94 protein-coding genes (2 of these 94 cut by a window edge) are annotated in these 115,343 nt (G+C 36.9%); 42 read left to right on the top strand and 52 right to left on the bottom strand.

Going from position 1 to position 115,343, the window contains the following annotated elements; all coding sequences use genetic code 11:
• A protein-coding gene (locus JR347_RS12185) for a peptidoglycan DD-metalloendopeptidase family protein (RefSeq protein WP_205720881.1) crosses the window boundary here: on the top strand, positions 1-620 show its 3' portion. It extends 64 nt beyond the left edge of the window; 620 of the gene's 684 nt are visible here — the last part of the coding sequence; its start codon lies off the left edge, out of view; it ends in the stop codon at positions 618-620.
• Here JR347_RS12185 and JR347_RS12180 read toward each other — a convergent pair.
• The 6 genes from JR347_RS12180 to JR347_RS12155 form a co-directional block, all read right to left on the bottom strand.
• Entirely contained in the window at positions 617-1,690 is a 1,074-nt protein-coding gene (locus JR347_RS12180; protein WP_205720880.1) for an alanine racemase, read from the bottom strand. The two genes, JR347_RS12185 and JR347_RS12180, sit on opposite strands and share 4 nt — an antisense overlap.
• 1 nt (position 1,691) lies before the next feature.
• A complete protein-coding gene (alr, locus tag JR347_RS12175; protein ID WP_317192601.1) occupies positions 1,692-2,852 on the bottom strand; it encodes an alanine racemase in 1,161 nt (386 codons plus the stop codon).
• Positions 2,849-3,979, bottom strand: coding sequence for an amidohydrolase (locus JR347_RS12170; RefSeq protein ID WP_235689647.1), 1,131 nt, complete (start codon positions 3,977-3,979; stop codon positions 2,849-2,851). The genes alr and JR347_RS12170 overlap by 4 nt, the downstream gene beginning before the upstream one ends.
• 11 nt (positions 3,980-3,990) lie before the next feature.
• The gene (locus JR347_RS12165) at positions 3,991-4,389 is read right to left on the bottom strand and encodes a GNAT family N-acetyltransferase (protein ID WP_235689803.1); all 399 of its coding nucleotides are present in this window, start codon (positions 4,387-4,389) and stop codon (positions 3,991-3,993) included.
• 61 nt (positions 4,390-4,450) lie between these two features.
• Positions 4,451-5,887, bottom strand: coding sequence for a sodium:solute symporter family protein (locus tag JR347_RS12160; RefSeq protein WP_205720878.1), 1,437 nt, complete (start codon positions 5,885-5,887; stop codon positions 4,451-4,453).
• Positions 5,888-5,996: 109 nt separating this feature from the next.
• Positions 5,997-6,470, bottom strand: coding sequence for a MarR family winged helix-turn-helix transcriptional regulator (locus JR347_RS12155; protein WP_205720877.1), 474 nt, complete (start codon positions 6,468-6,470; stop codon positions 5,997-5,999).
• A 73-nt stretch (positions 6,471-6,543) separates the two neighbouring features.
• Between JR347_RS12155 and JR347_RS12150 the strand changes: the two genes are divergently transcribed.
• The 3 genes from JR347_RS12150 (at position 6,544) to JR347_RS12140 (ending at position 9,175) form a co-directional block, all read left to right on the top strand.
• Positions 6,544-7,203, top strand: a complete 660-nt coding sequence (locus JR347_RS12150; protein ID WP_205720876.1) for a DUF4159 domain-containing protein — start codon at positions 6,544-6,546, stop codon at positions 7,201-7,203.
• 75 nt (positions 7,204-7,278) lie between these two features.
• Complete coding sequence (locus tag JR347_RS12145; RefSeq protein ID WP_205720875.1) at positions 7,279-7,656, top strand: BlaI/MecI/CopY family transcriptional regulator; 378 nt, start codon at positions 7,279-7,281, stop codon at positions 7,654-7,656.
• Positions 7,646-9,175 carry a M56 family metallopeptidase gene (locus JR347_RS12140; RefSeq protein WP_205720874.1) on the top strand — a complete coding sequence of 510 codons (1,530 nt, stop codon included), beginning with the start codon at positions 7,646-7,648 and terminating at the stop codon, positions 9,173-9,175. The genes JR347_RS12145 and JR347_RS12140 overlap by 11 nt, the downstream gene beginning before the upstream one ends.
• Positions 9,176-9,258: 83 nt before the next feature.
• Here JR347_RS12140 and JR347_RS12135 read toward each other — a convergent pair whose 3' ends face one another.
• Complete coding sequence (locus tag JR347_RS12135; protein ID WP_205720873.1) at positions 9,259-11,274, bottom strand: choice-of-anchor J domain-containing protein; 2,016 nt, start codon at positions 11,272-11,274, stop codon at positions 9,259-9,261.
• A 4-nt stretch (positions 11,275-11,278) separates the two neighbouring features.
• Positions 11,279-14,071 (bottom strand): TonB-dependent receptor, encoded by a 2,793-nt coding sequence (locus JR347_RS12130; RefSeq protein WP_205720872.1) that lies wholly within the window; start codon positions 14,069-14,071, stop codon positions 11,279-11,281.
• 163 nt (positions 14,072-14,234) lie between these two features.
• Between JR347_RS12130 and JR347_RS12125 the strand changes: the two genes are divergently transcribed.
• Together JR347_RS12125 and JR347_RS12120 are read left to right on the top strand one after the other, a co-directional pair.
• Positions 14,235-15,239, top strand: a complete 1,005-nt coding sequence (locus JR347_RS12125) for an endonuclease/exonuclease/phosphatase family protein (RefSeq protein ID WP_205720871.1) — start codon at positions 14,235-14,237, stop codon at positions 15,237-15,239.
• On the top strand, positions 15,236-16,438 hold the full coding sequence (locus tag JR347_RS12120; RefSeq protein ID WP_205720870.1) for an endonuclease/exonuclease/phosphatase family protein: 1,203 nt from the start codon (positions 15,236-15,238) through the stop codon (positions 16,436-16,438). Before JR347_RS12125 ends, JR347_RS12120 begins: the two co-directional genes overlap by 4 nt.
• Here JR347_RS12120 and JR347_RS12115 read toward each other — a convergent pair.
• The 4 genes from JR347_RS12115 to JR347_RS12100 all read right to left on the bottom strand — a co-directional run bounded on the left by JR347_RS12115 (position 16,435) and on the right by JR347_RS12100 (position 27,056).
• Positions 16,435-16,995 (bottom strand): preprotein translocase subunit SecA, encoded by a 561-nt coding sequence (locus tag JR347_RS12115; protein WP_205720869.1) that lies wholly within the window; start codon positions 16,993-16,995, stop codon positions 16,435-16,437. The genes JR347_RS12120 and JR347_RS12115 overlap by 4 nt on opposite strands.
• A gap of 79 nt (positions 16,996-17,074) precedes the next feature.
• Positions 17,075-23,983 (bottom strand): lamin tail domain-containing protein, encoded by a 6,909-nt coding sequence (locus JR347_RS12110; protein ID WP_205720868.1) that lies wholly within the window; start codon positions 23,981-23,983, stop codon positions 17,075-17,077.
• A gap of 125 nt (positions 23,984-24,108) precedes the next feature.
• Positions 24,109-26,202 (bottom strand): endonuclease, encoded by a 2,094-nt coding sequence (locus JR347_RS12105; protein WP_205720867.1) that lies wholly within the window; start codon positions 26,200-26,202, stop codon positions 24,109-24,111.
• Between the two features lie 134 nt (positions 26,203-26,336).
• The gene (locus JR347_RS12100) at positions 26,337-27,056 is read right to left on the bottom strand and encodes an SDR family oxidoreductase (RefSeq protein WP_205720866.1); all 720 of its coding nucleotides are present in this window, start codon (positions 27,054-27,056) and stop codon (positions 26,337-26,339) included.
• A 69-nt stretch (positions 27,057-27,125) separates the two neighbouring features.
• Here JR347_RS12100 and JR347_RS12095 point away from each other — a divergent pair, with 69 nt between their 5' ends.
• On the top strand, positions 27,126-28,076 hold the full coding sequence (locus JR347_RS12095) for a hypothetical protein (protein WP_205720865.1): 951 nt from the start codon (positions 27,126-27,128) through the stop codon (positions 28,074-28,076).
• 5 nt (positions 28,077-28,081) lie between these two features.
• Here JR347_RS12095 and JR347_RS12090 read toward each other — a convergent pair whose 3' ends face one another.
• The 3 genes from JR347_RS12090 to JR347_RS12080 all read right to left on the bottom strand — a co-directional run bounded on the left by JR347_RS12090 (position 28,082) and on the right by JR347_RS12080 (position 31,044).
• Positions 28,082-28,750 carry a hypothetical protein gene (locus JR347_RS12090; protein WP_205720864.1) on the bottom strand — a complete coding sequence of 223 codons (669 nt, stop codon included), beginning with the start codon at positions 28,748-28,750 and terminating at the stop codon, positions 28,082-28,084.
• A 9-nt stretch (positions 28,751-28,759) separates the two neighbouring features.
• Positions 28,760-30,037 (bottom strand): sodium:proton antiporter NhaD, encoded by a 1,278-nt coding sequence (nhaD, locus tag JR347_RS12085; RefSeq protein WP_205720863.1) that lies wholly within the window; start codon positions 30,035-30,037, stop codon positions 28,760-28,762.
• A 155-nt stretch (positions 30,038-30,192) separates the two neighbouring features.
• The gene (locus JR347_RS12080; RefSeq protein ID WP_205720862.1) at positions 30,193-31,044 is read right to left on the bottom strand and encodes an SDR family oxidoreductase; all 852 of its coding nucleotides are present in this window, start codon (positions 31,042-31,044) and stop codon (positions 30,193-30,195) included.
• Positions 31,045-31,153: 109 nt separating this feature from the next.
• Here JR347_RS12080 and JR347_RS12075 point away from each other — a divergent pair, with 109 nt between their 5' ends.
• The 6 genes from JR347_RS12075 to JR347_RS12050 all read left to right on the top strand — a co-directional run bounded on the left by JR347_RS12075 (position 31,154) and on the right by JR347_RS12050 (position 34,713).
• Positions 31,154-31,489: a winged helix-turn-helix transcriptional regulator gene (locus JR347_RS12075; protein ID WP_205720861.1), complete on the top strand. Its 336-nt coding sequence runs from the start codon at positions 31,154-31,156 to the stop codon at positions 31,487-31,489.
• Between the two features lie 56 nt (positions 31,490-31,545).
• Positions 31,546-32,415, top strand: coding sequence for a type 2 periplasmic-binding domain-containing protein (locus tag JR347_RS12070; RefSeq protein ID WP_205720860.1), 870 nt, complete (start codon positions 31,546-31,548; stop codon positions 32,413-32,415).
• Between the two features lie 107 nt (positions 32,416-32,522).
• The gene (locus tag JR347_RS12065; RefSeq protein WP_205720859.1) at positions 32,523-33,224 is read left to right on the top strand and encodes a hypothetical protein; all 702 of its coding nucleotides are present in this window, start codon (positions 32,523-32,525) and stop codon (positions 33,222-33,224) included.
• Positions 33,225-33,231: 7 nt separating this feature from the next.
• A complete protein-coding gene (locus JR347_RS12060) occupies positions 33,232-33,489 on the top strand; it encodes a DUF2024 family protein (RefSeq protein WP_205720858.1) in 258 nt (85 codons plus the stop codon).
• Between the two features lie 4 nt (positions 33,490-33,493).
• Positions 33,494-34,114 (top strand): hypothetical protein, encoded by a 621-nt coding sequence (locus JR347_RS12055; RefSeq protein ID WP_205720857.1) that lies wholly within the window; start codon positions 33,494-33,496, stop codon positions 34,112-34,114.
• Positions 34,111-34,713: a MarR family winged helix-turn-helix transcriptional regulator gene (locus JR347_RS12050; RefSeq protein ID WP_205720856.1), complete on the top strand. Its 603-nt coding sequence runs from the start codon at positions 34,111-34,113 to the stop codon at positions 34,711-34,713. Before JR347_RS12055 ends, JR347_RS12050 begins: the two co-directional genes overlap by 4 nt.
• Here JR347_RS12050 and JR347_RS12045 read toward each other — a convergent pair.
• Positions 34,710-35,159 carry a globin gene (locus JR347_RS12045; protein WP_205720855.1) on the bottom strand — a complete coding sequence of 150 codons (450 nt, stop codon included), beginning with the start codon at positions 35,157-35,159 and terminating at the stop codon, positions 34,710-34,712. The two genes, JR347_RS12050 and JR347_RS12045, sit on opposite strands and share 4 nt — an antisense overlap.
• A 52-nt stretch (positions 35,160-35,211) precedes the next feature.
• Positions 35,212-35,793 (bottom strand): 1-acyl-sn-glycerol-3-phosphate acyltransferase, encoded by a 582-nt coding sequence (locus tag JR347_RS12040; RefSeq protein WP_205720854.1) that lies wholly within the window; start codon positions 35,791-35,793, stop codon positions 35,212-35,214.
• Between the two features lie 106 nt (positions 35,794-35,899).
• On the opposite strand from JR347_RS12040, the gene JR347_RS12035 reads away from it, so the two are divergent.
• From JR347_RS12035 to cysM, 3 genes are read left to right on the top strand one after another with little or no spacing between them, the layout of a single operon-like run.
• Positions 35,900-36,334, top strand: a complete 435-nt coding sequence (locus tag JR347_RS12035) for a TerB family tellurite resistance protein (protein WP_205720853.1) — start codon at positions 35,900-35,902, stop codon at positions 36,332-36,334.
• Between the two features lie 46 nt (positions 36,335-36,380).
• A complete protein-coding gene (locus JR347_RS12030; protein ID WP_235689644.1) occupies positions 36,381-37,211 on the top strand; it encodes a serine O-acetyltransferase in 831 nt (276 codons plus the stop codon).
• A gap of 2 nt (positions 37,212-37,213) precedes the next feature.
• On the top strand, positions 37,214-38,098 hold the full coding sequence (cysM, locus tag JR347_RS12025) for a cysteine synthase CysM (RefSeq protein WP_205720852.1): 885 nt from the start codon (positions 37,214-37,216) through the stop codon (positions 38,096-38,098).
• Position 38,099: 1 nt separating this feature from the next.
• Here cysM and JR347_RS12020 read toward each other — a convergent pair whose 3' ends face one another.
• On the bottom strand, positions 38,100-40,538 hold the full coding sequence (locus JR347_RS12020; RefSeq protein WP_205720851.1) for an ABC transporter permease: 2,439 nt from the start codon (positions 40,536-40,538) through the stop codon (positions 38,100-38,102).
• A 146-nt stretch (positions 40,539-40,684) separates the two neighbouring features.
• On the opposite strand from JR347_RS12020, the gene JR347_RS12015 reads away from it, so the two are divergent.
• Positions 40,685-41,083 carry a hypothetical protein gene (locus tag JR347_RS12015; RefSeq protein ID WP_205720850.1) on the top strand — a complete coding sequence of 133 codons (399 nt, stop codon included), beginning with the start codon at positions 40,685-40,687 and terminating at the stop codon, positions 41,081-41,083.
• A 4-nt stretch (positions 41,084-41,087) separates the two neighbouring features.
• On the opposite strand, the gene JR347_RS12010 is transcribed toward JR347_RS12015, so the two are convergent.
• Complete coding sequence (locus tag JR347_RS12010; RefSeq protein WP_205720849.1) at positions 41,088-41,459, bottom strand: tellurite resistance TerB family protein; 372 nt, start codon at positions 41,457-41,459, stop codon at positions 41,088-41,090.
• A 125-nt stretch (positions 41,460-41,584) separates the two neighbouring features.
• On the opposite strand from JR347_RS12010, the gene JR347_RS12005 reads away from it, so the two are divergent.
• The gene (locus JR347_RS12005; RefSeq protein WP_205720848.1) at positions 41,585-43,339 is read left to right on the top strand and encodes a DUF885 domain-containing protein; all 1,755 of its coding nucleotides are present in this window, start codon (positions 41,585-41,587) and stop codon (positions 43,337-43,339) included.
• Here the strand turns inward: JR347_RS12005 and JR347_RS12000 are convergent.
• Positions 43,329-44,285 carry a sensor histidine kinase gene (locus tag JR347_RS12000; RefSeq protein ID WP_205720847.1) on the bottom strand — a complete coding sequence of 319 codons (957 nt, stop codon included), beginning with the start codon at positions 44,283-44,285 and terminating at the stop codon, positions 43,329-43,331. The genes JR347_RS12005 and JR347_RS12000 overlap by 11 nt on opposite strands.
• A 310-nt stretch (positions 44,286-44,595) precedes the next feature.
• Here JR347_RS12000 and JR347_RS11995 point away from each other — a divergent pair, with 310 nt between their 5' ends.
• The 8 genes from JR347_RS11995 to JR347_RS11960 all read left to right on the top strand — a co-directional run bounded on the left by JR347_RS11995 (position 44,596) and on the right by JR347_RS11960 (position 56,790).
• Positions 44,596-44,919, top strand: a complete 324-nt coding sequence (locus JR347_RS11995) for a helix-turn-helix transcriptional regulator (protein WP_205720846.1) — start codon at positions 44,596-44,598, stop codon at positions 44,917-44,919.
• 151 nt (positions 44,920-45,070) lie between these two features.
• On the top strand, positions 45,071-47,308 hold the full coding sequence (locus JR347_RS11990) for a T9SS type A sorting domain-containing protein (protein WP_205720845.1): 2,238 nt from the start codon (positions 45,071-45,073) through the stop codon (positions 47,306-47,308).
• Between the two features lie 250 nt (positions 47,309-47,558).
• On the top strand, positions 47,559-50,588 hold the full coding sequence (locus tag JR347_RS11985) for a SusC/RagA family TonB-linked outer membrane protein (protein WP_205720844.1): 3,030 nt from the start codon (positions 47,559-47,561) through the stop codon (positions 50,586-50,588).
• A gap of 17 nt (positions 50,589-50,605) precedes the next feature.
• On the top strand, positions 50,606-51,925 hold the full coding sequence (locus tag JR347_RS11980) for a RagB/SusD family nutrient uptake outer membrane protein (protein WP_205720843.1): 1,320 nt from the start codon (positions 50,606-50,608) through the stop codon (positions 51,923-51,925).
• 1 nt (position 51,926) lies between these two features.
• Positions 51,927-53,303: a PKD domain-containing protein gene (locus JR347_RS11975; RefSeq protein ID WP_205720842.1), complete on the top strand. Its 1,377-nt coding sequence runs from the start codon at positions 51,927-51,929 to the stop codon at positions 53,301-53,303.
• Between the two features lie 7 nt (positions 53,304-53,310).
• Positions 53,311-54,444, top strand: a complete 1,134-nt coding sequence (locus JR347_RS11970) for a PKD domain-containing protein (protein ID WP_205720841.1) — start codon at positions 53,311-53,313, stop codon at positions 54,442-54,444.
• 88 nt (positions 54,445-54,532) lie between these two features.
• A complete protein-coding gene (locus JR347_RS11965) occupies positions 54,533-55,408 on the top strand; it encodes a cyanophycinase (protein ID WP_205720840.1) in 876 nt (291 codons plus the stop codon).
• A complete protein-coding gene (locus tag JR347_RS11960) occupies positions 55,405-56,790 on the top strand; it encodes a YfcC family protein (protein WP_205720839.1) in 1,386 nt (461 codons plus the stop codon). The genes JR347_RS11965 and JR347_RS11960 overlap by 4 nt, the downstream gene beginning before the upstream one ends.
• Here JR347_RS11960 and JR347_RS11955 read toward each other — a convergent pair.
• From JR347_RS11955 to JR347_RS11940, 4 genes are all read right to left on the bottom strand, one after another.
• A complete protein-coding gene (locus JR347_RS11955; protein WP_205720838.1) occupies positions 56,787-57,716 on the bottom strand; it encodes an isoaspartyl peptidase/L-asparaginase family protein in 930 nt (309 codons plus the stop codon). The genes JR347_RS11960 and JR347_RS11955 overlap by 4 nt on opposite strands.
• Positions 57,717-57,996: 280 nt before the next feature.
• Entirely contained in the window at positions 57,997-58,557 is a 561-nt protein-coding gene (locus JR347_RS11950) for a hypothetical protein (protein WP_205720837.1), read from the bottom strand.
• Between the two features lie 286 nt (positions 58,558-58,843).
• A complete protein-coding gene (locus JR347_RS11945; protein ID WP_205720836.1) occupies positions 58,844-61,339 on the bottom strand; it encodes a tetratricopeptide repeat protein in 2,496 nt (831 codons plus the stop codon).
• 131 nt (positions 61,340-61,470) lie between these two features.
• Positions 61,471-61,965 carry a hypothetical protein gene (locus tag JR347_RS11940; protein WP_205720835.1) on the bottom strand — a complete coding sequence of 165 codons (495 nt, stop codon included), beginning with the start codon at positions 61,963-61,965 and terminating at the stop codon, positions 61,471-61,473.
• 12 nt (positions 61,966-61,977) lie between these two features.
• On the opposite strand from JR347_RS11940, the gene JR347_RS11935 reads away from it, so the two are divergent.
• Positions 61,978-63,183, top strand: coding sequence for a PAS domain-containing sensor histidine kinase (locus JR347_RS11935; protein ID WP_205720834.1), 1,206 nt, complete (start codon positions 61,978-61,980; stop codon positions 63,181-63,183).
• Positions 63,180-64,247, top strand: coding sequence for a response regulator (locus tag JR347_RS11930; protein WP_205720833.1), 1,068 nt, complete (start codon positions 63,180-63,182; stop codon positions 64,245-64,247). Before JR347_RS11935 ends, JR347_RS11930 begins: the two co-directional genes overlap by 4 nt.
• A gap of 2 nt (positions 64,248-64,249) precedes the next feature.
• Here JR347_RS11930 and JR347_RS11925 read toward each other — a convergent pair whose 3' ends face one another.
• The 3 genes from JR347_RS11925 to JR347_RS11915 all read right to left on the bottom strand — a co-directional run bounded on the left by JR347_RS11925 (position 64,250) and on the right by JR347_RS11915 (position 66,202).
• Positions 64,250-64,702, bottom strand: coding sequence for a cold-shock protein (locus tag JR347_RS11925; RefSeq protein ID WP_205720832.1), 453 nt, complete (start codon positions 64,700-64,702; stop codon positions 64,250-64,252).
• 62 nt (positions 64,703-64,764) lie between these two features.
• Positions 64,765-64,959, bottom strand: a complete 195-nt coding sequence (locus JR347_RS11920; protein ID WP_205720831.1) for a cold-shock protein — start codon at positions 64,957-64,959, stop codon at positions 64,765-64,767.
• Between the two features lie 28 nt (positions 64,960-64,987).
• Positions 64,988-66,202 (bottom strand): DEAD/DEAH box helicase, encoded by a 1,215-nt coding sequence (locus JR347_RS11915; protein ID WP_205720830.1) that lies wholly within the window; start codon positions 66,200-66,202, stop codon positions 64,988-64,990.
• A gap of 394 nt (positions 66,203-66,596) precedes the next feature.
• Here JR347_RS11915 and JR347_RS11910 point away from each other — a divergent pair, with 394 nt between their 5' ends.
• Positions 66,597-67,187, top strand: coding sequence for a YceI family protein (locus tag JR347_RS11910; RefSeq protein ID WP_205720829.1), 591 nt, complete (start codon positions 66,597-66,599; stop codon positions 67,185-67,187).
• Here JR347_RS11910 and JR347_RS11905 read toward each other — a convergent pair.
• The 12 genes from JR347_RS11905 to hemN all read right to left on the bottom strand — a co-directional run bounded on the left by JR347_RS11905 (position 67,161) and on the right by hemN (position 79,368).
• Complete coding sequence (locus JR347_RS11905) at positions 67,161-67,670, bottom strand: hypothetical protein (protein ID WP_205720828.1); 510 nt, start codon at positions 67,668-67,670, stop codon at positions 67,161-67,163. The two genes, JR347_RS11910 and JR347_RS11905, sit on opposite strands and share 27 nt — an antisense overlap.
• A 20-nt stretch (positions 67,671-67,690) precedes the next feature.
• Positions 67,691-68,497 carry an energy transducer TonB gene (locus JR347_RS11900; RefSeq protein WP_205720827.1) on the bottom strand — a complete coding sequence of 269 codons (807 nt, stop codon included), beginning with the start codon at positions 68,495-68,497 and terminating at the stop codon, positions 67,691-67,693.
• Positions 68,498-68,648: 151 nt separating this feature from the next.
• Entirely contained in the window at positions 68,649-69,923 is a 1,275-nt protein-coding gene (locus JR347_RS11895) for a hypothetical protein (RefSeq protein WP_205720826.1), read from the bottom strand.
• A gap of 22 nt (positions 69,924-69,945) precedes the next feature.
• Positions 69,946-70,512, bottom strand: coding sequence for a YceI family protein (locus JR347_RS11890; RefSeq protein WP_205720825.1), 567 nt, complete (start codon positions 70,510-70,512; stop codon positions 69,946-69,948).
• A gap of 187 nt (positions 70,513-70,699) precedes the next feature.
• Positions 70,700-71,983 (bottom strand): acetyl-CoA hydrolase/transferase family protein, encoded by a 1,284-nt coding sequence (locus JR347_RS11885; protein ID WP_205720824.1) that lies wholly within the window; start codon positions 71,981-71,983, stop codon positions 70,700-70,702.
• A gap of 26 nt (positions 71,984-72,009) precedes the next feature.
• The gene (locus JR347_RS11880; protein WP_205720823.1) at positions 72,010-72,708 is read right to left on the bottom strand and encodes a sulfite exporter TauE/SafE family protein; all 699 of its coding nucleotides are present in this window, start codon (positions 72,706-72,708) and stop codon (positions 72,010-72,012) included.
• Between the two features lie 2 nt (positions 72,709-72,710).
• Positions 72,711-73,136 (bottom strand): FixH family protein, encoded by a 426-nt coding sequence (locus tag JR347_RS11875; RefSeq protein WP_205720822.1) that lies wholly within the window; start codon positions 73,134-73,136, stop codon positions 72,711-72,713.
• A gap of 4 nt (positions 73,137-73,140) precedes the next feature.
• Positions 73,141-74,556, bottom strand: coding sequence for a cytochrome c oxidase accessory protein CcoG (gene ccoG, locus JR347_RS11870; RefSeq protein WP_205720821.1), 1,416 nt, complete (start codon positions 74,554-74,556; stop codon positions 73,141-73,143).
• Between the two features lies 1 nt (position 74,557).
• Entirely contained in the window at positions 74,558-75,502 is a 945-nt protein-coding gene (locus JR347_RS11865; protein WP_205720820.1) for a cbb3-type cytochrome c oxidase N-terminal domain-containing protein, read from the bottom strand.
• Positions 75,495-75,689, bottom strand: coding sequence for a cytochrome C oxidase Cbb3 (locus tag JR347_RS11860; RefSeq protein ID WP_205720819.1), 195 nt, complete (start codon positions 75,687-75,689; stop codon positions 75,495-75,497). The genes JR347_RS11865 and JR347_RS11860 overlap by 8 nt, the downstream gene beginning before the upstream one ends.
• 3 nt (positions 75,690-75,692) lie before the next feature.
• On the bottom strand, positions 75,693-77,828 hold the full coding sequence (gene ccoN / locus JR347_RS11855) for a cytochrome-c oxidase, cbb3-type subunit I (RefSeq protein WP_205720818.1): 2,136 nt from the start codon (positions 77,826-77,828) through the stop codon (positions 75,693-75,695).
• A gap of 178 nt (positions 77,829-78,006) precedes the next feature.
• Positions 78,007-79,368 (bottom strand): oxygen-independent coproporphyrinogen III oxidase, encoded by a 1,362-nt coding sequence (gene hemN / locus JR347_RS11850; RefSeq protein WP_205720817.1) that lies wholly within the window; start codon positions 79,366-79,368, stop codon positions 78,007-78,009.
• 107 nt (positions 79,369-79,475) lie between these two features.
• Between hemN and JR347_RS11845 the strand changes: the two genes are divergently transcribed.
• Complete coding sequence (locus JR347_RS11845) at positions 79,476-80,021, top strand: DUF4136 domain-containing protein (protein ID WP_205720816.1); 546 nt, start codon at positions 79,476-79,478, stop codon at positions 80,019-80,021.
• 2 nt (positions 80,022-80,023) lie between these two features.
• Here the strand turns inward: JR347_RS11845 and ccoS are convergent, their stop codons facing one another.
• Both ccoS and JR347_RS11835 read right to left on the bottom strand, forming a co-directional pair.
• Positions 80,024-80,185: a cbb3-type cytochrome oxidase assembly protein CcoS gene (gene ccoS / locus JR347_RS11840; RefSeq protein ID WP_205720815.1), complete on the bottom strand. Its 162-nt coding sequence runs from the start codon at positions 80,183-80,185 to the stop codon at positions 80,024-80,026.
• Between the two features lie 3 nt (positions 80,186-80,188).
• Positions 80,189-82,561, bottom strand: a complete 2,373-nt coding sequence (locus JR347_RS11835; protein WP_205720814.1) for a heavy metal translocating P-type ATPase — start codon at positions 82,559-82,561, stop codon at positions 80,189-80,191.
• 111 nt (positions 82,562-82,672) lie between these two features.
• Between JR347_RS11835 and JR347_RS11830 the strand changes: the two genes are divergently transcribed.
• On the top strand, positions 82,673-83,419 hold the full coding sequence (locus tag JR347_RS11830) for a 7-carboxy-7-deazaguanine synthase QueE (protein ID WP_205720813.1): 747 nt from the start codon (positions 82,673-82,675) through the stop codon (positions 83,417-83,419).
• Positions 83,420-83,470: 51 nt separating this feature from the next.
• On the opposite strand, the gene JR347_RS11825 is transcribed toward JR347_RS11830, so the two are convergent.
• From JR347_RS11825 to JR347_RS11815, 3 genes are read right to left on the bottom strand one after another with little or no spacing between them, the layout of a single operon-like run.
• On the bottom strand, positions 83,471-84,067 hold the full coding sequence (locus JR347_RS11825) for a superoxide dismutase family protein (protein WP_205720812.1): 597 nt from the start codon (positions 84,065-84,067) through the stop codon (positions 83,471-83,473).
• A 57-nt stretch (positions 84,068-84,124) separates the two neighbouring features.
• On the bottom strand, positions 84,125-84,757 hold the full coding sequence (locus tag JR347_RS11820) for an inorganic pyrophosphatase (protein ID WP_205720811.1): 633 nt from the start codon (positions 84,755-84,757) through the stop codon (positions 84,125-84,127).
• A gap of 16 nt (positions 84,758-84,773) precedes the next feature.
• Positions 84,774-84,920, bottom strand: a complete 147-nt coding sequence (locus JR347_RS11815) for a hypothetical protein (protein ID WP_205720810.1) — start codon at positions 84,918-84,920, stop codon at positions 84,774-84,776.
• A gap of 185 nt (positions 84,921-85,105) precedes the next feature.
• On the opposite strand from JR347_RS11815, the gene JR347_RS11810 reads away from it, so the two are divergent.
• A complete protein-coding gene (locus JR347_RS11810) occupies positions 85,106-85,672 on the top strand; it encodes a hypothetical protein (RefSeq protein WP_205720809.1) in 567 nt (188 codons plus the stop codon).
• Positions 85,673-85,741: 69 nt separating this feature from the next.
• On the opposite strand, the gene JR347_RS11805 is transcribed toward JR347_RS11810, so the two are convergent.
• Positions 85,742-86,611 (bottom strand): sigma-70 family RNA polymerase sigma factor, encoded by an 870-nt coding sequence (locus JR347_RS11805; protein WP_155184428.1) that lies wholly within the window; start codon positions 86,609-86,611, stop codon positions 85,742-85,744.
• Between the two features lie 244 nt (positions 86,612-86,855).
• Here JR347_RS11805 and JR347_RS11800 point away from each other — a divergent pair, with 244 nt between their 5' ends.
• The 5 genes from JR347_RS11800 to JR347_RS11780 all read left to right on the top strand — a co-directional run bounded on the left by JR347_RS11800 (position 86,856) and on the right by JR347_RS11780 (position 91,078).
• Positions 86,856-87,818 (top strand): tetratricopeptide repeat protein, encoded by a 963-nt coding sequence (locus JR347_RS11800; RefSeq protein WP_205720808.1) that lies wholly within the window; start codon positions 86,856-86,858, stop codon positions 87,816-87,818.
• 59 nt (positions 87,819-87,877) lie between these two features.
• A complete protein-coding gene (locus JR347_RS11795) occupies positions 87,878-88,696 on the top strand; it encodes a prohibitin family protein (RefSeq protein ID WP_205720807.1) in 819 nt (272 codons plus the stop codon).
• Between the two features lie 81 nt (positions 88,697-88,777).
• Positions 88,778-90,064 (top strand): citrate synthase, encoded by a 1,287-nt coding sequence (locus tag JR347_RS11790; protein ID WP_205720806.1) that lies wholly within the window; start codon positions 88,778-88,780, stop codon positions 90,062-90,064.
• A 59-nt stretch (positions 90,065-90,123) separates the two neighbouring features.
• A complete protein-coding gene (locus tag JR347_RS11785; protein ID WP_205720805.1) occupies positions 90,124-90,375 on the top strand; it encodes an acyl-CoA-binding protein in 252 nt (83 codons plus the stop codon).
• A gap of 1 nt (position 90,376) precedes the next feature.
• Positions 90,377-91,078, top strand: a complete 702-nt coding sequence (locus JR347_RS11780; RefSeq protein WP_205720804.1) for a 16S rRNA (uracil(1498)-N(3))-methyltransferase — start codon at positions 90,377-90,379, stop codon at positions 91,076-91,078.
• 12 nt (positions 91,079-91,090) lie between these two features.
• Here JR347_RS11780 and JR347_RS11775 read toward each other — a convergent pair whose 3' ends face one another.
• The gene (locus JR347_RS11775) at positions 91,091-100,519 is read right to left on the bottom strand and encodes a T9SS type A sorting domain-containing protein (protein WP_205720803.1); all 9,429 of its coding nucleotides are present in this window, start codon (positions 100,517-100,519) and stop codon (positions 91,091-91,093) included.
• Positions 100,520-100,750: 231 nt separating this feature from the next.
• On the opposite strand from JR347_RS11775, the gene JR347_RS11770 reads away from it, so the two are divergent.
• Both JR347_RS11770 and JR347_RS11765 read left to right on the top strand, forming a co-directional pair.
• Complete coding sequence (locus tag JR347_RS11770) at positions 100,751-101,983, top strand: nucleoside recognition domain-containing protein (RefSeq protein ID WP_205720802.1); 1,233 nt, start codon at positions 100,751-100,753, stop codon at positions 101,981-101,983.
• Between the two features lie 42 nt (positions 101,984-102,025).
• The gene (locus JR347_RS11765) at positions 102,026-102,478 is read left to right on the top strand and encodes a DUF7832 domain-containing protein (protein WP_205720801.1); all 453 of its coding nucleotides are present in this window, start codon (positions 102,026-102,028) and stop codon (positions 102,476-102,478) included.
• 175 nt (positions 102,479-102,653) lie between these two features.
• Here the strand turns inward: JR347_RS11765 and JR347_RS11760 are convergent, their stop codons facing one another.
• Positions 102,654-104,462 (bottom strand): hypothetical protein, encoded by a 1,809-nt coding sequence (locus tag JR347_RS11760; protein ID WP_205720800.1) that lies wholly within the window; start codon positions 104,460-104,462, stop codon positions 102,654-102,656.
• Between the two features lie 50 nt (positions 104,463-104,512).
• Positions 104,513-106,765: a Tex family protein gene (locus JR347_RS11755; RefSeq protein ID WP_317192600.1), complete on the bottom strand. Its 2,253-nt coding sequence runs from the start codon at positions 106,763-106,765 to the stop codon at positions 104,513-104,515.
• A gap of 104 nt (positions 106,766-106,869) precedes the next feature.
• Between JR347_RS11755 and JR347_RS11750 the strand changes: the two genes are divergently transcribed.
• Positions 106,870-107,514 carry a TlpA family protein disulfide reductase gene (locus tag JR347_RS11750; protein WP_235689643.1) on the top strand — a complete coding sequence of 215 codons (645 nt, stop codon included), beginning with the start codon at positions 106,870-106,872 and terminating at the stop codon, positions 107,512-107,514.
• Positions 107,515-107,721: 207 nt separating this feature from the next.
• Here the strand turns inward: JR347_RS11750 and JR347_RS11745 are convergent, their stop codons facing one another.
• The 3 genes from JR347_RS11745 to JR347_RS11735 are packed head-to-tail and all read right to left on the bottom strand — an operon-like array spanning position 107,722 to position 108,934.
• On the bottom strand, positions 107,722-108,414 hold the full coding sequence (locus JR347_RS11745; protein WP_205720799.1) for an SIR2 family NAD-dependent protein deacylase: 693 nt from the start codon (positions 108,412-108,414) through the stop codon (positions 107,722-107,724).
• A 2-nt stretch (positions 108,415-108,416) separates the two neighbouring features.
• Positions 108,417-108,683, bottom strand: coding sequence for a type II toxin-antitoxin system RelE family toxin (locus JR347_RS11740; protein WP_205720798.1), 267 nt, complete (start codon positions 108,681-108,683; stop codon positions 108,417-108,419).
• The gene (locus JR347_RS11735) at positions 108,683-108,934 is read right to left on the bottom strand and encodes a hypothetical protein (protein ID WP_205720797.1); all 252 of its coding nucleotides are present in this window, start codon (positions 108,932-108,934) and stop codon (positions 108,683-108,685) included. The genes JR347_RS11740 and JR347_RS11735 overlap by 1 nt, the downstream gene beginning before the upstream one ends.
• A gap of 181 nt (positions 108,935-109,115) precedes the next feature.
• Between JR347_RS11735 and JR347_RS11730 the strand changes: the two genes are divergently transcribed.
• The gene (locus JR347_RS11730) at positions 109,116-111,737 is read left to right on the top strand and encodes a CHAT domain-containing protein (protein ID WP_205720796.1); all 2,622 of its coding nucleotides are present in this window, start codon (positions 109,116-109,118) and stop codon (positions 111,735-111,737) included.
• Between the two features lie 731 nt (positions 111,738-112,468).
• On the opposite strand, the gene topA is transcribed toward JR347_RS11730, so the two are convergent.
• Complete coding sequence (gene topA / locus JR347_RS11725) at positions 112,469-114,787, bottom strand: type I DNA topoisomerase (RefSeq protein ID WP_205720795.1); 2,319 nt, start codon at positions 114,785-114,787, stop codon at positions 112,469-112,471.
• Positions 114,788-114,931: 144 nt separating this feature from the next.
• On the opposite strand from topA, the gene JR347_RS11720 reads away from it, so the two are divergent.
• On the top strand, positions 114,932-115,343 hold the 5' portion of the coding sequence (locus tag JR347_RS11720) for a SixA phosphatase family protein (protein WP_205720794.1). It continues 89 nt past the right edge of the window; only the first 412 of its 501 coding nucleotides appear in the window; the start codon lies at positions 114,932-114,934; its stop codon lies off the right edge, out of view.

Genomic DNA, 115,343 nt, shown 5'->3' with positions numbered 1-115,343 from the left:
ATTTTACTAAAGACCCATTCTTTGTATTTGATTTTACAAAGGATAATACTGCTTTAGCGGATGTGAACTTAAATGATGAAAGAAGTTTTAATGATTACATTTTTGGATCACTTGCCAAAGAAAACTGCAAAGTAGGTGTTGGCGGCTATGGTGAAAATCGAACCATTTACAGCCGTAGTGATGTGTTTTCAGATACAGAAAACAGATCGTTGCATTTAGGAATTGATATATGGGCACCTGCCGGCACTCCGGTATACGCACCTGCTGATGCAATAGTGCACAGTTTTAAAGATAACCATCAACACGGTGATTATGGGCCTACTATAATTCTAGAACATGAACTGGAAGGGGTGAAATTTCATACGCTCTATGGTCATCTGAGCAGATCGTCTATAGAAGATTTAACAATAGGAGCTGAAATTAAAAAAGGGACTGAATTTGCGTGGTTCGGAGACTATGAGGAGAATGTACATTGGCCTCCCCATCTTCATTTTCAGGTAATTGAAGATATGGGCGATAAATTTGGTGACTTTCCTGGCGTTTGCAAGCCGAGTGAAAAGGCAATGTGGCTAAAAAACTGTCCTAACCCCAACTTAATTCTGAATATTCCGGGTATTTAGTCAACAATCTTTTTCTCGATGTAATTAGAATTGAGAATGCTCAATGCTCCCATATATCGAAGTTTAAAGGAAATTAAATCACCCACTTTGTAGTTTCTTCTCGTTTTACCAAGGTCTATCACCAACATATCGCTACTCGCACCTGTGATTTCTATTTTCTTGTCATCAGGAATTAAAAACTCAGGCGAAATATCCAGTAATCCTATATCAATAATAGCACGGTAAGATGTTTTACCATAATCTGCCTCGTTAATTTCCAGTACTTCTCCTGATGGATTTTCTGCCAACTCGCCAATAGGCACCTTTGGTTTCTCGTGAAGCTCTATGATCTCTGCATGAAGCTTGAAGATATCATCCTTCATACCCTTCACTGTTTTCATGGTAAATAGGTTCAAACCAAAGTAGAGAATCTCTCCTACTCTAAAATGGTTAATACCCATTGGGCGCATATTCTTCAGCAAAAGCGGAATAGTTACGGAAGTACCGCCTGAAACCCACGGAATTTCTCTTTCAAACTTAGCTTCAATCAATTGCTTGTAAAGACTCAACTGAATAAGTTTATCCTGTGATGGCATTACACCATGCAAGCAATTTAGGTTAGTACCTAGTCCAACAATTTTAATACCTGGCAATTCGAATATCCTCGAATAAAAGTCGATGACATTTTCGCCTAAAACCCCTTCCCTAAGATCTCCCATTTCAATCATTATGATAATCTTATGAAGCTTACCTTGCTTAACAGCTTCTTCTGAAAGCATTTTAATTGTTGAATACTCGCTATTAAAGCTCACATCTGCGAATTGAATAATTCGCTGAATACTCCTTTTGGCAGGTGGTTTTATATAAACAGTCTGTACATCTGGATTCATGGATTTCACAATCTGAAGATTACTAATTCTCGAATCGTGAATTTCCGTTATTCCTAAGTTCAGAATTTCTTTTATATAGGCTCTATTTCCACATAAAAGCTTAGTTACAACTCCCCACTCAATATTTCTTTCACTAAAAAGCTTCGTTAGAAACTTATGATTATGTTTTAATCTAGACTTATGTAGTTCTAAAAATGCCATTTTATTCTATTATTTTTCTAGGTATTCTTTGAGGTAGTCTTGTTAGTAGCTCGTAGTTAAGCTGATTACTTAATTCACCGAAAGAAGCCACTGAAATCTCTAACCCATTGTAGCCTCCAATCAAAATTACTTCATCTCCAACTTCTACTTCTTCCACTTCGGTAATATCAAGCATCATCATATTCATATTAACCAAGCCGATGACGCCTACACGAATACCGTTTACAAGTGCTCTTCCCAAATTACTTAAAACTCGACTGTACCCGTGCGAGTATCCCACAGGTACAGCAGCAATTTTCATGTCCTGTTGTGCTAAAAAACTAGTTCCGTATCCAATAAACTCACCAGTAGTCACATATTTTACGCTCATCACAGAGCTCTTCCATGAGATAACTCTCTTTAGAGGATCATTACGGTCGGGTGTTTTTACTTTACTGACGTAATCGATAAAAGTCTCTTTACTAGGCCAAAAACCGTATTGAAGGATTCCGATCCTTACCATATCCATACAAGTTTTTGGGTAAACCATAGCAGCAGCAGAACAGGCTGTATGTTTTAATTCTGGTTCTATACCTTTAGATAACAGGTATTTATAGTGTTTGTTAAATCTTTTTATTTGTTTCTGTATTCGAACATGGTTAGCCACACTTTCGGCACCGGCAAAATGTGTACAAATACCTTTAACATGTATATGTTCCTGGTTATCGTGAAGTATCGGTATCAGTTTAGCAATTTCTGATTCATTAAAACCAGTTCTATTCAAGCCTGTTTCTACTTCAATATGAATCTTCGCCACTGATTTTAGCCTCTTAGCTTCATTAATGGCTTCCGTAACCCTTGTGCATTCGAAAACGAAAAACTCAACATTGTTTGAAATTGCCCACTCCAAATGCTCATGAGGTATTTCTCCCATAATCATTATCTGTGCTTCGCCATTGGTTGCATCAACAACTTCATAGGCCTCATCAGAGCTAAAGACTGAGAAATGCTTTATACCACATTTAAGTGCCAACTGAACAAACTCTTTAATACCATGCCCATAGGCATTGCCTTTCACTACGGAAGAGATGATTACTTTTTTACCAACTCGCGAACGAACAAAATTGATATTATTCTGCAGTGCTGAGAAACTAAGAAATAATGATGATGGTCCTTCAATCATTTATTCAATAATTGATTAATTATTTGTTTATACATATTTACTCCAATTGGAATAAGATCATCTGGAAAATCATAATCAGGATTGTGCAAATCAGGTGTGCTCTCTCCTGCCCCTAAACCAAACATAGCACCTTTCATATTCTGAGTAAACACACCAAAATCTTCACTCCACCTGAATGGATTATCTGCCTCCATATAATTGAATCCCAAAGCATTAGCCGCTTCGGCAATATGCTCATGGCAATCATCAGCATTGATTGTGGATTTAAATTCTTCTTTTTCTTCAAATGAATACTTCAATCTATACTTTTCCGAAATTTGAACGGCCATCAGTTTGGCTTTATCCTCCAAGATACTCAAATGCTCGTCTTTATATGCTCTAAGAGTAGCCATTACCACTCCTTCACCAGGAGTAATTCCAAAAGATGGACTACCTAGTTTTGCATGAACGACTGTTGTAATCGCAAAATCATCGAGTCCCAATTCTTTATCATTCAGTTTATTCCATGCTTCAATAATTTCTGATATGGCCATTGCAGGACTCACGCCATTTTCAGGTTCAGCAGCATGAGAAGTTTTACCATGGAGATTAACCACCAAGCCTTTAGATGCAGAGGCAAAAACTCCATTTTTAGAAACTATCGTTCCTTTGGGTATTCCGGGTAAATTATGCAGCGCAAAGATGTAATCTATGTTTAATGTACTAAATTTTGAATCGTTGAACATTAGTTCTGCACCTTCACCAGTTTCCTCGGCCGGTTGAAATAGAAGTAAAACAGCACCTTTTTTGGGTCTGTTGTTTTTCAGGTATTCTGCCAGTCCTGCTACCATGGTCATATGCCCATCATGGCCACACTTGTGACCTACCCCTTCGTTAACTGATTTATACTTAAACTCATTGATTTCCTGGATAGGTAATGCGTCTAATTCAGCTCTGAATGCAATATTCAAACCCTGTTCTTGCCCTTTAAAAACGAACACAATACCGCTACCCCCGATATTTTCTATCACCTGATCGGGGTTATACTTCTTAATAAAATCACGAATGACAAGAGCTGTATTAGACTCTTTGTGCGATACTTCCGGATAACGATGAAGCTCTTTTCGCAGAGCTATAAGTTCTTCCAAGATCAGTCAGATTATTTTTTTAATCTCATTTCAAGGTATTTGTTAGTAAACCCTAGCTTCTCGTAAAGAAACTTGGCAGGGTTGTTAGGCTCAACATGTAATGCGATATCACCATCAGCATTTTTAATAGCCTGTTGCATAAGCTTTTTACCAATTCCATGACCTCGATAATCTCTATGCATGGCAATGTATACTAAAATGTACTCTGGAATATAGCCTTTCATACCGGTTTTATTCATTACTACTGCACCAACAATTTTTCCATTGTCTTTGGCAGTAACCACAAAACCTCCCGGTGTTACACCAGCATTGAGCGCATAATCTATTGCCTTTGCAATATCAGCTTTTTCATCACCAAATTCATCTAAATGAGTATGAAGGAATGAAGCTACTGCGTCTCTTTCGATCATACCTACTGTTTCTGCAGGTCGTAATATATTGTAGTCTATTGAAATCTGAGTATCGTTCATATTATGTTTTATTAAGTTTTACAATTTTATCTGTTATTATAAACGTGAACAGCGATGCCATAATTCCATAGATGTTCGCATCGAGCCCCAGCGGAAGATTCACACCTAATAAAATCAGTGTTAGCGTTGTGGTACCACCAATGAGCATCGCAAGAAAAGCAGCCTGCGAACTCCCTTTCGGATAGTAAAGTGCTGCGAGTATTGGCACAAACAGTCCTGAAACCATAAATGCATAGGAATATAGCATTAATTCGAGCACATCTGTCATATAAAGTGCCAGGATCAGAGCTAAAATACCAATAGCCAGTGTTAGCCATTGGCCATACTTCATAATTACTTTGGTTTCTTTTCCAGTGTACAACCATCGGCCTAATACATCAGTGAGTAAGTTACCTGAAGCAGCCATTAAACAGCTATCTGCTGTTGACATGATTGCAGAAAAATAAGCTGACATCATTAAACCTAAAAGGCCAACAGGTAAAATACTACGTAAGAGTAAGGGCAGACCAAGCTCAGGGTCTAAATTGCTAACATCCGCATAGCCAAGCACTTCAAACATTCCCTGGTCGGCAGCTACTCTTCCAAATAGGCCGAGCATTACACCCATTAATGCCATAATGGGCCATTCAAACAGGCCAGCTATAAACCACGCTTTTTTAGCGGTCTTTTCATCACGGCAAGAGTAAATTCGTTGATAAAGTGTCATACCCACAAACCAGATTGGGATTATAGTTATCGCCCAGTTTACCAAAGTTTGCCATTCTACATTGTTGAACCGAAGAAATTCCGGTGCTACTGTTGCTTTTATGGCCTCATAGCCACCTATTTCCATGTAACCGATTGGAATACCAATGAAGATTAAACCTCCCATTAGAATAATCCATTGGATTGTATCGGTATAAATTACGGCTTTAATACCGCCCATAACAGTATACACAATAGCAATAACCCCCATGATTAATAGAGCTGTATTTAGATCAAGATTTACGAAAGAAGCTGAGGCTAACTTTGCGCCTGCTAAAATTTGTGAACTTGTGAATCCTATATAACCAATGGCAGATATTATACCTGCGAGGAGTGCAACTTTTGCATTATAAAAGTGAGCAAAAATTTGCGGGAAGGTAAGTAGCTGCACGTCACCAGATAGCTTATGAACTTTAGGGATTAGAAATACTGCTGCTAACCAAGCACCGATAAGACCAGTAAAAAGCATCCAGGAACCAGATAAGCCCATGGCAAAACCCAAACCACCAAGTCCAATGGAAAAGCCGCCACCAACATCAGTGGCTACCACTGAAAGACCAATGTGCCACGATCCCATGTTCCTACCTCCAACGTAATAATCGTCCGTGCTTTTGTTCTTCTTTAAAAAGAAAAACCCTACCCCCAGCATTATTATCATGTAGACGATAAAGATCGTCAGGTCTATTATGTGCATAAATTAGTTTCTGTAGAAATTAATTTTGGCAAAACTAACCAAAGCAATACTAATAATCCATTTTAGAATGTTTTAATGGAGATTTAATAAATAGTTTGTGCTGAACTATTTAGGAGTTAAATTCATCAACCGTAATCACGGGTGCTGCTTCTATATCCTGAATACCCATGAATTCAATCACTAAACTGAAAGCCTTCTCTAGCTCCTTTACTTTTTTGGGATCTGTAGATTGTAGCTTTTGTGCAAGTCGCTCATGCATTAATTTGGGTGTAGATTTTAATAATTGTTGCCCTAAAGCTGTAAGGGTAATAAAACTCACCCTCCTATCTTCCGGTTTGGTTACTCGTGCAATCACACCTTTCTTTTCTAATCTGGAGGTAATGCCTGTAATTGTTGATGAGTTTAAGTTGAGGTACTGAGAAACTTCTTTGTGAGTGGCCTTAAAACCTGGTTGCTTACTTAAAAAAGTAAGTAAAAGTAATTGGGGTATACTAATGCCGTGCTCCTTTTGAATACGTTTGGATTCCAAGTTAACTGATCGTAGTATTTTTCGTATGCTGATAATGATACTGTCGGCATCCATAGTTCAATTTTAATGAAAAATGTAGTTTAATCGAAAACTTGTCTGTGTGATTCCTATTTTTGATTTATACTTTATGAAAAAGCTTTTAATCATTACTCTTCTAATTTCTGTCTACAATATACAAGCGCAGGACAGGTTAAAACTAGCCAAACTTAAGTATGATGGTGGTGGCGATTGGTATGCTAATAAAACAGCACTCCCTAATCTAGCAGAGTTTTGTAACCAACAGTTAAACATGAATCTCGATGAAGACGATGAAAGTGTTGATGTTAGCAGCCCTGAGCTCTTCCTCTATCCTTACATTTATATGACGGGCCATGGTAATGTTGTTTTCAGTAGTACTGATGCTGAAAACCTAAGAACCTATTTAGAAGCAGGTGGCTTTTTGCATATTGATGACAATTATGGACTAGACCAATTTATTCGCCTGGAAATGAAAAAGGTTTTTCCTGAGTTGGAGTTTGTAGAGCTGCCATTCGACCATCCTATTTATCATCAGAAGTTTGACTTTACAGATGGACTTCCAAAAATTCATGAGCATGATGGCAAACCTGCTCAGGGACTTGCCTTAATTTTTGAAGGTAGAGTTGTTTGTTTCTACAGCTATGAATCAGATTTAGGCAATGGCTGGGAAGATCAGTCGATACATAACGATCCCGAAGAAAAGCGTCAGCAAGCGTTAAAGATGGGTTCTAATCTTGTCTCTTATGCCTTTACAGAATATACTAATTAGAGATTTTTAGATTCTTATATTTTGCTTTGAATAATCTTTTAACTAATATTATAGTTGATAAACTATTTTATTAGTATGAGAGAACTTACAAGAGCTGAAGAACAGATAATGCAGGTGCTTTGGAAACTCAAAAAAGCATTTGTAAAAGACATCATTGAGAAGCTTCCGGAACCTAAACCAGCGTACAATACCGTTTCTACTATTGTGAGAATTTTAGAACAGAAAGGTTTTATTGGTCATCAGGCTTATGGTAAAACCCATGAATATTATCCTCTAATTCAAAAAGACAAGTACAGTAAATTCTATTTGAATAACTTTTTAGGCGGATATTTCGGTGGTTCATTTCAAAACCTTGTTTCCTTCTTCGCAAAAGAAAATGATTTAGATGTAACAGAAGTAGAAAAACTTCTCAACGAAGTGAAATCTGATATAAAAACCCAAAATGATGAATAATCTAATTAACTATTTTATTGAGGCCAATATCTGCCTTTTGATTTTTGGAATACTGTACTTTTTATTCTTTAAAAACGAAACTGACTTTAAGTTTAGAAGAAACTATCTACTAGTTGCAACAATGAGTACTCTTATAGTTCCGCTCTTTAAATTTGGCGCATTAAATGAGCAGTACACTTTTGTTCAGACAATTCAGACAACCGTTTTACCAGAAATCGTTATAGGCTCTGAAGTATCATCAGATTCATCATACGCAGGAACTTGGATTACTTATTTAAAGTATGGGTATTTGATTGTCAGCGTTATTTTACTTCAAATCTTTGCTTTTCAATTAGCGCAGGTATGCTGGTTCTATTTTTCAACTAGTACAGATAAGACAAAAAAAGATGGTTTCACATTGGTTTACACTAATGGTACATTACCCACTTTCACCTTCTTCAAAATTCTCTTTTTTGATAATAGTGTATCGCTGAATAGCAATGAAAAAAATAGAATTACAGCACATGAATTAGTACATATTAAACAGAACCATTCGTTGGATATTATACTAATTGAGCTCGCTAAAATAGTCTTGTGGATCAACCCAATTTCTTGGCTTTTTAGGAATGAAATACAGGATGTACATGAATATCTGGCGGACGATGCCGTTACATCCGAAGAAGACACGGATAAATACAAACAATTATTGGCAAAAATGGCTTTAGCGCAAGCTCACCTTTCTATTGGCCATCACTTTAGTAAATCAAAAACCCTAAAAAGAATTGAAATGATTAATACAATTAAACAAAAAGTAAATAAATGGAAAGCAGTGGCAATAATGCCTTTAATCGTAATAATGGCAGTCGTTATTAGCTGCAATGATGAAATTTATAAGGATGTAGATAATGTAATGCAAACAGCCTCTCAGACGGAAGTTCCTCTATCACTTCAGCCTACATTTAACGAATTAAAACAAAAATACACTGGAGCTGAATTAGCTTATATCGAAACACCAGGCACTACTCATCATTCTTTATCTAATTTAAAAGACCTTGATCCAAATAGCATTGTGCATATCGAGGTCTTTAAAAAAGAGGAAAAGATCGGTGTAATCTTTAACAAAAATGGCACATTTGAAACTTTAGAAGCCCAATTACAAGAAGGTGATATTTACACCATAGTTGACCAACCAGCTATGCCAGAAGGTGGTTTTGATGCGTATTATAAGGAAATAGCCCAAGCACTTAGATATCCTGAAGAAGCCAAAAAAGCAGGCATACAAGGAAAGGTGTACGTGCAATTTGTTGTGAACGAGACAGGAAGCGTTGAAGAAGTTCAAGTGGTAAAAGGTATTGGCGAAGCATGTGATATGGCAGCAGCTAACGCGGTAAAAGTTGCAGGAAAATGGAGTGCTCCCATGAAGGATGGTAAAGCAGTAAAACAACGTATCATTCTTCCTATTACGTTTAAACTAGATGATGTTGATGAAACTAAATCACCCAATAAAAAAGATAAATTTGTAGAGATTGAAGAGGTTTAATAAACGATTGTATGAATGGTTTTGGAGTTAAATAAAAAAAGCAGGTAATTTGCCTGCTTTTTTGTTTATAAATTAAATTCAATTTATTCTGTAACCACAACATTATCCAAAGTCCACCTTGCAGCTCCATCAGCGGTCGAAGAATAATATACAAATGCTACATGAACAGTTTGTCCATTAAAAGCATTTAAGCTTATACCATCAACTGTTGTCCATGTATCAGATGATTCCGCTGGCAAAGTCACCGATAGGTCGGTCCATGTCGCTGTACTGGGGTCACCACTACCCCCGTAGTTTGTTGATATTTTAACTTCCATAGCGGGTCCGTTAAATGCTGTACGCGCATCGAAAATCAATGTTGAAGTTCCTGCAGGCACAAATGATGGAGATATTAACCAATCTTCATTATCTTGAGCGCCACCACTAAACCCACTCATTTGAGCTCCTGTTGAGTCATCTCGACCGAAATTAGTACAATCCCAAGATTGTGCTCCAGAAACACTAAACTCAGAAAATGAATTTAATTCATTACACACATTAAAATCCTCTGTTAATAACCCCGTTAGAATTGTAGTTTGTGGAGTTACAGCAATATTATCCAAATTGAAGTCTACTGAATTTGCACTTGTAGCCCCTTTAAACTGCCATGCTAAATACACTACTTTTCCTGCTGCCTCGGTTAAATCCACTTCAATATTGGTAAATGTTGATGACGCTGATGGCAAAGTTACGGCAATTGCATTTTCTGCAGTAAAAAATGAGCTAGGGTCACCTGTGCCTGAATAATTTTCAGACCAAAGAACATTCAATTGGCCATCGCCCTCTGAATTAACTTTTATATCGAAATTGGTAAAAGCCTTTGTCAAATCACTGAAATCAAATGGAATTCTAGAAATTAACCAAGCATCTATAGCACCAGCTGCCCCGCCACTAGCAAATGCCTTTAGCGCTTGAGAGCCACCGTCTCCATTTCCATCACAATACCATCCTCTATCACTTTTAGATCCAGGAACTCTCAACTGAATAAAGTTACCTGGTATGGCAAAATCATTACATGCATCCAAATTGTCTTCGAACGGAACAGAGAATTCTGTAAATAAAATGGGCTCTTCTCCATCATCTTTCATGAAAACCAAATCATCAATCAACCATGAAGCGGGATCACTAGCAGGTGCATCATAGTATCTAAAACCAAAATATACACTACTACCTTTATCAATGCATGGTGCCGAAAATACTTGCACTAACGTGTTTGAACCATCTCCTGGGAGTTGCTCCCTCACATCTTTCAAACTAATCCATACTGTTCCATCCTCATTGGGATCTTCAGAACCGTTATAATTAGGGCTATAAACTAAGTCTACAGTTCCTTCACCATCAAATTCTGACAAAAGTGAAAAGCTAATAAGTACATTTCCTATTTCATCCAGATTAAATGGTTCTTCAATTATTAAATATGCATCATCAGAACCTGCAGATCCTCCAAATGCACTTGCGTTGACTCCACCATCATCGCAGCCCCAGCCTCTATCCGTTTTAGCACCTTCTGCAAATAGTTCAACAAAACCATCAGGAGTAGCAAATCTGTTACAATCGCCAAATGTATAATTTCTCAAAACAGTTCCTTGATCAAATTGATTGCATCCTCCTTCGTCAATATCAGATAACTTTAGGGTATATTTTTTCTGACCAGCAGAATTAATACCTCCATTAAAAGAGTCAATGATAAAGTTAATTGTAGTTGCTGCTGTCAGTTGCTCATTATTAAATACTCTAATCTTAAAACTACTTTCGGTCTCGTCTTCATTAAATACAACAGCAATTTTTCCATTAACTGGTTCTGGTTCGGTTATAAAACCCTGACCATAAGCAACATTCAAAGATTGACTGCTAATAAATGCGGAAGATGCATTTTGCAACCTCGTACTAAGTTCAAGGGTAACTGTTATGTCTAATGTGTCGCCAACTTCCGGTTCATCTACTACAGTTCCAACTCTTGGATAATAAGATACTGTTGATTGATCTAGTATATCTTCTTCATCGCACCCTATAAAAAATACGACAGTCGAAATTATAGCTAATAGTATATACTTCTTCATATTATTAAAAATCAAAACTTAAACTTATAGTGTATGTCCTAGGGTAGCCGTATGCATTTTGATATTGCTGACTGAAATAGCTCGACCATCTAACATACTTTTCATTTAATACATTTTGCACACTTGCAGATAATCTACCTCTTATTTTATCTGATACGTCAAAATATCTACCAGCATATATTTGCAATGTACTGTAAGCAGGAAATGCATCATTAATTTGATCCGCAGTAACAAAAGGAATTTCATCGTTATTCGGATTAGTTTCAGCATCTTCCGGGGAATACCTTACTGATATACGATCGAAATAATTCCAACGAGCACCAATGTATGTATCTCTAATTCCTTTGTAGTGCGCTCCTATACCAACTGCAGTTTGTGCTGATGCACCTACTGATAAACCTTTTAGATTAATTTGTGATGTTGCAGTCTGCTCATTTCCACTTTCTGTTACAAATGTTGTAGTTGTAGTTGTATTATTATCCCATTTCCAATCTCCATAAGAAACGAAGCCGTTTAGTTCGAGGCTAGATGTCACATTGTATTTAAAATCTAGCTCTACTCCTTCATGCCTTGAAATCAAACCATTGAAAATGGTAGGTGTTAAATCACCAGGTATTAGATCAATAGGGTTTCCACCAGCGTCATTATCACCACTATTAAAAGCAGAAGTTGTCGTTCTATTATTCCAATACGTCAAATAATAATTAACACTTGCTCTAATTTTACTTGTATTGTAAGTATAACCACCCTCTACAGAATTAACATCTTCTAACTTCAACGCTGGGTTGTAATTATTACTATATCTCGAATCTATAAATGCATTATCAAAAAATGGAGGTCTTGTAAACCTTCCTGCATTTGCAAAGAATTGATGTCTATTAGTTGGCCTATATGATGCTCCAATCTTTGCTGTATAAGTTAAAAAAGATTTTGTAGACGATTCGCCCAATGAGTTATCATTGAAGGCAGGTCTTGCATTCCACATATAACCTATTCTTTTATAACTAGTTTGAGTACCTGAGATAGTCGCGAAAACGGTAGTTTTATTTATTGTATATTCTGCTTGTGCAAATAATGCTCCCCATGTTACAACTCCTTCATAATCATATCTGTATTTATCCCCTTCACGAACAACTGCTCCATATATGTTTTCTGCATTATCAGGTGCGTTGATCACAGTGCTTGTAATAAGTTTGTTATAATCATCATCAAAACGCTCACTTCTATTCAAAACAAAGTCACCTCCAATTAAATTATTGGCTCTTCCAAAGTGCTGACCGCGATAATATCTTAAGTCAACCCCACCCAGAAGATTTAAATTGCCCAAACTTTTCTTAAAGTTTGAAATAAGCCCATACCATTTATGATTATTATGTCGTGATTCTATAAAATACCGTGATTCGTAACCCTCTAACAATGGTGTATTAAAATCTCCATTAGGAAACTGAATTTCTCTAAATCTATCATCTGCTCTATTTTGTTGAGCCAGATAATCCCAATTTATCAAGTTAACACCTGTAAGCTCAGGGTTGCCTGGTGTTCGATCATTTAGAAACAAGCTTTCTTGCTGATCAACAGGTTGAGTAGAATATACATCGGCAAATGATGCATAAAAAGATGTGGTTAAAGATGTGTTTCTATCCTTATCCCAGAAATGTGTCAATGCCATTAATGGCTTATGTATTTTATTTTGGCGATGGTTAAACAACTCACCTTGATAGATTCCAATTGAATTACTTGCATTAGGTTCATCTATGTTAAACTTTTCTCTTGTAGCTTCATCAACTACCCATGCAGTACCTCTGTTCACTGGGGCACCAAAGCCCCAAAACATTAATGAATGTTGATCATTTATCTTTTTAGACACTGATAGGTAATATGACCAAGCATCTGTAAATGCGCCAGGAATAACACTGCCTTGCTCTTGCGATGATAAGCCAGCTAATCCACCATCTGTTGTTGTTCTTGAGCCTTGAAAACTAACGGCCCAACCACCATCTAACAAACCAGTGTTATAAGTAAATCGTAAACGTTGATTCCATGAACCAGTACCTGTCTGATATTCAATCCTACCACCTTCACTTCTTTCAGCAGGTTTGGTTATCATATTTACTGTACCACCAATTGAACTAATGGCCAATTTAGAAGCACCCAATCCTCTTTGCACCTGAAGTTGTCTAGTAACTTCACTTAAACCTGCGAAGTTCGACCAAAACATTCGGCCGTTTTCCATATCGTTAACAGGGATTCCATTCACAAGAAATGCAATATTCGATTGGTCAAAGCCCCTAATATAAACCTCTTGATCACCATAACCTCCGGCACCTTGAATTGTATAAACGCCTGGGGTATTCTGAACAATATCAGCTACGTCTGTTCCTACAAATCGTTCGTCAATCTCTAGGGCATTAATGGCCGAAACGGCAACAGGTGTTTTTCTGTCTTCCACTACTGAGGCAAAAATCTCAACTTCTTTTAAGCCTACTACCGTAGAGGTCATTGAAACTTGTGGCACTTCGGTTGTTTGGTCTGCTAGCACCTCAATTTCCTGTTCAACTTCTTCATAACCTATGTAAGTTATTAATACCGTTTGCTTGCCAGCAGGTACAGCCTTTACAAGATATTGACCATTTAAATCTGAGATACTTCCTTTATTGGTGCCTTTAATTAAAATGGTTGCACCAATAAGAGGCTCATTGGTGTCAGTATCAATGACACTACCTGAAATATTCCCCGTTTGTGCTAGGGATATTCCGCTTAAGCCTATAAATAATAAAAAGAGTACGCGTTTTAACATTTATTGTGGTTTAGGTAAAAATTTCAACCTGCAAAACTATCTTTTCTTTATTGTCTTTCAAAAATTACTTATTACCAAATCGTTAACTTAGTCCTGTGATTTTAATTGGCAGCTTTTTTGTCTTAGAATTGCAGTGCGAAAATTTAAAATGGCTGTTATTAATATGAGATTTACTCTTGGTTGCTTGTTATTTATTATCCTTTCTTTCAGCATTTCCGCTCAAGATACTCCGATCGGGACTATTGCATTCTATAATCTTGAAAACCTATTCGATACGGAAGATGATCCTGCCATTGAGGATGAAGAATACTTACCTTCAGGAGAAAGAGAATGGACTGAAGAAAGGTATCAGGCCAAATTAGAGAATATGTCAAGGGTAATAGCTGACATGGCCTATGGACCGGATATAGTTGGTTTATGCGAGGTGGAGAACAGGAAAGTAGTAGAAGATTTAATTCAAACTGATAATTTAAAACTTAAAAGGTATCAAATTGTACATTTTAACTCGCCAGATGCAAGAGGAATAGATGTGGCGTTAATATATAAACAAGGTCGATTTACCCCATTTGACGTAAGAACTTTGCGTTTTAAAGACCCGTCAGATATTGATTTTAAAACAAGGGATATTCTATGGGTAAAGGGATTGTATAATGGCGACACGCTACATGTAGCTGTTAATCATTGGCCTTCACGTAGAGGTGGTAAGGAAGACAAGCGTTTAATAGCAGCTGAAATTCTGAGAAAAGCAGTAGACTCTGTTCAAAGTATAAATCCAAATGCCAAAATTGTTTTAATGGGCGACTTTAATGATGACCCTTCCAACAAGAGTGTGAAGAAAGTACTGATGGCCGACAACAAGGAAAAGAAACTAGAAAACGGAATGTTATATAATGCCTCTGGAGATACCTTTAAAGATGGTTTAGGTACTTTGTTTTATCGAGGTGCCTGGAATTTGTTTGATCAAATTATCATCTCTCAATCATTGTTAAAAGATCAGGCTACCAATTACTATTACATTCCGAATTCGTTTAAGGTATTTGCTGGAGAATATATGCGTGAGGCTAAAGGACAAAACCAAGGAGCTCCATTCAGAACTTTCTCCTATGGCGTTTACCAGAATGGGTATAGCGACCACTACCCTTCTATAATTTTTATTGGTAAGAAATGATAAGACTAATTTTATTAATTGCTTCCGGGCTTATTGTAGGATGTTCATCTGAAGATGTAAATGAGACAATTGTGCTCGGGGGAACAGTATATACCCCAAGGTTCGAAAAAACGTTATTAACCATTGAAGAATCACAATCCGTTGAGGTTTTTGTAGTTTTTAATTGCAAAGTTGAGGATAACGGATTTATTGAATTGGAGCTATCGGGTGATGCTGTATTAAATGAGGATTACTCTATTAACTTGACAATAGATGAAAATAGCAGATTTTCAATGCCTGTTGTGGAGGGTGATTCTGTACTAAACTTTTCCGTAACAGCAATCATTGACAATGATTCAGATGAAGAGCAAGTGAAGTTCAACTTTACAGACGCATCTGATTTTATCCAACTGGATAGGAATAACGAGTTAAGAATTAATATTTCTGATCCGCCTACAGATACTGATACAGAAGAAACGCTCACAGTAGTTACTTGGAATGTTAAGAAGTTCCCATTAGTAGGATCTACCACAGTTAATTCAGTTGCAGATATTATTAACAATATGGATGCAGATGTTATTGCATTTCAGGAAATTGATGATATCGCATCTTTTGAACAATTGGATGTTCTGCTTACTGAATGGGAAGGTGCTTTGTACAATGTAAGAGGTGCTATAGAGTTGTCATATTTATACAAAACATCGGAAATAACTTCTGCGAGTAACTTGTCAGTTATATATAATGATGATAGTGACACATTTCCTAGACAGCCTGTTTTAACAACTGTTACGCACGTTTCTGGCCTTGAAGTAACACTCATAAATATACATTTAAAATGCTGTGGCACTACAGGTTCGGAGGACGCCAATCGTAGAGAAGCGGCATCAATTAATCTTGAAGAATATATTAACAACAACCTCCCTACACAGAATGTAATAGTTCTGGGGGATTGGAATGATGACATTAGTGATGGACCCTTTGATAACTTCCTATCTAACAGTGAGAATTATTTATTTGCAGATTTTGAAATTGGTGAGGGTAGTAATTCCAACTGGAGTTATCCTAGCTGGCCTAGCCACCTTGATCATATCTTAATAACAAATGAGCTGTTTGACAATTTAGTGAACTCAGAAACATTATTGCTTGATCAGACTGTTTCCAACTATTTTGAAAATATTTCTGACCATAGACCTGTAAGTGCTACATTTAGCAATAATTAAGAGTTTGTTTCAGGCAAATTAAGCTTCATCCATTCACTTAAAGAGTCTGCCAATTGTTCAACTTCTATTTTACTATCTGCCTTTTCTTGAGCTCTTGAAATAGCTTTATCAACCATAGAATGGTTAATTTCTTCAAATTCATCCATTCCAAGACTATCCATTAAAGCAGGCAACCTCCCTCCTCCTAATTGCTCAAAGAAAGGATTGTCTAATGAAGTGTAACAGATAATGGAAGGACTCTTTTCATAGTAGGATACCACATCATAAAACCTTGATTTTAATGGATGAAGCTCACCTATAATTACTTCATCAAAACTGTTCTCGTTGGATATGTATTCAAGTGTAGTGAAGTTGGTAAAACGCACAGCTACATTGGCTGCTCTCAATAGCTTGTTAAGCTCTTCCTCTGTGTCCTTAAAAAAACAGCCTAATAATACTTTGTCACTAGCCTTTTCCCTTAAGTTTTCCGCCAAAGCCTTGTATTTAGCCACTTCAGTTTTATAAACTTTAAAGTTGACCTTTGGTAATTCCGGTTTGCTTTTAAATAATCCAAACATGTTTTAGGAGTTAAGAAAATGAAGATACAAAAAAACCCTGACCGAATTGGTCAGGGTTTCGATTTCAGTTACTACTGACTTATTTCACAACCACTCTATGGTTTATTACAGTCTGCTCGTTTGCAATTTGCAAGATATAGATACCATTATTCAAATCAGAAACATTCATTTCTGTCATTGAACCTATTGTTCCTTTTCTTACTACTTTTCCTGTTAAGTTGATCAAGTTGATATCACCAGAACCAAACGACTCAGGTATAGCAATTCTGATCATTTGCTCTGCGGGGTTTGGATATACAGAAATTCCGTACTTACCTAATTCGTCAAGACCAGTTGTAGGATCAGTTCCATTACCACTCACAGCTAGGTCTTGAGACTCAAACCCGGTTGAAGAGTGTACTAAAAAACCATTTGCTGAACCAACAGTAGTTGGTACAAACTTCACATAAACAGTAGCTGTAACACCATTTATTGCAGCAGCAGGAATATTTAATGGGGTTGTTGCATCTCCAATAAATGCTCCCTGGAAATTCTCATCAAGTGAAATAATAAATCCTTCAGGTACTGATACATTCATGTCATCTGTTAAATCAGAAGCAATTAATGTATACGTAGATACTTCTGATTCTTCCCCAACGAATACATCGCCAAAGTCTAATGAAGTTTCGCTGATAGTTAAGCCTGGAACAACTTCTTCTGGATTAATATCTGATTCTTGATAAACAAGAATTTGATATCCTTCTGTGTACGGTGAACTATCATCAAACTGACCACCAATACCTACTAAAGTTATTCCTGTAGTCTGAGTTCCAAATACCTCCTCAAATGTCTTAAGGTGTAAATCGCCATCATCTTCTATTCTCATGATTCCAGTTGAACTTCCACCATTGAAGGTAATATTCATATTAAACCCTGAACCAGTATAATTGGCAGCACCTGCCCATTGTTCACTATCATCTATAGTCACATCATCTAATTGAATTAGCTCTTGCTCAGTTGTTTCATCTAGACTAGTGACTGATGTTGGGGAAACTCTACTATTACCGGTTGATAACACTTCAACTGCAGTAATATTATCTAATTGCGTTGTACCATTAAAGAAACCTACAGTACCAGTTATTTCAACTTCATCGCCTTCAGTTAAAGTTTCTGTTGTAATAGTACCAGAAGTTTCTCTAAGTACAAGTCCTCCTGTTCCATCATTTATAGCAATTTGAAAACCAGTCGTTCTACTATTAAACCCTAGTAAAGTTCCTTGAATAGTAACAACATTACCAAGTGCTGTTGGATTGCCATTTGCATCAACAGGTCTTAAAGCAGAAATAGGTGTAATATCAGCATTCCCTATTTCAGTTCCTGAAACAGCTACATTCTGTGTCAACGCACCAGAAGATGTTAACGACACGTTTCCACTCTTTAATCCATTAAATCCAGAAGAAGCATTGAATCTTACAAAGACAGTAACCGCTGATACAGTACCTCCGACTTCATTTAATTCCAAAGACTGGCTAAATGTATTATCATCTAATGATACTTCAAATGAAGAAGGAGCTGTAACAAGAATATTTTCATTCAAGTCCGTTCCAGATACACTAAAACTCTGGGAAGTAGATACTTCACCATTTGTTACTTCACCGAAATCATTCACTGTACCAGAAACAGCGATCACTGGAGAAACAACTCCATCAATTGCGTGGAAACCTAAGTTACTTATATCATCTTCAGCCAAAACTGTCCATTCTGAATTCTCAGGTGTCGTACCAAAAGAACCGAGTGGAGCGGGATTCCCTGCTGTTATGCTAGACTTTCTAATCAAGGTAAAGTTAGCTGTTGCACCACCATTTGTTACTCCACTTCCGCCAGCAACATCCCAAGCTGATCCAGGATCAACTCCTACTTCTCCAAATTCATCAATTACAGCATCCTCCTTATAAAGTCTCAATGCGTCATCACCATTATAAAAAGTGATCTCTGATGTTATATCAGCTATATCCAAAATAGATTGCATTGCATCCGGATTGGCAATAACTAAAATACCACCTGCCGCTAATGTAGGGCTTATATCAGCTAACTCTAAGGTATCTGATGCTGTAGTTGAACCATTATTCCATCTCACAATCTTGTAAAGACTTAAATCGGCAGTAGCACCAGAATTATTGTAAATTTCTAAAGCCTTATTGCTGCTTGATCCTTCAATATACTCAGAAATGAATAAATCGCTTGCTAAAGCCGCATTACCAGTTTCAGTCCCAGATACAGCAATCACCTCACTAGATGTGCCTGAAGTGGATATGGTAATACTTCCTGATTTAACACTATTAAAGCCTGATGTAGGAGTAAACCTCGTAAAAATGGTAGTAGTTGATACAATACCTCCAGCCTGCGTTAAAGTAACTGTATTTGAAAATGAAGCGTCATCTGTTGATACCTCAAAATTAGTAGTTGCAGTAATTGTAATGTCTGCTGTTAGATCTGCCCCTTCAACTGTAAATGATTGTGACGTAGACGAACTACCATTATCAACAGAGCCAAAATCAATTAAAGATTCAGTAACAGTTAAAGAAGGTGAGGTAACTCCATCAATTACATGGAATCCTAAATTACTGAAATCATCTTGTGCAAACACAGTCCATTCTGAATCAGTTGGATTTGTTCCAAAGGAACCCAACGGCACTGGATTACCGGCCATTATGCTCGATTTACGTACTAATGTGAATTCTGCTGTAGCTCCGCCATCTGTTACACCAGAACCACCGGCCACATCCCAGGCAGAACCTGGATCTACACCTACTTCTCCAAATTCATCAATTAGTTGGTCTTCTTTGTATAACCTTAGTGCATCGTCACCATTGTAAAAGGTGATTTCTGAAGTGATATCTGCTACATTCAAAATATCAGTGCTTGCACTTGGATTGGCAATAACTATAAGATCCCCTGCCGCAAGGGTGGCTCCTATATCTGCTAATTCTAATGTATCAGAAGCCGTGGTTGAGCCATTATTATATCTAACTATTCTGTACAGGGATAAATCTGCAACTGCACCTGAATTATTGTAAACTTCCAGCGCTTTATTATTACTAGATCCTTCAATATATTCAGAGATAAACAGGTCGCTCACTGGAGCTGCATTTCCTGATTCTGTTCCTGAAACCGCCACAGTTTCAATTGCTGTACCTGTAGTAGATATGGTTAGATCACCTGACTTGACACTGTTAAAACCCGAGACCGGAGTAAATCTTACAAATACCGTAGTGGTAGAAACAGTACCTCCTGATTCAGTTAGAATTACAGAACCTGAGAAAGCAACATCATCAGTAGAAACTTCAAAATTTGTTGGAGCAGTAACCGTAATATCATCTGTTAAATTAGCACCTGCCACAGTAAATGACTGTGAAGCTGAAGAGTTTCCATTATCCACAGAACCGAAGTCAGTTAGAGACTCTACGATTGTTAAACTTGGTGGAGTTATTGAAAGTTCAGCATTTGTTACTGTTACATCATCAATAGTCCATCTGGCCGCACCATCAGAGGGGTTTGAATAATACACAAAAGCAATGTATCTCTCGCTACCTGCAAACGATGATAAGTCAACTCCTGCTGTTTCTGTCCATACATCAGAATCAATTGCTGGTAAAGTTGGAGCTAAATCAGTCCATGTTGCTAATGTTGGATCACCTGTACCTGTGTAATCACTGGATATTTTAACCTCTATTGACAAACCTGGAAAAGCAGCTCTTGACCAAAAAGATAGAGCTGATATTGAGGTTAATTCCAGAGAAGGAGAAATCAACCAATCTTCATTATCCTGAGCACCAACGCCACTTTGAAAACCACTCATTTGAGCTCCATCACCTGTATTTCCGAAAGTTGTACAACTCCAAACTTGTGCCCCAATTACACTTTGTGCATTCCAGCCATTAAGATCAACACAACTGCTAAAATCTTCCGTATATGGAGCACCATTACCTGTCTCAGTACCTGTTAAAGCAATAATCTCATCTGTTGCCCCAGCAGTAGAAATAACCAAATCTCCTCCTTGTGCCGAATTAGAACCAGATGAAGGAACGAATCTCACAAAAACTGTAGTTGTTGTTACAATACCTCCAGATTGAGTTAAAGTAACAGAGTTAGAGTAAGTAGCATCATCAGTTGAAACCTCAAAATAGGTAGGTGCAGTCACTTCAATATCAGTAGTTAAACCTGATCCCTCCACTGTAAATGACTGTGAAGCACTTGTATTTCCATTATCAATACTACCAAAATCCGTAATTGACTCAACAACAGTCAAAACAGCATTTGTAGAAGTTGCATTGTTACCATTTGCCGGAGCAGTAAAGTTAAAACAGTTCCCTGATGAGTTATATTCAAAAACAGCAACATGGTAGGTTGTGCCTTGTGTTAATCCAGTAACAGTTACATTTTCATCAGTAGAGGCGCCATCAAATACAACTATGTTTCCTGATCCTAAATCAACTATTGCATCCGAAAATATTGAGGTTGCAGTTGAATAATCACTACCAGAAACTGGTGCTAAATCTACAGCGCTTCCCTCCTTCATTACTACTAAAGCCTTATCTCCATTACCGCGAGTCCAATTAATATTCATTGAAGACTCATCTGTAGCCCCGAAATTAACTGCTGAAGTCTGAACTGATGGTGCAGAACATACAGTATGTGAACCAATGTCTGAAGCATTATCTTGATCTAATATTATCCATTCAGTATCTAATGCAGAAGTTCCAAAAGAAGATAAGTTTACATTATTTCCCGTGCTCACTCCTGGTTTTCTAACCAATGTTTTGTTTGCTGTAGCTCCAGAAACACCACCCACAGTCCATGAAGAACCAGGATCATTCCCTATTTCACCAAACACGTCAATTAATACTCCATTTTGCAACAAACCCAAGGCATCATCACCATTGTAGAAGGTTATGTCACTTGTAATATCACTTTCTGAGATTATTTCAGCAAGTGATGAACTTGCATTAGATATAACTAATACTTCTCCATCAGCCAATGTTGGCTGAATATCAGATAAGGTCAAATTATTTCCAATAGTAGGTGATCCATTCGCATAAAGACCAACTACAAATTCTGAAAGATCTATTGTTCCTCCAGATCCATTATAAATTTCTACAGCTTTATTATTACCACCACCCTCAATATATTCAGAAATAAATACACCGGAAACTGGTTCAAAAACTTCAATAGCAGCAGATGTTGTTGTGACTGTCGCATCATCAGTTGCGTCAATTGTAATACTTTCTGCTACATCGTATTGTAAGTCAGACCAAGTATATACGCCATCTGTCATCGCCAACGCTCCCAGTCCAACGCTACCTGACGTTAAATTACCCGTACCAGCATTTCTACTAATTGTCACATTTCTTGCAACTAAATCCGTATTTCCGTTAGCATCTACAGCTGTTACAGTTAACTCAAAATCAGAACTTACTTGCACACTACTATTAACGTCAAAGCTAAAATCAGTAGCTTCAACCTCAACAGTTTGTAAATTTGAAGTAATCGATGAAGATAAATTAGTTACAAAGGTTGAACCACTTGCATTAGCACCAAAGCTGTGATTTGTTGGTATTTCAAATTCCAACACATCTTGATCTGTAACAGAAGTAGCTAACCAAATTTGAAGTGTAATTTCCTGAGAGGAGTTATTGGCAACTGAATATTCATTACCCACTAAATCAAAAGTAATGTCTGTTGCATTGATGGTTACACCTGTTACTGTAATATCAGTACCGTCACTTAATTTAGCTCCTTCAATAATACCAGACCAGTCTGCAGCTGTTGTATTGGCTCCACGTTCAATAACGACAGAATTAACTAAGGTAGGCTGTCCGTCACCGGAATTGGAGTCAGTAATTGTAAAAGTAAACACGCTTACTGCATCACCCGATGCATTAGCTACAGAAGATATGGTACCTGCAGCCACTTGAGTAACGGGTGCAGTAATATCAGAATCCGTATCTAAAGAAGTAGTTGTTGACTGGTTTCCAATAAGGGCTGGTATTAAATAACAAACGTCTGTTGTATTATATTCATAAACTGCGAAATGATAATCTGTTCCCTGAGTTAATCCTGTGAGGGAAACAGCATCTGCATCACCTACATAAACCACAAAATTTCCTGTACCAATCTCCTCACCAGTACTAAATACTGAATTGGCTATATAAGTTGTTCCACTTACTGGATCTGCATCTACTGCACTACCTTCTTTAGCCAATACAATTACACCCGCATCTCCGTCACCTCCTGTCCAACTTAAGTCCATACTATTATTTGTAACCGAAGCGAACATTAACGTTGAAGCTTGAGATGTTGGTGCAGTACACGGAGGTGTACCATTTAATTCCCCTGGTGTTGGAGTCTGATTTACAAATGTTGTACTACCATCAAATTCTCTTGACATGGAGAGCCCGTCAGAATCACTTGTAGATTCTGCTGAACCAATTAATATAGAAGTAGAATTAGTCGTTTCAAAATCAGTATCAGTATTTCCATTATAAACGAACTTTATATGTTCATCATTTACTGGATCATATAAAATAATAACATCGGAAGTATTACTTAGAGACATTGATCCAGAAGCTACAACTACAACATCTCCAGGGATATTGGCGATATCTCCTCCAGCAGAAATACCAGAAATAACAACTGCATAACCTCCTGCTGGTATAGTCGCACTAGCAAAAACGTGCTCTGCAAATGTATTACCAGTCCAAATTTCCCATCCTGTTATATCAATAGGACTACCAGATAAATTGTGTAATTCTATAAATTCATCATTAGTGTCAAAAGTTCCACTGCCATCAGTGTCAAAATTATTCGCGCCATTAGGGTCAGCCAATACCTCATTAATTATTATACCTCCGCCCAACTGGCTTGTGGTCTGACTGAAAACATTCCCTCCTACAAAAAACAGCAGAAGAATGCATATAATAAGTTTAATTGAATCGTAAAATTTTATCATAGTGGTTTAGTTAGTTGCGAAACAAAAGTTTTTACATAGTCTAAAAACGGGTTGCAATTTACACGATTCTCATGTAATAAAGAAACCACGAAACGTTACTAAAATGTTAAGAGAGTGTGAGGATATTACTCCACTAGTATAAGTTGTGAACTTATAGAATTATCGGTGATAACTTGAAGTATGTAAGTACCTGAAAATAAACTACTTACATCAATTAAAGAGTCATTTTTATTATATCCATTTAACACAATTTTACCCGTTAAATTGATAATAGAATACTGAAATTGAGCACTTTTTGTTTGTACAAATACAACTTCACTGGCCGGATTTGGGTATGTAAGAAATGTATTTTTTTGTTTGTCATTCAGCGAGTTCACAACATCACCTTCAATAAATAGTGTGATACTATTATTCGTACCTACAGAATAACTACTGTTTGATGATGAATTAATAACAAACCCAACTGATTTTGAGGAAGGTTCAGAAAACAATTCTGCATTAGTTACCTGAAAACGGAAAGATGCAGTTGTAGTACCTGATTCCCAGGTCAGCTCTAACTCACTATTGGTACTGGCCGGTGTCGTGGTAAAATCAGATAAGTCCATATTAACCAAACTATTTTGGCTAATAGTAACAATCATTTCCTGTGCAGGTGCCACATCCGCAAAGAGTTTCACTTCATAAGAATCACCATCACGAACCGTCAACTGACTGAAGTTAAAATTGATCTCAGGTGTAGCTGGAGTATCGATCTCTTCAGTTCCTGAAACAGTGACTATCTGCTCACTAAGTCCTGAACTGGTATGAGAAATTGTTCCTTCAATTAAACCGTTAACATTTGATGCTGGTGTGAATCGCACAAAGATTTGCTGATCGGTAATTGAACCTGATTCAGGTGTTATACTCAACGAGTTGCCATAGCTCTGATCTACATCATCTAAACTAACCTCAAAGCTGCTAGAGCTTGTAATAATAAGGTCTGCCGTTAGATTAGTTGCATTGATAATATAAGATTGGCCTGTCGATGCACTTTCAAATGCTATGGTCCCGAAGTCTAAACTACTTTCTGATAAATTTAACGATGGTGGTGGAACATCCGACTGTTCTACTCCGGATAAGCTTACATTTACATTAGAAGCTCCAGAAGAGGAATGTGTTATTTGACCATTAACCGTCCCATTTATATCCGAAGTTGGATTAAACCGAACAAAGATTGTTTTGTTAGTCACAGAACCACTAGTAGGTGTTATTGATATTGCATTGGTATAGTCTGCATCATTATCTATTTCAGCTATTTGAAAATTACTAGACACATTAATTTCAAGATTAGCCGTTAAGTCTGATCCAGAAACGGTATAAGATTGAGTTGTAGAAACATTACCAAAAGCTACGGTTCCAAAATCAGTAATGGATTCGTTGAGAGTTATTATGGGAGTGGGTGTAGTAGAACAAGAAAAGCCCCAAGCTTTACATACAATATCTGGATAATCTACATAAGGGTTTCTGTTTCCTTGTGCAGCCTCTATTCTATTATTTCTTTGGGTTTCCCAAGCATCAACAGGGTCGTTCTGGTGCCATTCATATAATATATTTAAATCCCCACCATCAACAATATCTTCAATTGGTCCTGCTTGCGAAGGGTAAACAGTATAAAAATAAAAGACCGCCCTTGCCAAATCGCCTTTATGGTCTTCACGAGGTTCAAATAGAAAACCTGTATCCTCGCTGTAGTTATCAATATTGGAAGAAGGAATTGATGATAATGTTTGAATTCCAGAACTATTACCAATATACCAAGTATCAGTAGAAGCATCATTTATTTCTCCAAATGGGTCACTACCACGTGCTGAATTCACATTCATGTGGGTTGGAAAAAGGTGGTGTATGTCCGAACGCATAGGTAAACTTGAGCCAAAAAAACTTTGAGGTATAGTATGCTCTGCATTAATAGGATCTAAGAAGGAAACTGCATCAGAAGATTGATTGAAACCCGAATATACGCAGTAAACCTGGCCGTCAGTCTCAACATCTATTGTACCATACATTGCAATCCTGGCCTGGCTGTAGCTTAATTCAGTGTGAAATCCGTCATACCAATTCGTTTTGAGCCAAGACCTCAGCGCACTACCTTCTAAATCAGATGGAGGAGTTGGTTGTGCAGATAATAAAAAGGAAAAAAATAGAAATACTAATGAAAGAAAGGCCTTCGATCGAAACATAAAGTTTACAAGTTTTTGAAACTGCAAACTTAGCTATTTCTTTACTCATTGATATCAGTGAGTATTATTAAATTATGAATGAACGTTGTCATAACGTTTAAACTAATTTTTAACCCTCCAGATTATTGCTCACGTTAAGCTGAAGGCGGCATACTAGGCCTAACTTCAATTTTACTTGGTAAGGTTCGTGGATTTAGTTTGACTAAGCTCACCACCATTTCACCAATGTCTTCAATTTGTATTTTCCAGTCATCATTAGAACCAGGTGTATGTCCATTAAAATATGTGGCTACTGAACCGGGCATAATCGTGCTTACTCTTATACCGTATTTTCTTAAATCTAACATGACAGCCTGCGTAAAACCTGTTAACCCAAATTTACTGGCATTATATGCGGCACCACCTGCAAAAAAATTAGTACCAGCCAAGCTGCTTATAGTAATAAAAAAGCCTTTAGATTTTTTTAAAGCTTCTACTGTCGATTTTATTGTAGTGAAGACGCCCGTTAAATTTGTATCAATTGTCTCATTCCATTGTTCTAAACTCAAATCTTCAATAGAACCAAAATGCCCTAACCCAGCATTTGCCACAACTACATCAATTCTTCCCCAGCTATCTGTTATTTTTTTAACTGCTTCCATTTGTGAATTTAAATCTCTCACATCAGCTTCGATGGCCAAGACAGCTTCGTTACCTGTTTTGTCTTTTAAATCCTGTGCTGCCTTTTCGGCAGAAGTCATTGATCGGGATGTTATGGCAACCTTCCCTCCTTCTTTCAGAATGGCTTCTGCTATTCCAAATCCAATACCTTTACTTCCGCCAGTTATATAGGCTATTTTATCTTTCATAGACATTTGTTTGTTTAGCTTAATTTTACTGATAGTAAATTATCTTTACAACACTTAAGCAACTAGATTATTGAAGTGAATATAGAATCGCACTATTCTTCTGAAACGAAAATACGCCAATTAACATTGATCATCACCTGGTTAATTTTCGTGGTTGGTGTAGTGGTTTTAATCTTTGATGCACTCCAAAATTTAAGTTCATTCCCGAACTATATCTCAGCCAGCCCTATTCTTTTAATTCTGGTTAGTTTAGTTTCCTTACTTTGCTATCACTATAAATATTATAAAGCATCTAAATTTCTGGTGTCTTTTTTTCCGATTTCAATTATCCTATTGTTTCAATTTTTGTTCGGGAAAATTATTAATGAATACTTTTTTTGGTTTCCATATGCCGTTGTAGCCGGATCACTGGCGCCCTCAGTTTTATTTTCTTTCAAAGAAAATAAATGGATGTATATGGCTGGAATTTTCTATTACTTTACCATTCTATTGTTTATCGATGATTTGATGATAAAGTTCGCATCGGATAATGCAGATGTCGTTCCCATTGTTATCGAGAATAAGTTTTTTTATAAGCTCTTACCTATTGTTATTTACTTATTTATTAATGGTGCTTTATTATTTCTTAAAAAACAAAACAGCCAATTTGAGCTTCGTTTAATAGAAACGAACAGACAACTTTTGGAATCTAAATATGAGCTTGAGTTAACACTAGAAAGTGTTGAAAATCAGCGTCAATTAATTGAGATTAGAAATAATGAGATAAAAAGACTTAACGAGGCATTATTAAGTAAAATAGAAGATGTTAGCAGCGAATTACAAGAAAAGAAAAGTGTTATATCTGATTATATTTTTCAAAACTCACATGAAATAAGAGGACCTGTAGCTACGATGCTTGGGCTTATTCACTTATTGGAAATCAAATCATTAGATACAGCAGAGAAAGCTCGAATCATAAACAATATCAAACAAACATGTGAAAGTCTTGATTTGCAGATTAGAACGATTAATCGCAGGTTAGAATAACCAGGCTATTTTAAATTGCTAATCTCAATATCGATGATACCGTCATGGAATGTGCTTATTTGAGCGCCATGCAGGTTTACCCATCTCTCCCAGGTAAACTCCATTCCGCCAATAGGAACAAGACTCGTCCAAAATTTCCATGCTTTTGGTTTATGCTCTTCATCTAAAATCCACAAATAGCTGTCTCCAGGAGTTACTCCGCCTGAAGTATATTGTACTAGCAAAGCGTCAGATCCTTCATAATTAACAATACTTCTGATTGTGCCCGGGTCTTTTACTTTAAAAGGTGCGATCAGCCAGAATGAATCATTATAAAAATATTTCAGGCCTGTAGTAAATAGATCATCATCATTTACTTTGTTTCCAGCTTCATAAACTTCGCCTGTTTCTGTGTCGGTATTAATTACCACCACATAATCATCCCATTTTACTTTAACAGATTTATTTTCTTTGTCCCAAACGTAATCGTGTCCTCGCGGGTATGACCAGCTTACTACCTTTATAGAATCCCAAGCAGGTTTATTTAGAGCCTTCAACATTTTGTCAGCCAACTCTTCAGCTTTTGGACCTTGAGTGCCTTTAGGTAAATCTTCACTTAGAAAGAATATGCTGAGCCCAATAGTGAAGCTTATTATTAAAAGGAGGCCGATGATTATTTTAATTGCTCTTTTCATAATTCAAAGTTACAACCAACTATTAACAAGCAAATAATAGGCTGCTCCGGCTAAATATCCGGCAAGGGCGAGTAGAGATATTTTTTTGAGGTACCAGCCAAAACTTACTTTTGCCATGCCCATTACAGCTACACCAGCTGCTGAGCCAATTATTAATATGCTACCACCTGTACCTGCACAGAAAGCAGTAAACTCCCACAATTGGCTGTCTGCTGGAAATTCAGCCAAGGAATACATTCCCATCGTAGCTGCTACCAATGGCACGTTATCAACTATAGAAGAAAGGATACCCATGCAAAATACTATCAGATCAAGATTTCCTATGGTGCTGCTCATCCAAATAGCCAGTCCGTATAATATATTAGCATGTTCCAAAGCCCCTACAGCCAATAAAATTCCTAAAAAGAACAACACGCTAGGCGCATCAATTTTGCTTAACGCATATACTGCTGAGTATGGCTTTTTCTCCTGCTCATCTTTTCTGAAATGGATAAGTTCAGACAGTATCCATACTACAGATAGACCTAGCAACATACCCATGTAGGGTGGCAAGTGAGTTATAGATTTAAAAATTGGAACAAATATTAGCGCCCCAAGACCGCCAACAAGCATTTGCTTACTACCTCGAATCTTTTCCTTTTTCTTAGGATGTTCATCTTCATTTTCGACTCTGTGTAGATCCCCTTTCAAAGTAAAAGAAAGTATTATGAGCGGTACTAAAAGGCTAATAATACTGGGTATAAATAAAGAAGCCATAATATTCTCAGCTGTTATCTGCCCTCCTATCCAAAGCATTGTCGTAGTTATGTCACCTATTGGTGACCATGCACCGCCAGAATTTGCAGCAATAATTAACACTCCGGCATAAAGCTTAATGTCTTCCTTATCATCCATCAGTTTTCTCAGAAGTGAGATCATTACTATGGAGGCTGTAAGGTTATCTAATAATGCTGATAGGAAAAATGAAATACCCCCAATAAGCCAAAGCAATTTTCGCTTATTGGTTGTTTTTATTCTATTGGTGATAACATCAAAACCTCGATGTATATCGATTAATTCGATGATGGTCATCGCTCCCATCAAAAAGAACAGAATTTCTGAAATATGACCAAGCTGCAATGTAAGCTCACCAGCGAAATCATCTACATGACCACTATTAACTACATAAACTACCCAGGAAACTACTCCTGTATATAATGCAACTGCAGTCTTGTTAATTTTAATGACTTCCTCGAGTGAAATGAGGATGTAGCCAAATATGAAAACCGAAACCAGATAAGTAACCATAGATAAAAGCTGAATATACAAAAGAAATTTTAAGATAGTAAGCCGTAATATCTTTGAGACACCTATATTTTTTAGAATTAATTGGATAAAAAAACAGCACTCTTTAATAAGTGCTGTATATTGAAATTCATATGAATTTTAAAAACGAAGAATTTTCAACTATTGAATATATTCTTATTTTCTTTTACAAATGACCTAAAGCTGTTTGGCTTTTTATTCAGAACATCTTCAACAACTGAAGTAACAGATGCCATATAGCCAGCTTTTATACCTTGATATAAAGTAGCCATAAAATCATAAACATTTGCAGGCACATTATATGAATTTAATGTTGCTTTATATTCTTCCTCAGTTGGATTAACATATTCAACCTTTCTTCCCAATACCTCTGAAAATATGTCAGCCATTTCATAGTGAGTCAAAGCTTCTGTTCCCGTAAGTGTAAGCTCTTGCGATGTAAATTTTTCAGGATGCATTAAAATAATAGCTGAAACAGCAGCCACATCTCTTACATCAATGTATGACGTAGCTCCATTGCCTGCAGAATAAAAGATTTTACCATTTTTAATGAAATCGAGATCATAATTAATGAAATTCTGAAATATGAAGTTTGGCCTTAAAATGGTAAAATTAATTCCCGAATTCTTCAATATCTGTTCAGAGTTATAGCCGGATGTGCCTTTTGCCTGATCTACACCAAAGGCCGTTGTAAGCACAATATGCTGAACGCCATTTTTTGATGCTGCAGTTACAAAACGTTCTACATTTTTATCGAAGCCAACTGAAAACGGTGGCGCGATTAAATATACCGTTGTAATGTCCTTAAGAACTGCATCGTAAGATTCATTGTCCCCCCAATTAAAAGAACGAATGACTGCTTTGCCTCCAAATTTCGACTCTAGCTTTTCTTTTGTTGAAGAGGCTACCACTATTTTTTCACCATTGCTTATCAACTGATTTGCCACATGACTTCCAAAGGTTCCTGTTGCTCCTGTTATTAATATCATATTTTTAAATTTATATTGTTATTAGTTACACAAAGTAACTTATATTAGTTTACTTTTGTAACATGTTACCAATAGGTAACTTTTAAATAGTAGGAACCTTTATGTAACTATGAAACAAGATTGTAACGACTTATCTAAATGCCCTGTAACTGCCACAATGAGTCTAATTGGAGGCAAATGGAAGCCAATAATTATTTATGCCATAGGTGATAAAAAAAGGAGGTTTGGTGAAATCTCAGCTCGTATTCCTGGTCTTTCTCGTAAAGTATTAACAGAACAGTTGAAGCAACTTGAAAAAGACAATTTGATTAATCGTAAACAATTTAATGAGATTCCGCCCAGAGTTGAATATGAGCTTACTGGATTAGGTAAAAGTTTAGGTCAAATTTTACATTCAATGGCAGAATGGGGTAAGGAGCATGTATTAGCCACGACAAATGCCTGACAGTTCGAAAATTTGAAAGATATACATGTTTCTTTTTTATCTAGTTTTACAAACTCATGAACAAAACAAGATTACGTGTAGGCGGAGTGCCAGAACATTTTAATTTGCCGGTACACCTGGCTATTGAAAATGGAGATTTTTCCCGGAACGGTATAGAAGTTATTTGGGAAGATTATCCTGGTGGAACAGGAGCAATGACCCAAGCCTTAAGAAACAATGAAGTGGATATCTGTATATTACTTACTGAAGGCATTGTTGCAGATATTATTAAAGGGAACCCTTCAAAAATCATAAGCGGCTATGTTAAGACTCCGTTAACATGGGGCATTCATACTTTTATTGATAATGAAAGTGAAGTTGGTGAAGCACTGTTTACTGAAAAAATTGCCATTAGCCGTAAAGGTTCAGGCTCACATCTAATGCCAATTGTTGATGCTCTGATGCAGGGCAAATCTCTGAGCGAAGAGCAGTTTATTATAATTAAAGATATACATGGAGCTCTTAAGTCGCTCGATAAAAGAGAAACCGGTGTTTTTTATTGGGAGAAATACACAACTAAACCATTTGTAAAAAATGGCAATCTCAAACGCATAGGTGAATTTAACTCACCCTGGCCATGCTTTATGATCGCTGCTACTAATGAAATTATCGAAAGAGAACCTAACGTGCTCGACACTTTCCTGAAAGTACTACACAATTCTTGCGAACAGTTTATGAATAACAGCTCCGCTCCTGAAATGGTGAGTAAACGTTATGAGTTAGATTATAAAGATTCAGAATACTGGTACCACAGCACAGAATGGGCAGCTGATAGTTGGGTAACAGATAAAACCCTTGTAAATGTTGTTTTCGCATTAAAAGAGGCTCAACTTATTCCTAAAGATTCTTCCACAGCCAATCTGATTTGGAAAAGAAATAGTCGTTAATCTGACATTTTAGTAAAATTATAGTTAGTAATACTAATTTTATTTTGATTTAATTTTTAGTTAGTATTTCTAACTTTATATTTGTCTTAAACAAATCAAATAAACTTATGAGAACAATTATTTTATTATTAGCACTTACTTTTTCTGTTGGATGTCATGCCCAGAACAAAGACTTTATGATTCAATCAGCCACTGTTGATTATCATCAGGAACTTGATCAGTTTGTATTTAGTATTGTAGTAGAAGGCACAGCAGGAAAAACTACTCCTACACCTGCAGGACAAATGGATGGCGCTCCTGTTGAAGGCTATGTGTTTCCAACCACGCTCAAATCTTCCCAAGTAGGTTTTAGCGATACTGATGGCATAGTAGCACTAGCATTAACTTCGCATCCCGATTTTGACGACACGCCTCTATGGGACGAAAATAAAGATACAAAATGCGATAATGACGGTATTGTATGGCATCCGCATTGGGTAGTGCTTACCAAAGATGATCGCGTTGAAGGTGGTTTAGCAGTAAAGCAATTTAACAAAGAGGACAAAAGCGTGGTGTTACCGCCTACTAACCCGGGAATGCCCATGTACATGGACTCTCCAGGATATCCTGTGATTACCAAAGGCAATAGCATTAAGGTGATTGTTCCCGGTTATAGAATTCATGCTAAGCAAGACTTTAAATTTGATGGGGTTGCCGCTTTCATGAAAGTAAACACAAGTAACACAAATCTTCCAATGCTTGGCGTATATAAGGTACACAGTGTTGCTTCAGGTAATTTATCACTCCCTTACACTGTATCATCAAACTAAGAATATTATGCAAGCAGCAGTTTATGACACTTACGTGACGAAAAAGGATGGTAATCTTATGCACTTTGATATTGTTGTGCCCGCTAATGAATTACCCAAGAAGGTATTAATCTATGGTCAAAATTACCTTGAAAGTAAAAACCAGCAGGGACAATCAATAACCACAAAAGAGTGCCAGTTTTGCCACATTGAAGAGGCAAGTCCTGAAATGATCCGATCATTCAGTGAGCAGGGGTATTTCATAATAGAAATGCAAGGTTGCTAATAACATGAGAAAGCTATCACTATCTTATGACGTAATAGACCACGACATTCGGTTGGAAAAAGTTAACCTGATACTTTTGTTTCAGGTTAACTGCCCCGGATGCTTCCTCTACGGGATTCCATTGATGCATCGCATGCAAGATGAGTTTAAAAACAAAGTGGGGTTTGTGGGAATATCTACCGCCTTCGAGGATTTTGACAAAAATAATTTTGAGAACACAAAATCTCTGGTGCATAATGGTGCCTTAGTAGGTGAAACCGCCAAATATTTGAATCAAAGTACTCTTGAAAATCCAATTAATTTTAATGTAGTGATGGATAAAGTCATCAGTAAGGATGAAGCAATCACACCAGACATTATTATCTCCATTTGCAAAACCAATCCAAACTTTGAATTTTGGTCTGAGTTTGATCAAAATTTGTTACGCGAAAAGGTGACAAATTACCTGAGTAGCCTACAACATATTTACCATACATTTACATTGAATCATTTTAGAGGTACTCCAACGTTTCTTATTGTTGATGATGAATTAAATATATTTGGTGAATGGTTCGGCTATGCTTCCGTACAAGATATTAGGAATAAGCTGAAGCTGTTACTTGAAAATGAACATACTTCATCATGAAAAATATTTTTGACCTTGACCATCAATCGAACAATGTAAGTGCTAAGGTTTATGCCAGTTTGGAGAAGATTCACGACCTTATCAAAGGTTATCAGTGGGAAACTGCTAAAAATTATAAACTTAGCCCCCTTCAATTAAACATCTTGCTGTTTATTGAACATCATGATAAAAGCTTATGCAAACCGGCTCAGTTAGCCAAAGAGTTTATGGTTTCTAAACCAACAATAACGGAAACTCTTCATACACTTATCAAGAAAAAGTTAGTTGTAAAGGAAAAAGATAAGATAGATACGAGAAGCAGTTTTATTCGACTCACCAAAGAGGGAGAGAAATTAAATAAAGAGTTAAATAAGTACCCGAATGTTTTGGTCAATGCTATACAGCAATTGAAAAATGACGATCAGGAAAATTTATTAAAATCGAACCTACTTCTTTTAAATCAATTGGTGAGTACTGAAAAAGTAATTCCTGAACGAAACTGCTTCACTTGCTTTCATTATGTGGGTAACAAAGATGATACCCACAAATGCAGCTTACTTAAAAAACAATTGGAAACAAAAAATCTGAGAGTAGATTGTCCAGAACACTCTACCGTTTAATAACCCTCTTTGATATACCTTATTCCTTTATCCAACACGTTATTCCAGGAACTTTCAACCAGGTTATTATATTTATAATCGTGGCTCTTGATAGCTTGAAGCAAGCAGAATTTCCACAAGTCATATAATTTAGGGTTGATATTTAAATGCTTGCTATCATGTGATTCCCTAATTCGCTTTAATCCGCTTTTTCCAGCCAAATTCTCAGCAGCAAACATAATCATCAGATTAATGCCATGTTTTAATAACTTCTTCTGCTTTTCGAAATCGGTATTTTTAAATCTTTCCTTAATTTCTGGGCTGCTGCCTAAAAATTCCTGGTAAAATGTATCCAACACATCACCAGAAGCCAGACATCTTCCATAGCTGTTCTGAACTATGCTTATTTTATCTTGAATTGACTCCACTTCCATAACCGTACTTTCTTTATACAAAGAAAATAGCATTGGATATTATTCTTGACAACGTTAATCAGTGCAATAAATGATATTGATCATGTTAAGAGTATCGCTTATCAACACTAAAATTTTCAGGGAATTTGGCTGCCTTATTTTTATAAAAATCCATGATGATTTTCATGTCTGCATTAATATCGCCTGACGGCATAAAACATTGGCCCACTCCAGTGATGCGTTTTTTATAATCCATAAAAGCGAGACAGATAGGCACTTTTGCCTCCAACGCTGTGTAGTAGAAGCCGGTTTTCCATTCTTCAGTTTTAGATCGGGTGCCTTCCGGTGTAACCAACACGGTTAGTGGTTCCTTCGATTCTTTAATGAGCTCTACCATCACTTCAATCATGCTTCTCCTTTTTTGGCCGGGTACTTTAGGAGATCGATCAATCCATAATGCGCCTAAACTTTGAATCCAAGCCCCTATGAGCGGCTTATTAAACTCTTTTTTTATTGTAAATCGTGGCTTGAGACCTAGCTTCTTGAGTGCCACCATAGCATATACAAAGTCCCAATTACTGGTATGTGGCGCTGCCAGCATTACACAGTTATGTGCCTCAGCAGGACAAGGAGTGAATAACTTCCACCCTTTCCATTTAAAAATCAGATTGAATAATGAAATGATCATAAATGCTTCTAATCTAGAACATTTTCAATTACTTATGGCCTGAACAGCTTCTATTTATGATTTAATTATTTTATATTTCAGATATCTTTCACCTCACCTAACCACTATGAAGTTCACTGAAATACTCAACCTTTTCAAACAAGGAAAAAGTCAGGCTCATAGCCATATAAAAAACTTGATTGAAATAGCTGCAGCAGATGGCAACTTTGATGATGTAGAATACAAGCTGCTTCAATCTATTGCTAAAAAGCATGGAATATCTGAATCAAAATTAAAGGAGATTCAAAATAATCCTGAATCCGTAGAGTTTGAGGTGCCTGAGAAAGCAGAAGACAAATTTGGTCAGTTCTATGATCTTGTTCATATGATGATTGTTGACAAAGAAATACACCACGAAGAAATGAAGCTGTGCAATTTATTTGGTGCAAAATTCGGTTACGATAAAAAAAGAATGGACGAACTGATTAAAACAATCCAGGGAAATATTGAGAACGGTAACTCCTCTGATGACACATACAAAAGAATAGCCTGGATGTTATAAATAACTTTTAATTTCTTTAATCATTTCAGGCTCACTAACGTTAAGTTTGAGAAAACAATTAGCGTTCGTGGAAGAGAAATTCATCAATCAATTATTTTCTGATTATCAAAAGGCTTCGGATTGCCCACAACCTGCGGCAGTAGTTCATTTATTTGAATCTATATTGCACATCCTCTACCCTGAATTATCCCGTTTAACTTTTCATGATATAGATCAATTTAAAGGGCATATTCAGGATGTGAAGTCAGAACTTCATGAAATTATTCAAAAAGATACATGCGACCAGCCTACTATTAAAGATGTTACCTCAAGCTTTATGAACAGCCTTCCGTCCATTAAATTAATGCTGGATGAGGATATTGAGGCTTTGTTTGCGGGCGATCCAGCAGCTAAATCAAAAACAGAAGTCATTAGAACATACCCGGGCTTTTTTGCCATTGCTGCTCACCGCATTGCACACCAGTTTTCTTTATTCAATCTTGAACTTATCCCTAGAATAATATCTGAATATGCCCACAGCAAAACTGGCATCGACATCCACCCTTCAGCTACAATTGGCAAATCATTTTGTATTGATCATGGTACAGGTGTTGTAATTGGTGAAACTACGCTGATTGGCAATCATGTGAAAATTTATCAGGGTGTTACGCTCGGGGCCTTGAGTGTTAAAAAAGAAGATGCCAAAACAAAAAGGCACCCTACTATTGAAGATAATGTAGTCATTTATTCAGGTGCTACTATCTTAGGTGGAAAAACAGTCATTGGAAGAGATTCCATTATTGGAGGTAATGTTTGGATAACTGAGAGCGTTCCCCAAAAATCACGACTCACTTATGTGGAAAATCAAAAAATAAATCAACGTATCGAAAACCATTAGTTATGAATATTGAGCAGCTCATTGGCAACACTCCTTTGGTGGAGATCACTAATATCCATAAAAATGATATGGTTAAGATTTACTGTAAGCTGGAAGGCCAGAACCCTGGTGGAAGTGTAAAAGACAGAGCGGCCTATGGCATGATTTCAGGGGCACTGGAAAGAGGCGAAATTAAGCCTGGAGACAAATTGGTTGAAGCAACAAGCGGAAATACAGGAATTGCTTTGGCTATGATTGCCAACCTTAAGGGTGTGCATATGACTCTAATTATGCCTGACAACTCTACCAAAGAGCGTGTTCAAAGCATGACTGCTTATGGGGCAAAGGTTATTTTAACTCCTGCAGAAAAAACAATTGAGTATTCAAGAACTCTGGCCGAAGAAATGGCTGATTCAGGCGAATATCACATGCTCAATCAGTTTGCGAATGACGATAATTATAAAATGCACTACCGCACTACTGGGCCAGAAATATGGAAAGATACCAAAGGTCATATAACTCACTTCGTTTCAGCGATGGGGACAACTGGTACAATCATGGGTGTTTCCCGGTATTTAAAAGAGCAAAATAAGAACGTACAAATAGTGGGCACACAACCCACTGAAGGCTCCAGCATACCTGGTATAAGAAGGTGGTCTCCTGAATTTTTACCTAAAATTTATGAGCCCGATCGTGTTGACAGCATTGTAGAAGTAAGCACCGAACAAGCTACTAACATGACCAGAAGAATGGCCTCAGAAGAGGCAATTCTTGCCGGGATGAGTAGCGGTGGAGCCTTATTCGCAGCATTGGAAGTAGCCAAAGGCCTCAGTCAGGGAGTAATTGTTTGTATTACCTGCGATAGAGGCGATCGATACCTAAGTTCCGACCTGTTTGCTGAAAATTAATCTATTCGTTTCTTAATGTTTCTACGGGGTTAATTAGTGCGGCTTTAGTGGCATTATACCCTATAGTCAACCCTACTACAATAAGTATTACAATCAGCCCAATCAGATAGGTAAATACATCAATTTCAATTTTATATTGGAAGGCATTCAACCAATCAACGGCTGCATAATATGAAACAGGAATAGCAATTGTAAAGGCCAGGATTATTAGTATAGAAAACTCTTTAAATATTGATTTAAGAATAGTGCCTACTCCTGCGCCCAATACTTTTCTAATCCCGATTTCCTTCATCTTGCTTTGAGTAGTATACAAGATCATTCCGTATAAGCCCAAGCACGATATGATAATGGCAATAAGGCTAAAGTATTTGATCATATCCCCAAAATTATTGAACCCAGCATACTGCCTGGCAATGCCATCTTCTAGAAAAGTGTATTCAAATGATTTTTCTGGAAACAGCTCATTCCAAGAATTCTCCATATTTTTAACTACACTCTGAATATCATCACCTACTACCTTTACAGCCAGCAGCGGACTATTTTGTAAGTTAATTCCAATAGACAATGGAGTTAACGGCTGTGTTAAACCAATAAAATGAAAATCCTTTACCACTCCAATTACTTTACCCTGCTGCCCTTCTATGTTGAGTTCTTTGCCTATCGCTTCCTCAGGTGTGCCCCAACCGTAATCTTTTACCGCAGTTTCATTCACCAGATAAGCACCTGCTACATCCGAGGGGAACTCTTCACTTAAGGCTCTTCCGGCAATCACCTCTATGTCAAATGTGCTTAAAAAGTCATAATCACCACCTATATTGGCCATAATCATATTATCCTCACGAGAAAATCCTTCCGGAATTACCCCCCTATATACCGTTCCTTGACCGATCGGTGCGGATACCCGAGTTGTTGCTTTGATGCTTGACTGTGATTCCAACTTATCAGAAAAGGTTTTCAAGCGCATTTGAAAAGTGGAATCAGCACCTGAAAAAAGGCTATTTAAGTTTTGGCTGAAGAGCTGAATCATAACCACCTGATCTTTATCAAAACCTAAAGATTTATTGTTAATAAAATTGAGTTGCTTATAGATTAAAATTGATCCAACCAAAAGAAAGCTGGCTACAGTTAATTGAAATGTAACTAACGACTTTCTTAGTAAGCTTCCTCCGCCTGTAGCTTGTATTTTTTTACCTTTTAGTGCATTAATGGTATTAAATCCGGTAACAAAAAACGCAGGATATGTTCCGGCTAATAGTGTGATAAGAGCAGTTATAATAACTGTAATGGTTATAAGTTGTGAATCAACAACTTCAGTATAAACAAAATCCTTTCCTGTAAGATCATTGAGTATCGGCAATCCGAAATACACAAGTAAGTAGGACACCAATATGGAGATAATCACAAATAATAATGCTTCACTCAGAAACTGTCTAATCAACTGAGCTTTACCTGACCCTAACGCCTTTCTTATCCCTATTTCTTTAATCCTCGAAAAGGATTGAGCTGTAGCCAGGTTTACATAGTTAATTGAAGCTATTAACAGAGTAAGCACACTCACGGCAATAAATAAGTTGATATTCGACCAGGAGTTGGTGGCTGAAGGCTCAGCTAATGAAGTAGAACTTAAATGAATATCCTCTAATGGCATCAGCGTAAAAACTTGACCTAAATGCATGTTTGGATTCGCATTATCTTTTAAAAACTGCTCCATACCGTCATTTACGGTCTGTGGGTTCCCTCCTTCTTTTAATAATGCATACGTGTAAGAATGGCTAATTACAAAATTCGTGGATAGGTTATTGCGCATGATCTGTGCTGCCTGAGCATTTTCCAGATCATACATGTTATCATAGGGCAGCAGCATGTTGAATGAAATATGGCTATTGGATGGAAAACGCTTAACCACCCCAGATACTGAAAAGCTTACTCTATTAGCAAAATTTAATGTTTGCCCAATCGGATCATCTTTACCGAAGTACTTTTCAGCCATCTCTTCCGTTATAATCACCTGATTTTCTGATAATGCCGACTCCGGGTTACCCGCTACAAACTGCAAATCGAAAATGTCTGTAAAGGTTGTATCCACAAAAAATACATTCGTTTCTTCAAACACTTCCTCCGGGTTATCATCTCTTTTAATACTCACGTTTCTACCAAAAACACGTGCAGTAGTCTCTACATCATTAAAATAATCTGGAAGTTTTGGAGCAATAGGTGGAGGACTGCTTGCTAATTCCATTCCCTGAGCAGGAAGTGCATAATTTAAACGGTATATACGCTCTGATTTGGAATGAAATTGATCGTAACTAACTTCTTCTCTTACATAAATGAAAATTAGCAGTGTAAGTGCTATTCCAATCGAAAGTCCTGTGAAATTGATGAAAGCATAAACTTTGTTTCTCGCTATGTTTCTTTTAGCGGTAATGAAAAAGCGTATCATAAGTAGTTGAGTTTGGGTTATGCCTTTATACTTGTGCAACGTTTAATAGTTCATATATTTCCATGAGCGCAAAAAATAGCTAGTAAGTGGTAATTGCGTAGGTTTTTAGATTGTATTGAATTGATTAATTAACTACATTAATCCTTATGATGACTAATGGGGCTTATTCATTTGAGCAAAGAGATAACTATCTGCTAATTAAAGCTAGTGGTATAAAAAATAGTACTCATCAACTTTTGGAGGGATCTCGAAACGTTCTCGAACTTGCTATTAAATTTGAATGCAATAATATTCTTTGTGATTACCGAGAAGTACAATTTGATCTTAATCTTTCTGAAGCCTTCAATCTGGTTAGAATTTATGAGAACCAACTCAAAGAATTTAAGGAGTTAAGAATTGCCGGGTTAGTAGCTGATAGATACTTTGAACTAGCTGATTTTTGGGAAAAAATTAGTCGTAAAAGAGGATTTGACAACAAAGCTTTTACAACATTTGATGATGCTGAAGAGTGGTTAGTTACGCATCAATTAAATAATAGCCATTAATATATTAGCGATGTTTATCAATCATTTTTTCGATTGTAGCTTCCATCAGCTCATAGTGCTTACCAAATTTTCTGCAAATCTCTTCTTCCTCTGGGTCAATATTACCATCAATAGCCATTAGAGTGAGTAAATCTTCAAACTGCTCTAACCGATCGTCATACTTTTCCGGTAGTACAAATTCTATTTTATCTAACTGTTGCTCAATTGTACTTATATCTTCTTTGGTCAGCCCTATTCTATGTGCTATAGCTTCTAGTAGATGTAACTCAATTTCTGATAAATGGCCATCTGCTTTAGCCAATACCATTAAGTTTTTCAAGTGACTTTCCTCGAGCTTTTTGGCTTCTTCTTTACTGCTTTTTCTTCTAAAAATCATGTTAGTAATGTGAGTAGTTCTTAATTTATAAACAAAGCCAACCACTCATCAAAAAATGATCTCGTAAGATAAAAATAAATAAAACAATCTCTGCAAGTACTCATCTTAATTATTTAAACTTGAAAATGAAAAAATTAATCCCTCTGCTTCTACTATTAGGTCTTTTCTCATGTAATAAAGAAAATACAACGAACCAAGAAGAGCCTGCGACTTCAAAAAACGAAGAATTACATTCTTTATTTGAAGAGATTAGTGATTTCCTTTCTTCACCTGAGGACAGCCTATATTATGGACATCATGTGCATTCTGAGTGGGCTTCTGTGTCTGAATCAAGCCAAATAAAAGATGCTGAGAATATTCAACAATTTATCACGCAATTGGAAGCCATTTCTAATGAGTCTCTTGGTGAACAGGACTTGATAAGTAAAAAAGTGATGCTTATTCGTTTGAAGGATATGGTTGATGCTGTCAATTATAAGATGAACCTCATCCCGTTCAATGCAGAGGGTGGTTTTTACAATCAAATGGCATTTGTAATACCCAACTTACCTTTCGATAAAACTGAACACTATATCGATTATCTAGGTTGGCTGCCTAATTATCATAACAGACTTAAAGAAAACATTGCGTTAGTAAAAAAAGGCCTGGAGCTAGGTGTGGTTGCACCCAAGATCGTTGTACAGAATAACATTCAACTACTTCAGCCTTGGCTAGACCTAAAAAATAATGTGTTATATCAGCCTCTAAAAAAAATGGAAAATGTTGTTGACACAGAGAATGCAGAATTGATGAAAAGCATTGAAAATGAACTCATAGCTATCAATACCACCTTAAAAGAGTTCGATCAATTAATGCGAAATGAATATATGGCTGCGGCAAAAGAACAACCGGGGATTATGTTCGTACCAGAAGGTAAATCTTACTACGAGAATCGTGTGAAGCACTACTCCACTTTGCCATTAACGCCAGATTCGGTACATAATCTTGGACTAAGCGAGGTGGCGCGTATCAGAAGTCAGATGGATAAAATTATTGAGGAACTAAAATTTGAAGGTTCCTTTGAAGACTTTCTAAAATTCTTGCGTACTGACGAGCAGTTTTATCCTAAAACTCCGCAAGAGCTTTTAAATTATGCAGCATGGTTAAGCAAAAAGGCAGAAGGCCAATTGCCAAAATTATTTGATCATTTATACTCTCTCCCTTTTACTGTTGAGCCAGTGCCAATGAGCATTGCCCCTACGTATACTACCGGTAGATACGTTGGAGGATCTTGGGAAGCACATAAAGCGGGTATTTATTGGGTGAATACCTACAATTTACCAAGCAGAACATTATATACTTTACCGGCATTAACATTACATGAGGCTGTACCAGGCCACCATTTGCAAGGGGCTATTGCAGGTGAGTTAGATAACATTCCTGAATTCAGAAACAACTACTATATCAGTGCGTTTGGTGAGGGTTGGGGCTTATACAGTGAATATTTAGGGGAAGAAATGGGGATGTATGAAACGCCTTACGACTTATTTGGAAGATATACCTATGAAATGTGGCGTGCGTGCCGATTAGTAGTAGATACAGGTATTCACTACAAAGGTTGGACTCGCCAACAGGCTTTAGATTATATGGCCAACAACACTGCCCTTTCAATTCACGAAGTAACTACTGAAATTGATCGATACATTGGTTGGCCAGGGCAAGCAATTAGTTATAAAATCGGTGAAATTAAGATTAAAGCACTTCGTAAAAAGGCAGAAGATGCTTTAGGAGAAGACTTTAATATTCGTGAATTTCATCACGTAATATTAAAGAATGGTTCAATCCCGTTGGCTGTTCTTGAAGAGCAAGTTGATGGTTACATCTCAAGAACTAAAATTTAAGTTTAAACACAGGCACACGTGAAACAATCTCACCATTAATTTGGGAGGCTAATACCTCGAGTATTTCATCTCCTAAACCCCTATTAACCTGTTTAATATTGGCCAGTCCGTTATCCGTGTATGTGTACTTGCGCATTGCTTGGCTGGATTGGAGATTTAATTTAATAAAATTATGATTCTCAGGGTCGTAGGCATGCTTAATGGTATTACTAATTAATTCACTTGTAATTAAACCTAAATTTAGTGCTACTTCATTGGCTAAATCAAGGTCTTCAATTTCGAAATTAAGCTTTAAGATATTAATGCTTGGATGCAACATTAAAGCCTTTTCAATAATTTCAACCAAATATTTTTTTATTTTGATATTAGAATCAGCTGTTTTACTCAACTTTTCATGCAACAGTGCAACAGCAGATATTCTTGAATGCAACTCTTGAAGCCTGGTATCATTCTCATTATCAGAATTACCTATAGATAAGTGAATTAAAGATAATATGGATGATAAGTTATTCTTTATTCGATGATTTGCCTCCTTAATAAGGTTTCTCAATTCCAGTTCTTTAGAATCTCTCTTTGACCTCTCCTCTGTAATATCTATTAACCTGACATACTGAAATACCTTGTTATTAATTGTGACCCTTTTTGTTTCAAATATCGCCCAGAAATACTTTCCCTTTTCGGTTTTATAGTGATATTCATTGCGATAGACCTGATTTCGATCCAGGGCTTGTTGTATAAGCGCAATGTCTTCTGGCGTAAATTCATCTACATGATAATCATGACCAAATTTCGATAGGAAGCTTTCAGCAGAATCCATTTCAAATAACTGCACAGCAGCGTCATTACACATTTCGATAGCGTAATCTGTAGTGTTAATTAGAAAAAGGGCATCAGGAGACTCATTGAAAAATACTTTTAACAATTCATCATTATCAAAACTGGCCATAGCTGGATATTACATTATAAAATAATTTGGTGGTGGACAAATTATGGATGAATGTAACCTTTCTGCTCTAAATATAATTTTATTTCTCCCTTTATTAAACAATATTATTTTTTTGTATTATATAAACATGATATAATTTAATAATAAAGCTATTTAAATCAGAAAAGAGCAATTATTGTTTAACAATAAGTTCATTAATGATCTTTTAATCTTATTAAGTATAAACCTTCTTCTATACTCCTATATAAACTCATATTACAAGATTAATTCTCCTATAATAACGTTAACCTGATAGATATCTTTGATATTTATGACAGTTTATAAAAAACTTAAGTTTTTACGGTTTAAAGCGAACTTTACACAAGAGTATTTAGCATCAGAAATAGGTGTAGATTATACCACTTATGGTAAATATGAAAGTGGAAAAACCCCTATTAAATTAGATCAGGCTGTTAAAATTGCTGGTTTATATGGTATCACACTCGATGAACTTTGCAGTATAACCAAAAATGAAAAATTTACAGATTCCAGCACTACCCAAGAAAATTTAAAACTAATTATTGAATTAGATGGTAAAGAGTCATCATTGAATTTGCTCATTAGTAAACTTAAAGAAATGAACAAATTAGTTTAGCTCTAAAATTTTTTTTGATTATAATTGAAATCATGAGAATTGATTTCTTCTCCAAACCAATTCAACTTCGTAATCTACAGCCAGTTTTTGACTGTTAGTAGATCATTGCATCCTCTTTTTATTTCTTATTCTTTCAATCAATTCAAATGCAATGAAGAAGTTACTAATATACATAGTTCTTATACTCACAATCAATAAATTAAACGCTCAGGGTAAACTCATGCTTGTGGGTGGTGGTGGCGAACGAGACGAATCCTGGAGTTGGAGTAACCAACCTTACTCATGGGCAGTCGATCAGTCAACCAATAAAAAGGTAGGCATCATATCATTTTCAGAAAGCAGTGATCCGGAATGGCTGCCAGACTACTTTAAGAGTCTAGGGGCTGTTGATGCTGTTAATTTTATTATTAACACCACTGATCTGGCTAATAGCATTGACACTTACAATACCCTTATGGAATATGACGTATTCTTCTTTAAAGGTGGAGATCAGTCAAACTACTATCTCACTTACCAGGGCAGTGAAGTGCAAAATGCCATTTTAGATAAGTTTAACGCTGGTGGAGTCATTGCCGGAACTTCTGCCGGAATGGCCATGATTTCTAATCCATTTTACTCCGCAGAAAACGGTACCCTCTACCCTGACCAGGCATTAGCCAATGTTCTTGATTCTAAGATTACACTAAAAAACGATTTCATTAATTTATTGGATGATTACATCGTTGATACCCATTTCGTTGAGCGAGGCAGGTTTCCCAGACTTATAGCTTTCATGGCCAACTGGTACGAAGCTACTAATGAGTTGGTAGGTGGTATTGGCGTAGACGACAGAACTGCTTTTTGTATCGATGAAAATAATGTAGGTACTGTATACGGAACCGGTGCAGTAAATATATTTAGCGCTTCATCACTCAATCAAACAGATGGGAAATTAAATGAGAAAGACATTACAGTTACCCAACTACTGCATGAGTCTTCTTACGATCTAACAGCAAAAACACAGCTTGATACTTATACAGAAAACACCTCTCCAAATGTCGATAGTTATAAAAGATCAAGAGTAATTATTAGCGGATCCAGCAACGCTAATGAAAATAATAGTGTGCTTGATATCCTTTCTACTCTTGAAAAGGCCGATGCCATTGTAGTTTCAGAAATGGAAAGCAGTATAGAAGAAGAATATAAAAATGCTTTAGAATCATTAAATTTTGAAGTAACTCTAATTCCAAGCACCGTAGCAGATGAAGAATGTGGCTATGCCTCATTAAGAAATAAAATTAGAGAAACTGATGTATTTCTATTTGTAGGTAATGATTTGGAAGTACTTAGCCAGTTTCTGCTAGACAACCCTAATGGTCAGGTTATTGCCGACAAGTTATTGGCTGATGAAACGGTTTCTTTCTTTTTAGGTGATAATGCCAAGGTCGCTGGGCAAAAGTGGGTAACCAACAATCTATCTGACCCTTTTAACTCATATTTTGGTGATTTGGAATTTAAGGATGGTATAGGTCTAATCAATGGTTTAGTAATAACTGATGCTTACAGCAGTTCAACCACAGATTTTTACGAAAATAATACGAGTTCTATATTTTACGGATTAGCCAAATACAATCTTCAGCATGGAATATTAATTAATAGAAACTCAATCGTTGATATTTTTAACGAAAATGACGAGACATTACTAACAGGTGGTGGTAATTATTCAAGCATTGTCGTAACAAACACTTCTACAAGTGGAGATTTTGCCAATCAACAAGTAAACGCTGGAGGTAATGTAAGAAATGTTGCCGGGTTTGATCAGATGAAGGTTTCTTTCGTCCACAATTCAATATTGAAGCTGGGTAATTCATTATCATCAGACATACAATTCACAAATGAATTGGCCAGACCAACCAATTTAACTATTACTGATAATGTGATCACATTTGACTATGATTATCAAAACCCTGAAAAATTTATTCTTGAGAAAAAGATAGATGAAGGTGAGTTTGAAATACTAGCAGAAATATCGGGTGAAATGCGAAGTGCAATAGATACAGATCTTATAAACAATCAATTAATTTCTTATAGAATAAAAGCGGTTGATGGCTCCATAGAGTCATGCTATTCAGAAATAGTTCAGTATCGCGTAATAACTTCAACTGACAACGCAATACAAAATAATCTAGTAGTCTATCCTAATCCGTGCACAACCGGACGACTCAAATTAGAATCCAATTCCCATTGGACATATTCTATTTATGATTTGCTAGGTAATTTAATTTATTCCAATACAGATATTAAAGAGCAAGTAATGGATGTATCTACCTTAAAATCAGGAACTTATTTAGTTATTGGAAGAAATGAGAAAATTATTGAAAGAAAAAAAGTGATTATTTTAAACGATTGATATTCTTGACTTAAAGTTAAAATTAACTTATCATTGGAATAACATCGAAAAAGTGTTGATGAATCGTTTACCAAAAACATCTTTACGTCCAATAGGTGCAAAAGGCGCCAAGCCAATCAGTTTACTGAATTTGCAGCCTATCTTCAACTGCTAGATTTTTGCTATTTCCTTATTGATGTTCGCTTGACTCTTAAGCGATTACGTCATCCTCTATTTATTACTTTTTATTAACTAATTAAACTTAATGTATATGAAGCGCATAGCAATGCTCTTTTCTATGTGTTTGTGTATTAGCATTTCTGCAATTGCACAAACCAAAGTGAGTGGTAAAGTCACCTCATTTGAAGATGGTGAACCTTTACCTGGCGTAAGTGTAGTTATTAAAGGAACTACCTCAGGTACGGTAACTGATATTGATGGTGCATATACTATCGAAGCCCCTAACCCTGAAAGCACTCTAATTTTCTCCTTTATAGGAATGGTAACCGAAGAAATCACTGTTGGTAATCAATCGGTTATTGATGTTCAACTTGTACCTGATATCACACAACTTTCAGAAGTTGTAGTTGTAGGTTACGGAACTCAAAAACGAAAAGATATTACGAGTTCTATATCGACTGTTGATAATGAATTAATTGCTAATGTACCTGCTAATTCGAGTTTTGATGGTGCTTTGCAAGGTAGAACAGCTGGATTAAATATTGCTACTTCAAGTGCTACTCCTGGTGCCCGTGCATCTGTCAATATCAGAGGTGTAACCTCATTCGGAGCAAGTAGTCAACCACTATATGTTGTTGATGGTATACCACTTGTAGCATCAAACAACTCAGCTTTAAGCTCAAATATTCAACCATTAAATCCATTAGCAGATATTAACCCTAATGATATCGAAACTATATCAGTATTAAAGGATGCGTCTGCCGCTGCCATTTACGGATCAAGAGGTGCTAATGGCGTTATTATAATAACTACAAAACGCGGTAAAGCTGGAAAAACCAAATTTAATATTGGTTATAATACTAGTATCTCAAAGGTCAACAACATTCCAGAATTGATGAGTTCAAAACAATGGATTGAATTTATGAATGCAGCTGCGGAGTTTGATGGTTTAGGCCCTAACTACTGGAATTCAACTTTAGGAGATCCAAATGACCCTAATTTACCAACGTACAATGCATATGACGAAATATTGAGAACAGCCATAGCGCATAATGTGGATTTAAGCGCGCAAGGTGGTGATGAAAAAACAAAGTTTTTCTTTTCAGGGAATTATTTCGATCAAGAAGGCATTCAATTAGGACAAAATTTTGAACGTATCTCAGGTCGATTAAATTTAGACCACTCTGCTTCGGAAAAGTTGGGAATAAGTTCAAACCTCTATGTTTCCAGAACGAATCATCAACGCACCATTGGTGAAAATGATGAATATGGTGTAGTTGTTAATGCACAAGCTTGGGACCCTACCGCTCCTTTATTTGAAGAAGACGGTTCTTACTCCAATCCATTCGATTATAATGGCTGGTGGGCATTAGAAAACCCAGTTTATATTGCGAATGAGTATAAAAATGAATCTGAAACAACAAGATTGTTTGCCACCATATCAGGAACTTATGAAATCATTGAAAACTTAAATTTCAAATCATCCTGGTCGGTAGATATTAATTCTTTAATTGACGAAGGATTCGTACCTATAGGAAGTCAACAGGCATCTGTTGGTTCAGGTATTTATGCAACTTATAGTGAATCTTCGTGGTTAAATGAGAACACATTAACCTATGATTTTACTTTAAATAATGATCACAGATTCAATTTATTAGCTGGCTATACCCTGCAAGAATCAAGGGCCAAATTTTCAGACGTATCTGGTACTGGTTTTTCTGATAATAGGGTACAAACAATTTCCACTGCTGCAAATAGAACTGGAAGTTCATCAGTTACTTCTTTTGGTTTTGAGTCTGTGATAGGTCGAATAAATTACAATTACAGAGACAAGTATTTAATTAATTTAACATACCGAAGTGATGGTTCTTCAAGGTTTGGTAAAGACAACAGAATAGGAAACTTTCCTTCTGTTTCTTTAGGGTGGAGATTATCAAATGAGAATTTTTTTACTCCTCTGGCCAATGTATTTAGTGATTTTAAATTGAGAGCCAGCTATGGAACAATTGGAAATGCTGAAATAGGCAACTTTAGATCACAGAATATATATAGTTTTGATGATTCCTATAATGGTTCAGGTGGAGCAAGTGCTTCTCAACTAGGTAACCCCACTGTGAGTTGGGAGTCTACAACTCAACTGAATTTAGGCCTGGATTTTTCATTATTTGATGGAAAAATAAGTTTAACTGCCGATTATTTCGAAAAAGAAACAACTGATCTTCTTTTTGATCAAGATATTCCAGGCACAACAGGATTCAGAGATATTATCTCAAATGAAGGAGAAATCAACAATAAAGGTTTTGAATTCAGTATAAATGCGAATATCCTAAGAAGAGGTGATTTTACGTGGTCGGCAAATGCAAACTTTACTCACATTGAGAATGAAGTTGTGGATGTAATTAATAATGGACAGGTATTATCAAGAAACTTTGTCCTTCTTGAAGGGAAACCAATAAGTCAATTGTACTTAATAAAATTTCAAGGTGTAGACCCATTTACGGGAGATGCTGTATTTGAAGATTTTAACGGTGACGGCATCATTAATTTAGATGATCGTCAAGCTGTTGGGTCAGGTATTCCGACTTACTTTGGTGGATTTAACAACACGTTTACTTACAAAGGCTTATCATTAGATGTCTTTTTTCAGTTCAGTGGAGGTAATAAAATCTTTAATCAGAGTAGGCATGCCTATCAAAACTATGGGTCATTGCAAAGTGGTTTGCCTTATGGAAACCAAAGTATAGAATCATTAAATTATTGGAGACAACCCGGTGATATAACAAATATTCCAAGACCATCTTTAGCCGGTCCTAGCGATCCTGATGCTCAATGGCAAAGATTTAGCACTCAATATTTGGAAGATGGAGATTTCATGAGATTAAAGAACGTGAAGCTATCTTATAGTTTACCAAAGTCAATTATTGAAAAAGCTAAATTATCAAATGTTGAAATTTACGTACAAGGGAGGAATTTAATTACCTGGACTGATTACTTAGGCTTTGACCCTGAAGTATCCACAAATACAGATTCTGATGAAGCATTGAACACATCGCAAGGAGAAGACTTCGGAACATTGGGTCAGGCAAGAAGCTATAGTATTGGAATTAATATTGGACTATAATATCAATTAATATGAAATTGAAATACATAATTATATATGGACTATTCTTGACTGGATGTAATGTTTTAGATCAAGAACCAGAGACGTTTGTTCAAACCCAAAATGCTCTAGTTGATAGACAATCAGCTACGGCTGCCGTAAACGGTTTATATCATACATTGCAAGATGGTGATTATTACGGTGGAAGATACATAATGGCGACAGAAATGGTAGCTGGAAATGGTACTGCATCAGCATTTCAGGCATTTTGGCAAGAGTTAGCAAGTGGTCGAGTACCAGCATCAAACTTTCATGTTGAGGATAGCTGGATAGCACTATATGCTACAGTCAATGCAGCAAATATTGTGATTGAATATATTCCGCAAATATCTGAACTTACAGAATCAGAAAAAAGTGATATGCTCGGCCAGGCCTATTTTATAAGAGGTTTGGCATTTTTCGATGCATTGAGACAATATGGTGAATTTTTTAATGTTAGTTCTGAATTTGGAATTCCATTAAAACTACAGCCCTCACTGGCACCTTCGGAAACAGCTCGTGCTACTGTTGCAAACTCGTATACTCAAATTGAGTCTGACTTACAGGAGGCTATAGATCGACTAGAAAGTGCAAGCCCATTCTTTGCTTCAAAAGTTGCAGCAAAAGCACTTAAAGCACGAGTGCATCTTTATCAAAATGAGTTCGATCAAGCAGAAACTTTAGCAACTGAAGTGATCAATGAGCTAGGTAATTTACCTGATGACTATAACGAAATCTACACAACTGAAGAATCATCCGAAGCTATTTTTGAGTTGGAGTTTATACAACAAGATGATCCTAATGTATGGTCAATAGAAATGTATAACAACCCTCCTGAAGTTTCAGTAACCAATAATCTCATCGACTTTTTCAACAATAGAAATGAAAATGAGCGAGGAATGCTATTTGAAACAACAAGTAGTGGATTAAACAGATGTATTAAATATGGCACAACCCCTCAAGAAGATGGTGAAAATACGATTATAATTCGTCTATCTGAGATGTATTTAATCCGTGCTGAAGCCTTAGGAAGAGATGGAGTTCCTAATGATGCCTTACCGGATATCAATGCGGTAAGAAATAGAGCAGGTTTAACTTCATTTACAAATATTGCCAGTGATGCAGAACTACTGACTGTGCTACTTAATGAGCGAAGAGCAGAGTTTGCCTTTGAAGGCCACTACTGGTTTGACATGGTGCGCTATGGAAGAATGGAATCGATTCGTGGCTTAGAAAGCTTTAGAAGGATTTTTCCTATACCAAGAAGAGAGATTAATATCTCTGATGGAACATTAGTACAAAACCCAGAATACAATTAATATGAAAACATATATAAAAAATAATCATTGGTTAATGGCTTTATTTCTGTCATTAGCCATTTTTGGAGGCTGCTCCGATGATGACGATAATGAGCTTGGGCCCGCTCCTACAGCTGATTTCACCATTGCTGAGTCCAGTATTTTAAAACAAGGTGAGGAAGTTACTTTTACAGCATCCGCAGTTAATGCGTTCTCTTACAAGTGGTCTTTTGGAGATGGAAATGTAGCTGTTGGAAAGTCTGTGACACATGTATACAGTGAGCCAGGTACATTTACTGTTACACTAGAAGCTTCTGGCAATGGCCAAAGAGATTTGGCATCACAAGAAGTAATAATTGAAGGTTTAATTCCTGAAACGGCATTTTCAGTAGAAAATTCAGATGATTTACGTGTTTCCACAACCGTTCAGTTTGTAAATGAAACTGTTAATGGAATTAGCTATGTGTGGGATTTTGGCGATGCGAATAACTCTACTAGTACCGAAGAAAATCCAACCTTTGTTTATACCACAGCAGGAGATTTTGATGTTAAGCTAACAGCCACAGGAACGGGCGGAGAAAGTTCATCAACGGTTACAATAACTATTAATCCAAATGACTTTGAACTATACTTCATTAACAATACCGACTTAAAAGTTCAAAAAATCAATTTGAATGATCCTGAAACAATAGTGGATGTCTTTGATTTACCAGGGTTTAGTTTTGGCTTAGCCTATGATCCTGAATTTGATGAGCTATATTTTTCCGATGATGATGCGTTCAAAATTTTCAGAAATTCAGTTAATGGTGGTAATGAAGTTGAAATCACTGATGGACTAAATGGACCTCGGGATATTGCATTGGATGTTGCCAATAATCGATTATTTGTAACAGAAAGATCATCCGATCAAATCACTGAAGTTGATTTATCTACTGGTACTAAATCGGTAGTATATAGTGTAGCTGATGATGGTTTATTCTTACTGCCAGTGGGGCTAGATCTATACAATGGCAACCTTTATGCAACTGCAGTTGATTTCGATGCTGAAACTGTTTGGACAGGAAATGTTGATGGTTCAGGTATTTCCAAAATCATTGACTACAGTTCCGGTGGCTTTGGCTATGGAATTGAAGTAGATAAAGTAAACGAGAAAATTTACTTTGATGACAATGACGGAAGTAATATTCTAAGAGCTGATTTAGATGGGTCAAATATTGAAACTGTTGGCGCCCCATCTGACCGCGTATATGGAATTGCTATTAATAACGAGACGGGTAAATTCTACTTTGCAAGCCGCGATGGAGTAATTAAAGAGGCTAACCTAGATGGTTCTGAAGAAAAAGTACTTATCGATACAACTGTTGATATTCGTGGCCTGATTATTAGAAAATCTAACTAAAGAAATCATGAAATATTTATTAAATAGATTATTTATTGCAGCATCAATCTTTGTCGTTGCTGCATGTAGCAATGATGATGACTTTCCTGTGCCACAGGCATCAACTGTTGATGTAGAATATTCATTCAGCATTGATAATGAGGCATTTGCTCCGGCTACTGTCACTTTTACTAATGAGACCAGAGTGGCTGAAGGTAAGACAGCAACTTTTAATTGGTCTTTTGGCGATGGAACTTCTTCTTCCGAAGAAAATCCTACCCATTTTTATGAAAGCCCGGGCAGCTATACCGTGACATTAACTGCCGTCACAGAAGACGATCTTGATTTTGTCGAAAAAACCGTTGTAATAAAAGATCCGGATGCACTTCTAACAAGGCTTTTTGTAATTGACGCAGCAGATTTATTGATCGGTGAAGTGAATGGTGGATCTTTTGGAATAGATGGTTTTGGTACAGGAATAGAGTATGACTCAGATAATGAATTGATTTACTACACTGATGCCGAAGTACTGGGAGAAGGTAAGTTGTGGAGGGTTAATTTAGACGGTTCTGACGCTGAAATTGTAGCGGAAGGATTTGAAGACCCAAGAGATGTTGCTTTAGACTTGGATAATAATAAGGCTTACATCACCGATAGAGGTGCTGGCGTCCATGCTGTACACGAAATCGACTTGTCAAGTGGGAACTCTACTGTATTATATGACAATGCAAATGATGGCTTAGGAGAATTACCTGTTGGGATAGATTTTTACGACAATAATCTATATATAACTTGTGTTGAAATAGATGCAGAGTCTGTTTGGGTAGGTAATACTGATGGAAGCGGTGTTACAAGAATCATTGATTATAATGCAGGCGGGTATGGATATGGAATTGCAGTAGACAAAGTGAATGAGAAAATCTACTTTGATGATACAGACACCGGTAATATTTTGATGGCAAATCTCGATGGTTCTGGAATTCAGACCGTAATAGCTACTGGAAACAGAGTTTATGGTTTGGTTGTTGACAACACCAATGGCAAATTATACTATTCAGAAAGAAATAGTGGTAGTGTATTTATGATCAACCTTGACGGTAGTGATAAAGTTACGCTAAGCTCTGACTTCAATGATCCTAGAGGTTTATTCTTCATCCCATAAAAGTATTCATTTGGTTTAGGTGAAATACTTTTTATTGAAAGAGGCCTGCAACAACGGTTGAGGCCTCTTTTTTATAACTTTGAATTCAATGAAACAACTATATTTTTTACTTTTTAGTATCAGTACTTTGTTACTGGCTTGTAACGAGCAACCAGTCGAAGAGCAATCTGTAAATGAAGTTACCAACACTGCCCAAGGGCAATTATTTATCATTGGAGGTGGTAGTCGCCCGCCCATTTTGGTGAATAAAATTATAGAACTGGCTAACCTTAAAAGTGGTGCTTATGGCATCATTCTACCTATGTCTAGCTCAGAACCCGATTCCGCTATTTATTACGCCAACCTACAATTTCTCAACGCAGGTATTTCAAATGTAGTAGGAATGAACTTTGAAAAAGGCGACTCTCCTACTCCATCACAAATCGATTCTATTGCTAATGCTTCACTTATCTATATCTCAGGGGGCGATCAAAATAAATTCATGGATATTATAGCTGGCACGGAAATAAAAGAAGCTATCAAAACTGCTTACAAGAAAGGAAGTGTCATAGCAGGAACCAGTGCAGGTGCCGCTGTTATGAGTGAATTAATGATTACGGGCAATGAGCGTAATTATCCTGATTATGACAATACACTCCGATCTATTGAGAGTAATAATATAATCACCGCTCAGGGATTAGGATTGCTAACCACAGCTGTGGTAGATCAGCATTTTATTAAACGCGGTAGATATAACAGATTATTTAGTGTTTGTATTGAAAATCCTGATTTAATAGGCTTAGGCATAGATGAGTCTACAGCCCTGATTGTAAGTGGCGATAGTGCTGAAGTTATTGGGCTGTCTCAAGTCATCAGGGTTATCAATAATGATAAACAGCTAAGAAAAAACAAACATCTTTTAGGCGCTGAAAACCTTGAAGTTAGTGTATTATTGCCGGGAGATAAATTCGCATTAGTAAAATGAAATTTAAATTACCTGACACCCTCCTTCTTCTTATTGCAATTCTTTTGGTTTTCACACTACTCACCTGGATCGTTCCATCGGGTGAATTTGATAGAGAGGTAGTAAATGGTAAAGAGTTGGTGGTAGCAGATAGTTATAAAGAAGTAGCATCAAATCCTGCTGGTCTTTTCGATTTCATTCTGGCCCCAATCAAAGGATTTATATCTTCCGCTCAGATTATTACATTTATATTTCTCGTAGCGGGGTCTTTCGGTGTAATTAATCAGACAGGGGCTATTGAGGCTGGATTGCAAAGTGTTGTAGTAGCCAGCCAAAAAAATAAGGCATATAAAAGCCTGGTTATTCCTTTATTGATGATTTTATTCTCCATTGCTGGTGCCACCTTCGGTATGAGCGAAGAGGTTTTAGTGTTTATTTTAATTACTCTACCCCTCTCCTTTGCTCTGGGGTATGATTCTGTTGTTGGTGTTAGCATTCCGTTTGTTGGAGCAGGTGCTGGTTTTGCAGGAGCATTCTTAAACCCATTCACAGTTGGTATTGCTCAGGGAATTGCTGAATTAGCTCCTTTTAGCGGTTGGGAATACAGGCTTGTTGTATGGGTTATTCTTACGTCAGCTGCTATCATTTTCGTAATGATCTATGCCAGCAAAATAGAAAAGAACCCAGAAAAAAGCCCGATGTACGATATCGATAAAAATTCAAAATATAAAAATCAGGCTCAGGAGCATATAACATTTACCAATAGACACAGGGCGGTAATAATCATTTTTCTACTAGGGCTTGTTGCACTTATTTATGGCGTTAATGCCTGGGATTGGTACATCAACGAGATATCGGCATTGTTCGTTTGCATGGCAGTTGTTTCTGCCATAGTATTTAGAATGAATAGTGGTACTGCTATTGACAGTTTTGTTAAAGGTGCTTCTGAAATGATTAAAGTTACTTTTGTGATTGCCATTGCCAAGGGTATACTCATAATAGCTTCTGATGGTAAAATTATTGACACGATTCTTAATGCTATGGCTAGCAGTGTGGATGGCTTTCCAAATGCAGTGTCTGTTCAATTGATGTTCGGATTACAGACATTCTTAAACTTCTTCTTACCGTCAGGCAGTGGGCAGGCAGCATTGACCATGCCTATTATGGCCCCACTTAGTGATTTAATTAATGTTTCAAGGCAGACAGCGGTACTGGCATTTCAACTAGGTGATGGGTTATCGAATTTAATTATACCTACCAGTGGAGTAACTATGGGGGTACTAACCATAGCCAATATCCCTTATGAAAAATGGTTCAAATGGATGCTTCCACTCTTCATCATTTTATCGATATTGGCTATGTTATTATTAATACCTCCTGTATTATTTTTTAGCTGGAATTAATCTCTGAAAATAAAGGCTTTTGGTGGAGTAGATTCGTTCACCATTCCCCTGTACATTCCTTCTGAATTAAACACCAAAGCCATATTACCATTGGCATCTACGCCAACAATACCACCTTCTCCACCTAATTTGGTTTGCTTTTCCATAATCACCTTCTCTGCTGCATCCTGTAAAGAAAGATTGGCGTATTCCATCAAACATGATATATCATAAGCAACCACTCCTCTAAGAAAAAATTCACCGTAACCCGTACATGAAATAGCGCAAGTATCATTATTAGCATAAACACCACTTCCAATGACAGAGCTATCTCCTATTCTTCCATACTTTTTATTCGTTAAGCCACCGGTAGAGGTTGCTGCCGCAATATTACCATGAACATCCAGCGCTACGGCACCTACGGTTCCAAATTTTCTATCGTCCGTATGATCAAGCGCTGTTTTATCAGATCCTTTTAAAGCCTGCCACTGTTCATAGCGCATATCGGAATAGAAATAGTCATTTGTAACCATCTCCAAGTTATGCAAAGCACCGTATTCTTCAGCACCATGCCCTGAGAGAAAAACATAATTTTTGTCGGCTAATATTTTGCGCGACAATGTTACGGGGTTTTTTAGTGTAGTAATTCCAGCAACCGCACCCGCTTCTAAAGATTTTCCACACATGATAGAAGCTTCCATTTCATGCTTTCCATCGGCTGTAAATACTGCTCCTTTACCTGCATTAAATAAGTGGCTATCTTCTAAAACCTTTACTGACTCTTCCACTGCATCGAGTGAACTACCACCTGAATTCAAAATCTTCTGGCCTTGTATTAATGACTCCTCTAGTACCTTTTTATAAGTTACTTCTTGCTCCGGACTCATTTTTGATTTAAGTATTGTACCTGCCCCACCATGTATGGCAAGCGCATATTTATTATTCATTTAAATAAAATTTTGTTGAGAACTAGATTAAACTAAGCAAAGGTTTTATCTAGCAATTAAATATGGGCTGTAAATTGGTAAGGTTAAGTGGGTTAGCAAGTAATCCTACAAAAGAACACCGAAGTAGTCGTACTGAATAATGAATGCAGAAGTAGAATTTTTGCATCCTCGAATATTGCCAATTTCTATGATTTAGGCAACAATTTGATGATAATTTTTATACAAAAAAACCCGGCTCCATTTCTGAAACCGGGTTCAATCAACCTAAACTCTTTCTTTACTAGAAAGAAATTTCTTTTACAGTTATACCGTTGCTCATTACTTTGAAAGTAACGCCTGATTTTACTGCTTCTAAATTGAATAGCTGAGAGAACTGGCTTACAACATTTTCAGTAGCTGAATACACCTCATTTCTATTCTCATCCATTATTTTAATAGTAACTTCCTGGTTAGACGCGTTACCTAATCCTAAAAAGAACTTGTTATCAGAAAACTTGTTAACAAATACTGTTAATCCTTCTGCATTAGCAGGTGCGTTATTAAAAGCGAACTCGTAAGCTCTTACATCTTCATTGTCTACAATCTCGAATTTGTAGTTACCTGCTGGTAGGTTGCTCATGTTGTAAGGTCTCACAAAACCATTTTCATTTTTAATGATTTCAGAGAAAACCTTCTTTCCATCTTCATTGTAGATGTTTACTCTAACTTTGTTAGAAACAGGGCTAGTGTAATACACTTTAAAAATTGCAGTTGAATCGTTCGTTACTTTCACTTTTGAACGCTCTGATCCGAAAGCTGTGATGTTTGCAATTAATGCTAGGGCTACTAATAAGTTTTTCATTTTAATTTGATATTTCTGGGTTATTTTGCGCTGCAAAGGTAATTGGCTGTTTACCATCTAAACGATTGAATAATCGTTATGTAAGTTTCATGTAAGGTTATTATGAAAATAAACCAGAAATAAATTGACCGGAAAAATTTAAAGGATATCCAGCTCAATAGAATGGTATTAATATTTCGATATTTTATATTTTACAGAATATTATTCTTAACAAAGCATTAATATGAGTGTAATACGGAATATTATTTCCAATTAAAGTCACTAAAAAGCTACAAAATGAGTCTTTTTATAATGGCAGTGTAACTACGAACCTACTTCCTACTCCCAGTTCAGAAGTAAAATCAATCGAACCTTTTAGCCGTTCAACGGCCTTTTTGGTGATATATAAACCCAGACCATTGCCTTGTGAAGTTTCATTGCCTCTAAAATATAGCTCGAAGACCTTATCACGTAACGCAGGATCGATCCCCTGTCCATTATCTGTAACGGTGAGCATAATATTTTTATCTTTTTGTCTGGTAGAGATTTTAATATGGTTGATTGACTCCTTCTTACTAAACAAAATGGCATTTTCTAACAGGTTATCAACGATAATTTCAAGAATATCTTTAGAGGACTTGAATTCAGATATTTGTAATTCGGTGTCAATTTGAACGTTATATTCTTTGAATAAGTATTCCTGCTTGTCTATTCTGGTATCTATAATTTTCGTAATATCGAGCTTTTTAAATTCCAATTTATCAAAGCCTACAATACTCACTGCTTTTAACTTATTAACCATTCTGTTTAAGCTCCCGGCAGTGTCTTCTACCTTTTCAAATAACTCAAGTGCGCTTTCGTCTTTTACAACTGTACGCGCTATTTCAGCCAAACCAAGAAAGGTAGTTAATGGCCTTCTAAAATCATGTGCAGCATGGTAAAAGAAGGTATCCAAATCTTTATGCGCTTCATTTAGCTGTTTAGTCCTTCTTTCTACTTCTGTTTCGAGCCCTTCATTTAAAGATAATATTTCCTCATTCGCTTCCCGAAGCTCCTCAGATTGCGCTGTTATCTCTTCGGACTTCTCACTAATTTCTCTATTGAGTTCTTGAAGTTGTTTATTGGTCCTGCTCCTAATTTTCAACAGCCTGAATGTGATAAAAAGTACTATACAAATGCTCACTATACCTAAAGTGACTAACCCTAATAAAAAACGCTGATTCTTTATGGTCTTACTCTGAATTTCTAAATCCTGTTGCCTATTCAGATTTTCCAAATTCAGCACCCTGATTTCCTGATCTTTTTGTTTCAGTGTATACCTGGCCTCCAATTCAGCCAAGCGCACCTCTTTTTCAGTGCTAAACACACTATCTTTCATTGCAGAATATCTCTTATAATAGTCCAGAGCAACATTTACCTGACCAAGTTTCTCATAGAGTTTAGATTTAATCAGCAAGCACTCAACTATTATAGACTTTGCTCCTAGTTTCTCAGCCCTTTCAATTGCCTTTTCTATATACTCTCGAGCTTGCTTATATTGTTCCAGCTTTATGTAAACATTGGCTATAGTATATTCGCTTACGGCAGCACCATATTGATTACCCATATCCAGATCGACAGGATATGTAAGCAAGTAATTTTCTAGTGCCTTCTTATCTTCACCTAGTTTTTCATAAACATACCCCAGGTTAAAAATGGCTACCGCCTCACCTCTTTTGTGATTAAGCTCTCGTTTAAGTTGAGCGCTCTTCTGATACGCATATATTGCACTATCATACTTTAATTGTCGGGTAAGTAACGTACCTAAATAATTATACACTACCGCTTTAATCGACTTGTTGCCAATGTCATCACTTATAATCTCCGCACGCCTAAGCAACGACCTTGATTTTGCTTCATCCTGATTAAAATACATCCAGGCAAGTTCATAATACGTTTCTGCTAATTCCTTTTTATTATTCTGGTCCTGAAATATTTCAAGTGCCTTGAAGTAATACTCAACAGAAAGATCTATCTGACCCAATTCAGAATACAAGCCGCCCAATTGATAATAGCACAACCCACGCCCATAATCATAGCCACTTGCTTTATATAACCTTTCAGCCTCAGTCAAGTCTAGCAGCGCATTATCATAATTACCATTTACACTTTTCACCTTTGCCAATTTTACCAAAGTAGCAGCCATGTTGAGGGAATCACCTGAGGCTTTGTGAGTTGATATATTTGCTTCTAGGTATTCTTTGGCATTGGCATAGTTTCCTGTTAATCTTTCGTATTCGGCCTTTAATAAGAGAATAGAATTAGACCTGTAATCTGCCGCCTGCACATTACTTATTGACACCAACGTATTTAAAACTCCATTCACATCACCCAGATCCACCAAAGCAAAGCCTCTTGAAAGCAAATAATCGATTTTGACCTCTGCCTTATTTTCGACAACTACTGCAGAATCTACTAAACGAACAACCTTTGATGCTTCCCCTTTTTTTAGTAGCAAGTTCAAATAAAATTGAAATGCATCATTTTCAATTTTTTCTGACTTCCCAATTTCAATGGCCCGCTTATAATAGTCTTCTGCAGCCATGTAGTCTCCGTTTGTATAGGCTGATATTCCTTTATTGGCCAAAGACCTTAACAGGCCTTCTTTGTATTTGGAGCCTTGTGCTAATTGATAGGCGGAATCGCTATATTGAATGGCTAATTTGGTATTAGAGTGCCAATATTCTTCAGCCAAATCATTATAATAATCAATCTTCGAATTGATGCTACCCTGGCTATAGAGCACAGCACGGCTAAATAGCACGACAGTGATTAAGAGAATTGATTTTAAAATTGGTAAACGCACTCAGTATTACATTAATCGAATATTAAAATTAAAAATTTAATTATTCTAATCCCGATTAATACGCATTAATAATATATAGATAGCAGTTTTTAGGCTACAAGCTGAACGGAAGCCTTTCCAAGAAATTCCTCATGAATTTCATTTTTTAAAGATTCCTGCATGGAGGGACACAAAATAAGATAATCAATATCTTGCGTTTTAATGTTGATTTTTATTCTATCGGCCATAAACCCTACTTCAGATAGAAAACGATAGTCAATTCCTTTCGACTTTAATAGGTCCACCTCTATTTTATCAAAAATGAATTTCGCCTTATTCTCTATTTCTTTTTTAAAACTTTGAGAAGTGCCATCTCCTTCGTTGTAGGGTTTAATGAGCCGGTAAGCGTATAATATGATTAACTCCCAATTGTTTTTTTCACAAAGCTCAACAGCTTTATTCAAACAATAGGTAGTGTCTTCCTTTAAGTTAATTGGGTATAGCGCCTTCTTTTTTAACATTCTATCTGCTCTCCAATGCAATATAAATTGATCCTCCGTCCATATCCTGTTAAAATGGTCAATGCATTTAATGATTTTTGTCATATTTTTAGCATTATGAGAGAGTCAAACGAAACAGCCTATAAAGCCATATTTGAAGCATGCGAAGAAGGCATTATTGCTGTAGATATTGAGGGAAAAATTGCCTTGGCCAATAGCTCACTACTAAAACTATTTGGGTATGAAATTGAAGAGCTACTAGGTAAAACTATAGAAACACTCATACCAGATAAAATCAGACATAAGCATGTTAAAGAGAGAGAAGTTTATATTGAAAACCCTAAACCCAGAAAAATGGGTGTAGGTAGAGACTTGCTGGGATTAAAAAAAGACGGCACACAATTTCCTGTTGAAATAAGCTTAAATAAAGTTCATTTAGATGATGAGCCTCACATTGTGGCTTTTGTGATAGATATTTCTGAACGTAAAAGAGTTGAAGATGCTCTACAACGAAGTGAAGAACAATTGATTTTATACGCCACACAACTGGAAGATAGAGTTAGCAAAAGAACCGAAGAGCTGGAGAAGGAAATTTCTGAACGAAAAAAAGCACAGGAAGAGGTAATTAAGGCTCTGGAAAAAGAACGAGAGTTAAATGAACTCAAATCGAGGTTTGTTTCAATGGCATCACATGAATTTAGAACACCACTAAGTACCATACTATCATCTGCCTCTCTTATTGGCAAATATGAAAAAACTGATCAGCAGGAAAACAGATCGAAACATATAGAAAAGATTAAATCGGCTATCAGTAATTTAAATAATATACTTAACGACTTTCTTTCGTTGGCCAAGCTGGAAGAAGGGAAAATTGACATTGATCAGAATCAACTGTCTGTGATATGCACAGTGAAAGAGGTTATTGAGGAAATGGAAGCTTTGAAAAAGCCAGATCAAAAAATTAATTTAGAAATTATTGGCGAGGAGAAGAACATAGTAAGTGATGAGAAAATTGTAAAGAATATAGTCATTAACTTAACCTCCAATGCCATTAAGTACAGCAGTAGTAATATTGATATCATCACTGAATTTAAACCTCAAAGTGTTCAATTAACTATTAAAGACTACGGAATTGGTATTCCAGCCAATGAACAGAGTCATTTGTTCGATCGGTTTTTTAGAGCTAAAAACGCCATAAACATTCAGGGTACAGGCTTAGGACTGAATATTGTAAAAAAATATGTTGAAATGCTGAATGGCACAATTACTTTTGAGAGTAAGGAAAATGAAGGCACCACATTTACAGTAACTTTACCATTATGAAAAAGATTTTGATCATAGAGGATAACAATGAGATTCGTGAGAATATCAGTGAAATTTTAGAACTGGCAGATTACAAAACGATATTAGCCGAAAATGGCAAAGTGGGTGTTGATTTGGCAGTAAAAGAAAAACCTGATCTGATTATTTGTGACATTATGATGCCCGAATTAGATGGCTATGGCGTACTTCATATTCTGTCAAAAAAGGAAGCTACAGCCTCTATTCCATTTATTTTCCTTACTGCTAAAGCTGAGAAGGCGGACCTACGTAAAGGCATGGGTTTGGGTGCAGATGATTATTTAACCAAACCGTTTGATGATACTGAGCTTCTAGATTCAATAGAATCGAGGTTGAGAAAAGTAGATGCTCTAAAGAAGGATTATAGCAATAGTCCTGAAGGTGTTAATAAATTTATTAAGGATGTAAAAAAGCATCATAACCTTGAAAGCCTTACCTCTAGTTACGAACCTCGATTGTTCAAAAAGAAAAATGAAATCTTTAGAAATGGTGATTACCCAAATCATTTGTATTTGGTTGTTAGCGGAAAGGTAAAAACAATCAAATCTAATGAAGATGGAAAAGAGCTGATTACAGGTATTTATGCCGCTGGAGATTTCTTTGGGTACGAGGCAATGCTGGAAGAAATTAAGCACGAAGACTCAGCAGAAACCATTGAAGATTCATCTATCATACAAATACCAAAAACTGAGTTCTTTGACTTGCTATACACCAACCGAGATGTGGCTCAAAGGTTCATTCAAATGCTTTCGAAGAATGTAGTTGATAGAGAGCAGCAGCTTATTGACTTAGCCTACAACTCTGTTAGGCAGCGAACTGCAGGTGCATTACTCAAGATATTCGAAAAGTTTGGCTCTGAAGCCAATGAGCCAATAAAAGTATCTCGTGACGACTTATCTAACATGGTGGGAACTGCCACCGAATCTGTGATACGAGTATTGTCTGACTTAAAAGACGAGAAAATTATTGAAATTCAATCAGGAAAAATACTCATTAAAGAAATTGAAAAGCTGGAGCAAATACAAAAATGGCACGTGGCCAGGTAGTATTATCTAACTACCTTCACTTCAATTGCCACTAAACCTTTAGGCCCTTTTTCAAGCTTAAAGCCTACTTTATCTCCTTCTCTTATTTGAGATTTTAAGCTATTTACATGAACGAAAAAGCGCTCATTTGTTTCATTCTGGTCTATAAAACCGTACCCTTTAGCATCATTAAAAAAGGCTACTTTACCTCTTCGCTCTGACGTTAAATCTTGTGGGGCAGACTTAGGCACACCAATTTCTATGTCTTTGGCCTTTATCTCTTTTTTCTTTTTAGTCTCATCTGGTGGCGAATCTACAATGTTTCCATTCTCATCCAAATAGGCCATCATTTCATCTAAATCTCCGCTGGTTGAGTTAGCTTTTCTTTCTTCTTTCTTCTCTTGCTTTTCTTTACGCTTTTGAAGTTTCTTCTTTTCTCTTTCTTTCTTTAAAAATGTGTTTTGTGATCTTCCCATATAGTATATTTAGTCAAAAACAGAAGGCTTTCAAAATTTCGAAAGCCTTCATTATTTATTAATTATCCAATTACTTTCACTTGAACGGCATTCATGCCTTTCTTACCTCTCTCAACAGAGAATTCAACTTTATCGTTTTCGTTGATTCTGTCTATCAATCCACTTTCATGGACAAAAACATCTTCAGATTCACCTTCAGGTGTAATAAAACCAAATCCCTTGGTGTTATTGAAAAATTTTACTGTTCCTTCTTTCATTATATTATTGTTTAATAATTCGTGTTTGTTAGTTAATAAATGTCAGTGCTTTACCCGTTTTTCCTGCTCTACCTGTTCTTCCAATACGGTGTACATAACTGTCATAAGTTAACGGTATTGAATAGTTGATAACATGGGTAATGTCATTCACATCAATACCTCTAGCTGCCACATCTGTAGCTACTAAAACTTGAAGCTTTCCTGACTTAAATCTATTAAGTGCATTTACACGGTAATTTTGTGACTTATCACCGTGAATTTGATCGGCTTTAATACCAGATTCAGTTAGCTTTTTCGTAATCTTTGAAACCCATCTTCTGGTTTCAGCAAATACTAATACTTTTTGGTAATCGCTTTCAGAAAGCATGTCAGAGAGTACTTTGAATTTATCTTCACCCTCGCCTACTTTAATGATATCCTGATCTACCTGATCGCTTGAACTATCACCGGCATTCACCTTAACCTCTACAGGGTTCGTAAGAATGGTGCTTATCAGGCTTTTCTGAGATTTATCTACTGTGGCAGAAAATAACATAGTCTGAGATCTGCTCGTCATATCGCCTACAATACGCTTAATATCGTTTACAAATCCCATGTCCAGCATTCTATCGAACTCGTCCAGGACTAATACTGGTATTTTGTCTAATCTCAATGCCTTTCTGTCCATCAGGTCTTTTAATCTACCTGGTGTACCTATTATAATATGATTCTTTCTTCTCAGTTGCGCTAAATCTTTTCCAACGCTTGTTCCACCAATAAAACTTGAGGCAAATAAGCCTAAGCCATGGACCAAACTTTTAAATTCAGTTTCTACCTGTAAAGCCAGCTCTCGTGTTGGCACTATAATTAGTGCGTTCATAGGAGCTTTGTCCTTCATCAAGCGTTGAACGATAGGTATTAAGAATGCAGCTGTTTTACCCGTTCCGGTGTTGGCTACGCCCATTAAATCTCTGCCATCTAATAATGGCTCTAACGTTTCGTCTTGTATTTGACTAGGCGTTTGATATCCTTTCTTATGAAGATTTGCTTTAAGATTAACATCTAAAGGCATTTCATCAAATGTCCTTTCTGATATATATTTTTGTTGGATGGAAGGTTGTACCTTTTTTACCAACTGGTTAATATCAATTGAAGTGGTAGCTTTTTTCTTTGAGTTACTTCTTCTACCTTGTCCTGAAGGTCTGCTTGCAGAACGATTTTTGAATCCAGCATTTCTGGATCTCTTTGTTTTTGTTGTATTCATATGGTTATGTTCTAACCTTAGAAATAGGCATTATTTCACTAGTCCAGATCGACAGATTTAAATTTTAGTGCCGACTGGATAAGTGTATAAATTGATAAACTTTAAAAGATATTAATCCCCGTTTCTAGTGTTAATAAAAAATGTTAGAAGGGGTAAAAAATTAATTATTGAATCGGTTGGATAGAATAAAGAAGTGATACTCCTGCTAATTGTGCTACAAAGGTACTACTAATAATTGGTCTTTCCGAAAATTATATTTTACACTAAATTATTAAAGCCTTGTCATCGTTATACAAACTGAACACAAATGCCATTTCTCTCATGTCTAGACCTGATCTATGTCATTAATCCTTAAACATCATTCACCGTTATTTGCCATCATTAAATTTAAATTATGACAAGACTTATTTCGTTTTTCTTACTATCAATACCATTGGTGGCGCAAAGCCAGACTGTTAGACAAACAATGATCATTGAAGATGAAAGCACATTTAGGATAAGCGGGAAGTCTAGTGTTAACTCGTTTGATTGCCAGATAGTACAAGGTTTTTGCGGAGAAAGTGTGGATGTGTGCTACAATTTACAGGCAACCACTGTAAAATTTGACAATACGAAGTTCTCAATACCTGTTAATCAGTTTGATTGTGGTAGTAATTTTATAACGAGGGATATGAAAAAGACCCTTAAAGCTGAGGAGTATCCTTTTATGCAGTTTGAACTACTAAGTATTATTAATTTTGATAATCTGAATTGCAATAACTCAAAAGCTGAGACATTGGTAACTATTGCCGGTGTAACAAACCGATACCTATTAAATTACGACATAAGTCAACTTGATGAAGATACATTCAAAATCAAGTTGAATTCAACATTTGACATAAACGATTTTAACCTCAACCCTCCCTCTGCTTTAATGGGTTTAATAAAAGTAGATAAGACTATAGATGTTAGCCTTAGCTTACAAACCAGAATTGAACAGCCATAGAAATTTATACAACTCTCTGTAATTAAACTCATCGAGCTTCATCTCTTTTCTCCATTTATTTACATCAATCAGAAATGTTTGATAATCGAATTCTTTGAGCTCGGTGGCTCTTTTTTTATATAACAGTTCCAAAGTAATACTATCGCAGATGGCATATGCATCAGGGTTGTGCCAATTGCAATATCTGGACGCTACGTCACAAATAATTAGGCTGGAGTTATCAAACTCACAGATTTTTTGAACTGCAGTAGGGTCTCCGCTTTTTAAGAGTTTGTCTAGGTTAAGTTTTAAAATAAAATCGCTTAATGCTGAAAGGTTTAATTGGTGATGAAAGTGATTTCCACATTCATTCAGTTTTATTAAAACATCTGATATTGAATTGGAATTAAAGTGTTCTTTAAAATAACTTAGAACCTTTTCATCTCTTGTGAAAAATCCCTTTACCTTATTGAATTCTCGTACTTTATCTGATAAGTTTTGCATTCGCCTCAACAAGATAGGCTTTATTGCTGATTTAAAACAAATTGTATAGGGATAACCATTTTAACTCGTACAGGTTTACCTCTCTGTTTACCTGGGATCCAGGGATCAGCATTTGCAATTACCCTAAGAGCTTCTTCATCACAACCCATGCCTATACCTTTTATTACTTCAAGGTCAGTTAAACGGCCGTCTTTGTTAACAACAAACTGCACGAAGACCTTACCTTGTACATTAGATCTTCTGGCTGCTGCAGGGTATTTTATATTGTTATTGATATAGCTGTAAAAACTTGCGAGGCCTCCATTAGGTACTGGTTGATTTTCAACAATAGTAAATACTTCATCTGCTACTTCTTCCATAGGTTCTTCGCTTGCTATAATATCTATTGCTTCAAATTCAGTGTCTTCATCTATGCTTATATCCAAATCAATTTTTATCTCTTCCTTAATGGTTTCTTCATCTGGCACCTCAATAATATTGGGTTGTTTCAACACTTTAATTGGCTCTGGAGGTGTTTGTTCTGTAGGCGGCACTTCAAATAACTCATCTTCATAAATCGCATTGGCTGTTAGGTCAACCAGTTTGCCTGTATCATAGAATTTCCAGTTAATGATTAGGGTAACAATAGTTAAACTTAAAAAGAGGCCGATATTAAAGAGTAAGCCTCTTAAGCTTTCGTATTGTTTCTTTTTTGCCTGCTTTATTTCAAACAGGTCATTAAATATTTTAGCCTGATCATAAAGCCTAACTAGTTTTTGCTTTGGCTCTTTTTTATGCAGAATCCTGAAATCTGCTTGTCTATCGAAGTAATCTCTATGAAGTCCCATAATAACCTCCTTGTTTTACTATGAATTTCCCTTTTTTACCTTAAAAGTTAGATGACTCCTATTAGGCTCTGTTCTGATTATTGTCAATAAATATAACTGGCCATAAAAAAAAGGGGCAATGCCCCCTTTTCTAGTTTAAAATTAATCGGTTTTAGAAGCTAATGGCTGCTTCAATGTTTACACCTTCGAAGCTAGCTCCTTGGTATTTAGTACCAGTGAACCCGTCACCGTCATACTTTTGACTCACATACTCTAGCTTAACAATTACGTTGTTTGTCATAAACCAGCCTCCGCCTAAGTTTATTCTGCTTATTTCCTGATCCGGTGCACCGTCAACTCTAGCTCCCTTCACAGTGTTGTATCTACCACCTGCATAGAATTGGTCGTTACCTCCAAATCTATACAGTGCTTCAGCAGCAATTTGTGTGAAAGAACCGTCATTACCATCAGCACTTCCAGAAGCTACTTCATAGATTCCGAAGAACTCTAAGCCTCCAAGTTGAACGAATGGGTTAATTTGAATGGCTGTAACCTCTGTAAATCGGGCGTTTAATCTTGGCTCAAAATCGCTTACAGCTCTGTCAGCAACTTCTTGTTGTGTATGTAATACACCGTAGTATCTAGCTCCTGCTCTATCACCACCGTATAACCAAGTACCTGTGGTAGTACCTTTATTCAAGTACCAAGAACCTGTTAATCTAACTCTTTTATCATCATCTAGCTGCTTATCAATACCCAACTTACCGAAGAAAGATGGCTTATTATCACTGTTGTCGTTTACGACCACGTTCTGATTTAGCTTACCGTTGGTTACACCTAATACTGCTAACATTCCGTTTTTTTGCAATGTTAACTCACCAAATGCCTCTGTAGAGAATGCATCCATTATGTAGTTTGCTACAAAAGGGTTGTAAATTGCCCTTGCGTTATCTGTTCTTCTAAAATGAGCATCACCATAGTTGAATTCATCCAATCCAATTCTAATGGTTGCTATTTCCATGAACCCTGACATAAAACCAGGTTTAACAAAGTCCATTTTATCAATTTGGATGTGTCCACCTTTTACCCAGGCTTCTTCGTGGTGTCTAGAAGACAGGTAAGTTCTCAAGTGCATTTTAACACCATCTTCTAACTGAACATCTATGTTTAAGTTAGCAGTTGGTAGATTAAAGTCCTGACCTAATTTGGCCAAGTTACCTGCATCATTACCTTGAGTGATTGATTGAAATTGCATGGCAAAGTCACCTCCTACTCTTACTTTGAAGCCATCATAGCCAATTGTATCTTCTTTAGAAGTTTCGTAAACATTTACTCCGGCTTGTCCGGGAAGTCGATCGTATTGCAGGGCTCTGTTAACCTGCGCAGTACCTATTGTGGCAATGCCCAATAGTCCGACTAATAGTGTTGCTTTTATTGAATTTTTCATTGTTTTGGTATTTTAAGATTGATTAATTTTTAAACTCGGTTTTAAATTTTATGGTAATCTGATCGCCTGTTTTTACTGTACCCAGTAAAGCTGTTGGTGGATCAACGTTGAAGTCTGTCATTTTAAATGTGACTTCTCCTGTGCATACCATATTATTCTCATTAATTTCAGCCTTTACAGGAATTGTTATCACCTTGGTTGTTCCGGCAATTGTTAAAGCGCCTTTTGTTTTAAGATCATACTTGTTTCCGTTGTTAGAGACCGACACCACTTCATTCAGCTTGTAATCAATAGTGGGGTAATCGTCACTATTAAGCGCCTCATAAGTGTTATTATCCATCGAACTCTTGCCACTTTTCAAGCTTTCAACTTTTACCTGAAAGTTTAGTGAGTTGATGGAGTAGACATCATCTTTGCTTGATAATTGTGCCGTGCCATTGAGCTCTTCTGCAGTGATTTCCCAATCGTGTAAAGTTGAAGTACCAAGCACTTCCAGAGAACTGGATGTGTTGTCTAACTTATAACTTTGGGCTCCTGCGGATGACAGGGTTCCAATAAATATCAAGAGTAACATTGCCTTCGTTTTCATGACTTTTTATCTTTTTTGTCGATACAATATTATGAGTCAATGAGCAGGCTATTAATGACAGAAGTCAGGATTAAATATGACTTTCGATATACTAAAACCTTGAAGCAGGCTCCAATAAAAAGTAATAAAAAACGCCCATTTTGAATTAAAATGGGCGTTTTTTAGTTTATCCTAGCTAATAAATAATTTACACGGGTATTTGGAATCTTTCAAAAGCTTTTTCTTCTAAATATTCTCGATGATCCGGATGGGCTATAGATATTAAAGCCCTTGCACGCTGCTTCAAACTCTTGCCATAAAGGTCTACCACTCCATGCTCTGTAGCAATGTAGTGAACGTGCGCTCTCGTGGTTGTAACACCGGCTCCCTCTTTGAGAGCAGGAACTATTTTACTAAGCCCTTTACTTGTTATTGAAGGCATTGCTATAATAGCCTTGCCACCCTCTGAAAGTGACGCACCGCGAATAAAATCCATTTGCCCGCCTACCCCTGAGTATTGATACATCCCAATAGTATCAGCACAAACCTGACCTGTTATGTCAATTTCAATGGCACTATTAATAGCGGTAACCTTTGGATTTCTACGAATCACGGCTGTATCGTTTGTATAAGCAGCCTCTTTTAAGTGTACCATAGGGTTGTTATCCATAAAGTCATACAACTTCTGAGACCCCACAGCAAAGCAACTTACTATTTTACCCGGCTTCACTGCTTTTTTAGCGCCAGTTAATACTCCAGCTTCTACGAGTTTTAAAATACCATCGGAAAACATTTCTGTGTGGATGCCCAGATCTTTATGGTTAACTAAATTGGCCAAAACCACATTGGGTATACCTCCTATACCCATTTGCAAGGTTGCTCCATCTTCTACCAATGTAGATACATGATGCCCAATCTTATTTTCAATTTCAGATGGCGGATGCAATGTTGAGCAATGAAGCGGCTCATCAACTTCTACTGCGTAATCAATTTTGCTGATATGAATTATACCATCTCCATGGGTACGAGGAACGTGCTTGTTAATCTGGGCGATAACAATTCCGGCAGTTTCAATGGCGGGAATAGTAACATCAATTGACGTTCCTAACGAACAAAATCCATGCTGATCGGGTGGTGATACCTGAATAAGCGCAACATCTAAGGGGATGATATTACGCCTAAATAATTGATGGATTTCACTTAAAAAAATGGGAATATAATCACCAAAGCCTGTGTTTATGGCTTTACGAACATTGGCACCCACAAAACAACTTACTGTTTTAAAAGAGCCTCTATACGGCTCTTGGGTATACAATGCATCACCTTCCGTATGCATATGAACCAGATTCACATTTTCCAGCGACTCATAGTTATTGCATAGTTCATCAATCAAACGATTAGGAGTCATAGCTGCTCCTTGTATGTAAACGTTTTGATTTGACTGTATATGATCTATAGCTTCTTTGCTACTAACAATTATTAATGAACTCATTTTAAAATGATTTTATAAGATTCTAATTATGGTGTAGTACATGTTGTGATACCGGCATCCCAACCTAATTGTGCTAAAACCGGGCTCACGTAAGGAATATCTAACGACAACCCTCTTACTATTAATAGTATACCCACAATTATTGAAAGTGACGGCACTAATCTCTTAAATAAAATTTGTTTGTTTAAAAATCCACTTCCCAGCATCACTACCGACATTAATGGCCATGTACCTAAACCAAAACCAGTCATCACCAAAATTGACTCCAGCATGCCTCCACCATTCAGCGAGGCTATGAGCGCCATATAAACCAGTCCGCATGGCAGAAGTCCATTGATTACACCAAGAATTAAGTAAGTGAAAGAGTTTTTTGTTCGATTGATTGACAAAAGTTTAGTCCTAAATTTAGAAACCACAAAATTGGCTGATGACCAACCCGAAAGTCTGTTAGCAAGCTTTGGTACGATGATCATTAAAAGTAAGGCAACTCCAGAAATGACAGACACTGCACTTTGCCAATCTGCAAATTGAATTCCTACTCCAACAAATCCCACAACAACTCCCAAAAACACATAGGTAATTAACCTACCTGCATTGTAGAGTAGCATGGATAATTTAGTACCACTTTTGGAATGGAGGAAAGCAGCCACGGGTCCACACATCGCGATACAGTGGAATCCACCAAACAGGCCAATGGTTAGTCCGATAATGAGATAACCAATCATTATTAGATGATAATGGTCTTTTCGATGTAAGCTTCTTTTTCACCTTCTGACCAGGAGAGCTTTACTTTCCATAGACCTAAGTCCATACCTTTTGTACTAATAAATTGTTTGGTTCCTGCTGCTATTTCAAACGGCACTACCCTATCTTTTTTTGCGTCTGATGGACGATAGAAATGAACTTCACCTTTAGTATTTAAGTCACTGTTAATGAAGAACTTATGATCTCTAGCATCAAATTCAAATGTAATATGATCACCAAGCTCTAAGGCATGGGTTTGTTTATCTATCTGATCCTGATAAGCAAGCTCCTGCTTGTAATAATCAGTAGCAACAAGGCTAATATCTTGTTTCATACTTATCACCACCATGGTGATAATAACTCCCGCAAATGAGATAAATGCAATAACTATTTTTGTTCCCCAATTCATGGCTTTAATTGTTTATTGGCCCTAAAAATTTTGTCTTTACTGTTTCTTCAAGCTCCCCATTAACATAGACACCAACGGTCAGTTTCATTCGAGCCGATGTAATTTTATCCGCTGGAATTTCTATAAAATAAACGCCTTCACTTAAGCTGTTGGCCTCAAGTAACTGATCTGCCTCACCTACTTTAATAATACTCGCTTCCTCCTGATCTATCACTTTCAAATCAATTTTCATGTCCTCGAAAGTCTTATTCACAAATTGAATGTTGTAAAGGTTAGTGATGGTTCCTTTTTCTGTCTTTTGGTATAACTGACCAGGCACTTTCAATATAGTGGTTTCAATATCTGAACGCATCATTAAAGCAGAGAGTAAAATGCTAACGAGTATTAAAAGAACCACAGAATATGCTTTTACACGCGTATTGAATAACGATTTGGATCCTGTACTTATAGATTCGTGCGAGGCATAACGAATAAGTCCTTTAGGCTTATTTACTTTCACCATCACTTCGTCACAGGCATCTATACAGGCGGTGCAATTTACGCATTCCAGTTGTGTACCATTTCTGATGTCGATTCCTGTTGGACAGGCATGAACGCATAACTTACAATCAATACAATCGCCTTTCTCTTCAACCGGCTCATTTTTTTTCAACTTCCCTCTTGGCTCACCTCGCAGCCAATCGTACATTACGGCAATGGATTTATTATCCAGCAGAACACCTTGTAGCCTGCCATACGGACAAATAGCTACACAAGCTTGCTCCCTTAAATAAGCAAAAACCCAGTAGAAAATTCCTGTAAACACTACCATTCCAGTAAAGCCTGCAATGTTTTCGGATGGTGGCTGACTAACGATTTCCATTACCTTGTCGATTCCAATTAAGTAAGACATGGCCGTGTGGGCTATTAAAATGGCAATAAGCGCATAGATAATATGCTTCAGGCCTTTCTTTCTAACCTTCTCAAAATCCCATGGCTTTTGATCTAGCTTTCTCTGTTGGTTCGCATCCCCTTCTATCCAATATTCTATTTTTCGGAATACCATCTCCATAAAGAGCGTTTGAGGGCAAGCCCACCCGCACCATAATCTTCCGAATACCACAGTAAAGAGAATCACAAAAACGAAGAATGTGATCAATAAAAGTGCTAATAGGAAAAAATCCTGAGGCCAAAATGCCTGACCGAAGATCACGAATTTACGTTCGAAAATATTGAGTAATAGAAGTGGTCTGCCACCAATAGTTATAAACGGACCGGCAAACAGTATTCCCAATAAAAAAATAGTTACCCCTATTCGAAGGTTATGATAATAACCTTTTGGTTTTTTAGGGTATATCCATAGCCTTTTACCTGTTTCGTCAACAGTGGCTATGGTATCCCTAAATTCTTCGTCAAATTGGTATAAGTCCTTTTGATTCATGTTAATTGTTCGAAGCCATTTGTAGACTATCTACAGCTTCTTTTACTTCTTCCGTATCCACACTATCCAATGCATCTTCAATTACTTCAGGCACAAAGAGCTCTCCTTGAGGTTCTTTAGCATTAGGAGGGTTTGTACCTCTAAGAGTGAGAATATAAGAAGCTACATTCTGCATTTGTGTCGGTGATAAAAGTGGTTCCCAAGAGATCATACCTTTTTCAGGAACACCCTTTTGTATCGTGGTAAATACACTTGAAATATCACCTCCGTGAAGCCAATAATCATCAGTAAGATTTGGACCAATACCACCCTCGCCTAAATCTTTATGGCATTGTGAACAGTTATTAAGGTATATCTGCTTTCCTTTTTGTAATGATGCGGCATCTGTAATTGCCACTACACTATTAGCATCAACATTTTCTACTGGCGCATTGGCTAACCTGGCTTTTGCTGCTTCATTGGCGGCATAAACTTCTGCCTTATACTCTTCCAACTGTAGCGGCATATTTCCGATCACGTGGTAGCCTAACATGTAAACAACAGCAAAAACAATCGATAAGTAGAACATCCATTTCCACCACGGTGGTAAGTGATTATCCAACTCTCTGATGCCATCATAGTTATGATCCAACAATACTGTTTCTTCCTCTTCAACAGGAACAGCATCATTCGCCTTCTGCATAAATTTAGACCACCAACTTTCTTCCTCAACAAACTCTACTCCCTTTTCAGTGGCTTTTTTCTCCAACTCTTGTCGCACCATTACTCGTAACAATCGTAACACAACCACCGAAACACCTAACACAAGAAGCGCAACAATAAATACAAACCCGGCCACAATGTAAAGAGCAGTATTCGTACTCACCATATCGGCAGTAGATTGTGCATTGACATTCGCTATTGAGAGAACTGCCATTAATATGATTAAACCTAATTTCTTATTCATGATTGTTCAATTTAGATTCTGGAAGATCACCGCCTTCAAAGGGCAGGTTTTTCATTCTTGTGATGTATCCTTTATCTGTGGTAAACACCCACAGCAAAAGACACAGGAAGAATATCATGAAGATTGTCAATGAAATAATTGGCCAAATCTCCACATTATGTATTTGTTCGAAATAGTATTTAAACATGGCTTACTGGTTTTCAGAGACTTGCTCTGGTTTAACTTTTATATCTGTTCCTAATCGCTGCAAATAAGCAATCAAGGCTACAATTTCAGCTTCAGGTACAATCTCAATATTGTCTTCTGCTTTCAAACGGGCTACTATTTCAGCGGCCTGTTTATCGAGTTCATCATTAGCTACATTTTCATAGCCTTCTTCATAGGGCACGCCTATAGTTCTCAATGCATTGATCATATCAGCTGTCATCGATTTATCAATACTTTTTTCGTACAACCAAGGGTAAGGCGGCATTATAGAACCAGCAGATACCGAGCTAGGATCAAGCATATGATAATAGTGCCAGCTATCAGGATACTTAGCTCCTACTCTGTGTAAGTCTGGCCCAGTACGTTTCGAGCCCCATAAGAATGGATGATCGTACACAAACTCTCCAGCTTTAGAGTATTCTCCATAGCGTTCTGTTTCAGATCTAAATGGCCTCACCATCTGAGAGTGACAACTCACACATCCTTCACGGATATATAGATCACGTCCATGAAGCTCTAAAGGTGTGTATGGTTTTACGCTGCTTATGGTTGGAACATTACTCTTAATCAGGAATGTTGGAACCATCTCTATAACACCACCAATTAATATGGCCACTACCGTTAGTACAGTAAATAATACTGGCTTACGCTCCAACACAGTGTGCCATCCACCTGAGTGTATTTTTTGTTCCTTTAAAAGTGCCGGTGCTTCTGCCTCTTCATTAGCTATAAAGCTTCCGGTACCTGCAGTCTTCACTATGTTGTAGATCATTACAAATACTCCTATCAGGTATAGTCCGCCACCAACAGCTCTAAGCATGTACATTGGTAAAATCTGAACCACAGTTTCGAGGAAGTTTTTATACTCAAGGAAACCTTCAGCATTAAACTCTTTCCACATTAAACTTTGAGTAATACCAGCAACATACAATGGCAATGCATAGAATATGATACCAAGTGTACCTATCCAAAAGTGTGTGTTAGCTAGTGACACCGAGTAAAGTTTGGTACCCCACATTCTAGGCACCAGCCAGTACATCATACCGAAAATGAGGAAGCCATTCCAGCCTAATCCACCAATGTGTACGTGAGCAACAATCCAGTCGGTATAGTGCGCTATGGCATTCACATTTTTTAATGAAAGCATAGGCCCTTCAAATGTGGCCATACCATAGGCAGTAACAGCCACTACCATAAATTTTAGAACAGGATCTTCACGTACTCTGTCCCAGGCTCCTCTAAGAGTTAACAATCCATTTAACATACCACCCCAGCTTGGCGCGATAAGCATGATGGAGAACACAACGCCTAATGATTGTGCCCAATCAGGCAGTGAAGTGTATAATAAGTGGTGAGGGCCAGCCCAGATATAAATGAATATCAAAGACCAGAAGTGAATAATTGATAATTTATAGGAATAAACAGGTCTGTTAGCCGCCTTAGGTAGGAAGTAATACATCAAACCCAAAAACGGTGTGGTTAAGAAAAATGCAACAGCATTGTGGCCGTACCACCATTGTACTAATGCATCTTGTACGCCTGCATACCAGCTATAGCTTTTAAAAAGGCTTACCGGCATCTCAAATGAGTTTACAATATGCAGAACTGCTACTGTAACAAACGTGGCAATATAGAACCAGATAGCCACGTACATATGCCGTTCTCTTCTTTTGAGTATGGTACCAATCATATTGACACCAAACACAACCCAAATAAGTGCAATGGCAATATCAATTGGCCATTCTAATTCTGCGTATTCCTTAGAGGTTGTAAGCCCTAAGGGCAACGTAATTGCAGCAGCCAAAATTATCAACTGCCAGCCCCAGAAGTTAATCCAGCTTAGTGCATCACTAAACATCCTGGTTTTGAGCAGGCGCTGCAATGAATAATACACGCCTGCAAACATGGCATTACCCACAAATGCAAAAATGATGGCGTTGGTATGAAGTGGCCTTATTCGGCCAAAAGTGGTGTATTCGAGGTCGAAATTAAAAATAGGATAAAACAACTGTATGGCAGCTGTTAAACCCACTAGCATTCCAACAACACCGAAAATAACGGTAGCTACCATAAAGTACTTAACTACCTTATTATCATAGCTGAATTTCTCTAGTTCCATAGTTTACCTTTGGTTATTTAAAATATACCCGAAGATAGATATGGTTTTAGGGGCTATTAATGATGGTGATTAGAGTGAAAACTGATTAATATCAGGAAGCTTCTAGTAGAAAGCAATAAGCTGCAAGCTAAACTAAAAAGATAGTCTAACTTGCAGCTTGAATCTAGTTGCTTGTGGCTTAGATCGCCTTACTAAACATCTGCTTTTCAGTCTTGTATTCTGTCAAGCGCTTATCGAATACCATACAGATATTTCGTAAAAAGGCCATCCCTAAATCGGTAATTCTAAACCCTGTTGGATAGAGTTTTAGCAACCCTTCTTCATGCATTGTATTCAACTGGATAAGCATATTGAGTGTAAGCCAATCTGGAGTAGAAGACCAGCATAATTCACCTTTGCAGGTGATATCTAAAAGGATTTTACGCATTAGTAAATCTTCTTCCGTTAAGAAGTGGCCTTTCTCTAGAGCCAATTTTCCTCTACCTATCTTTTCCTTATAATCTTCAACATGCTTAGCGTTCTGAGCATAGGCATATTTAGCATCGCTTACGGCAGAAGCACCTAAGCCTATTAGTAAGTCGGTAGTGGCATGAGTGTAGCCCATGAAATTCCTATGCATACTCTTTGTTTGATATGCTTTATAAAGCGGATCAGCAGGAAGGGCAAAATGATCCATCCCAACATCAATGTAGCCATTATCTATGAGTAGTTTTTTACCTTCTTCATACAACTCGCGCTTATAAGAATTATCTGGTAAATCTGCTTCAGTATATGCTCGCTGTCCTGGTTTCTTCCATGGCACATGCGCATAACTGTAAAATGCTATGCGTTCAGGTTTTAACTTAAGAACGGATTCAATGGTATCTTTTACGCTGGTAACTGTCTGAAATGGTAAGCCATAGATCAAATCAAAATTTACTGATTTGAACCCTATTTTACGTGCATCTTCTGTTGCTCCCAGCACATTTTCAAAAGGCTGAACCCGATTAATCGTCTTTTGCACTTTGAAGTCAAGATCTTGTACTCCATAACTCACTCGTCTTGATCCTAAATTGTATAACGCCTCCAGGTGTTCCAGGCTGGTATTGTTTGGATGACCCTCAAAAGAACATTCAAACAAAGGGTGCAACACACTTTTTGAATATATCTCGGACAGTAGCCTACTTAAATTTTCCGGACTAAAGAATGTGGGAGTCCCACCTCCCAGATGTATTTCTCTTAATATAGGAGTTTCATCAAATGTTTTCAGATAGATATCCCATTCTGCTAAAAGCGCATCGATATAACTTTCTTCAACCGCATGGTTTTTTGTTATGCGGGTATTACAGGCACAATATGTACAAAGGCTTTCGCAATAAGGTAAATGTATGTATAAGCTAATTCCCTGAGTATAATTAGATTCTTTAAACGTGCGTTTAACTACTGATAGCCAGTCAGTGGGACTTACCTGTTCTTCTTCCCAGTAGGGTACTGTAGGATAGCTGGTGTACCTGGGAGCTGGAACGTTATATTTTTCGATTAATTTTTCCGGAATTTTCATTTAACAAATCTCCACAGGAAATAGGTCTAAAATACTGACAAACATCAAGAAGCATTTTGATTGTCCTCACAATGCTGAGCCATGTCATCTCTTAGATTTGTATTATCATGAAAAAGATAGCAATACCCCTACTTCTAATACTTGCCGCGTGTGGTGAGTATACCATTGAATCTCAACAAGACCCCAAAGCAGATTTTAGTCAATATAAAACCTGGTGTTGGTTAAACAATTGTACACCATCTTTTGAAGGGCCAGATTATATTTATTCTAAAGCAGTGTTGGAAGACATTACCAATGCCATTGCCGAAGAAATGTATAACAAAGGTTATGAACAAGGTGATGAAAATTCAGATTTGATGCTTAATTATCATGTGGTAATTAAAGAAGATTCTGCACTTAACTCTATCGTACATGAAGAAGCTTTACCTCTTTGGGAGCATTACGATGAGAGTGAACGATACTATCATTTCTTAAAAGGAACACTCATTATAGATGTGGCAGATCGTGAGTTGGGTCAAATAGTGTTTCGATCCATTACTGAAAAATACCTACCTGCACATCCTAAAATGAATTATGCTGAAGTTAAAGAGGGAATTAAAAGAGCGTTGGAGGATTTGCCCAAACGTACTAAAACTGAAGAAAAGCCTTTATAATGCTACTTCTTATCTTTCCTCGCTTTCTTATCATCAAATAACATACGTATTGCCGGGCTTACAGTATCATCATATTGCCCTGATTTATTAGCCCAAATGAACAAACCAAGAAAGCAACTGGCCACTACCAAACTCACCATAATTAAAACAAAGATTACTGACATAGCTTATAAGGTTAATTTTTTAGCGTAATAATTACTGGATAAGGTTGTATATAAAATGATCGAAACGCTGCTTAAAGGCATAAGTATAGCAGCTACTATTGGTGTTAATAATCCTGCTAAAGCAAAACTCAAACCTACAACATTATATAAAAACGAAATACCAAAGCTTTGAAACAATATACGCTTATTTACTGTGGCAAACTGCAGATAGACATTAAGTTTAGTCAATGAACTTCCCTGCAATATACCATCACAAGCAGGTGAAAAAGCAGCAATATCATCAGTCACCGCTACGCCAATATCACTTTTTTGAAGCGCACCAGCATCATTGAGCCCATCACCTAGCATCATCACTTTCTTGCCGGTTCGTTGTAACTCTTCCACTATCCTCAGTTTATCTTCAGGCTTTTGGTTAAAATGAAACTGAATTCCAACCGGGAAAATAGCCTCAAGGTTTTTAAGCTCACTATCATTATCACCCGATACAACAAGAAGTTGATATTTGGCAGATAGCGCATGCATAAGTTCTTTCAACCCTTCTCTATAACTCAACTTAATTTCAAAGTAACCTTTAACATTACCATTTATACTTACATAAACCCTGGCTTGATCATGGTTTATAATATCTTTTACACCCAGCCATTTTGCTGAACCTAATTGGTAGTTAATACCATCAATAATGCCTTTAATACCTTTCCCGTTTAGTTCTTTAAACTCTTTGATATCAATTTGAGGTGCATCCAGCTTATTGTATATCAGTTGGCTCAGCGGATGCGTTGAATTAGCGCTTAGGCTTTTAATTGCCACCAAATCAAACTCACTTAATGTGTCCCCAACATAATTGATTGCATGGTTTGACTGCTCAGTAAGTGTACCTGTCTTATCAAAAATTAAGATATCACTATCTGACAGTTTTTCAGTGATAGCAGCTTTTTTAAGGAAAAATCCCTTCTGACCCATTATTCTAATTGCATTGCCATTTGTAAAAGGAGCAGCCAACGCCAGTGCACAAGGGCAAGCCACTATAAGTACCGCAGTTACTACCGGCCATATTTTAGTAGGATCATAAACTAGCCAGTATAAGCTCCCTGCCAAGGCTATAGCCAATACAGCCACTGTGAAATACTTGCTGATCTTATTAGTTAATTCTTCAGAAGTAGTGTGCTTCTCATTCTTAAAGGCTTTATCATTCCATAAACTTGTCAGATAACTTTGCGATGACTTGGCTTTCACTCTAAACGCTGCCCTACCTCCTATTAGCTTACCACCGGCATAAACAAGATCACCACAATTTAATCTGATGGCGTCTTTTTCTCCAGTAACAAAACTGTAATCAATTCTGGCCGAATCACTTAGCAATTCAGAGTCGCATGGAATAATCTCTTCATTTCTAATGATTATTTCATCGCCTGGCTCAAGATTATGAATGGTTACATTCTCTTCTTGGCCATTGTTTTTTCTAATTACGGATAATGGAAAATAGGATTTATAATCTCTATCAAATGTTAAACTCTCAAAAGTCTTCCCCTGGAACCATTTACCTATGAGCAGGAAGAAAATAAGTCCTGTAAACGAATCCAAATAGCCAATGCCAGTTTGTCCCAAAATCTCAACAGCACTTCTAATAAAAAGCACTAACATTCCCAATGCAATAGGAACGTCAATATTGATCATCTTATGCTTTAATCCTTTGTATGCTGAAATCAAATAATCTCTGCCCGAATATATGAGAACAGGTATTGAGAGAAGCAAATTAATGTAACCAAAAAATGAAGTGAACTCAGAGTCTGTGGTAGAATCTATTCCCAAATACTCGGGAAACGATATTAGCATTACATTCCCAAAGCAGAAGCCAGCCACCCCAATTTTTAAGGCGATGTCGCTAATAACCCTCTTCTTCGGTCTATCGTCAATGGAAAGGTCTGGCTTGTAGCCTATTGAGTCTAACAACTCACATAACTCTGATAGTTTGAGCAGTGTAGGGTCAAATAATATTTCGGCTTGCTTTCTACCAAAATCTACACGCACCTTTTTAATACCCTCATTTATCTGATACAGATTTTCAAGTACGTACAAACACGAACTGCAATGAATGCTTGGTAATTTTAATTTAACCTGTTGAAAATCATGTGTTTTAAAACTTAAATACTTCTCTTGAACTTCATCTAAATCAAGATAGTTGTACTTACCCTTTTCAACCTTTGTTCTGGAATGATAAAACTCTTCTAGCTCGCCTCCTTCAAAAAGTTGGTAAATAGCCTTACAACCATGACAGCAAAAATCATGGTCATCATATTGAATAAGTTCATTAATGCATTCATCACCACAATGAAAGCACTTTGTTTTCTCCCTAACAGATTCTTTCAATTCAATCACATGTCAAAGATGATAATAACCGCATGTCATAATCCTGACTCCTGTCATACACTACCGTGATTCTTCTCAAAAAAGAACTTAGTTAACTATTTTGCTATGTAGTTTTACACTGTGAAATTAGCTGTACTAAATAACGAACCAGAAGTATTTTATTCGATACAAGGCGAAGGTGCAAGCCTCGGTAAACCTGCAATTTTTGTTCGTTTATCATTATGTAACCTGCACTGTGTGTGGTGCGACACGGATTATACATGGAATTGGAAAGGAACGAAGTTCAAACACAATAACGACAACAAGCCTGAATATACAAAGTTTGAGAAAGAACGATGGATTACAGAATTAGAAGATGATGAGTTATTTGAAAAGGTAAAAGTGTTTCCATGCAAAAGGGTGATCATTACTGGTGGCGAGCCACTGATGCAACAGAAACAATTGGTTTCATTTATGAGATTACTCAAAGAGAACGGCTATACTATTGAGGTTGAAACTAATGGCACACTGCTTCCAAATGAATCTATTGATACCCACGTAGATCAGTACAATGTATCTCCAAAACTCTCAAACTCAAATAATGAACTTAAGTTAAGGATTAAAGAGAATGCTTTAAGCTTTTTTAATTCTACCCCGAAGTCGTTTTTCAAATTTGTAATTGATACTGAAAAAGATTTAGCTGAGTTGTTTCAAATTATTGAAAGGAACAGCCTTACTAAGGATAAAATATACCTGATGCCCCAAGGCACAAATGCAGAGCAGCTGCGTTCTAAAAGAGACTGGCTTATTGATATCTGCAAAGAGTCAGGTTTCAATTTTACTGATCGTCTGCATATACATCTGTATGGCGACAAACGGGGCGTATAAAAAACCCTGACAATGAATGTCAGGGTTCTGTAATTTACGAATGAGATATACTTACATTTTTTCTTTTACTACTCCACAACCTACTCTTGGGCCAGCGGCACCAGACGGTTGAGAGGTGAAATCATCAGCACTGGCATGAATAATTATGGCCTTGCCAACAACATTAGTGCTATCTGCACCTCCAACACTCCAGCCTTTAACTGACATTGATAAGCTTCCTGTACTATCTTCACCTACTACTAGGTTATCAATATCACCGGCATGAAACATTTGGCTTTCGCCTCTTTTACCATGATCAACATCGGCTGGATTCCAATGACCACCTGCTGATGTAGCATCCGGTGCACTGCAGTCTCCATTTGCATGTAAATGAATAGCATGGGTTCCTGGTGCAGCTCCTGAAACTGATAATTCAAACGCTACCGTTCCATCACCATTATCTGTAAAATTAGCTTCGCCACTTAATGTACTTCCGCTAGCACTAGAAATAGCTGCCATGGCCATTGGTTTGGCAGACTCTTCTTTTTCCATCTCCATTTCTTCTGAAGCAGCTGTATCTTCTTCAGTAGATTCCTCTTGCTTAGCACCACCACATGATACTAAGGTAAAGACCGCTGCTATTGCTAAAAACTTGTTTAAAAATTTCATATTTCTATTTGTTAGTTGGTTCTCTTCTATTTTAATGATTTTGTTTTTGAATATCAACTATGAAACACTAAAGTGATCTTCATAGTCCTTAACACTCCTTCTAATTACATCATATGCTTCTTCTTTACCATAAAGGTGAGTAATCTCCGTTTTTTTAATCGGTGCTTCACCTGGCATTTGTTTATATGTTAAAAAGTAATGTTTAAGTCTGTTAATTAAACAGTCTGGACAATCTTCAATGGTAGTCCAATCGCCAAAAACCTCATCGCCTTTCAAAATAGCAATAATTTTGTCATCAGCTTCACCACCATCAATCATTCGAAAGCCGCCAATTGGCAATGCCGGAACTATAATATTACCATGATTAATATTGCGCTCAGTAAGAACACAAATATCTACAGGGTCTTTATCACCTACAATAGAATTGTTTCCCGTCTTTTGTTGACAAAGCTCAGCTACGTTTTCCGCACTGTATGTTTGTGGAATAAACCCATATAAAGCTGGAACAATATTCGAAAATTTCTGGGGACGATCTACCTTAATAAAACCAGTCGTTTTATCGATTTCGTATTTAACAGAATCGAAAGGTGTCATTTCTATGAAGGCGTTTACGATGGAAGGGCTTTCTGCACCGATATTTATACCATGCCAGGGATGCGGCAAATATGACTTAACATGAATTTTACTCATGCTTTAAGTTAAACTATTAAGTCATTACATCCACTACTACCTTTAAGATAATAGTGCAAACACCTACTACAATTGAAGCTATTAATAGAATAGGAATAATAGCAAAAGCCATCGGAAAAGTTAAAATACTATATTTATCAAATTTTAAACCTATTCTATGCATAGTACAAATTGTTAAGTTCTGATGTTCGAAATAAATATAGAAGTATTTTTCAACATTGAACCTATTTTAAGGGATTTTTAACGAAATATTTGCCAGCTTATCGAATCAGAGGAATTTTAATAGCATTGATTAATTACAACTTACTAGATTTAACGCATATCTTATTTAACTATAAAAATATTTTGATGAAATCTTTATTATTTACAATCTTCATTTTATTTGCTTCTTCCGCTATTTCTCAAAAATTAAACGATCAATTTTCTGTTTTAATGGATGAAACAGAAACGTTTAAAGAATATAAGGTTATCAAAATTCAAGAACTTAACTCCTTTTGGAAAGGTGTTACAGATAGTATTAATAACAAACATGAAATAATAGTGGATCTTCAAGCAAAGAATCAGGATTTAAATAATCAAGTAACTTCCTTAGAAGTAGAAATAAAAGAAGCACAGGCTCAAATAGAATCTCTTCAGGGCCAAATCTCTACTATCAGTATATTCGGAATAGCAATTGATAAAACAGTCTATAAAGTAGTTAATTTTACCCTATTAAGTACTTTAATACTTATTATTGGACTAATCTTTTTCAGGTTAAAGGAAAGAGTACAGGTAGCTAATGCTAAAATTAAAGATTACAATAATTTAGAAAGCAAATTCGAGGAGTATAGAAGAAAGTCACTCGAAAATCAAATGAAACTCAGAAGGGAGTTGCAAACTGAAAGAAATAAACTCGAAGAAATAAGATCGATATAATTAGTAAGACTCAGGGCATAAAAAAAGGAGCTTAAAAGCTCCTTTTACATTTTCATAAACTTAATCTTATTAGCTAGCTAGGTAAGGAATAAGAAGCTCGTTCTTAGGGTTCTTAGAAAGTTTTCTAAGTGCTTTTTCCTTAATCTGTCTAACTCTCTCTCTGGTTAAACCTAAGTTTTCACCAATATCTTCTAAAGATAAGCTTGGCTCTTCACTCAACCCGAAGTACTGGTTGATTACAACTCTTTCTCTTTCAGTTAGAGTAGATAATAATCTTCCTACCTCTCTCTTTAAAGAATCTTTGTAAACAATGTTGTCCACTTCGTTGCTGTCTTCGTCTTCCATTACATCAAGTAATGAACTTCCTTCATCTTCTGAAAAAGGCTTATCAATAGAAACCTGCTTAGTTTGTGACCTTACAGTTGTTCTAACTTCATCAATTGTCATTTCTAACAACTCAGCTAGTTCCTCATCGGTAGGCTCTCTTTCAAATTTCTGCTCTAGTAAAGAAGATGCCTGGTCAATTTTAGATAATGCACCAATTTTGTTTGATGGTATTCTTACTATTCTGGAGTGTTCTGCTAATGCTTGAATGATAGACTGTCTAATCCACCATACAGCATAAGAAATGAACTTAAATCCTCTTTTCTCATCAAATCTTTTAGCTGCTTTAACAAGACCTAAGTTTCCTTCGTTAATTAAATCGTTCAAAGGAATTTTGTTTGAATAATGGTACTGTTTGGCAACAGAAACCACGAATCTCAAATTAGCCTTTACTAATTTCTCCAAAGCGGCATCATCGCCTTCTCTGATTCTCTGAGCTAAATCAACTTCCTCTTCAGGAGTTAACAACTCATCTTTTGAAATTTCATTAAAGTACTTTTCGAGCGTTCTACTATCACGGTTAGTGATAGACTGCGTAATCTTAAGTTGTCTCATTCTTGTTATTTACTGATAATTATTTCCTGTTTCCCAATCTATACGAACAAATAATACGCTAAAATGTTCCCTATTGTTATTCTTTATAAATATTTTTGGAAAGATTTGTTCAAATTCTTCCCCTGACATTTCCACAGGCCAGCCGTTAATTGCTGATAATTGGGAAATTTCGCATGATACAAAAAATATCTGATATGGGTAAGAATTATTTTGTTTTATTTGTTATAATCCGTCTAGACATCAAGTGAACGTTAAAAAATCCAGTAAAGTTTTAGTTTCGTCATTTTTTTTATCAGTTATTTTCATTTTTGGATTTTTCAAAGTTGCTTCCAGCCAAAATAGTGAAATCGATACTGCTGAAGATCTTTATAACAGAGGCTACCGCTATTTATCAGCTGACAAGGAAAAGGCAATTGAATTACTTTCTCAAAGTATTGAAAAAGATTCTACCCTTACCAATGCATATTATCATCGAGGTATCACCTATTTCAAGTTAGGTAAATTTGATATGGCGCTTTCAGACTTTAACAAAACCTATGAATTAAATCCTGACTTGTCTATCCTATTCATGTACAAAGGTTTTGCGCACAGAAATATGGGTGATATTAATAAAGCAGTCGAATCTTTCTCCAATTATATTTCGCTAAACCCAAAAGACACATCGGCCTATTCTTACATTCTTCGTGGAAAGATGAAGTATGAACTTGGCGATTTTAATGGTGCAGTAAGTGATTATAACATGGCTACAAAGCTTAAACCATTTGAAGAGAAGTATAACTACTACAAATTTGTGGCCTTTAATGAAGCAGGATATTATAGTGAGGCTCTTAAGTGCGTCAATAACCTGATTGAAGTAAATCCAGATTTCTACGGCTACTATTTCTACAAAGGCAATGTTTTTCAAAACCTTAACTACTACGACTCTGCCGTGTATATGTATAATATTGCAATCATTAAAAACTACCAAAATCCTGATAGCTATTTTTACAGAGCCCAATCTTATGAAAAACTAGAGAAGTTTAGCAAGGCGCTGGAGGACTACAATACGGCTATAACACTGAACAACACTGACGGCTCATTTTATTCAAAACGTGGTAATTGTAAGTATTTGATGGGCAAAAAGGAAGAAGCATGTGAAGACTGGAATGTTGCCGGGTCTCTTGGTTATTATGAAGACTTTGATAAAGTAAAGAGTGTTTGTAACTAGCCTTTGCTTTCTAGTGTTAACTTAGGGAGATTTGCGATCTAACAGAAAAATTAAAAATCATGGATAATAGAAAATTTTTACCGTTTATAGTCATAGGTGTAATAGGGCTATTCATATTGTTTGGCTTATCGTCTAGTATATTTTATACCATTGAAGCTGGTGAACGAGCAGTAATATTTAAGAAGTTTCAAGGCGGATTGGATAAAGACAATGTAATTCCACAGGGTTTTGGAATGAAAGCACCATGGAATGATATTTATGTTTATGATGTAAAAGAAAGCTCTGTCGAAGAAAAGATGGACGTACTTGATAAGAATGGATTGAGCATTAATGTAGATGTGACGCTTCGTTTCCACCCTATTTATGATGAAGTAGGATATCTGCACGAAAACTTTGGAACTGGTTATGTAAATACATTAGTAATACCAGAAGTAAGATCAGCCGTACGACAGGTAATGGGACGGTTCACCGCTGAAGAAATCTATTCAACCAAAAGAAGTGAAGTTGAAACGATGATAAAAACTGAAACTGAAAGAAGCTTAATGCAGAACAACTGCCAGATGAAAGCGTTATTAATAAGATCTATTAATTTACCGGATCAAATTAGAGCAGCTATTGAAAACAAGTTGAAACAAGAGCAAGAGGCTTTGGCGTATCAATTTAGATTAGATAAGGAAAAAAGCGAGGCAGAAAGAAAAAGAATTGCTGCTGATGGTGAAGCAATTGCCAACAAAATTATTAACAGTAGCTTAACTCCTGAGTTATTAAAGATGAGAGGTATTGAAGCTACTTTAGAGTTAGCCAAATCACCAAACAGTAAAGTAGTGGTAGTAGGTAGTGGAAAAGACGGTATGCCTTTAATATTAGGCAACAATTAGTATGCATACCGAGCTTTTATTTAAGTTGATTTTTGATTAATTTCACGAACATTTTGATTTAACCTAAAACGAATAATAAATATGTCTAAAACGGCTGAGATTAAATACGAAGGAAAGTCATATGAGCTTCCGGTAGTAGAAGGCACAGAACAAGAAATAGGTATTGATATTGGCAAGTTGCGTGGAGAATCAGGGTTGATAACACTTGATCCGGGATTCAAAAACACGGGATCCACTACAAGTGCAATAACTTATTTGGATGGAGAAAAAGGCATATTACGTTATAGAGGTTATTCAATTGAAGAGTTAGCTGAGAAGTCTACATTTTTAGAGGTTTCGTATCTCCTAATTTATGGACAACTACCTACATTGGCTCAGTTAACTGATTTTCAGAATCAAATTAAAGTACACACACTTGTTCATGAAGATATTAAGAAGATACTAGAAGGTTTCCCTTCAAACTCCCACCCTATGGGCGTTTTATCTTCATTAGTAACTTCACTTACTGCATTTTATCCTGAGTCGTTAGATCCAAACAGATCTGCTGATAAAGTAAACTTGAGCATTATTAGAATTTTAGCTAAGATGCCAACGTTTGCTGCTTGGGCTTATAAAAACGAAGTTGGACATCCTGTGAATTATCCCGACAATAGCTTAAATTATTGCAGTAACTTTTTGAAAATGATGTTTGCTTTACCAGCAGCACCATACGAGGTTGACCCTGTTATTGCCAATGCATTGGATAAGTTATTGATTCTTCATGCTGATCACGAGCAGAACTGTTCTACTTCAACTGTAAGAGTCGTTGGTTCTTCTCAGGCAAGTTTGTATGCTTCTATTTCAGCCGGAATAAACGCGCTATGGGGACCACTTCACGGTGGCGCCAACTCTGCAGTTATCAACATGCTGGAGAACATCAAAAAAGATGGTGGTGATACCAAAAAATGGATGGCGAAAGCGAAAGATAAAGATGATCCATTCCGTTTAATGGGCTTCGGGCATAGGGTGTATAAGAACTTCGATCCTCGTGCTAGAATTATAAAGAAAGCAGCTGATGATGTTCTTGACAAATTAGGTGTTAATGACCCAATCCTGGATATTGCTAAGGGACTTGAAGAGGTTGCATTGAATGATGATTACTTCGTGGAAAGAAAGCTTTATCCTAACGTAGATTTCTATTCTGGAATCATCTACAGAGCTCTTGGAATTCCAGTAGATATGTTTACTGTAATGTTTGCATTAGGTAGATTACCAGGCTGGATAGCACAGTGGAAAGAGATGCGTGAAAATCATGAACCGATTGGAAGACCAAGACAGATTTATGTAGGTGAAAACCTTAGGTCTTACGTTGACATGAAAAACAGATAATTAGAATAAATCAATACTAAGCCAGGAGGAAGCTTCTGGCTTTTTTAATTTATACCAATATGAATTTCGAAGAAGCAGTTAGTAAATCCAAAGAATTACCTCAAAGGCCGTCAAACGATGAGCTTTTAAAATTATACGCATTGTATAAACAAGCTACTGAAGGCGATAATAATGAAGAACGACCTGGGGGTTTCGACTTTAAGGCTATAGCCAAGCATGACGCATGGGCGGAGTTAAAAGGAAAGTCAAATAATGAGTCGAAAACTGAGTATGTAGCGTTGGTTGAAAACCTAATAAGTAAATACTCTTAAAGTGCAGCTCTTTTACGAGCCCCTTGCTACCGATACCTCATTCATATTAAATAAAGAGGAGGCGCAGCACTGCCTGAAAGTACTGCGCAAAAAAAAAGGTGATCAAGTCACCATTATTGATGGCAAAGGCAAATATTATTTATGTGTGATAACTGACGACAACATTAAAAATTGTCAGTTAGAAGTACTAAATGTAGAAACCTCCACCCTCCCAGATAGACATATACATATTGCTATCAGCCCTACCAAAAATTTAGATAGAACAGAGTGGTTTGTTGAAAAAGCCATTGAAATTGGCGTTTCTGAAATAAGTTTTATTGTTACTCAAAACTCTGAGCGAAGGCACATTAAACTTGACCGGCTTTTGAAAAAAGCAGTAAGCGCAATGAAGCAATCATTAAAGGCAACTTTACCTGTTATTAATGACCTAGTGCCTATTTCAACATTCATTAATGAACAGAAGGTAGATTCTACAGCTACACATTTAATCGCCTACGTAGATGATGCTAATCCGTTACTAATACAAAACGCAATAACTAATAGTGAAAAAGTACTGGTGCTCATTGGACCAGAAGGTGATTTTACTTCGGAAGAACTAGAATTGGCGCTAACTTCAGGATATCAAAAAGTAAGCTTAGGAAAATGCCGCCTCCGAACGGAGACGGCTGGTATTGTTGCTATAACTATTCTTAATAACGTATAAAACTACAACGGACTATTTTGTAATAATCAATCTCTTAGTAATTGATTTATCTAGTTGTTCTAATCTAATGATATAAATTCCCTGATTAAGCTGTTCTGTAGGTTGAACCTTTATATCATCATAAAGCTCAGAAGAACTATACTCATTACTAAATACTTTCTTACCAAATAAATCAAACAATTCTAACCTTACAGGGACATCTTGATTTGCAGTTACTCGAACATTGATATTATTCTCCGAAGTAGGATTAGGGTAAACATTAAATAACAACGTGAAATTTTGCGGAATATATTCTACCAATACTACTCTATGGTCAATAGTTACCTTACCATCAAAATCTACCTGTTTTAGTCTGTAATAATTATTGCCTGCCATCGGCTTCACATCACTATAAGTATATTCTATTAGTCTAGTAGAATTACCATTCCCTTGAATAACAGCTAAAGTTTCATAATCTAAGCCATTAGCTGATCTTTGAAGTTCAAAATAGTCATTATTTATTTCAGTTGAAGTCTTCCATTTCAATAGCACAGATTCATCAGTTAACATTCCGTCAAAAGAAACTAGCGTAACTGGAAGTGGATTATTCGCTGTTGTAGAACCAAGGGTAAAAATTTGCTCGCTGAAACTATTGTTGCTTACAGCTACAAACCTACCTTCAGATTGTGTATGACCTGATGAGAAACTTGTGCCATCTAGATTATCCCAAGAGCTTAATGCATCATTCCAGATCATCACTTCTAACTCTTCTCTTTCTGCTAACACTGTTGACACATCACTTGCAGCCCCCCAGCTTAATCCAACTCTAGCAGTCACACCAGATGCAGCCACATTACCATCAGATATTTTCCAATATTCACCAGAGCTTATCGTTTGAATACTAGAATTTGTAGGAGTAAGATTATCCACTAACGGGTCAGCCGTTGGATTTCTTTGAAAGTATTCTGCTTCCCAAGTTAGCCCTCCGACCGAAGCCGAGTTAACTGAAATTGGACGCCACTGTGTAGAGCTTCCTATTGGAAAATCTTCTGAGCCATTAACTACAATAGACAACCTTCCATTAATATAAGAATTTAACCTACCAATACTAGGAGCAATGCCACCAGTGGAATTAATTAAGAGTGAGTTGCCATTGGTTACTATTATTCCATTGGATAAAATCAAAAGATTACTAATTTCAACTGATCCACTTTGAATATTTATCCCTGCAGAATTATTTACTTGAAGTCTATATATCGAACTAGCTCCAGTAAAATCTCCACTAATATTTTGGGCTGTACTTCCTGCCATACGTACTCTGTTAGTACCTGACCCAGAGTTGTAGATTCCTGAAATGTAAATAAAGTCACCTTCTAGGAAAAGATTTCCCGAAGTTCCCGATATATAAGTTCCTCCTTGTATTGTCAAGTCTCCTTCAATAGTAATTGACCCACCATTTTCCTCATCAAAAGCACCTCCTAATATCGTTACATCTCCTGCAACATTTATTATTGACGTACCAGTATTTAGTATTCCGCCATTAATTACAATATCCTGATTTACTGAAAGTGTCCTGCCATCAGAAAGATTAACGGTTGGACCATTTATAAGAAGACTTTCACAAATATCCATATTATTATTAGGAAAATCTCTATCTCCAGAACCACTTAGCGTCAGATTTCTAATTTCTGTTACTCCTCCTAAAATAGGATAACTACCCGTTCCTGCATATTCTAATCCACCACCCGAACAGCTTAAGAAGTTTCCTGAAAAGGCTGGCAAATCAGCACTAATACCATTGCTAATTATCCTTAAATCACCGGTACCGTCTAGAATACCAAGCCTATGATTAGAAGTACCATCAGCTATCTCTAAAACTCCACCTGCCTGAATTTCAGTTCTGTAAAAACTAGTATTGTCTTGATTGACAGTAAGGGTAAAACCACTTGGTATAATAACCACAGAACCTGTAGGTGCTCCACCTCCTGGCACGGCAACATCATATACATCGGCATTATAGTTACCATTTGTATCTACAGTGTATGTCGCAACGTTATTTGGAATAGCTAAATCGATACCAGCAAAGTAATCACCTGAAATACCATTGGCATTATCACCACTAAACGTAAAAGAAATGGTATTCAATGCTTCGTCTACCTCAGCAGTTGTAAACTTATTTATTTCATTCGTTGGGTTATTGAAAGCCAATATTCTAGCCGCAATGTAATCTGATTCTGCTCCATCTGCAGCTAAAACTAATGCATCATTGTAAGTAAAATCTACATCAGCGGCAAAATCACCTGAGCCAAAACCTGTGGCGGTTAACGTCCAATAATATTGAAGTACATTGTTAATATCTCCACTAGCTGTCAAATCATTGCCATCATCAATAGTTGGATGATACTCATTTGCCGGACTCACAAATATTGTCCCCCCTGATGCACCAGATGTGCCAAAATCAATGAATGTTGGTGTATAAAAAGTCTGACCAAGTGGATAAGTGAAATCACTAGAAGAACTAGCGGCAAACACCTTTCCTACTCCTTTATCAGCAAATGAACTATTTGTTCTAATCATGTTTGAAACAGAAAATGGCTGTACTGGTGTAATATCAGCTGAAGCCCCAAAAAGAATATTACTTCCACCAATATCAAAAACACCACCATTTAGTCTTAGACCACCATTTATATTAAAGTTATAACCGTTACCTGGTGGAATTTCAACTCCATTTGAATTTTCAACGGTAATAATACCTACTTCACTTGTGCCTGCTGTTGACCTAAATAATTGTTGTAAAGCAGAGCCGGAGAACTTGATACCTTCACCGCCAGCACTTGTATGACCTCCTTCCAACACTGCGTTTCCATTGAGATCTATAGTATTTGTCCCACTATTAATTGTTCCCTCGCTATGAATGAAAAATCCATCCACAATAATTGATGCATCAACATCCAATGAACCAGCATTTACTTTTGTAAAGTTGAAGAAGGTTGTATTACTGCTACCACTTATAGATTGAGTCGTAGTACTAGTAAAAGAAGTAGTATTCGCTGACGCTGTAAATGTACCATCATTTATAAAGTTATCTTCTAAATTTAAATCTATTCCCGCGGCATTGAATGTAGATCCGCTATTTATTGTAAAACTTCCTCCAACAGTTAACGGATTAACTCTTAATCTAGCAGTTGGACTGTTACCACTATTGCCATTAATATTTAAATCGGCTAGTGTGATGGTAGAATTAATTCCAAAATTGGTCTGTCCTGCAGGTGTATTTGCGTTAAAAATGTTGATCGTACCTGTGACATCAGATTCATCCGGATCAAGATATAAAGCTGCTATAGAAGGTGAATCCTGATGCCTTTCAATAGCCAACGTTCCCCCTGTGTATGTAAATTCACTTCCTGCATTATAAATCTGTAACATACCTCTATTATTGGTTGGGCCAGCTTGTGTACCTATTCTTACATCACCACCAGTTTGACGGTATTTTAAAACTCCTGTATTTGCAGTAGTAATTGGTCTAATTTGTGAACCTACATTTAAAGAACCTGAAGATATTTCTAAAATAGCATTCCCTGACGCTGAATATTCTATGTAATTATTCCCATTACCAACAGCATCGTCCATATCCAGAGTACCGCCATCAACAATCAAACAACCATCCAAATAAATACCTGAATCGTCACCACTAACATTTGCTGTACCTTGTGTTATTTGTAAGCCTCCTGTTGAAGGTATATTAAAATCATCACCTCCTGTTGTCAAATTAACATTAATAACAGCATCATTAAATACAAGTGTTCCATTTTGAATCTCAATGGCTTTGGTTGCTCCATTAGTTGAACCGTTAATAGTAAATGAATCATTAAAAGAAAAACTATTAGACTTATCAGTTCCTTTATTCACAATCATTCGATGCAAAGTCACCGAACCACTATTTGTAAAAGTATTGTTACCTTCTCCTCGAAGTTCAAGATCGATGACAGAATTAGTACCATTGCCCAAGTTCATTGTTCCAGTCGATGGAACGGTTATGTTACCTTCTACAATTAGTCTATGGTCATTGGACAAGCTATTATTTACCAATCTTAGTTGCCCACCATTGGTGCTATTAAAGCTCAGGTCACCTTCGATCACAACTGTCTGATCACCTGTAGAGCTTCCTTCGAATTCAAAGAAACCTGAACCACAACAGCCTGAACCAATTTCAACGTTATTTTTGAATGTCAGAGTTCTTGAGGCATCATTATTTACCCTAATTAACATGTCACCATTTAAATTAGCCCTGCCATTAACAGTAACATCCACATCTGGGAATTGAACAATTCTATTCGTTGAATTTCCTCCAGCAAACCAAAGTAAAGGATATTCTGTGGCACTTGCCGAAAGCGTAGCAGTTCCTGTACCACCATCCCAAGCATAAATTACAAGCGCATTTTCATCATCATTAAAATCTCCAAAGTCACCCCCTGGAAATATACCAGTGTAACTAGAATTAATATTGTATTGAATTACAGAGCCATGCGTGGTTTGAGGATTACCTCCATCTATATGCCTATCAGTTACAACTACAGTTCCAAAATTAGAATTATATGCCGCATAACTTCCGTTGGTGTCAAAAATGACTCTTGGACAACCACTAATAAAATTGTTATTAACCGGATCATAATCATCGAAAACTAACTGTGCTATATTTACAGGACCTGTTCCATTATTGATTGAGAAAACTCCCGCTCCATAGGTTGTAGGATCTCCTGCTCCACCATTATCTCTAGTTAATATTGCTATATCACCATCTCGAGGATAGTCCCCAGCTGCACCACCGTCTCTTGTTAAAGACCATGCACTCGTACTAGTCCAGTTCGCTTGAGATGTATTTCTAGAGTAAAATATTTGAGGTGCACCTATAAATCTTGCTGCGGCACCTGCTGTGTAATTTGCATTTTCTAGCGAAAAACCAACATTTGGAAATTGTGGATCCCAGTTATCATCAACATTAAAACCTTGAAATATTTCATCCCCAGTTCCAGTATCAATATTGTCATCTGCAACATTACCGGGTAATGGTAGCGTTGTTCCCGTGTTTAATCCGTTAAACACAATAACATTACCAGGTGCATTACCTTGTAGATTATTGTTTTCGGTACCATCATTTGCACTTCCATTCCCACTATTTCCGGCCTCTTTAACAGCCTGAGTGGTTCCATCGTAGGACCTTTGATATGTGTCACCATCTAGTACCTTACCAGGAACATAATTTGACTCGGTACCTACAACGTCATCCTGATCATATTGAAATAACCAAGATACTGTAGGTATACCCCCATCAAATCCCTCGTGTCCTACTCGCCAATAATAAGAAAGAAGATCACCACCAGAAAGGTCTGTTGTTTTCAATTCACCATCAACAGGTCGAACAGTCACATATTCGTCACCGGAATACGTTACAGCCGCATCATCTACAACCCACATGAGAGCAGGTGTGTATCTATCGGCAATACCTATTGGGAACCATAATAGATCAGGGTTCTGATATTCATCATTGAAATTATCATACGAAGGATCGAATCCTATATTTTGGGTATCATCAGCACCCCCAAGGTTTGTTACTCTTGGCACTTTAATACTTAATCCTCCATCAGACGCATTACCTGCAGTATAAAAATATTGACGCGCTCCAGAGGTATTAAGTCCAAACAAATACTCTGAATTACCGGTACGAAGTCTCTCATTATCTCCATTAGATTCAGTGTTTAAATCCAGAATGTCTACTTTAAGATTATGAGTTCCAAGATTGACTCCACCATGTCGATAAACAAATCGAGTAACCTCTAAATCACTACCTAAGTGAAGTTCATCATTTCCCAAATCCACTACAAGGTTGCCTATAGTTGAGCCGTCTGTAGAATTTATCGTAATTATGTCCCCTACATCTGTAGCAGGGTTACCATCGGGATTTTGTTCTCTTATCTCCAAAAATGAATTAGTAGGATTTACACCTTGTTCGTAAACTAACAAATTACCATCAACATTTATCTCTGAAGCATATACTCTAACTATATACCCATAAATACCACTGCCTGTCGGATCAATTTGATTTAGGGTTGAACTAGAGGCAACTGTAAGTCCGTTACGAATGTAAAGTAACCTTGCGTCATTAGAATCAAGATTTTTACCCCCTGTGCTTGTCAGTGGATCTGTAGGCGGGTTATCCTCTAATCCAGGATCTTTAGCTGCCAATTGAAGTGTTGCACCATCTTTATCAATTACTAAATTGTAAAGCGGAAGTCTATAATCATCATAAATATTGCTAGTTGCGTTATCAGGGTCTTCATAGCCAGTCAGAGTATAGTCAAGAGTTGTAATATCGCCCACATAGAATATTCCATACACATTACTGTCAAAAGTTAACGTAGAACTGTTGGCATTATCAGCTTCATTTGAGAATACGTCAATAACCGCGTTATCATTAATCGTTAAATCACTTCCAACAAATATATCTACACAATCGTCAGTGCCGTCTAAATCGTAATCATAGCATAAATCCAGATACCCGCCATACGTACTTGTACCATCATTTCTTATAGTTCCTGTAAGAATTGATAAATCGTGAAGTACTACTAAATCTGGATCAAATATAGTGCTTTCGTTAGCTCCTGTTCCGGTTGAACCGGTTGTAACCGCAATACGTGCATTGGAATTTGTACTATTTAAACTGTTACTTATTGTTAGATCCCAAAAAGGTGCCTTTGATGTTATTTTAGATATTTTCGTATTCGTAGAAATTGCATTCACCGTTCCGCCAGTAACACTGATATTGCCTGGATCACTATTAATAAAAATTAATCCTCGATCAGAGGCCCCTTCAACATTTAAAGTTCCTCCAGACATATTGAATGTATTCCCAGGGTAAGACAAGCTAAACGTATAATAATCCTGATTCACTGAGCCTCCCGTGACATTCACTACACCACCTGATTGTGTATATCCACCGATATTAGTTGGACCATTTACGGATGTTCTAATTTGTCTAGTAGTTAAAACACCATCAGAAACCACAATATTTCCATTAGCTCTTGTTGTTATACCGCTGTTTATTGGTGCATCAATAGTACCTCCAGATAGTTGTATCGTACCATATGGAACTATAGCTGTTCCAGAAGGCTTTGCGGCTGAACCACCATTTACCCACAATCTGGCAGCTTCTGATATGTTATAATTTCCAGTATTATTTAAAACTGGTACATCGACATTAGTGTTTAATCTAACTGTACCTCGTAAAAGTCCTAGTGCATTGTCATTTGTTGTAAGTTGTGCTATAGAACCGTGGCCATAATCTGCCGGACCAAATAAGTTAAAATTAGCCGCAGATGATGAGTTAATATCAAGAATATAGGTTTGATCTTCACCTTTATCAATTTCTATTCGATAAAAATTAGTAACGCCAAAACAATCAATAGATTGGTCTTTAACGTCACTTAGGAAGTTGGCATCAACTATACCGTCCGTTGCTTCTGCACCATAATTGGTAGCAACTCTATTCGTAAACTCTGCCCTTCCTTGATTTACGAAGTCACCATAAAAATTAAACTCATGCCTAGCATTACCTGTACCTACATTGAGCTCTGCGTTTGAGCCTACACTTACGTCTCCATAGGTATTAATAGTTCTTGAGTTGGCGCTATTATCATTTATTTGCAGAATACCTCTAGTCAATGTCAAATCTCCATTTACAGTATAATCGGCTAGAAGTGTTGCAACATTCGATGCAGCATCGAGATTGAGAATGACATTATTAAATTGCCTATTTTGATTAAGAGAAAGTCCTGAACCTCTAATTTCAACGGTTCCACCTACAATTGAATCGGCAAAAAGAGCTGTGCCTCCTGTTGGAAAATTATCCAAACCGCCATTTCCTGAAATTCTTATAGTACCAGATCCTTTAATATTAAAAAAGTCATGACCTGTAGTTGTACCAATTATTAAACTACCGGCCACTTCTAAGTTCAGACCGTCATTATCGTCTGAGTCCATTGTAACATTGTCACCTGTAAGAATTGTCACATTATCCGATGATGTTGGTACTAAACCTGTTACTGGCACTCTTAACAATCCAGAAGGGTCTGTGGTCCAGGTCAAAGGATTATTCCAATTACCCGAAGTAAAAGAATATATATTTACAGGAATTAGTTGTGCGCCTCTTCCTATGGTGTAATAACCTGAAGGTAAACTGATATTGCTAGCATCAACTACAAGCTGATCTGTGTTCTCAATTGAATAACCATTTACTGAAACTCTTGTGAAATTTGAGCTTAAATCAGGACGATATAATAGAACATAATCCGTTGCACTACCTACTGGAGCCAAACCAGCTGTTCCAAAATCAAACCTTAGCTCTAAACTTGTACTGGAAGAGGCTTGCAGGTACCAACTTCTTGCCCAACGGTCTGTAATTTCTACTTCTCCAAGATTGGATGTATTGTTCTGTGCATGTGCTGTATTATCATGAGCAATGAAAACAAACTCGTTAGCACTATTTAAACTGCCATTTAATTCTTCAATTTGTAGTGCATCGGAAAATCCGGATTGTGCACTCTTAGTTGTTCCATCAACCGTTCCTATTCCTACTAAATCATTAGCATAGGCAGCATCTCCAGAAGAAAAGTAATCATTAGCACCAATTGTAATAGCATACTTTTGGCTCAAATAATTCTCTACAATGATTCGTTCTGGTGCATTTAATGCATCTTGATAAACAATTACTTCAGCAATATCACCATCAAAACTTCTATTATCACTTAAGTTAAAGTTACCAATGTACAATGGTGAAGCTTCATTAGGCAAAGTTGTAGTAACATTTGCGCTACTATTGTTTGTTGAGTTGACATATAGATTATATTTATTGCCAGCCAAAGTCTGGTCATAAACACTAGAAAAGATATTTGGTGCGTTACTTAATGTAATATTAGCAGCTCCACCATTACTAATATCAGAAGTTAAATTACCTCCATTTCTATAAATTCTATACGCCTGGTTGGAGCCAGCAGTCGTTCTTTTGTTTAGAATCCCATAAGTACCATTAGAAGAAGGGTTTAATACAATAAAGAAAGACATGCCAGGAGATCCATCTAAAAGATCATTATCTGGTATTGCTAAATGAAAATTGGTTGTCCCGCTTGGGCCAAAATTCATTGAAGGCAATCCATTGAGACTAGCATTAGAAGCTGTATATGTAGGTCGTAAGCCACTCGTTGCCTGAACGGCATTTAATCCATTACCAGACTGGTCAGCCCAAGCTGAGACAGTTCCAGATTGAGTAACTCCTGCGTCTGATCTAAGCCACAGAACATTTCTGGGGCCTGATGAGCCATCTCCAGTTCCAATACCTGCAGGGCCGGTTTGTGAAAATGTACTCGTAAAAAATAAAAATAAGAGTGTGGACAGTAAAAATTTTTTCATAGTTATTTGAACGCGTTAGCCAACTGTATTCAATAATAATTATACCAATAGTATTAACCGCTAAAATAGCTGTATGCCAGCAGTTTACCAAGATTTTAATTTTTATTTAATTCCAATCTGGTACTATTTATCCCATATTTGGACTAAAAGTAACAGGTTTAGCCGGCCTTCCTTCTTTGTCTCTACTTTTTATTGTTATTTTCGAGCTTCATATTGTACATCAAGAGGCTTATGACCCTAAACTACATCTGGTTTGCTTTCTTTATCGTTGCGTTTCTAACAGCTCTTGTAAAAGTTATCTTCTTTGGAGATACGCAGGTATTTACTGACATTGTGAACTCAACTTTTGAGATGTCAAAAACCGGTTTTGAGATATCCATTTACCTGACTGGTGTCATGGCCTTATGGCTGGGCTTAATGAAAATTGGAGAAGAGGGTGGCATGGTTAGAATTCTATCGCGACTTGTAGGTCCTTTTTTCTCAAAATTGTTTCCTGACATACCTAAAGATCATCCCGCTCAGGGAGCTATTATCATGAATTTTTCGGCAAATATCTTAGGACTCGATAATGCTGCCACTCCACTTGGCTTGAAAGCCATGAATGAAATGCAGGAGTTGAATACCGACAAAGAAAAGGCTTCCAACTCTCAAATAATGTTTTTGGTGTTAAATACTTCAGGCTTATCCATCATTCCCCTAACCATTTTAGTGGATAGGTCAGTACTTAATGCAAGCAATCCTACAGACGTATTTTTACCTATCCTGTTGGCTACTTTTTGCTCAACGATAGTGGGACTGATCACCGTTTCAATTTATCAAAAAATTAATCTTTGGGATAGGGTAATTCTCTCCTATCTGGGTGGTTTAACTTTGTTTATAGGCTTACTTGTTTATTACCTAACAACACTTAATCCTGCAGAATTAGACAGGTTTTCCGGCTTTGCCAGTAACTTTATTATCTTTTCAATAATGATCAGCTTCTTAGTATTAGGCTTTAAAAATAAAGTGGACTTATATGGTACGTTCATTGAAGGAGCCAAAGAAGGCTTCCAAATAGCTGTTAAAATTATTCCTTACTTAATTGCCATACTCGTTGGCATTGGAGTTTTCAGAGCCTCAGGCGCCATGGATTATTTAATTGAAGGCTTGCGAATAATAGTGAGTGCCAGTGGATTGAATACTGACTTTGTGGACGCCCTCCCGGTTGCTGTAATGAAACCATTGAGTGGCGGAGCTGCCAGAGGTATGATGATTGAGACAATTAAAACCCATGGAGCGGATTCATTTGTGGGACAAATGGCGAGTGTGTTTCGTGGAGCGACAGAAACAACATTTTATATTGTGGCTGTTTACTTTGGATCTGTGAATATCAAAAATATTAGGTATGCAATAACCGCTGGGTTAATTGCGGACATAGCAGGCATAATTGCTGCAATAGTTTTTGGTTATATGTTTTTCCATTAAAGTGCAAATGACTATATTTCGTTTCAGATAAATTGTGACATCATGACGGTAGAAAAAAAAGACATCCAAAAGACCATCTACGATAATGCGAAAAGCCATTTTCTAGGAAATTTTCCTGATTCTTTACCCATTGAGCAAGCCTATGTACACATAGGTATGTATTTGGGTTGGGTTATAGATAATGACTTATACTCTGAATATTTCGAAGAAGAAGCTGATATGCAAATCTTTAGATTTAAACGAAGAGAAATATCCTGCACTATTTTAAGTGAGATATGGGATGGTTATTTAGGGTTTGAGCTGTTCAATAAAAATGGTAATATGTTTACTTACTATTATTATGGTGGTGGGCTATACAGAAATGATTATGACGAAGTGTTAGTTAAGAAACTACCCTCAATTTATCACGTGAAAGACTCATGGGAGAATTACAATGAAATTCAGAGCAGAATTACCGTGAGATATAACGACTGGAAGAAATTGGTTGGAAAATAATCAAACAAAAACCTGAAGAACTATAGTTGGCCCGATATATCGGGCTTTTTTTATGAAAAACTTTTAAATAAAAAGAATTCAATTAAAGGAGATGACTTTCTGAAGCACTTCATGAATAGTTTTAGTATGGATGATTCATGAATCATCCATACTGATCACGACTAAATAATGAATGTTATTGCTTTACCTCTCCTTTTTTGGTAAGCACCAATCGATCGGCTATCTCTTTTCCACCATAATAATTGGCCTTATCATAGTTAATAATCAGATCGTCAGTATTAGGATTGATAATTAGATCCAATGGTGCTGTGGCCAGCGTAATATTTTTTACCCAGGCAAGTCCGTCTGATGTATATATTTTTGCAACTGTAGCTGCGTACTCTTCCTGCTCAGGCAGTTGAACTGTAAACAGAACATAGTAATAATGTCCCGCCTCTTCTGCCGTAAAATATGCTTTAGTTACTTCTAAATTTTGTTTACTGAAATGATCATTATCAATCTTAAAAACTGCTTTAAGCTTCTGTGTTTTGGACGGATCAATCAAAGCAAAATAACCTTCAGCTGCTGTTTTACCGGAAAAGTAGAAGCCTGAAGTGAACTTCTTATCTACAACCAGTGGCACATACTTAGATAAGCCCCTATTAACTTCCATAAACAAGGGAATAGAGTCATTCTCCCCTATTAACCAACGTGATCTTTCAGCTAGATTATCAATTTCATCTTGGGCGATCTTTTTAGCTATAATCACATGATCTAGTTGCTCTTTAATATAAGTTTCGAGCCCTACTATGTCGTTATATTTCTTTTCTATATAGCTCGAATAATTAAGTTTATCTTCTTTCAAATCCCTACTAATCAATAAATTAACAAGGCTGTCCATTTCCTTTACATACCCAAATTTGGTCTTAGCCACTTTTAATTGATAGTCGATATTACTACTATCTCTATAATAGAGATTGGACATTTTAAAAGACTCGTTGTTGATTTCAGCTATTTTATATTTAAAAATATGTTCAGGTAACGGATCCGAATCATATTCTCTTATTTTGGCCAGAACACCTACTAACGGTTTCACTTGATCTGCCAAAGACATTGAATCTGTCAGTACCTTAGCTTTTAAATCATTCAAGTGCTGATCATATTCAATTAATTCCATTCTCATTGGAATTACTACTTCCTTATACCCTTTCTGAACTGATTCAGCCCACTTTGGATAATCCCAAAACAGAACGTTATCATCGGTTAGCATAAGGAGGGATTCCCCATCTTTTTCGTATTCAAGAATGTCCGTTAAATGCAATGCCGGCCTGTAGCCAGGTTTATCTATCTTTTTAATTGTAGACTCAAAGGAGGCAAAATTTTGAAGTGCCAGCTTTGCTGAGTTACTAGTATTCTCAACTCTTTCCAGCAGGTCTTCATCAGCCCTTAGAAAAAGAATTTTTTCAGTAGGATAATCATCTTTAATCTTCTTAAATGCAGATTGCGCATCCTGATAATTGTCCTTTGTTTTTGTATAGTAAATCTGAAGTTCCTGCACCTGTGCTTTGCGCTCATTAAGGGCATTCACTTTATTCTCAATATCGAATTGCACATCGGCCAACTTAATACCGAATTTACCAGTACGGATATCCCTTCTTTGATAAGCCTGATAGTACTCATCATTTTTTTTCACCTCTTTCTCGTCAATAAACTGCTTGGCTTTGGCGTAAAAACTTAGCGCAGAATCAGCGTAAGCAATATAATCGTCCGTATCTAAAAGTATGTCTGTTTGATCAGCCTTCTTATGATAAATGAAAGCCATTTGTAAATTCGGGTTACCCTCATCTGCATTCTTTGGATCGCTCAAATACTGCTTTAATAATGGCTCGCCATCTTTATAATTTTCTGTATCTAGCAGAAAAAATAAATCCTTGTACTTTATTTTTTGCGCATAACCTGACAGTACGCTAAAAAACAGAAACGTTGCTATTAAGACTAGTCTCATATTTTATCTATGCTTCAGTTGGTAGAGCCAAGGTAAAAAAAATAACAGAATTATCCATTAAACATTCCTTTGAGCTGACTTAGCTTATGCTGTAAATCACCTTCGTTATTGCTTTGTTGATTTGAATGCGATTTTTTGTTTGACGGCTTTCGTTCTGGCTTTTTACCAAACGGATCGCTTTTCATTGAAAGGCTAATGCGTTTTCTTGGAATATCAACTTCTAAAACTGTTACATTCACTTTTTGCTGCACAGATACTATTTCTGCCGGGTTACTCACAAACTTATCAGCCAAATGACTCACATGCACTAAGCCATCCTGATGGACACCAATATCTACAAATGCCCCAAAATTGGTTACGTTAGTAACGATACCGGGCAAAGTCATTCCCATTTTAAGGTCCTCCATGTGATTTACACCTTCCTGGAAACTAAATACTTCGAATTTATCACGAGGGTCACGGCCAGGCTTTGCTAACTCATCCATGATATCATTTAATGTAGGTAATCCAACATCATCTGAAATGTATTTTTTCAAATCAAGTTTCTTACGCAAGTCTGCATCTTTCATCAAGTCAGAAACGGAGCAATTAAGGTCTTTAGCCATTTGCGCAACTAACTCATACCGCTCGGGGTGTACCGCACTTTCATCTAACGGGTTTTTAGCACCTCTGATTCTTAAGAAACCTGCTGACTGCTCAAAAGCCTTATCCCCTAACCTTGGCACTTTGGTTAAGGACTTTCTATCTGTGAATGGTCCGTTTTCATTTCTAAAATCAACAATACCCTTCGCTAATTGAGGCCCTAACCCTGAAACATACGAAAGCAGTTCTTTACTAGCAGTATTTAGCTCCACTCCAACAGAGTTTACACAACTCACAACCACATCATCCAAACCCTTTTTTAATGAAGTTTGATCCACATCGTGCTGATATTGACCTACTCCTATTGACTTGGCATCAATTTTCACTAACTCAGCCAATGGGTCCATCAATCTTCGACCAATGGAAACAGCGCCTCTCACCGTTACATCCTGATCAGGAAACTCTTCCCTTGCCACATCAGATGCAGAATAGATGGACGCACCACTTTCATTAACCATTAGAATTAGTATCGAAGTTGGTAAACCAATCTCCTTTACAAATTTCTCTGTTTCCCGGCTTGCAGTACCATTTCCTATGGCAATTGCCTCAATGTTATATTTCTCGCAAAGACTCTTAATTAAAGCGCCTGACTCAGCAATTCGTTTCTGTGGTTCATTAGGATAAATGGCATTATTGTACAACAACTTTCCTTGCTTATCAAGCACCACTAACTTACAGCCTGTTCTAAAGCCCGGGTCTAAAGCAAGTACATTCTTCTGCCCTAAAGGTGAGGCCAACAACAACTCTCTTAAGTTATCGGCAAATACTTTAATAGCCTCTTCATCAGCAGACTGTTTGGTTGCCACGCGCATCTCCGTTTCCATGGAAGGCTTCAGCAATCTTGAATAGCAATCTTTCACGGCTTCTTCTACTTGCTTAGATGCTTTATTAGAACCTTTTAAAACTATTTTTTCCATCTTGGATATCGCTAGATCTGCATCAGGTGCCACATCCAATGACAAAATCATTTCCTTTTCGCCCCTGCGCATAGCCAATAGTCTATGTGATGGCACTTTAGCGATTGACTCGCTCCAATCGAAATAATCCTTATACTTCTGACCTTCTTCCTCTTTTCCTTTAATTACTTTAGAAACAATCAGCGCCTCTTTTTCAAATAACTGACGCATCGTTTTTCGCACCTCCTGATCTTCATTCACCCACTCAGCGATAATATCCCTGGCGCCTTGCAAAGCTTCTTCAGATGACGTTACACCCAACTCATCATTGATAAATTCCAGTGCCTTGGAGTCTACATCAATGCTATTTTGCTCGAAAATAAGCTTAGCTAAAGGTTCTAGCCCCTTTTCTTTTGCTACGCTAGCTCTTGTTTTACGTTTTGGTTTATAGGGCAAATAAATATCTTCCAGCTCAGATAGTGTTTCTGCTTTATTAATTTGAGCTTCAAGTTCTGGCGTTAATTTCTCCTGCTTTTCAATTGATTTTAATATTGCTTCGCGCCTTTTATCCAGCTCTCTTAATTGCTCTACTCTGTCACGAATAGAAGTAATCTGCACCTCATCTAAGCTACCCGTTACTTCCTTTCTATATCTTGAAATAAAGGGGACAGTAGCTCCCTCATCCAACAAATCAACTACAGATTTTACCTGTTTAGAGCTTATAGATAGCTCTTCTGCTACTTTAGAAATATTATCAATCATCATTCAAAATTATACGTAATAGGATGGCAAATGTATCAAAAAATGAGTGTCGTTCAACTCTTGATTTTGTTGAATAAATTTTATTAGAATTAATTAATTGTCAATGAGTGGACATACATGTTATTGTTAAATTGAATTACTTTGGCATGTTTAATGTTTACCTGATTGTGAAAGAGAAAATTATAAAAGAGATGAAAAGCTGGGGCGTCATATTAGTCATATTTCTAGGACTATATTTAACTGGATTGCATACGGAAGTGGCAGCCTTAGCGCAAAGAGCAATATTAACTACTGGACTTATTTCAGCTGACACTAATACCGATTCAGATACCGAACAAAAGGTAGATTATAACTTTAAGCTGAAAAATCTGAATGGTGAAACCGTTAGTTTAGAGGACTATAAAGGCAAAGTGATTTTTCTTAACATATGGGCTACATGGTGTGCCCCTTGCATTGCAGAAATGCCTAATATCCAAAGTTTATACGATAAGGTAGATAAAGATAAGATAGCTTTTGTCATGCTTTCGATGGACAATTCAGAAGCCAAGGCTAAAAAATTTATTGATAAGAAAGGCTTCACTTTCCCAACATTTATTGCGGCCAGCGATGTACCTGATCTGTTTAGAGTGCCCTCTATCCCCACCACGTTTGTGATTTCTAAAGATGGTAAAGTAGCCTCAAAAAATGTTGGCATGGCTAATTATGATAAGAAGAAATTCAGAGAGTTTTTGGAGGAGTTAGCTGAAAAGTGATTCCAATTGTCTATACTTCAAAAAGCTCAGGATGACATAAACGACAAGCTCAGGATATCAAACGCAAAAATTTAAAAGAATCCAAAGTAAAAGTCATGTCGCAACGTAGTGGAGACATCTTTACCATGCAGAAGGAAACCAATTGACTTGCAAGATGGCTAAGATTTTTTTGGTTAACACCCTCGCCTGCGAAATGACAGCTTCTCGTTAATGAAACTTCTCTCTTAACTCTTTAGCGACAGTCTTAAGTCCTGTAGTAGCTTTATCTCTAATAAACGTAATGTTAGGATTGTGGCGAATCATGGGTGTGCTTGGGTCCACCACATACACAGGCACATCATGCCTAACGAAATCTATTAAACTAGCCGCGGGGTAAACTGCCATAGAAGTACCCACTACAATAAAAATATCTGCCTTTTCTGTGATTCTAGCTGCTACCTCAATCATAGGTACCATTTCCCCGAACCATACTATATTAGGACGTAATTGTGAACCTTTATCGCACAAATCTCCCCATTGAATGTCTTTGCCTTCCAAAGGATAAATGAGTGACTCGTCCACACTACTTCTTGCTTCGCTTAGTTTTCCATGAAGATGCACCACCTTAGATGAGCCTGCCCTTTCATGCAATTCATCTACATTTTGTGTGATGACCGTGACCTCAAAATCTTCTTCTAATTGCGCCAGAACAGTATGCCCGAGGTTAGGCATAGCTTCTAAAGCCGCTCTTCTTCGTTGGTTATAAAACTCCAGAACCAGTTGCGGATTGGCAGCCCAGCCTTCTGGCGAAGCCACCTGCATTACATCATGCCCTTCCCAAAGTCCACCAGCATCTCTGAAAGTCTTGAGACCACTTTCAGCACTAATACCGGCTCCAGAAAGAACTACTAGGTTGAGCATGTTTAAGGAAAGAGTTTATAAATATCACTTCGCTTTAAAAAACGAACAAGTTTAACTTCTTCTTGATCATAAAACAAACCTATCCTATAATCGCCTAACCTAATTCTGTATGCTGTTGGATGGCCCCTTAACTTTTTTAGATTAGCAATTTCCTCCAATGATTCTTCGCTTTCGAGCTTCTCAATAATAGTTTTCAAGCGTTGTTTAAGTTTAGCATCATTTATCTTTTTGATGTCATTCAAGAAAGATTTTAAGAATATTACCAGCATTAGCCTTCTAACGATTTCATGATTTTATCTCTGCTAACGGCATCATCAGTGTCAGCTTGCTGCATCAATAACAAAAGGCCTAAATCTTCTTTTTCTTCTGTTGACATTGCATTTAGCCGTTCCTTTTCTTTATACTCAATAAAGAATGAAACAGCTTTTTCCATTAACGACTTTACGCTCATGTCTTCTAGAGCAGCAATTACTTTCAACTTGGTTAAAAGTGAGTCATCGATATCGATATTTTTTCTCATTTTACAAATATACATTATATACATAATGAATACAATGTATTAAACTATGTGAGTACAAAACCAAAGGTCAGGATTAACCCTAGCTAACGACCTCTAAGAACTTTATAAATAATTGAGTACAATTTAAAACCCTCTTGAATTACAGCTATAACTCGAGTATTTTTAAGGTTTATAACTGACAATGGCCTTTGCTTTAATAAGAACCTTACTACTCTTTTTAGCTGTACATCTGTGTAGTTATTCGTTTGCACAAAACCTAACTAAACTTAGCAACAAGGCAGTTGAAGCATACAAAGAAGGAAGATTTGAAGACGCATTAGAGCAATGCGATAAAGCTCTGAAGAAGCTTACCAGCAATAACGGTGAACAATCTGAGCTGTTGATTAGCTGCCTCAAAACCAAGGCCATGGCACAATCGGCATTGGGTCTGCATGAGGATGCATTAGAAAATTTAAGGGCTGCCACTAAGTGGAGTAAAAAGGTATATCAACTACCACACTACTCGCACATTGAACAATACAATGAATTCGCTAAGCTTTTTATCACCCTCGCCAAGTACGATAGTGCTGATTACTATTTGCAACTAGCCATGAGCGGATTTCAATCTATCAAAGACCAAAACGAACAGCACTACCAGCAATGGATTCACCATCTTAATAACTTGCTTTTTCAAACGAACGGTTTACAAGCCACTGTACTTTCCGATAAAGGCAAAACTGAGGAAGCTATTAACACCTTAAAAATTACCCTGCCCTGGTATATGCATTCTTATCCAGAGACCTATTCTTCTATGAGCAACTATCAACTAACCATTAATAACGTAGCCACTTATTACAATGAAATTGGTGAGTTGGATAGCGCACGAAAGTATGCCTTGCATTATTATGATCTTATTGCAAATTCAAGGAATCCGTTAGATAAAATTCATGCCATCCAAAATCTGGGTAGCATAGAACGTAATGCTGGAAATCTGAATAATGCCAGTAGATATTGGGCAGATGCATTATCGCTAATCGAAACATCTAACATGGATAACAACTATATCCACATGGTTATTTTAAATAATCTTGGTGAGTTGTACATAGAAATAGAAGACTATGAACAAGCGATTGAAAGTTTTAATAAATCACTTAATATACAACGAAGCCGACAGGCTATTAATCCCCCACTCTATCAGACTACGATTTCTAACCTGGCGGTGGCGCAGCATTGGTCGGGCAAATATGCCCAGGCTGACTCAACTTTTAACATTCTCATTGATAACCTCCTAGACGAGATAAGGCATAATTTCACTTATCTCAGTGATGAAGAAAAACTATCTTTTTATAAGCAACAATTAGACTTCATCGACAATTACAAATCATTTGCTTTTGAGGCAGGTAATTTCCTTACCATACAGGAAAGTGAAGAACCTTATGTTAATCCTGATATTACCGGTAGACTTTACGATTTACAGATAAGTACTAAGGCCATCATTCTTAACGCCAGTAAACGAATGAGGCAGGCTATACTTAATGCCAAAGATGCCGAACTAGTGGCCAGTTATGAGTTCTGGGAACAATCTAAAAATAAACTCGCTCGGTTACTGAATAAAGAAAATAATGATCCCATAGAAATTGAAAATCTAAAATTTAAAATTGAGCAATATGAGCGGTGGCTAACTAACCATTCAAGAAGCTTTAGAAGTGGTTTTGTGGTTGACAATGTTTCATGGCAAAAAATACAGCAGAAACTAAAGCCTAATGAGGCTGCCGTTGAAATGATTAACTTTTTTGATGGACTGATATACGGTGCGCTCATTCTTACTTCAGAAACAAAAGATCGCCCTGTGATGTCGCTCGTTATGAGCACCCAATCTAAACACCTTGACAAGCAATATTTTCAGCAATATCGTAATGCTATTACTTATCAAATGCAGGATACTATTTCATATAAGACCTATTGGCAGCCCATCATAGATTCTATTCAACAGTATATGCCTCAAAATCAAATGCCCAAACGCATATATTTTTCAAATGATGGTATTTACAACCAAATCAATCTTAACACGCTTTATAATACAGAAGAAAACCAGTTTGTGCTTGATGAGACTGACATCATAATCCTGACCAACACCAAAGAACTGTTAGAAGCAGACAGCCCAAAATCAGCTTCTAAAAAGGCTGTATTATTTGGCGAGCCCAAGTTTAGTAAAGCTGAAAAACCTACATATTATGACGAATTACCAGCTACCGGTGTTGAAGTAAAGAAAATTGAACAACTATTGCGAAATGCAGATTGGCAACCGGACACCTTCCTTGAGGAACATGCAAGTGAAGGCAACTTAAAGTCAATTGAAAACCCATATTTGATTCATATCGCTACGCATGGATATTTTAAACCAACAGAAGGCCATTCTTCATTTATAGAAGCCATGATGAGTTCGGGGTTGGTTATGTCAGGTGTGGAAGACGATCAACTCCATGAGGACGGCTTGCTGACTTCCTACGAAATGCTTAACCTAAACCTCGACTCGACAGAGCTAGTGGTGTTGAGTGCATGTGAAACAGCAAAGGGTACTGAGTCTCATGGAGAAGGCGTTTATGGACTTCAGCGCGCATTGAGGGTTTCTGGAGCAAAACACCTGGTAATGAGCCTCTGGCAAGTAGACGATGAAGCCACTCAAAAGTTGATGACACATTTCTACACCTATTGGACTAACGGTACTCCTATGAGGGAATCACTGAGGTTAGCACAACAGGAATTGAGAAAAAAATATCCTAGTCCTTATTATTGGGGGGCATTTATCCTGACTGGGATTTGAAGGCTTATTTAGCCCATCGATTAAGTCACACAGGTAGTAGGATCGCTATCATTTAACCAACTATACAATTTTAACATCATTACATCTTATTCCAAACGTAATATAATTGATATGGGAAAAAACAGACTATCCATAGAATTCTTCCTATTTTAACATCTTTTTGTACTTCATTTCTAAGTACATGCCTGATTAAAAAGATAAACTGAATTGGCAATAAAAAAAGACAAAAAAACCATGAAACAACATAAATATTATACGGACTTGGAGAGAATAAGAACGTATCAATCATAAAAACCAGACAAAGTGTCAGAAAAATTGAAAGTAAGATTTTCTTAAGAATCATTTTTCCAAAATTAGTTTATTTCTTCTCACCACTGGTCGTAGCTTCCACTACGACCAATTATCAATCAAGGCATATGACAAAATATTGTGCCGACAGATCTCTAACATACTATCTCATTTTAGGTTGTATGATCGCTAACGCTTAACCTATGACCAGCAGATCAAGTGAATCAATCAATTAGATTATTTATATCTTTTAATTACAAGTGAAAATATGTAAACGAAGACAAATGTGAATAAATAAGATAATACGAATAGTAGTAAAATAAAGATCGTCTTGTTTAAAGAGTAATTCCCACCTTTAAACTCATGAATTAAGACAAGAATTATAAATGGAATAACTGCAGTTAATGCATACTTAGCTAATTTAACTTTGTTTATTTTACCACTCATTTCTTCTTCGCATACCTCCCCTTTTTCTCAGGCGTCTTTTCTGCTAACTCCAGGCATTCCTCCAATGTAAGGTCTTTAGGTTCTTTGTCTTTAGGAATTTTTACGTTTTTCCTTCCCACTTTGATGTAAGGCCCGTAGCGTCCGTTTAATACCTGAACGTCCGGATTCTCATCAAAGGTTTTGATGAACTTATTTTTATCAGCTTCTTCTTTCGCCTTGATCAACTCAATGGCGCGTTCATCTTCTATAGTGTAAGGGTCATCAGTTTTAGGAATAGACACAAATTTGCCATCGTATTTCACATATGGGCCGAACCTGCCTAAGCCAACCAACATTGGTTTACCTTCGTACTCGCCTAGTTCTCTAGGAAGTTTAAATAGCTCCAATGCATCTTCTAACGTGATGCTCTCAATAAACTGGCCTTGCCTTAAGCTGGCAAACTGCGGCTTTTTACCATCTTCCTCCTCATCTCCAATCTGTACTAATGGTCCAAACTTGCCCAGTCTTGCAATTACCTTTCTACCTGATTTTGGATCCATACCCAACTCTCTTGAACTCGGAACGTCAGCCCGCTCAATGTTCTCTGTGGTTTCTACTTTTGCATGAAATTCAGAATAAAACTCGCCTATCATTTTATCCCACTCTTTCATCCCGGAGGCTATTTCGTCAAATTTTTGTTCGACTTCGGCTGTAAAGCTATAGTTGGTCACATTCGGGAAATGATCTACCAGAAAGTCAGTCACCACCATTGCAATATTGGTAGGAAACATTTTGTTCTTTTCTGTGCCTGTAATTTCTGTTTGTGTTTTAGAATTTATTTTACCGCCTTTGAGTGTTAGTATCTGATATTCACGTTCTTTTCCCTCACGGTATTCCTTCTCTACATAATTTCGCTTTTGAATCGTAGAAATGGTTGGCGCATAAGTAGATGGTCGACCGATGCCCATTTCTTCTAACTTCTTAACCAAACTGGCTTCTGTGTATCTTGCCGGAGGCCTTGTAAAGCCCTGTCGAGCATTCATTTCGGTTAAATCTAATTCCTGCCCAGCAGACAATGGTGGCAACATTCCTTTTTGCTCTTCATTTTCATCTTCATCATCCGTAGATTCCAAATAGACCTTTAAGAATCCTTCAAATTTTACCACTTCACCACTTGCAGTAAGTGTGTCTTCCAACGTAGAAATATCTATTGTGGCTGTTGTTTTTTCTATTTGAGCATCCGCCATTTGAGAAGCGATGGCACGTTTCCAAATTAATTCATATAAACGAGTGCCGTTCCTATCTGCAGAAGGATTGGTCACAGCAAAGTTTGTAGGTCTGATGGCTTCGTGTGCCTCCTGTGCAGAGCTCGATTTGGTTTTATATTGCCTTACTTTTACGAAGTCATCGCCATATTCTTTTTTAATTTCATTAACAGCACTATCAACAGCTTCCTGAGATAGATTCACAGAGTCCGTTCGCATATAGGATATTATACCCGCTTCATATAATCGCTGAGCAACAGTCATTGTTTGCGATACGGAAAAGCCTAATTTTCTACTGGCCTCCTGTTGCAATGTAGATGTTGTAAATGGTGGTGCAGGAGTTTTTTTAGTTGGCTTCTTTTGAAGATCCTTTATTGTAAACGTTGCCTCCGCACATGCTTCAAGGAATTTCTGAGCCTCATCCTCTGTTTTAAAGCGTTTAGAAAGTTCTGCTTGAAGTATTTTTTTGTTCCCTACATCGAATGAAGCAGTGATTTTATAGAAAATTTCTGGCTTGAATTTCTCGATTTCACGCTCTCTTTCAACAACTAACCTCACGGCCACTGATTGCACCCTACCTGCCGAAAGACCTGTTTTAATCTTCTTCCATAGTATAGGAGACAGCTCAAAACCTACCAATCTATCCAACACCCTACGAGCCTGCTGCGCATTTACCAAGTCCAAATCTATTCCTCGCGGTGATTGAATAGCGTTTTGAATGGCATTCTTAGTAATCTCTCTAAATACGATTCGCCTTGTTTTAGCATCATCTAAACCCAAAGCCTCCTTTAAATGCCATGAGATAGCTTCTCCTTCGCGGTCATCATCACTCGCCAGATAGATGATGTCAGAATCCTTGGCAAGCTTTTTCAATTCTTTAATAACTGCTTTCTTATCGGGGCTTATTTCATAGGTGGGTAAAAACCCATTCTCTTTATCAATGGCTTTATCGCCCTTGGGTAAGTCTCTGACATGCCCATAACTGGAAGTCACTTTATAATCTTTCCCTAAGTATCCTTCAATCGTCTTGGCTTTCGCTGGTGACTCCACTATCACTAAATTCTTCGGCATATCAGATGTTTTGCTTTTGGCTCAAAATTTCAAAGATGAACAATAATTTTAAAAATAAAATAATACGAGTCGATTTAAATAATCATTCTACATTTAGTAGATTCAACCGTCAAAGCTATCATTTGTTTTTGATCAACAATTTTTATGAGCAAAAATTTATACTTACTCAGACATGCCAAGGCAAGTGAAAAACTTGCTGATCAGAAGGATTTTGACAGAACACTAGATTCTCAAGGTTTGCAAAATGCCACCCGCATGGGCATAAACCTGTTAAATAAAAAGGTACAGTTCGATATAATAATAGCTAGCCCTGCAGTAAGAGCTCTAAGCACAGCATCGTTGGTAGCAGAGCAAATCAAGTACGATACTAATAGAATTCATCAGAACGAAGACATTTACGAAGCCTCCACAAGAAGTTTACTTCAGGTAGTTAATCAATTAAAGAACGAATGGGACACTGTGTTACTGGTCGGCCACAATCCATCAGTTACTTACCTGGCAGAATACTTGAGTAAATCAGAAATTGGAGACATTACCACCTGTGGGTTGGCACATA

Origin of the sequence: Fulvivirga lutea, from assembly GCF_017068455.1 — a bacterium.
Taxonomy (GTDB): Bacteria; Bacteroidota; Bacteroidia; order Cytophagales; family Cyclobacteriaceae; genus Fulvivirga; species Fulvivirga lutea.
Note: the sequence above shows the minus strand (reverse complement) of the source record. Positions and strands in the feature narration are given on the sequence as shown.

Coding starts and splice junctions, on each gene's coding strand:
- JR347_RS11950 (WP_205720837.1), bottom strand. CDS start 58,557: ATGAAAAACTTATTAGTAGCCCTAGCATTAATTGCAAACATCACAGCT.
- JR347_RS12055 (WP_205720857.1), top strand. CDS start 33,494: ATGAGAAAGCTATCACTATCTTATGACGTAATAGACCACGACATTCGG.
- JR347_RS11810 (WP_205720809.1), top strand. CDS start 85,106: ATGAAATCTTTATTATTTACAATCTTCATTTTATTTGCTTCTTCCGCT.
- JR347_RS11910 (WP_205720829.1), top strand. CDS start 66,597: ATGACAAGACTTATTTCGTTTTTCTTACTATCAATACCATTGGTGGCG.
- JR347_RS11900 (WP_205720827.1), bottom strand. CDS start 68,497: ATGGGACTTCATAGAGATTACTTCGATAGACAAGCAGATTTCAGGATT.
- JR347_RS11965 (WP_205720840.1), top strand. CDS start 54,533: ATGAAACAACTATATTTTTTACTTTTTAGTATCAGTACTTTGTTACTG.
- JR347_RS12115 (WP_205720869.1), bottom strand. CDS start 16,995: ATGTTTGGATTATTTAAAAGCAAACCGGAATTACCAAAGGTCAACTTT.
- JR347_RS11940 (WP_205720835.1), bottom strand. CDS start 61,965: ATGACAAAAATCATTAAATGCATTGACCATTTTAACAGGATATGGACG.
- hemN (WP_205720817.1), bottom strand. CDS start 79,368: ATGAAAATTCCGGAAAAATTAATCGAAAAATATAACGTTCCAGCTCCC.
- JR347_RS12000 (WP_205720847.1), bottom strand. CDS start 44,285: ATGGCCAGTTTTGATAATGATGAATTGTTAAAAGTATTTTTCAATGAG.
- JR347_RS11955 (WP_205720838.1), bottom strand. CDS start 57,716: ATGAATAATAAATATGCGCTTGCCATACATGGTGGGGCAGGTACAATA.
- JR347_RS11735 (WP_205720797.1), bottom strand. CDS start 108,934: ATGAGAAAAAATATCGATATCGATGACTCACTTTTAACCAAGTTGAAA.
- JR347_RS11785 (WP_205720805.1), top strand. CDS start 90,124: ATGAATTTCGAAGAAGCAGTTAGTAAATCCAAAGAATTACCTCAAAGG.
- JR347_RS11795 (WP_205720807.1), top strand. CDS start 87,878: ATGGATAATAGAAAATTTTTACCGTTTATAGTCATAGGTGTAATAGGG.
- JR347_RS12180 (WP_205720880.1), bottom strand. CDS start 1,690: ATGGCATTTTTAGAACTACATAAGTCTAGATTAAAACATAATCATAAG.
- JR347_RS11930 (WP_205720833.1), top strand. CDS start 63,180: ATGAAAAAGATTTTGATCATAGAGGATAACAATGAGATTCGTGAGAAT.
- JR347_RS11775 (WP_205720803.1), bottom strand. CDS start 100,519: ATGAAAAAATTTTTACTGTCCACACTCTTATTTTTATTTTTTACGAGT.
- JR347_RS12140 (WP_205720874.1), top strand. CDS start 7,646: ATGATGAATAATCTAATTAACTATTTTATTGAGGCCAATATCTGCCTT.
- JR347_RS11820 (WP_205720811.1), bottom strand. CDS start 84,757: ATGAGTAAAATTCATGTTAAGTCATATTTGCCGCATCCCTGGCATGGT.
- JR347_RS11755 (WP_317192600.1), bottom strand. CDS start 106,765: ATGATGATTGATAATATTTCTAAAGTAGCAGAAGAGCTATCTATAAGC.
- JR347_RS11845 (WP_205720816.1), top strand. CDS start 79,476: ATGAAAAAGATAGCAATACCCCTACTTCTAATACTTGCCGCGTGTGGT.
- JR347_RS12075 (WP_205720861.1), top strand. CDS start 31,154: ATGAAACAAGATTGTAACGACTTATCTAAATGCCCTGTAACTGCCACA.
- JR347_RS11815 (WP_205720810.1), bottom strand. CDS start 84,920: ATGCATAGAATAGGTTTAAAATTTGATAAATATAGTATTTTAACTTTT.
- ccoG (WP_205720821.1), bottom strand. CDS start 74,556: ATGAATCAAAAGGACTTATACCAATTTGACGAAGAATTTAGGGATACC.
- JR347_RS11875 (WP_205720822.1), bottom strand. CDS start 73,136: ATGAATTGGGGAACAAAAATAGTTATTGCATTTATCTCATTTGCGGGA.
- JR347_RS11825 (WP_205720812.1), bottom strand. CDS start 84,067: ATGAAATTTTTAAACAAGTTTTTAGCAATAGCAGCGGTCTTTACCTTA.
- JR347_RS12105 (WP_205720867.1), bottom strand. CDS start 26,202: ATGTTTCGATCGAAGGCCTTTCTTTCATTAGTATTTCTATTTTTTTCC.
- JR347_RS11885 (WP_205720824.1), bottom strand. CDS start 71,983: ATGAGTTCATTAATAATTGTTAGTAGCAAAGAAGCTATAGATCATATA.
- JR347_RS11905 (WP_205720828.1), bottom strand. CDS start 67,670: ATGCAAAACTTATCAGATAAAGTACGAGAATTCAATAAGGTAAAGGGA.
- topA (WP_205720795.1), bottom strand. CDS start 114,787: ATGCCGAAGAATTTAGTGATAGTGGAGTCACCAGCGAAAGCCAAGACG.
- JR347_RS11770 (WP_205720802.1), top strand. CDS start 100,751: ATGACCCTAAACTACATCTGGTTTGCTTTCTTTATCGTTGCGTTTCTA.
- JR347_RS11970 (WP_205720841.1), top strand. CDS start 53,311: ATGAAATATTTATTAAATAGATTATTTATTGCAGCATCAATCTTTGTC.
- JR347_RS11730 (WP_205720796.1), top strand. CDS start 109,116: ATGGCCTTTGCTTTAATAAGAACCTTACTACTCTTTTTAGCTGTACAT.
- JR347_RS11990 (WP_205720845.1), top strand. CDS start 45,071: ATGAAGAAGTTACTAATATACATAGTTCTTATACTCACAATCAATAAA.
- JR347_RS12010 (WP_205720849.1), bottom strand. CDS start 41,459: ATGATTTTTAGAAGAAAAAGCAGTAAAGAAGAAGCCAAAAAGCTCGAG.
- JR347_RS12130 (WP_205720872.1), bottom strand. CDS start 14,071: ATGTTAAAACGCGTACTCTTTTTATTATTTATAGGCTTAAGCGGAATA.
- JR347_RS12165 (WP_235689803.1), bottom strand. CDS start 4,389: ATGATCGAAAGAGACGCAGTAGCTTCATTCCTTCATACTCATTTAGAT.
- JR347_RS11975 (WP_205720842.1), top strand. CDS start 51,927: ATGAAAACATATATAAAAAATAATCATTGGTTAATGGCTTTATTTCTG.
- nhaD (WP_205720863.1), bottom strand. CDS start 30,037: ATGGTTACTTATCTGGTTTCGGTTTTCATATTTGGCTACATCCTCATT.
- JR347_RS11915 (WP_205720830.1), bottom strand. CDS start 66,202: ATGAATACAACAAAAACAAAGAGATCCAGAAATGCTGGATTCAAAAAT.
- JR347_RS11760 (WP_205720800.1), bottom strand. CDS start 104,462: ATGAGACTAGTCTTAATAGCAACGTTTCTGTTTTTTAGCGTACTGTCA.
- JR347_RS12015 (WP_205720850.1), top strand. CDS start 40,685: ATGATGACTAATGGGGCTTATTCATTTGAGCAAAGAGATAACTATCTG.
- JR347_RS11745 (WP_205720799.1), bottom strand. CDS start 108,414: ATGCTCAACCTAGTAGTTCTTTCTGGAGCCGGTATTAGTGCTGAAAGT.
- JR347_RS12100 (WP_205720866.1), bottom strand. CDS start 27,056: ATGTCTATGAAAGATAAAATAGCCTATATAACTGGCGGAAGTAAAGGT.
- ccoN (WP_205720818.1), bottom strand. CDS start 77,828: ATGGAACTAGAGAAATTCAGCTATGATAATAAGGTAGTTAAGTACTTT.
- JR347_RS12040 (WP_205720854.1), bottom strand. CDS start 35,793: ATGATCATTTCATTATTCAATCTGATTTTTAAATGGAAAGGGTGGAAG.
- cysM (WP_205720852.1), top strand. CDS start 37,214: ATGAATATTGAGCAGCTCATTGGCAACACTCCTTTGGTGGAGATCACT.
- JR347_RS11740 (WP_205720798.1), bottom strand. CDS start 108,683: ATGCTGGTAATATTCTTAAAATCTTTCTTGAATGACATCAAAAAGATA.
- JR347_RS11960 (WP_205720839.1), top strand. CDS start 55,405: ATGAAATTTAAATTACCTGACACCCTCCTTCTTCTTATTGCAATTCTT.
- JR347_RS11890 (WP_205720825.1), bottom strand. CDS start 70,512: ATGAAAACGAAGGCAATGTTACTCTTGATATTTATTGGAACCCTGTCA.
- JR347_RS12155 (WP_205720877.1), bottom strand. CDS start 6,470: ATGGATGCCGACAGTATCATTATCAGCATACGAAAAATACTACGATCA.
- JR347_RS12020 (WP_205720851.1), bottom strand. CDS start 40,538: ATGATACGCTTTTTCATTACCGCTAAAAGAAACATAGCGAGAAACAAA.
- JR347_RS11935 (WP_205720834.1), top strand. CDS start 61,978: ATGAGAGAGTCAAACGAAACAGCCTATAAAGCCATATTTGAAGCATGC.
- JR347_RS11920 (WP_205720831.1), bottom strand. CDS start 64,959: ATGAAAGAAGGAACAGTAAAATTTTTCAATAACACCAAGGGATTTGGT.
- JR347_RS12005 (WP_205720848.1), top strand. CDS start 41,585: ATGAAAAAATTAATCCCTCTGCTTCTACTATTAGGTCTTTTCTCATGT.
- JR347_RS11860 (WP_205720819.1), bottom strand. CDS start 75,689: ATGTTTAAATACTATTTCGAACAAATACATAATGTGGAGATTTGGCCA.
- JR347_RS12160 (WP_205720878.1), bottom strand. CDS start 5,887: ATGCACATAATAGACCTGACGATCTTTATCGTCTACATGATAATAATG.
- JR347_RS11790 (WP_205720806.1), top strand. CDS start 88,778: ATGTCTAAAACGGCTGAGATTAAATACGAAGGAAAGTCATATGAGCTT.
- JR347_RS11925 (WP_205720832.1), bottom strand. CDS start 64,702: ATGGGAAGATCACAAAACACATTTTTAAAGAAAGAAAGAGAAAAGAAG.
- JR347_RS11895 (WP_205720826.1), bottom strand. CDS start 69,923: ATGAAAAATTCAATAAAAGCAACACTATTAGTCGGACTATTGGGCATT.
- JR347_RS12125 (WP_205720871.1), top strand. CDS start 14,235: ATGAGATTTACTCTTGGTTGCTTGTTATTTATTATCCTTTCTTTCAGC.
- JR347_RS11765 (WP_205720801.1), top strand. CDS start 102,026: ATGACGGTAGAAAAAAAAGACATCCAAAAGACCATCTACGATAATGCG.
- ccoS (WP_205720815.1), bottom strand. CDS start 80,185: ATGTCAGTAATCTTTGTTTTAATTATGGTGAGTTTGGTAGTGGCCAGT.
- JR347_RS12135 (WP_205720873.1), bottom strand. CDS start 11,274: ATGAAGAAGTATATACTATTAGCTATAATTTCGACTGTCGTATTTTTT.
- JR347_RS11985 (WP_205720844.1), top strand. CDS start 47,559: ATGAAGCGCATAGCAATGCTCTTTTCTATGTGTTTGTGTATTAGCATT.
- alr (WP_317192601.1), bottom strand. CDS start 2,852: ATGATTGAAGGACCATCATCATTATTTCTTAGTTTCTCAGCACTGCAG.
- JR347_RS12110 (WP_205720868.1), bottom strand. CDS start 23,983: ATGATAAAATTTTACGATTCAATTAAACTTATTATATGCATTCTTCTG.
- JR347_RS12050 (WP_205720856.1), top strand. CDS start 34,111: ATGAAAAATATTTTTGACCTTGACCATCAATCGAACAATGTAAGTGCT.
- JR347_RS12035 (WP_205720853.1), top strand. CDS start 35,900: ATGAAGTTCACTGAAATACTCAACCTTTTCAAACAAGGAAAAAGTCAG.
- JR347_RS11805 (WP_155184428.1), bottom strand. CDS start 86,611: ATGAGACAACTTAAGATTACGCAGTCTATCACTAACCGTGATAGTAGA.
- JR347_RS11865 (WP_205720820.1), bottom strand. CDS start 75,502: ATGAATAAGAAATTAGGTTTAATCATATTAATGGCAGTTCTCTCAATA.
- JR347_RS11880 (WP_205720823.1), bottom strand. CDS start 72,708: ATGATTGGTTATCTCATTATCGGACTAACCATTGGCCTGTTTGGTGGA.
- JR347_RS12150 (WP_205720876.1), top strand. CDS start 6,544: ATGAAAAAGCTTTTAATCATTACTCTTCTAATTTCTGTCTACAATATA.
- JR347_RS12070 (WP_205720860.1), top strand. CDS start 31,546: ATGAACAAAACAAGATTACGTGTAGGCGGAGTGCCAGAACATTTTAAT.
- JR347_RS12090 (WP_205720864.1), bottom strand. CDS start 28,750: ATGAAAAGAGCAATTAAAATAATCATCGGCCTCCTTTTAATAATAAGC.
- JR347_RS12060 (WP_205720858.1), top strand. CDS start 33,232: ATGCAAGCAGCAGTTTATGACACTTACGTGACGAAAAAGGATGGTAAT.
- JR347_RS11995 (WP_205720846.1), top strand. CDS start 44,596: ATGACAGTTTATAAAAAACTTAAGTTTTTACGGTTTAAAGCGAACTTT.
- JR347_RS12145 (WP_205720875.1), top strand. CDS start 7,279: ATGAGAGAACTTACAAGAGCTGAAGAACAGATAATGCAGGTGCTTTGG.
- JR347_RS12065 (WP_205720859.1), top strand. CDS start 32,523: ATGAGAACAATTATTTTATTATTAGCACTTACTTTTTCTGTTGGATGT.
- JR347_RS12120 (WP_205720870.1), top strand. CDS start 15,236: ATGATAAGACTAATTTTATTAATTGCTTCCGGGCTTATTGTAGGATGT.
- JR347_RS12045 (WP_205720855.1), bottom strand. CDS start 35,159: ATGCTATTTTCTTTGTATAAAGAAAGTACGGTTATGGAAGTGGAGTCA.
- JR347_RS12080 (WP_205720862.1), bottom strand. CDS start 31,044: ATGATATTAATAACAGGAGCAACAGGAACCTTTGGAAGTCATGTGGCA.